This is a genomic window from Desulfocurvus sp. DL1XJH-121 (assembly GCF_054819825.1).
Genome location: NZ_JBTVWW010000011.1, coordinates 1 through 112,073 on the forward strand (window position 1 = coordinate 1; position 112,073 = coordinate 112,073).

The window sequence follows — 112,073 nt, forward strand, 5'->3', positions numbered from 1 at the left end:
TGAATGCTGAGCCGACTCTTCCTCTCGTACATGGAGCCATCCTAACTGTAAGCTGAACTCTTAGCTAGGACAGCCCCAAAAACAAAAAACCGGCAGCCCCCTCAAAGCGCTGCCGGTCCGACTCCCAAATCAAACAACCAACCTACGTATACCTCGGCTCTTCCTCGCGCACCACCTGGAACGCCTTGCTGCCCTTCACCGTGCCCGGCAGGCCGTAGAACTTCCGCACGCCTTCCACCTCGGCCTCCAGAAGCTCCTCGGTGTCCGTGTCCAGAAGCAGAATATCGCCGAGGTCCAGGTTCAGGAGCTGGCGGCCGGTGATCTTGGTCTGGCCCAGCTCGATGACCACCTCCACCGGGGTCTCCAGGAGGCGCTCCTTGAAGCGCGCGATCCAGGCGTGGTCGACTTCCAGGCGCTCGGACTGGAAGGAGGCGTGCAGCTTGGAGCGGATGGGCTCCAGGGTCGCGTAGGGCAGGCAGCAGATGAGCGAGCCGATGGCGTTCTCCAGCTCCACCTCGAAGGTCACCACGATGACCACGTCCGAGGGCGGCACGATGGCCGCGAACTGCGGGTTGATCTCCGAACGGGTGAGTTCGATGTGCACCTCGTGCACAGGCCGCCAGGCGTCCTCCATGTTGGACAGGGCGATCTTCACCACCCGGTCCACGATGGCCTGCTCGATGGGCGTGAAATCCCGGCCCTCGACCTTGGGCTGGCTGCCCGCGCCGCCGAAGAAGTTCTCCACCAGGGCGAAAACCAGGCGCGAGTCCACCACCAACAGGGCGTTGCCCCGCAGCGGGTCCATCTTGAAGATATTGATGGACGTGGGCACGGGCAGGGAGCGCATGAAATCCCCGAACTTGGACATGTCGATGGAGATGGGGTTCAAATCCACGCGCTTGCGCATGGCGTTGGCCAGGGCGTTGGTGCACAGCCGAGCGAACCGGTCGTTGACGATCTCCAACACCGGCATGCGGCCGCGGATGATGCGGTCCTGGTTGGCCAGGTCGAAGGTCACTACCCCGGAGTCGTCCTCCGGGACGTCCGCCTCCGCTTCTATCTCGCCTCCGGACAAGCCACGAAGCAACGCATCAACTTCGTCCTGATCGAGAATCTTGCTCATGAATCGCCTTCCTGCGCAATTGGAATACCACGGCAGTATCTGCCGCCCCGGGGAGCCCGCTCCCCGGACCGGCCAGGAAACCGAAACGCGCGTTTTCCCGCGTCCCAGGCCGCCGTTACCCTGTCACACTCCCATACCCCGGGTGTGCGGGGATGGCAACAGGCCGTCCCGAAACGTATTGCTTGCAAAACGCAAGCCACGCCGTGGCGCCCCTCGCCGAAGCCTGCCAGCGGGGGTGAAGAGCCCAGGCCGTGCGCCCCGGGGCCGGACAGACCCGTCAGCGAATCGACGGCCCGGCGCGCGGCCAGGAAACCGAGGACTATTCCGACTTGCTTAAATCCCCCCAATGCGTAAAATGTGTTGGCATGAAACTGTTTACCCCTTGGACCGAATGCAGGATACCGCGCTGTACAACACAATTTGTCTGATCTCCGGGGTCGAGGACCATCTGCGCAGGGACAAGTTCAACCTGTCCCGCATCCGCGCAGGCAATATCAAGGCCTACTCCACCGGGCATGACGCCCTGGAATATTTGGAAAAAGCATCCGTCGACTGCATCCTGCTGGACACGGAGCTGCTGGACATGGACGGGTTCGAACTGCTGCGCGCCCTGCGCCAGACGCCCCTGCACCGCAAAACCCCCATCATCATGGTCACGGTGGCCAACAAGAAGGACTCCGTGCTGGACGCCGTGGACGCCGGTTGCACGGGCTACGTCCTGCGCCCCTATTCGGAGGAAACTCTCAAGCGGCACCTGGTCATGGCCAAGCAGCTGGAACGCTTCTCGGAAATCGAGGAGGAGCAGCTGCGCCAGGCCCAGGACATGGTCGAGCAGGGAGATTTCGACGATGCCATCGAGGAATTCGAGGAAATCCTCACCGTCCAGGACGAAGCCCGCAAATACTACGACATGGGCTGCGACTACCTGCTGCGCCAAAAATACGGCAAGGCCATCATCGCCTTCAACAAGGCGCTCAAGATCAACGACCTCTACGCCGAGGCCTACCAGGGGCTGGCCAAGGCCTACAAGGGCAAGGGCAACATCCAGAAATACGCCAACTACCTGCAGAAAGCCGCCGAGGTCCACGCCCAGTTCGACCGCATGGATCAGGCCAAGACCCTGTTCATCGAGGTCCTCAAGCACGACAACCAGGCCCCCAACCCCTACAACACCTGGGGGGTGCAGCTGCGACGCCAGGGCGACTACCCCGGGGCCGTGCAGGCCTACAACCGGGCCCTGGAGCTCACGCCCAAGGACGAGAACATCCACTTCAACCTGTCCAAGGCCTATTTCTTCATGGGCGACCGCAAGAAGGCCGAAAGCGCCCTGAAAAAGGCCCTGCGCACCAACGGGGACTTCCCCGAAGCCCTCAAATTCTTTTCGGAAGTCACGGGAGAACCCTGGCCGGGCCCCGTGAAGCCCAAGGACGAGACCGCGGCCCCGGCCATGTCCGTCATCGACGTGTAGCGCGCGGCAGCCGCCGGCGCGCACGGGACAAGACGCGGTTCCGAAACGGAGCCGCCGGGAATCCGCCCGCGTCTCGCCTTACGGCTGGGCGATGTGGCGTTCCACCAGGGTCAGAAGTTGGGGTTTGGTGAACGGACGCTCCAGGCAGTCCGTGAAGCCAGCCTCCAGGCTGCACTTGCAGTCGTCGGGCAGGTAATGGGCCGTGAGCGCCAGGAGGGGCACGGCCGGGGTATGGGTTTCGGCCTCCCACTGCCTGATGGCGCGGGCAGTGGCGAAACCGTCCATCACGGGCATGTGGGTGCCCATGATGACCATGTCGAAGTAGTCCTTGGTGTACAGTTCCACGCCCTTGCGCCCGTTCTCCGCGAAGGCCAGGCGATAGTCCCCGCCCCCGAGGTAGTAGCTCACGAGCATGCGCGTGTTGGACGAGTCGTCCACCACCAGGATGGCGGGCACGCCGTCCACGCGGCCGCGCTGGCGGGCCTTGCCCACCAGGCACAGGGCGGGGTTCACGCCCTCGCTGTACTTGTGGCCGCCCACGATGTCCGCGATGGCGCCGCGCAGGCCCTCTTCCTCCAGGGGCAAAGGCAGAACGGCGGACAGGCCCTGGGTCTTGGCGGCGGCCTTTTCCGCCCCCGAGGGGGCTTCCAGCAGAGGCACAAGGCTGTGCAGGGGGAATCCCTCCTCCTTGCCCAGGCGTCGGGCCAGATCCCAGGGGGTCTTCCCGCCACCGGCCGAGACGAACGCGATGCGGAAGGGCCTGCACGCGCGGTAGGCGTCCACCAGCACGTCCCCGGCCCGTTCCAGGTCGGCCGCGTCCTCCACAAGCGCGCCCCAGCCCTCCAGGAGCTCACGGGCGGCGGCAAGGTCCGCATCCCCGACCAGGAGCACGCGGCGGCCCTTGACGTCCGGAGGCACGAGCACCTCGTCGAACTGCTCCTTGCTGAGTTCCTGCTCGGCGTATTCCCTGAACATCCCCGAGGACAGGAACAGGTCGTGCACGTCCGGGTCGATGTGACGGTCCTTTTTCATGAATCCCAGGATCTTCACGGCCATGGACAGGGGCATGGGCTTTTTGTAGGGCCGATCCTTGGCGGTCAGGGCCTCGAAGATGTCGGCCACGGCCATGATCCGGGCCTGCAGGGGCAGGTTGCTCTCGTCCAGGCCGTGGGGATACCCCGAACCGTCGAGCTTCTCATGGTGGCTGGCCGCGTATTCGGGCACGCGGGAAAGCTTCTTGGGGAAAGGCAGCTCCGAGAGCATCTTGCCGGTCATGCGGGCGTGGTTCTCGATGATATCGCGCTCGGCCCCGGTGAGGGTGCCCTTGCGGATGCAAAGGTTCTCCAGCTCGTCCTCCGTGACGTAGGGCTGAACCTCGCCATTGACCGTGAAAGTCTTGGCCGCGATGCCCTTGAGTCGCTCGATGCGCTCATCGCTCATGAACTCGCCGGGCTCGTTGCAGGAGAAGACGAAGGCGCGCTCCTCCTCCAGGACCTTCAGGGCCTCGGCGTGTGCGGCCTCGCCCGCCGCCAGCTCGTCCACGGACGCGCCCGAAGCCAGCATCGCCACCTTGCGCTCCAGCCACTCCGTCTCCAGGCACTTGGCGATGAGATCGAAACGCAGGGCGACCAAGTCCACGCGGTCATAGATGGTCTGCAACTTGGAGGCCTTGTCCACCACCCATTCGGGGGTGATGATCTTGCCGATGTCGTGCAGCCAGGCCGCGAGCTTGAGCTCCTCGAGCTCCTCCTCGTTGAAGTGCACCTCCGCGAAGGGGCCCTCGTCCAGCTCGTTGATGCGCGCCGCGATCATCATGGAGATGTCCACCACGCGGTTGATGTGGCCGCCGGTATAGGGAGATTTTTCTTCGATGGCGTTGGCCGTGCTCTTGATGAAGGCGTAGAACAGGTCCTTCAGATCCTTGATGAGCCTAGTCTTGGTCAGGGCGGCCGCGGCCTGGGAGGCCAGGGAGGCGACGAGCACCACCCGGTCGTCGGAAAATTCGCAGATACAGCCGCCCCGGGTCACGTCCTGGGCGTTCAGCAGTTGCAACACGCCGATGATGTCGTTCTCGTGGTTGCGCATGGGGATGACCAGCATGGACTTGGAGCGGTATCCCGTGGCCTCGTCGTACTTGCGCGGACCCGTGAAGTCGAATGCCTCGGACTCGTACACGTCGGCGATGTTCACGATCTCGCCGGTCAGGGCGACATAGGAGGAGACGTTGGCGTGGTTGGGCGCATCCTCCACGAACATGGGCACGGGCGGAAGATTGATGGCCGCCCCAGAGGTGCCGCCCATGCGGGTGTTCATGGTGTCGTTCTGCAGGATGACGAAGTCCAGGTGGGTCCCGGCTTCGTTGACCAGGTACAGGGTCCCGGCGTCGGCGTCGGTGATGGAGCGGGCCTCGTGGATGATCATCTCCAGCAGGCGCTCCACATTCTCCTCGCCGGAGAGCGCCATGCCGATCTCGGCGTACTTGTTCAGGTGATGCAGCTGGAACGCGGACAGTCCGTCCACTCGGGTTCCCGCCTCGCAGACGCCCGCGCCCTCCCGCACTCCTTTATCCCTCTGGTCCATCTGATGCCCCGGTGTGTTGCGGCGAAACCGCCATGGCCCGCCCCGCTATAAGTATACCAAAACACCAGCCGATCGCAAATGTCCAACAAAACTGCAAAGAAAACCGCGGGCCGGAGAAACGCCTCCGACCCGCGACAAAAGGGACACCAGGGAAAGGGATCAGAGTTCGCCCAGGGCCTTGCCGAGTTTCTGGACGCGCTCGTTCATGGGATAGCGGTCGATGAGCTTGCGGTAGATGGCCACGGCCTCGTCCCGCTTGCCCTGGCCGAGCAGCGCATACACCAGGTTGATGTTGCTCACATAGTCCGTGGGCCGGATGCCCACGGCGCGGCGGAAGAAGTTCTCGGCGTCCTGGTAGCGCTTTTCCTTGAGCGCCAGATAGCCCTCCCACTTGTACTTGGCCGCGCTCTCCTTCTTGCCGATCTGCACGGACATGGAGTCCAGGAGTTCCTTGGACTGGGAGAGGTTGCCCGTCTTGGAGGCCTGGACCAGCTTGCGCTCCAGAGCCAGGACGTTCTCGTTCTTGCGGGCCTTGGAGGCGAAATGGGTCTCCAGCGCCTTGGTGGGCTTGCTGAGGTCGATCTTGCGCTCCTGGGGCTGCACCTCGCGGAACAGGCGCTGGCGAACGATGGGCGCCTCCCGCACGGTGACCAGCTGCGCGGGTTGGGCCTCTTCGGCCGGAGCCGCAGCCTCGGCCTGCCCCTCCGCCACCTGGTCCACGGCCTTGGACGGCGTGGCTCGGGAGCCCATGACCGTGTCCGGCACCTTGGGCAGGGGGATCTGCTGCACTTCCTGCTGGACGAAGTACACGCCCGCCGCCACGAGCACCACGAACGCGAGGACAATGACACCCGCCCGCACCAACAGCTTGCTCGTTCTCGGAGCCACGGCCTGTGGCGTCGTGCGGGAACCCCGCTCGGCCTCCTCCTTTTTCAATTGCTGCAGACTGCGGTAGATAAGGCTCATTACTTGACCACCCTGACGTTCATGACGATGACCATTTCACGGATCACGTCGGTTTCGGTCCTGGTCTTGAAGAGCCAGCCCAGCACCGGGATGTCGGAAACCGCCGGCAACCCCGCATCGGTCTTGCTGTGGCTCTTGTCGATGAGGCCGCCCAGGATGATGGTGTCGCCATCGTTGACGCGCACCGTGGTGTTCACCGTCTTCACGTCCACCCTGGGCAGGGCGATCTTGTCACCCGCCGTGGTCACCTCCACCAGGTCCTCGGCTCCGGCCCCGGAAACCTCACTCTTGATGGGAAATATCTGCAGATCGATCTTGTCGTCCTCGCTGATGTAGGCGACCACGCCAAGCATCACGCCATCGAAAACGCTGTCCGTTTCCACCGTGAAGGTCACGTTGCCCTCGTCATCCACGTCGCGGGTGATGTTGGCCACGTACTTCTGGGAGGAACCCGCGGAGAACAGGGCGGGTTGCCCGTGCTTGGCGCGCACGTGGGGGTTGGCCACAACCTTGACCCCACCGAAGGACTGCATGGCCTCCACCGCGGCGTTGAAGGAATCGTCGCCCTTCTTGAAACCCGAGATGGTCATGGCCGTCTGGTCGTCGGTGAAGGTACGGTCGCCAAAGGCCTTGGCTCCGCGCTGCAATAGGGAAACCGTGGTGGTGCCGTCGCCCCAGGCCATGCGCTGGGCCACCCAGTTGAAGTCGATGCCGAACTGGAAGGAATCGTCGAGCTTGACCTCCATGATCCTGGCGTCGATGAGCACCTGCTTGGAAAGCTTGGACTTCAGGTTGTTGAGCATCTTGGCGATGGCCCGGATCTTGCCCGGCGAGGAGCGCACGTACAGGGTGCCCGTCAGGGGATCCAAGGCGAAGTACCCGGGATTAGCGGGTTCGTCGCCCGTGGCGGTCTGCTCGCCAAAGGCCGTTTCCTCGGAAATGATGGAATCCACGCTCTGTATGATGGATCCGTACAAGGACTCATCCTGGAATTCTCCACCCGTGGTGCTGGACATGGAGAATTCGCCCTTGAGATCCCCGGACCCTGACAGGGCGCTGCCGAAGATGTCTCCGCCGCCGCTGTTGGTCACCGCGGTGTTCGTGTTCACGAAGTCCAGGTAGAAGGTCTGCTCGGCAAAGCGCTGCACGTAGAGGATGTTCTCGTCCACCTCCCAGGCCAAATCAAAGGCCTGGAGCAGTTTCTCCACCACCAGGGCGCTGGAGGCGTCCTCGAAGCTGATGGTCACACGGTTGTCCAGGCTGATGCCCGGCTCGATGACCAGGTTCAGGCCTGCGTTGCGCGCCACGATGTACAGGATGTTGTGGATGGTCTCGTCCTGCACGTTGATGGACACGGTGGTGTCTTCGAGCGGATTGTAGGCTGGCAGGACGGGATCGATGAGGTCCTCCACCGCCTTGGCTTTGGACTCGATCTGCCTCTCCATGTCGCGGATCTTGACGAACTGCTCATCCTCCTTGCGCATCTGCTTGTAGAGCGTGTCGTATTCCAGGTCGCTCTCAAGCATCTTGCCGGGATTCTGGCAGGCGGCAAGGCCCAGTGCCATTATGAAAAGTCCCAAGTAAGCGGTGTACCTGCGCATGGCGTATCCCCTTTTCACCCTTGCTTCCCCTCTCCGAGACGGTTTATGCGTCCATTCCCGCCGGCTGGCCCGGCATGCCGAGAGTTGCGTTCCCATCACTTGTTCCCGACCTTCTGCAGTATCTCAAGCGCCTGGTCGGGGCTGAGATCGGGCGGCAGATTCTGGAGGTCCGCGCCCTGGGCCTGTTCACCTTCTGCTCCAGATGCGGCGCCCTGTTCCTTGCCGTCATCTCTGGGACGGGTGTCCTGCATGACGCTCGTGATTTCCACACGGAAGGGCGGCACCCAGGGCATCCTGTCCACGGTGTCTCCCATGGCCAGGGTCACGCCATCGGCGTCGATGCCCTGGACCGTGCGCCCGTCGGGCACCTGGTCGCCCTCTTTATAGATCCTGCCCCCGAGAACCGCGTACTTGTCCGGCGGGCCCAGAAAAATCGTGCTCACGGAAAGCATCACGCGCCCAGGCTCGTCCTTCAGGGCCTCCTGATCAAGCACTATCAGGGCGGGATCGACCTTCTCGACTTCCCCGAAGGTGGCCACCTTCCGCTTGGTCACGTCCACTGCCGAACGGATGGCCTCCGTGACCTCGTCCGAGGGCAGGTCCACTATCTTGGGGGCCAGCCGCTGCATGACGTCGGCCTTGCGCACGGGCGCCTGGGGCTCATCCATGTAAATCCAGGCGGCCGTAGCCACGATCACCACGGCGTAGCCGATCCAGCGGATGAGGATGTTTCTTCTACCCGGATGCATTTACTCCCCCTGCTTCTTCAAGGGCCACAGCGCGTCGAGGGAATAATAATTGCCCTCCAGGTCGAGATTGACCTGCTGCGTGACGATGCTGAACCCCTGCTTCTCGAGTCCCTCGGCGAAGGCCGTGAACCCCTGCTGGGCCGACGTTATGTCCATCTCCACCTGGCCTTCCAGATGCACGTGCACACCCGTGTCCACGTACCTGAATTCCAGCCCGTCGACCCGGACGAAGCCCGGCCTGAGCGAGGCGATGTAGTTCCACATCTCGCCGAAAGGCGGATACAGGGCGGCCTGCCGGTAGTCCCGGGCCAGGGTCACCGCCGGGCCCACGTCCTTGAACTCCACGTTCACGGCCCTGGACTTGAGCATGGTCTCGATCTCGCGGATCTTGGCCTTTCTGGCCTCGATGCCAGCGCGCACGTTTTCGGCCGCGCCGCGCATGGTGAACACGCCCACGCCCGCCACTATGGCCAGGGCCAGGAAAGCCGCCCACATCCAGCGCTCGGCCAGTTCCAGGGGCCGCAGGTAGCGCTCCTCCTTGGGCCCTATGGCCACCGAGGCCGGGGCCTTGGAAACGGCCGAGGGCAATGCAGACCAGACCTGCTCGCCGTTGAAGGCGAACTCGTGCAGCGGATACGGCACCAGGGGAATGTCCACGTCCGGGCGCGCCAGGTTCAGGGTCCAGGTCAGGCCCTCGATCCAGCCCACCTGGTTGATGCGCTGGCCGAGGTTCTTTTCCAGGGCCACCAGGTCCTGCTCCAGGGCGAAGATGCCTTCGTTGAGCGCCTGCTCGTCGTCGCCCACCAGGGTGTAGCGCCGGGCCAGATGCACCTCGCCGGACTTGCCCGCCACGAGCACGATGGCTCCCGGCAGGTGCAGGGCCAGGGCCTGCGTGCCCTTGCCCTGTTTCTTGAGCAGGCCGAACAGGAGCGAAACCGTGTCCGCGAAGATCAGGCCCCGCTCGGTGCCCAGATAGACCTCGCGCAGCCCCACATGCTTGTCCCGGGGCAGAATCTCGTAGAACACGCTTATCTGCCCGCCCTCCAGCTTGCGCTTGCTGAAGACGTGCAGCACGCCGTCCACGTTGAGCTCGCCCGCCTCTTCGAGGTTTTTCCGGGCCAGCACGTTGGCGTATTTGGGCTCCGTGGACAGGGTCAGGATTCCCATGCCCGGGGAGTCCGCATAGTCCGCGACGTAGGTGAAGTACCCGCCGACGAGGTTCACGTCGTCCACGTATTCGATGCCGCGGTTGGAAAACATATGTTTCTGGTTCTGGAAGTCCAGGACAAAGGGCGTGATCCCGCCACGCGAGACGCGCCAGCCCCAATCCGCGGTGTGGTCCGCATCTTCCTCGTCGTAGGCCTCGCCCATGTCCACCGCCGCAGCCATGGCGGGCGCGGGTTCCGGCTCGGGCGCGGGTTCCGGCTCAGGTTCAGGTTCTGGCTCGGGTTCCGGTTCCGGCGCGGGCTCCTGCACGGGCTCCGGCTCCAGCTCGAAAGCCGGGGCCTGCCAGGCTCCGGATTCCTCCGGCGCGGGCTCCTCGGCCTGCGCCTGGAATTCCTCCTCGGGCTCCGCAGGCATCTCGAAACGCGGCTCGGACTCTCCTCCCCCAGGAGCGGAATCCTCCAACTCCCAGGAAACGTCCTCGATCTCGAACTCCGGAACCCCGGCGTCCCCGCCGGTTCCCCCCGGGTCCATGCCCGTATCTTCCGGAGCCACGCCGTTGGATTTCTTCTCTTCAGTCATATCCCTTCCCGCCTCGCTTTGGCCACTGAAGTGCTACTTCTCTTTGGGCATCAAAAAAGTTCCCGAGATGTTCATGTCGTACATCTGCAGGGTGTCCGGGGCCGCAAGATCGGCCTCGGCCGGGGCGGTGGCTTGCCCGCCACTGTCCGGCGGCGCCACCAACACGCGCGAAACGAGCATCCGGTCGGGCTTGAACCAGTAGTGACTGGTTTCGGGCTTGTTGTTGGCCAGGAGCATCATCTTTTCCACGTCCTTCCACTCCAGGGTCTTGCTCATGGACAGGGGGTACTTGACCCACTTGTCGGGCTCCAGGCCCGCGTTCTTGATCTCCCCCCACAGGGCGTTGACGATGACGACCTTCTCCTCCTGCTGCCTGTAGAGATCAGCCAATTTCTCGTAGTCCCGCAGTTCATTCTGCAGGACCTCGATCTCGGCCTGCCCGCTGCGGATATCCTTCCACATCTGGTAGTAGAGGATGATCCCAGCGGCGAAGACCACACTGATCAGAATGCTTATGAGCCAGCGCATGACCGTCGTATCCCCCTTGTCACATTTTTCCGATCATGTCGTAGATCGGCAGCATCAGTCCGGCGAAAATCAGGCCGAAGACCAGCCCCAGGAAAACCAGCATCATGGGCTCCAGGGTCTTGCCCAGCACCTCCACCAGGGCCGCGAGCTTGTCCCTGTACAACTTGGCCACGTAGGCCGTCTGTTCCTCAATGCGGCCGGTCTGTTCGCCCACCGCCACCATGCGCACCGCAAAGGGATGCAGAGCCTGGGCCTGGCGCATGGAATCCGACAGCGGGTTGCCGTTCTTCACGCTGTCCTGCACCAGGATCAGCCGCCCCTTGTAGACCAGATTGGTCAACGAGTCGGTGATGATCTCCAGGGTCCGCACCACGCCCACGCCCGCGCCCACCAGGATGCCCAGGTATTCGGTGATGCGGGCGATGATGCTGGTCTCGATGATGGTGGAAAAGACGGGCACGCGCAGCAGCATGAAATCCAGGCCATACTGCACGCGGGTGCTTTTCCTGCGCAGCCAGGCCAGGAAGATGACGAATCCCACCACCCCCAGGAGCACCCAGCCCGCGTAAAGCTGGAACCAGTTGGAGATGGCGATGAGGATCCGCGTGGGCGTGGGGATGGTCACCCCCATGTCCACGAACAGCTTCACGATCTTGGGCACCACGAAATAGAACCAGAAGAAGCAGGCCCCCACCACCACGGCGAAGATGAACCCCGGGTAGATCAGGGCGCGCTTGGTGCCGCCAACGATCTGTTCGATGTTCTCCAGATGCTCGGCGGATTTCTTGCACATCCGGTCCAGCATGCCCGTTTCCTCGCCGATACGGCACATGTACTGGATGAGCGCGCCGAAGACCTTGGGATGCCGGGACAGGGCCTCGCCGAAGGTCTGGCCGCCCTCGATGTCCGTGCGCATGAACTTCAGGGTCATGAGCAGCATGGGGTTCTTGATTTCCTGCATGATCTCGTCCATGGACGAAAGCACGGGAACGCCGGCCCCCAGGAGCATGGCCATGTTGTTGAAAAATTCCGCGAGATCCGGGCGCTTGACCCGGGAAAAGCCCTGGGTGGCGAGCTTGGTGATCCAGGACATGAGGCGCCCGAAGCGCTGGATGGCGATGACCACCCCGCCCTGGCGCTCCAGATAGCGGATGGCCGGGGCGTTGTCCGCGAAGGGCAGTTCCACCACTCCCCGGTCCACCTTCCCGTCGGCGGTCAAGAGTTTGAATCGAAATATGGGCATCGCGCTCCGCCGTCTCCTGGCTGGATGTTCGCCGGCCCGCGCCTAGTAGCGCGTCTTGCCGAGCACCCGCTGCAGTTCTTCCACCGTCGTCATACCCTTCTGGACCTTGATCACGCCCACGTCGAACATGGAGCGGAATCCCTTGCGCTTGACCATGTCCTCCAACTGGGTGAGTTCGATGTCCTTTTCCATCGCCTGTCGCACGTCGCGGTCCACCACCAGGATTTCGTAGACCAGGGTCCGGCCGATGTATCCCTTGTGGCCGCAGGCCTCGCAGCCCTCGCCCTTGTAGACCGTATCCAGCTGTACGCCCAGATACTTCAACTCCTCCGGGGAGGGGGCGTAGGCCTTCTTGCAGTGGGGGCAGATGATGCGCACCAGGCGCTGGCTGACCACGCCGATGAGGCTCTCCGAGAGCATCTGGGTGTCCATGCCCAGGCCCTGCAGGCGCGGGATGGAGCCGATGGCCGTGTTGGAGTGCAGGGTGGAGAGCACAAGGTGGCCCGTGGTGGCGGCGGTCAGCGCCGTGGTGGCCGTCTCCTCGTCGCGCATCTCGCCGATGAGGATCACGTCCGGGTCGTGGCGCAAAAAGTGCCGCATGGCGTTGGAAAAATCGTATCCCGCGCCCTCGTTGACCTGGGTCTGGCGCGCCAGGGGAACCACATACTCGATGGGGTTCTCCACGGTGATCACGTTCTTGCCCAAGAGGTCCAGGGACGAAAGCCCGGCCACCAGGGTGGTGGACTTGCCCGAACCCGTGGGGCCGGTGAGCAGGAGGATGCCGAAGGGCTCGTCGAAGATGCGCGCCAAGAGCTTGAGGTCGTCCTCCAGAAAGCCCAGGGCCGGGAAGCTGAAGCTGGCCCGCTCCTGGGACAGCAGGCGCAGCACGATGTTCTCGCCGAAGGGCGTGACGATGGACGAGGCGCGGATGTCGTAGCGCCGCTCCAGGAGGTTGGCGGTCCAACGGCCGTCCTGTGGCAGGCGCTGCTCGGCGATGTCCATGCCCGCCTGCAGCTTGATGGACGTGGCCAGGCGCGAGAGCTGCGGCGGCAGGAAGGCCACGTTGGACAGCACGCCGTCCACGCGGAAGGCCACGGAGATGCCCCGGGCCATGGGCCGCAGATGGACATCCGTGGCGCGCTGCTTCACGGCCAAGAGCAGGATGTAGTTGATCAGCGTGTCCGGGCTCACGGTGCGCGACGTGTCCGCCGCGATGATGCCCACCTCGCGCTGCATCAGCTTTTCGACAGGGTTGTCCAGGAAATAGAAATAATTATAAATGGCCGAGATGACACGTGTCTCCTCGGCCATGACGAACTCGGGCCTGAGCCCCGTGGCCCGCACGATCATCTGCTCCGTTTTGGGATCCGGGATGTCGGAGATGCAGCAGACCACCGCGTTGTCCTTCTGCTCGAAGGGGAACACGCGCTGGGCCAGGCAGGCGTTGCGGTTGAAGCGTTTGAGAAGCTGGTAGTCCGGGGTGATGCTGTCCAGCTGGACGTACTCCAGCTCCAGCTGCTGGGCCACGGTGAACACAAGGTCGTATTCCGAAACCAGCCCCGTGCGGGTCAGCACCTGGCCGAGCTTTTCCTTGGTCACCCGCTGAACCTGCAGGGCGTAGCGGATATGCTCGTCGCCGATGTACCCTTTGTCCCGGAGCAAGTCGCCAATACGAATGGGAGCGGCCATGTGGTCCACCTCTGGTCAGTTCTGTCGTCCCTCGCCGGGCGGAGGGGCGCGTTTTCCTTCGGCGGCCCGGCCGTCTCAGTGAGACCCGTGGCTTTCCGTCCCCGCCTTGCGGCGGGTTTGGCTTTTCGGTGCAGGGCTTAGCCCTGCCTGGACATTACATTGAGCCAGAAAACCGTCTCGGGGTCGGGCCACATGGTGCGCTTGAGCTTCATGTCCTTCTGGAAGCTGTTGATGGCGCGCCAAGTGACCGGTCCGACCATCCCGTCGTCCGGCCCCCAGTAGTAGCCCAATTTCTTGAGCATCATCTGCAGGGCCAGAATGTCCTCGTGCCGGTACCCGTAGTAGAAATCCTTGATCACGAAGGGCGGGCGCCAGAGCACGATCCACGCGGGATTCTCGTCAACGGTCTTTTTCCAGGGGAATGCTGAGAAGGGAATCTTTTTTTCGGCGGGCAGCCGATCCAGTTTCAGAGCCTGCACCCCCCCGGGCAGTACCTCTTCAAACACCCCGATCTTCTTTTCGGCCACGGCCCGCGCGAACGCGTCCACCGAGGCCTCCAGCCCGACCGGTTTCAAAAACGCGTAATAGGAGGGATCATACCCCGCCCCACTAGGCATTTTTGTTGTAGTATCCAGAGATGTCGCAATTTTAGGACCCGTTGTCAAGGAGACTTTTCGATTTTCCGGGCCGTTGGAGGGGCCCGCCGCGGCCTGCGCGCCGGAAGCGTTGGAGGCGGACGGAATCCGGGTGTCCTGTTTTTCGGCCACGGCCTGTTGCGCCGCCCGGCGCTTGGCCCTGGCGTCGGCTTCGGCCTTTTCGGCGGCCTTGCGCTCGGCGTCGGCCTCGGCCTTGGCCTTTTCGGCGGCCCTGCGCTCGGCGTCGGCTTCGGCCTTGGCCTTTTCCGCCGCCTGGCGCTCGATTTCGGCCTCGGCCTTGGCCTTCTCGGCGGCCTTGCGCTTTGCTTCGGCTTCGGCCTCCGCCTTGGCCTTCTCCTCGGCCCTGCGCTGCGCGTCGGCCAAGGCCCCGGCCTCGGCCTCGGCACGGGCTTCGGCCTCGGCCTTCTTCAGGGTTTCGGCGCGGACCTCGGCCGCCACCTTGGCCATGGCCTCGGCGCGGGCCTGCTCGCGGACCTCGTCCAGGGCCGCGTTGGCGCGCATGGCCGAGACCTTGGCCGCCACCAGGGCCACGGGGCTCCGCAACCCGTCCTGACCGGGGATGTAGGGGGCGAAGGCCGCGGCGAACAGGAGCAGCACCCCCGCGGCCACGGCCACGTACCGGAAGAGCCTGCCGCCCTTGCCCATGCGCTCGGCCACCTCGATCTGGCAGGTGGCGATCTCGGCCACGGCGGCCCTCAGCACCTTGACGGTGAAATCGCTCTCCCCGAAAGCCACGGCCGCGTACAGGGCGCGCTCCATGATCAGGTTGATCATGCGCGTATTGCCGCAGGTGGCCCGGAACAGGAGCTTCAGGGGCGCGCCCGTGAGCCGGAATTGCGACGAGGCGCTGGAAAGCTTGAAATTCACGTAGCGCCCGGTTTCCTCCAGGTCGAAGGCGCGCAGATCCTTGAAGATGCTGATGCGGCTTCTGAGCTGGCGAAGCTTCTGCTCGTCCAGGCGCTCCTTGAGCTCGGGCTGTCCCACCAGGAGGATCTGCACCAGCTTGCGGCCGCTGACCTCCAGGTTGGAGAGCATGCGCAGGGCCTCCATGGCGGGCAGGCTCAGGTTGTGGGCCTCGTCCACGATGATGGCGCAGTTCTTGTCCTGGGCGTTCTGTTCCACCAGATAGCCCTGCAGGAGGTCGATGAGTTGGGCCACGTTGGCGGACTTGGGCGCGTCCAGCCCGAAATCCCGCGCGATGGCGTGCAGCAGCTCCTCCTTGTTGAGCATGGTGTTGAAGATCCAGGAGGTGACGAGGTTCTCGTGCTCCAGCCGCCTGAGCAACTGGTAGAGGAGCGAGGTCTTGCCCACGCCCACCTCGCCGGTGAGCAGCAGGAAACCCTTGCGCGAAAGGATCCCGAAGGACAATTCGTCGAGAATCTGCTTGGTCGTGTCGGTATGGAAATACCCCTGGGTGTCCGCGGCCATGGAAAACGGGTTGCGGTCCAGGCCCAGGGCTTCGAATATGTCGGTGGTCAAGTGGCTGCCTCCTGCGCGGGAAATCCGGGAACTGTCCGATTCCTAACACATTTGCCTCGGCGCAGGCAACGCCCATGCGCAGGGCGTCACCTGGGCCGACCCATGAAAAAGGGCCTCCCTCCCGGAGAGGGAGAGGGGCCCTTACAGGGTTCGATTAACTTCGGCCTAGTAGTCCAAGATGATGATCGCCGTCTGGACAACAGCGGTATTGGCAGCGGAGACGGTGTTGTTCCACGCTTGGGCCGTCTGGGCGGCCCCCGCAGCGCCATAGTAGGTTATGGCGGCGCCGGCAACAGTGGCCACGCCGCCGATGCACGAACCGGCCTCGCCGTCGGCAAGGCCGTCAATGGCAGTGTCCAGGCCCTTGGCGACGTCCACGGGCACGTTGTACAGCACCACGCAGTTGCGGAGGACCTGCTTGCCCTGCATCGTGAGGGACAAGTTGAGGAGGTCAGCGGTGACGATCTGCGAACCGGCGAACTCGCCCTCGACCAGGGTCTGCCAGGGGTTCATCAGGGCGTTGCCGGTTCCGCCGGCGGCGTCCGTGCATACGGTGGCGGCGGCGACCACGACGGTTCCCGCGACGACAGGATTGATCAGCTTGGACTTGATGATGCTACAAGGAACGATGCCCACGTTCTCCAGCGCGGTCAGAATCCGGAGGGCCTTGGGACCGGAACCGGCGATCAGGCCGTCCATCTTGCCGTCGGGGGCGTTCCCGGCGATACCGCCGTTGACTTCACCGTCGTTCAGGATCTGCCCGGTCTTGTCGTAATAAGTCTGGGCCACGGTGCCCCATTTCTGGGCGAACTGCTGGGAGAACTGCTTGACCTGCGCGCCGCGCACGATGTCGCGGCCCTTCATCACACCCGCGAGGATGATGCCGATGATGACGAGAACGATAGCCATTTCCACCAGGGTAAAGCCGGAAACCACCTTGCGTTTCAGGTTCGGCTTGTTCATGGATGCTCCTCCTTCAAAAAATTGTTTCCGTATCCTGACCCCCTAGGCAGTCCGGCCGTCTCCCCCGAGACCCGTGACTTTCCGTCCCCCCCTCGCGGTGGGTTTGGCTTTCTCTAGCTCACTTACCAAAACAATACACTACAAACCAATCCGCATGTCAATTCGATATCGCGCCCCCCGTCGCTGAAACATTGTACAAAATCCGCCTCAGTCAAAACGGCTCGCCTCGGTCCCTAGAACCAAGCGAAAAGATTGGTCACGCGAGCATCCTCGCGAACCTTGGCGTCCAATTGCAGGGCTTCCGCCTTGAAATTCCTGCCTTCCAGCCACTCATCCCCGTCTCCCGGCAACGCCAATATATCAAGGCGCATGACCCCGCGCCCGTCAAAAGGCGACCGCACCCACACAGTGCGCCCCTGAACGGCGCGCACCCCGTATCCCGTGCCCGGCCCGGAGCCCAGGAGCACGTCGAACGCCCCGGGATGGGCCTCGGCCAGGGCCAGTTCGTCCCGCTCTCCCCACGGGCTCAGCCCCAGCACCAGGTCCACCGACGGCCTCAACTCCTCGGCGGCCTGCACCACGGCATCCCGCAGAGCCTCGGGCGCAGAGGCATAGGCCGACTCCTTGAACGGGAAGTCAACGAGGCCGAGCTTCAGGCCGTCCCACTCCAGAGTCCGCGTCCAGGGCCGGGCCTGGACAGGCGCGAAGCCCGGCGGCAAAGCCGCTTCCGACCGGCTCAGGGCCCGGGCCTCGTCGGGCAGCACCAGGCCGGCGTCGTAGCCCAGGAGCCCGTAGGCTTCGGCCAAGGCGGGCAAGACTTCCTGACGGGTCTTCTTGCGTGGGGAATAGGACAGGAATTCCCAGCCCCCGGAAACGAACAGCGCCCCGGGATCCGAAACGCGCAGAGCCTCGAACAGCCCGGCCCTGCGGCCCAGACCGCCCAGGGCCCCCTTGCCGCACGTCGGGCAAGGGGCGAATTCGCCGAAAGAGTTGCTGGTGAAAATCAGGGTCCGCAAAGTGCCCGGAGCCGCCGCGCAGGGCGCGGACAGGAGCAGGACGCAGACACAAACAGAAATGAACAGCGGTCGCATGGTCATCGTATGAGAGTCAGCCTGTAGTAGAAGTCCACGGTATCGTCGTTCCCCAGATACACGGCGTTGCCCGCGTCCTGGTGCCCGTCGTCGAACTTGCGGTCGAAGGCCAGGGCCTCCTGCCTGTCGACCCCGGGCAGCTTGAAGAAATTGTCCTCCACCAAGACCTTGCCGCCGGACATCAACCGAACCCAGAGCAGTTCCAGCACCAGGCCCCGGATGCGGATTTCGCGGTCGGGATTGACCCCGGTTTCCTGCAAATCCACAAAGGCCTTGGCGGCCTCGCCGCGGCCGGAATCGATCCTGCCGTCGTCGTTCCCGGCCACGAGCACCCCGTCCACCATGGCGGGCCGTGTGTCGTCGCCGGGCAGCATCCCGGTCATGTCAGTGTAGGTCAGAACCGCCACCCGCTGGCGCTCCAGGGCGTTGTAGACATACATGGCGTTGGCCGCGCGGTAGGGAGGCACCCCCCCGTCGTCCCCGCCCGGTGACAGGACCACGGACAGCAGCCCGAACAGCAGCAGCGCCACCAAGGCCACGCCCGTCAGAATCTCCGTCTGGCTGTACCCCATACGCCGTCTCGGCGGCAGTCCTCTCACCCTGTCCCCCCCTGTATGCGCTGACTCCAACGAAAGACCCGCTTCTGCCAGCACAACCTTTCGTATTTCAATCAAATAAAAATATCAATAGCCCAAGCATAAAACTCGTTGCGCGTCGTGCCGCCCCCCTCCGCACGCACGAGGGAGGGCATGAATCCCGGAACGCGTATTGCGTTTTCCCTCAAAAAAAGCCATTCTTGATTCCATACTGTCGAGACCACTTTCACGTTCCACGGGGGGATCAGCGTGTCGTCCGTACAGTCTCTTATTCCCAGAAGCGTCAAAACCCTTCGGCGCAGACGCGGGTTTACCCTTATCGAGTTGGGCGTGGTCCTGGTAATCGTTGGCCTCATCCTGAGCGCTGGCGCAATGGGCTGGTTCTCCCTCATGGAGGGCCGCAGGGTGGCCAAGACCGCCTCCACCCTCTACGAGGCCAAAGAGTGCCTGCTTGAGCACATCTTCTACTCCAACACCTTCCCGTCCTATACGGGCGCATCCAGCACGGGCGACCCCACCGACAACACCCTCTGTTCCGACCCGAACCGCTCCAGCCCGGCCATGGATGTGGACAACTGCATCTGCAACCTGGTGGACGCCTGGGGCCAACCAATCTATATCCTTGAGGGAATCAGGGACAATGGAGCCGGAGGCTACCTGCCCATCTCCGGGACCTACGTCCTGGACAACGAGGCGCAGGGCCAGAACGCCACGGCGCCGTCCAACGCCTCGACCATCATCGACAAGGACGGGGTCGAGGTCCCTGCAGTGGCCTTCGTGCTCGTCAGTTTCGGCCGCGACCGCGAGGCGGACAACCAGTCCTACAGGGACGTCTTCACGGCGGCCGGGGACAGCCAGATCGCCCCGCTGAATCCCGCCGATCCGCCGGACTTCTCCGAGGACGACACCGGCACGGCGGCCAATGCCGACACCCTTGTGCATGACGACCAGATGGTCGTCATCACCGGGGCCGAGTTGAACGCGGAACTGACACGCTAGGGCACGCGCCCCGGCGACATGGAAGCGACTGACCGGGGGGCCCCGCTCCCCGCACCCCGAAAAACAGAAGCCCGCATACGCGGGGCAACAGCGGCGGAGGAACAATGAACCAGAATCACGTCCGGGCGCGCGGGCGGACCGTGGGATTCACCCTCATCGAGATGGCCATCGTGCTGGTCATCATCGGTCTTCTGGCCGGGCTGACCCTGCCCATGATCGGCGACCTCGTAAAACGCGAAAAACGCACGGCCACCAGTGATTTTCTTGAAAAAGCCAGGAACGAGATCATCGGCTTCGCCCTGATCAACAAGCGCCTGCCCACCCAGGACGAATTCGAAAACGACCTGGGCATCGGCAAGGACCCCTACGGCCAGGCGCTGGTCTACTGGGCGGATTCGAACCTCTCGGGCACGAACCTCTGCTCCGCCACGCCCACGGACGACCTGACCCTGCGCCTCACCGACCCCTCGGGGGACAACGACTACGGCGACCTGGGCTTCATCGTCCTCAGCACGGGCCGCAACGTGAGCGCCGAATACGCCGAACCGGGATCCCATGTGGTCCAGGTCTGGGACCAGAGATCCTGGACTCCAACCACGGGCCACGAGGAATTCGACGACCAGTACGAATACGTGTCCTTCAACTACCTGCGCAACAAGATCTGCACCAACACCACCAGCGATTCCTATTCCCCCGCGGGCTCGGACGCGTCCTTCGCCGCGGACATAACCGACTTCAGCGGCGAAGGCGCCGGGGACACGGCGAACCCGACCACCGGCCCGACCACCGTGGTCGTGGACACCACGGCCAACACCGTGAACATGGGCGCCGATCAGGGGACCTCCGGCAACGGCTCCGCGTGCGTCTGGTACCAGGGCGACGCGGGCAACTGCACCAACGGCGACTGCCCATGGGGGACCGGCGTCAGAGTCTTCTTCGAATTCCAGACTTCCGAAAACGACGCCAGCGACACGGACACCGTCGATTTCGGCGACGGCTTCACCTTCGCCTTCATGAACGCCGCCGCCAACGCGCCCTCGGATTGCGGCGGCACCGGCTCCGAGTTCGGATATGCCGGAACCAGCAGCGCGGGTGAACTCGAACCGCCCAAGATGGCAGTGGAATTCGACTTCTTCCGCTCAAACCCCACAACCGGAACGCACCCTTATCGTGACCCCACGAACAACCACCTCGCCATGGACTATTGGAGCACCGACGGGCGATCCTACGACACCCGCCACGGGGAGATCATCGGCAACCCGGCCGTCATCTCCCCCGCAACAAACCCCGTGGCCGGAGACGCCGCCTTCTACACGGGCACGACAGCCCCGTGGATGGAAGACACCCTGACCCAGTCGGTGCGCGTGGAGGTCAACGCCACGTCCGCCGACACCTGGCACGTCGAGGCCTGGGTCAAGGACTGCACCTCGGAGAACTGCACCAAATTCGACGACCTGACCGAGGACTACACCGCCTACGACGACACTCCCACGACCAATGCCACCCTCGTCTACTCCGCCTCCCCCAGCTTCGATGATTTCAATTTCGGCTGGACCATCGGAACGGGCGGCGTGAAGCAACGGATCACCCTCTACAATTTCGGCATCAAGTTCCTGCCCTGACGCCGGAGTCCCTGGCAACACACAAAATTTCCGGAGCCGTATATATGCCCAGCCAACACTCCCGAGACGCGAGGACAGGCTTCAGCCTCATCGAGATGGCCGTGATCATGGTCATCGTGGGCATAGTCGTGGCCACCATCATGCCGCGCATCCTGGGCTCCGTGGGCAAGGACAAGGCCCGCAAGGCCAAATTCGGCCTGCAGGAAACTCGCGACGAAATCATCGGCTACGCGGCGGTCCACGGCAATCTCCCTGCACCCGACACCACCACCGTCCCCGGGCAGATCCTGGTTCCCGCGGACCTCATCGGCCACAACACCGACCCCTGGGGCGAGCGCATCCACTACATCGTGGCCAAGAACAGCTCGGACGAATTCCTGTACGCCGTGAACGTCAATCAGGGCTCCAACGCCACGCAGCTGGACGTGGAGCAGCACCCCGACAGCAACGACTCCACGGTGCTCTCGTCCACCACTGACGTGGCCTTTATACTCTTCTCCACGGGCGCGGACAGAACCCAGGACGTGGACGATTCGGGCGTGACCGACGGGGTCGGCACCTTCGTGCATTATCCCTTCGGCGCGGACCTGGACGGGCTCGACACCACAGCCGGGCAAAACGACGACCTTGTGGAGTTCGCGCTCCTGCCCTACTTGCAGGAAAAGGCCGAGGCATCGAGTTCCTCGAACGTCGCCCCGGCCGGCTCCGACGTCAGCACGGCGAACGACATCGCTGATTTCCCGCAAGGCGGAGTGGCCCAGGGCTACGGCACCGTCAACCTCGTCACGGTGGACACCGAGGAAAAAACCATTTCCTACGACAGCACCGTGACGGGCGGCCGGGCGGCCAACTGCCTCTGGTACGCGGGTGATGCCGCCGCAGGCAACTGCACCGACGGCCTCTGCGAGCTGGCCAACGGTTTCCGGGCGTATTTCGAATTCACCTTCGCGGAGCCGGGCGAAGGCTTCACCTTCGCAGCGATCAAGGGCACCAGCAGCGACACCGTCGAGAATCTTTGCGGCTGCGCCGATGAGTACCTGGGATTCGGAGGAAGCCGGAGCGATGTCTCCCCATCCATATGCGGCAACGGCAAAACCATTCCCCTGAACAGGGTCGGCGTTGAATTCGACGTGAACCGGGACGCCGGCGCAAGCCACGGCAACGACCCCAACGCGGATCACATCGCCCTGCTCTGCTGGAACGACAGAGGCACGACCGAGGACGACATACTCCACGACCAGGAGACATTATTCACCTTCTCGGCGACCGCCACGAGCGACGGGCCCAACCCCGCCGCCGAACCCGACGGGTCCTCGGAAACCTTCGGCATCAACGACACCTCCCCCCACAGGGTGCGCATCGAACTGGACAAGAACGCCACCAACTACGACATCCGCGTCTGGGTGGGCGACGACATCAGTTCGGATCTCACCACCTCGTATCTCGGCACGGACCCGACCCCGGATCTGTTCCATGCCGAACCTTCCCTGTATGACGTGGACGAGTTCAGATTCGGCTGGACCTTCTCCAATTCCCCGACCATCGAGACCAGCGTGACCATCACGGACTTCGGCATAAAATTCCTGCCCTGACGGCCTGTGAAACCAACAAGGCCCGCTCCGGAAGTCCGGGGCGGGTCTTTTTTTGCGTCGAGCCTTCAGCAACAGCCCTCGTCATTGCGACGCAGGGCCTTGGGGAGCCAGGTCTGGATGATGTAGGCGGCGCAGCCCACGCCCGGGGTGACGCACACGGCCCCGGCGGCGCAGTTCCTGGCGCAGGCCCCGCATTCCATGCACGCGCCCGGGTCCGCGAGCACGGCGCGCCCGTCCCGCAGGACCAGGACCCCATGGGGGCAGACCTGCACGCACAGGCCGCAGCCCACGCAGGCCCCCGCATCCAGCTCCAGGCTGGCCGCATCCTCGAAATACCTGAAATCCTTCATGCCGTTCTCCGCTTCTCAGCCCATGAATCCCGAATACAGCCACAGCCCGGCGGCCAGGACGGCCGCACCGGCCTGGACGGGGATGGCCCGGCGCATCTCCCGCTCCACGCCCGAGGGCGAGGTGAAGGGGGTGGAGCCCGTGAAGTTCATGCCCAGGTACGAGGCCAGGGCCGTGGCCCACAGGCACAGCCCCGCGCCCGCCGCAAGGCCCAGGCCCGAGGCCCATCCCACGGCGGTGCCCGCCACGACGCCGAGCCACGCGCCCTTGAGGCTGAAGGCCCGGCCGGGCAGCCAGGGCAGCAGCAGAGGCACGGCCACGGTCCCGGCCAGGACCCCGGCGGCCGTGGCGGCCAGCCCCCATCCGCCCCGCGCCCAGCCCGAGACGAAGCTGAAGACATGCGGCCCGAGGCCCGAGAGCAAAAGCACGCCCAGGGCCATGGCCAGCAGGGTCTTCCACAGCAGTACGACCTCCACAGGCGCGAGCACCGCCCGCTCCTTCAGGGCGAAGGTCACGCGACGCATGGCCTCGGGCGGATTCTTGCGGTCCGCCAAGCCCAGGTACTCCGGCAGGTGCCGGGCCGCCACCGGGCCGAAGCGCCCGGAAAATCCGCACAGCCTGCGCAGCCTGTGCGCGGCCACGCCCGTGGCGGCCAGCTGCGGCAGCACCAGCTCACGGTGGGAAACCACCTGCTCAAGGCCGCTGGCCCGCACCCAGTGCGCCACCTCCTCGGTGGAGAAGGTGCCCTTGCCCGCGGCGCACCAGACGTTGATACCGTGGGTGTCCACCACCAGGACCCAGGCGTCCACGTCGCGCAGCTCCTTGCGCAGGGCATCGAAGCTCAGTTTGTAGTTGGCCGTGACCAGCACGGGCGAGACCGGGTCCGGCTCGCCCACGCAGTACAGCCCCGGGACGATGCGGTAGCGGTCGCGGTTCAGGCCCAGCCTAGCCAGGGCGGCCCCGGCCAGGTCGCGCACACCAAGGCGCGCGGCCACGCGGGGAACCGGCCCCAAGGGCGTGTCCACGAAATCAAGGACAAAGGGCTCTCGCCGCATGCCCGGCCTGTCATGGCGTCCGAACCCGGACGCGGTCCTGGGCCCTCAGCAGGGCCCTTCCATGACCAGGGTCTGGGACGGCGACGGCCCGCACTCTCCGGCGCAACCGTCCACTTCCCCGATCTCCCGGGGATCGCAGCAGACGTCCTCGCGGACGGCCTCCATACGTTGCAATTCGAAACCGTTCATGAAACTCCGCCTCCCAGGGCCGCGGCCAGGTCCCGCCAGCGCCGCAGGCGGTCCTTGTCCAGGCAATAGCAGATGCTCGGGCCCTCCACCTCGCCGCGCACCAGCCCGGCGTCCTTGAGAACCTTCAGATGCTGGCTGACCGTGGACTGGGCCAGGGGCAGCACGGACACGATGCCCCCGCACACGCAGCGGTCCACGGCCGCCAGATGGCGCAGGATGGCCACCCGCGCCGGATGCCCCAGGGCCTTGCACAGTTCGGCCAGCTCCGCCGAATCCTCCACCAGGGGCGTCGCGTCCCCGGCCGGGAGGCCCGCGCCGTCGCAGCAGCCCCGCCCGGCCCGGGCTTCGTCTTTATCTCGCATGATCCCTCCGCGTCTTAATCGTAAATCGACGATAAACGATAAAAACCCGGCGGTCAACAGCCCTGCGCCGCGCCGGACGCAAAAGGGCCCGGCTGGCGAACCAACCGGGCCCCCGAGAGCATATGATCCGCGTGTGGGGTTACGCGGTTTCGGGCTCCGCGTCCGTGTCCGGGGCGGAAGCCTCTTCGGGCTCGGCCGGGGCCGCGGGAGCCGCCGGAGCCGCGCCGTAGTTGTTCAGCTCCACTTCCTGCGGGAACACCGGCAGGTAGCGGTAGGCCAGGCTGAGGATCAGGAAGCCGTACGCGATGATGGCGATGGACGGCGCCCACTCGGCCCAGTTCGGGGCGTACGAGTACCACTGGTCAAAGGGCATGACCGGGATGGCCAGGGCCTGGACCGTGAACACGTAGCGGTTGATGATCACGCCGCAGCAGTTGAGGATGGCCGCGGTGTAGAGCAGAGCCGGGTTGTTGCGGAAGCGCGGGGTGAGCAGCAGGATGGCCGGGATCACGCCGCACAGGAACAGCTCGGCCCACAAGAGGCCCTCGCCGTAGCCCAGGCCGCTGTTGAACATCTGGTCCCAGGTCAGGCCGGAGCGCGGGAGCACGTCCTTGTACCAGGCCCAGGTGTCCAGGAACTTGAAGAACATGTACAGCGCCAGCATGGTTCCGCCGATGCGGCACATGAGCTTCTTGATGTTGTAGTCCACCAGCTGCTTGCCCGTCAGGAGCTCCATGAGCTTGACCACCAGGACCGAGAAGCAGGGCCCCGAGGCCACGGCGGAGAGCACGAACAGGAAGAAGGTCCAGGGCCAGATGAAGAACCCGTCGCGCAGGATGTAGGGGCGGGCGAAGAGCACGCCGTACATGCCGCCCAGGGAGCCCTGGTGGAAGGTGGACAGGAACGCGCCGATGCCCGCGATGAGCGGCATCACGTAATGGAAGTTGTGCGCGATGTTGTGCAGGATCGGAATCTCGTTGAGCTTCCGGTTCTCCAGGATGTTCGGCACGAACTCCAGGGTCAGCACCATCAGGTAGCAGGTGATGCAGAACATCACCTCGGTGAGCATGGAGTGGACGTTGGGGTGCCAGAAGCCGAACCAGGACCTAAGCGGCTGGCCCACGTCCAGGGCCAGGACCAGCATGGCCCCGGAGTAGCAGATGAAGCCCACGATGACCGTCAGGTTGACGATCTTCTCCAGCTCCTTGATGTCCAGGATGTATTTCAGAAGGCCCGTGAAGAACGCCCCCGCGCCCAGGGCGATGACGCCCAGGTCGAAGGTGATCCACAGCCCGAACCCGAAGTAGTTGTCCAGCGCGGTGCGCGCCAGGCCGTCCGGGATCAGGATCATCAGCGCCTCATACAGGCCCAGGGCCAGGAAGATGCCGATGAAGCCCAGCCAAAGCAGGAATTTGCCGAACGAGCAACGCTCGACGCCTTCGGGCCAAAAAGCTCTATCCATGATGAGCACCTCCAGTGGCGACATGGGCCGCGCCCTCGGTTTCCAGGTAGTTGTCGCCCTCGCGGCGCACCCACTCCCGCTTGCTCATGTAGTAGACCTGCGGGTCGGTGCCCAGGCGCTCCAGGAGCCGGAAGGTGTTGGGGCTCTTCACGAGCTCGTACACCGCGTGCTCAGGGTTCTTCACGTCGCCGAAGGTGATGGCCCCGGTGGGGCAGGCCTCGGCGCACGCGGGCACGTAGGCGCCGTCGGCCAGCTTCTCCGGATCCTCGCCGGCCACGCGGGCCGCGTCCTTGGCGTACATCAGGCGGTGGTGGCAGAAGTTGCACTTCTCCACGACGCCTCGGGAACGCACGGACACGTTGGGGGTCAGCTGCTTCTCCATGCCTTCGGGGAAGAAGGGCTGGTCCCAGTTGAACACGCGGGCGTGGTAGGGGCACGAGGCCATGCAGTACCGGCAGCCGAAGCAACGCGGGTAGATCTGGCTCACGATGCCGCCGTTCTCGTTCTTGTCCGTGGCCGTCGCCGGGCACACCGACACGCACGAGGGCATGCCGCACTGCATGCACGGGCGGGGCAGGAACGCTGTGTCGTGCTCCGCTCCGCTCTTCTTGTTGGAGAGTTCGTAGATGGTCAGCCACTGCATCTTCTTGAAGCGCGTGGGAAAGCCCTTGCGCTCCAGGCGAGCCTTGGCCTCTTCCTGGGGTGCGATATTGTTTTCCTTGTTGCAGGCGGTGATGCAGTTGCCGCATCCGGTGCATTTGTCAATGTCGATGACCATGCCCCACCTGATCGGGAATTCCTTGAATGCAGACATGATTCCTCCCTTAAGCGGTGGCGATGCTCACGCGGTTGTCGGACCAGACGGTGAGGCCGGTCTCGGGGTCGTCAGCCGCGGCCAGGAGCCTGTAGGCGTTCTCGCCCAGGCCCCTGCTGAAGCCGTCCCAGGCGGTGCGGCCGAAGCCCATGGGGGCGGCCACCACGCCGGTCATGACCCGTTCGGAGACCCGCACCTCGGCGACGATCTCGCCGCCGGAGCCGGACACGCGCACGGTCTGCCCGGCGCGCACGCCGCAGGTCCGCGCGGTCTTGGCGTTCATCTCCACCACCAGGCTCGTGCCCGCCAGTTCGGACTCGCCCACCGTGGCCGCGCTGTGGGGCGGCATGGCGATCTTGTCCGTGCCCAGGCTGCGCTTGACAACCGGGGCCAGGGCCAGCATGCCGGAACCCGCGCCCGTGACGGCCGGGGCCGCGCAGGCGGTCAGGTCCAGGTCCGCGCCCTTGCCCGGGGCGGTGAAGGCCTTGCCCTTCTTCAGGGAGGCCCAGGACGCGCCCAAAACCGAGGCCTTGGCCTTCAGGACGTCCTTGAAGGACGCATAGCCCAGGTCCAGGCCCAGGCGCGGGGCCAGGGCCAGGAACAGGTCCGCCGTGGCCCGCGTGTCGTAGGCGGGGCGCACGATGGGCCGGTTCACGCTGTAGACCACGGAGCCAGCCCCGTGGGGGGTGTACAGGTCGTCGAAGCGCTCGGCGGTCATGTGGCAGGGCAGGATCAGGTCCGCGCGCGCCGCGGTCTCGTCCATGAACGGACTGAAGCTCACGGTAAAGGCGGCCTTGTCCATGGCCTTGGCCATGACGTCGGCCTGGGGCAGCCCGTAGGCCGGGTTGGCGTCGTAGACCATGAGCACGCCCAGGTCCTCGCGGCCCTCGGCCACGCTCTTCAGGAAGGGCACCACGTCGGCGGCGTAGCGCTGGGCCTCGCTGCCCGCGCCGGCCACCACGCTGGGCGCGGCGGGCAGGACCTTCACGGTGCCGCCCATCTGGCCCAGGAGCGTGTTCAGGGACAGGGACGCCATGAGCGCGCGGGCGCCCGCGCCCTGCCCGAACTCGGAACCCGCGATGACCAGGGGCCGCTTGGCGGCCGAAAGCTCGGCGGCCATGCGGCGGAGCGCGTCGGCGCGTACGCCGGTCTCGCGCTCCACGCGGGAGGGAGTGTAGTCCTTGGCCAGGCCCGCCTGGTAGGCGGACAGGCCCTTGGCGCGGGGCGAGACCCCGTCGGCCATGAGCAGGTTGGCCAGGCCCAGGGCAACCGTGGCGGCCGCGCCGGGGCGCGCCTGGATCCACTGGTCGCAGACCACGGCGGTGCCGTTCTGCACGGGGCCGGCGTACACGAACCTGGCCGTGGCGGCCCGGCCCGAGGGATGGCTCTCGGAGAAGGCGCGCGCGTTGCGCACGGCCGTGCCCGAGGACTCCAGGGCGTCGGCGCCCAGCAGCAGGACATGGTCCGCGCCTTCGATGTCGTAGCCCACGCGGCCCTCGGTTCCCATCATCTTCAGCGCCTTGTGCGCGCTCTGGGTCTCGCCGGGCATCATGTAGAACGAGCCCTCGAGGCCCTTGACCAGGGCGGCGAAGATCTCGTTGGCCGTGCCCGTGTCGTCGCCGCTGACCATGGCGGCCGAGCCGCGCGACGCGTCGAGCTTCTCGGCCAGGATGGCCTCGGCCCGCTCCCAGGACACGGCGCTGAAGCCGCTCCCGGTCCTCAGCATGGGCTGGCGCACCCGCGAGGGGCTGTGCAGCAGGCCCACCTCGGCCACGGCCAGGGAGGACACCGCGCCCCTGCCCAGGGGATGGTTCTCGTTGCCGGCCACGCCCACGGCGTTGCCGCCGGCCACGGCGACCTTCACGCCCGCGCCCGAGGGATCGAGCTTGGAGGCCATCTCGCTGAAGTAGACGGCCCGCTTGGGAACCTTGGGGTTCCACTGCCAGTTCTGCGTCCAGATGGAGATGTCATCCGTCAGCTTCCACGGGATGGGAGTGATCATCAATCCCGCCGTGGCGCCTGCGGAGAAACTCAGGAAAGTCCTTCTATTCATTGCGCCACCTCGCTTAACGATGACAGACGTAGCAGGCGTTGCTCTGGCCGTTCTCGGCATGGCAACGCTCGCATTCCCACATCTTCATGGTGCCCCTGCTGTACGCTGGGTCCACTCCGACGCCCCTGCCGAAGACGATCTTGTAGCCGCCGTTGGAATAGCCCGTGAGCACGTTCTTGTAGTGCGCGGGCGGCGTGTCGCTCTCGCCCAGGTTGGGATGGCAGGTCGTGCAATCCTTGCCCTGGTGCGCGGCGTGGGAGAAGAACACGTTGTCCGGCTGATCCTGGTAGATGAGCCAGGGCACTTCCTTCTCCTCGTTGACGTACTCCTCGACGAACTTCGCCTCGGCCGGGTCCTCGCCCATCGCCTCGGCGTGGCACTCGGCGCAGGCCTCGGTACTGGGGATGCCCGTGAATGAGCCGTCCTCGTTCAGGTAGTGACAGTCCTCACAGGCCATTCCCCCGTCCTCCACGTGGACCACGTGTGAAAAGCGGATGGGCTGTTCGGCTTTGCTGAACAGCACCTGGGGGAAGACCCACCAGCCCACGAAGAGCATCGCCACGAACCCCACGAAAAAGGGCAACGCTCCTCCACTGCTAGATGCTTTCTTCACCATATGCTCTCGCCTCGTCCGTTAAGAAGGTGACAGAATATCTTCCACCGGGCCCGCGCCCGGCATCCCACCTCGATCAGGGTCGCGCCCCGCGCACAAGCCCCCGCAAACACTTGTTCCCCGCACGGCGCGAAGCGCCCGCGGGGCCGGTTCCAGCGGAAGAATGTGCAATGAAATCTGACATAAGAGACGCGATGTTTCTATGCATGAGACCGTTTTGGTGTCAAGGTTAAATGAAAAAATTCACGAACCCCGGAAACCTTTTTCATCCGCTGGTGGCCGGGCTATCCGTCCGCCCCACCGCCGTCGGGGATGCGGCCGTAGACGTCGTCGTAGCGTACGATGTCGTCCTCCTCCAGATAGGGGCCGGACTGGATCTCGATGATCTCCACGGGCACCTTGCCGGGGTTCCCCAGCCTGTGCATGGCGGTCTTGGGGATGTCCACGGACTGGTTCTCGAAAAGCAGGACCTCGCGGTCGTCCACGCGGACCTCGGCCGTGCCGCTGATGACCACCCAGTGCTCGCTGCGGTGGTGGTGCTTCTGCAGGGACAGGCGCGCGCCGGGGCTGACCTCGATGCGCTTGATCTTGTAGTGCGGCCCCTCCTCCAGCACGGTGTAGCTGCCCCAGGGCCGCTTGACCGTGACGTGGGCCTCCACCAGGGCGCTGCCCTCGGCCTTGAGGCGCGTGACCACGTCCTTGACCCGCTGGACCTTGTCCGTGGGGCAGATCAGGGTGGCGTCGCGCGTCTGGACCACGATCATGCCCTTGAGCTCCACGGCGGCCAGCTTGCCCCCGCGCGAGAACAGCAGGCAGTCCTCGCAGTCCAGGCCGAGCACGTCGCCCTGGACCACGTTGCCCGCGCCGTCCTTGGCGCCCAGGCGGTGCAGGGCCTCCCAGGAGCCCAGGTCGTCCCAGCCGAAGTCCGCGCGCACCACGGCCTGGCGGTCGGCCTTCTCCATGATGCCGTAGTCCACGGAGACGTTGGGCAGGGACGGATACTCCTTGAGGAACCCCGGCTCGCCGCGCCGGGCCCACCAGGCGGCCAGCTCGGGCTGGTGGGCCTCCACCGCGGCCACGAAGGCCGCCGCGTTGAACACGAACATGCCGCTGTTCCAGAAATGCCGCCCTCCGGCCAGGAACTCCTCGGCCCGGGCCAGGTCGGGCTTCTCCACGAAGCGGGCGACCCGGAAACAGCCGTCCCCCAGATCCTCGCCGCGCTCGATGTACCCGTAGCCCGTTTCCGGGGTGGCGGGCTCCACGCCGAAGGTCACGAACCAGCCTTCGCGGGCCAGGGCCGCGCCGCGCGCGAGGGCCTCGCGCCAGACCTCCGGGCGGTGCACCAGGTGGTCCGAGGGGAACACGGCCACCACGGCCCCGGGGTCGCGCGCAAGGGCCCGGTCCATGCCCAGGAGGATGGCGGGCAGGGTGTTGCGGCCCACGGGCTCGGCCAGGACCTGGCCGTTCATGTCGAAATCGTCGTCCTCCCCGCCCAGGCCCCGGATCTGGCTGCGCACCTCGAAGACCTGCTCCTCGTTGGTCACCACCCAGATGTCCCCGCTGTCGAACACGCCCAGGGCGCGGCCCACGGTCTGCTGGAGCATGGTGGCCGGGCCCGTGAGGGCCAGCAGCTGCTTGGGCAAGAGCGTGCGGGAATAGGGCCAGAGCCGCGTGCCGGAGCCCCCGGCCAGGATGATGGCCTGGCATCCGGCCAGCTGATCGGCTGGGCTGGAGTCTGTATGCATCCCTAGGTCTCCTGGAAACGCGCTCCGGGCCTAGCCCTGGAACACGAACGGGGAATCGAAATCCTTGAGGCGCGGCAGGGCCTTGTCCTTGTCCGACAGAACGGGATCCCCCCCGGGCCAGTCGATGCCCAGGTCGGGATCCGCGTAGGAGATGCCCGCGTCGCGGGCGGCGTCATAGGGCGCGTCCACCTTGTACTGGAATTCCGTCTCTTCTGCCAGGGTCATGTATCCGTGGGCGAAGCCGGCGGGCACGAACAGCTGCCTGTGGTTCGCGGCGGAGAGTTCCACGCCGTGCCAGCGGCCGAAGGACGGCGATCCCTTGCGCAGGTCCACCACCACGTCGTAGACCGCGCCCACGCTGACGCGCACCAGTTTGGCCTGGGCCGAGGGCGGCAACTGGAAGTGCAGGCCCCGGAGAACGCCCACGGACACGGAGCGGGCGTGGTTGTCCTGCACCCAGTCGCGGTCCAGGTCGTGCTCGGCGAACAGGGCCTTGTTCCAGCTCTCCATGAAATAGCCCCGTCCGTCCTCGAAAACCCGGGGGACGACCACGAAGAGCCCCGGAAAACCCGTTGCCTCGACCAGCACTGGAACCTCCTGCAACCTGCTTAATTCGCTCATGCTTACCCGAGAATCCCGGCCAAGACAACACCCCCGCGCCCCCATCGTGCGGGAATCCGGACGCGCCGCACGCTGTTGACAAGGCATGGTTTTCCTCTAGAATTCTCAGAATATCGGAAAAACGCCCCGCCCCGGGCGCGAGGAAAATTTGATGAACAAGGATTCCCCGGGCCAGTACGAGACCGCTCTCACGGACTGGGCGGACAGCGAGAACCTCGTCGCGGCGCAGCGCGAACTGGACGCCCTGCGCCACGAAATGGACCGCCTGGTGCGGGTCATCGCCGACAGCCCCATGATCATCTACCGCGCGGACCCCGCCCGCGGCTGCGCGCCCACATTCATCAGCGAAAACGTCACGGACGTCCTGGGCTACCGCCCCTCGGAGGTCCTGGCCGACCCCAATTTCTGGGCTTCGCGCACCCACCCCGACGACCTGGCCAAGGGCGGCTACCGGGCCTGCACGTCCGTGGACGAATGCGTGACCCAGGAATACCGCGTGCGCCGCAAGGACGGCACCTGGGCCTGGATCCAGGACCGCAACTGCCTGGCCGGCGGCCCGCCCGGCTCCGCGCCCGAGCTCATCGGCTCCATGGCCGACGTCACGGCCGCGCGCAGCGAGCGCGAGAACCTGCTCAAGCACGGGCGGATGTTCAAGACCATCTTCCGCGACGCCCCCTCGGGCATCGCCATCTGCGCGCCCGACGGCACCTTCATGGAAGCCAACGGCAAGTGGATGGAACTGTTCGGGGTCACCTGGGACGACCTGCGCGACGTGACGCCCCTGGACTTCACCCACCGCGACGGCCTGGCCCACTGCACGGAGATGCAGCAGCGCATCCTGGCCGGGCACAAGGAATCCCTGCGCGCGGAGCAGCGCTTCCGCCGCAGGAACGGGACCCTGTTCTGGGGCAGCATGGTGGCCCGGGGCCTGCCCGGAACCGACGGCGGCGTCCAGGGCATGATCTGCATCCTGCACGACATCACCGAGCGCAAGAAGGCCCAGCGCGATCTGGCCGAGAGCGAGGAGAAGTTCCGGGCCATCGTCGAATCCTCACCCATGGGGATACACCTCCTGCGCCAGGACGAAAACGGCGAACTGATCCTGGTGGAGGCCAACGAGGCCGCAGCCGGGCTCCTGGGCATGGAGCACGGCCAGGGCCTGGGCGAAAGCCTCAAGAACGTGCTCCCGGGCCTGGCCGGAACCGACGTGATCGAGCGCTGCCAGAGCGTCATCGCCACGGGCACCCCCTGGCACTCGGGCCCCCAGCCCTACTCCGACAAGCGAATCAGCGGGATCTTCGACATCCACGTGTTTCGCGCGGAAGCGCGCACCTGCTGCGTGCAGCTCCAGGATGTCACCGAACGCATCCGCTCCGAGGAGGCCCTGCGCCGCTCCGAACGCGAGAAAAAGGCCATCCTGGACACCATCAGCGACGCCGTGACCTTCCAGGACGCGAACCACACCATCCTCTGGGCCAACCGCACGGTGCGCGACGCCGCGGGCCTGACCTCGGAAGAAATAGTCGGCCGCGTGTGCCACGCCCTGTGGGGCAGCGACACAGGTCCCTGCCTGGCCTGCCCCCTGACGCCCTGCCTGCGGGAAAAACAGCCCATGGAGGCCATCACCGTGGCGCCCAACGGGCGCGTGTTCCGCACCAAGGCCTACCCCTTCCGCATGGGCGACAACGAGCGGGACGGGGCCCTGGTGGTCTCCACGGACATCACCGAGGAAAAGCGCGCCGAGGACGAGCTGCGCAAGGCCCGGGACCTGGCCGAGAACGCCGTGAAGATGAAGGACGAATTCCTGGCCAACATGAGCCACGAACTGCGCTCGCCCCTGAACGGCATGTTGGGCATGCTGGACGTGGTCCTGGACTCGGGACTGGACGCGGAGCAGCGCGACTCCATCGAGATCGCCCTGTCCGCGGGCGAGGGCCTCCTGGCCATCATCAACGACATCCTGGACTTCTCCAAGCTCTCGGCGGACAAAATCAGCCTCACGCGCAACCCCTTCGAACTGCGCCGGACCCTGCACACGGTGATCAACACCTTCCGCGAGCAGAGCCGCAGCAAGGACCTGGAAGTGACCTACGAAGTGGCCCCGGACGTGCCCGAAACCCTGGTGGGCGACGAGGGCCGCGTGCGCCAGATCCTGTTCAACCTGGTGGGCAACGCCGTGAAATTCACCCAAAAGGGTTCGGTGCGGACCCGAGTGGACATCCTGCGCAAGTCCGCGCATCCCGAGGAGGCGCGCCTGTTGTTCACGGTGGAGGACACGGGCATCGGCATCCCCCAGGACCAGATGGAAACCATCTTCGACCCCTTCGTGCAGCTCAACTGGGCGAAATCGCACAAGTACGAGGGCACGGGCCTGGGGCTGGGCATCGTCAAGCGCCTGGTGACGCTCATGGGCGGCATCGTGACCATGGAGAGCGAGGTGGACCGGGGGACTACCGTAAGTTTCTGGATCAACGTCCAGATTCCCTAGCAGGCCGTTGGAAAACAGCGATCTGCTGCGTCGCTTCGTTGCTGCAGAAAATCCAGACCCTCGTGTAGCGGAAGCGTTGGAATACACATCGGCCCTGGATTTTCCTTGCGCCTTGCATCTCACTGTTTTTGAACGGCCTGCTGGACACGGCCTTTTCAACAACCCGCTAGGCCCGGGGGGACCGCCATGCCCATCCCAAAAATCATCATCCCGGCCGTCCTGGCCTGCGTGTCGCTGGTCCTGGCCCTGGCCGGGCCCTGCCGGGCCGGGCTGTCGCATTTTTCCCACGACGCCCCCGCCCAGGCCGACGACGCGCGCCTGCGCAGCGCGGCCGAGGGCGGTTCGGCCGAGGCCCAGTACCTCCTGGGGGCCATGCTCATGGTGCGCGCCGAGCAGGAGGAGCTAAGGAGCCGCCGCTCCAGCGCGGCCATGCTCCAGGCCCAGGCGGCCAACTGGTTCCACCGCGCGGCCGGGGCCGGAAACACCCGGGCCCGCTTCTCCCTGGGGCTGATGCGCCTGCACGGCCAGGGCGTGGGCCGGGACACGGCCAAGGCCCTGCGCTGGCTGGAGGCGGCGGCCCGGGACGACGACCCCGACGCCCAGTACGTGCTGGGCACTCTGCTGGCCCAGGGCGACGGCACGCGCCGCGACCCCAGGGCGGCCCTGCAGAACTTCATCCGCGCCGGGCAGGGCTTCGCGAACCAGGGCCGCGCTGACTGGCTGCTGGAGACGGCCCGGGCCGTGCGCGCCGTGGCCCCGGGGCATCCGGCGGCCGAGCGCATGGAACAGGCCGCGGCCGAGCTCCCGGACCGGGCCGTGGCAAAGGCCCGGGGCGTATCCATGGGCACGGCCTGGATCGCGGCACCGGGATTCGCCGTGACCAACCGGCACGTGGTGGCCGGACGCGGGCGCATCTCCCTGGTGCACGCCGACGGCAGCTACGCCCCGGCCACGGTGGCCGCCGAGGACGCGGACAACGACCTGGTGCTCCTGGCCGTGGCCGACCCGAAAAGCCTGCCCCCGGCCCTGCCCCTGGCCCAACAGGAACCGGGCCTGGGCGCGCCCGTGTTCACGGTGGGCTTTCCCGAGCCCGCCATCATGGGCGCGTCGCCCAAGCTGGCCACGGGCCGCATCACCGGGCTGTCGGGCCTGGGCGGGGACGAACGAGTGTTCCAGATTTCCGTGCCCCTGGCCCACGGCAACAGCGGCGGCCCGCTGGTGAACCTGCGCGGCGAGGTGGTGGGCGTGGTCCAGGCCATGATCGACGCCGAGCGCGTGTTCCGCGAGACAGGCGCCCTGCCCCAAGACGTGAACTACGCCCTGCGCGCTGACCTGGTGCGCACCCTCATCCAGCGCGCCCCCAAGCCCGAGCGCGGCTTCCTGGACCGCCTCAAGTCCCTGGTGGGCTCCCCGGGCCCGGCCGAACTCCCGGCCAATCCTGGCACCGTGGAAACCCACGCCCCCAGCGTCCAGAACTCCGTGCTCATGGTGGTGGCGGAGTAGCGCCCCGAAGGATGCAAAAAAACAGGGCGCGGACGGTGTTCCGTCCGCACCCTGGTAAAGGCTCTTGTTCGGTTGAGTCGACTGCGGGCCGCTAGGCGCTGAGCTCCCTGGCCAAGGTCTCGCCCAGGCGGCCGAGCTCCTCGATGACCGTAACGCCCGCGTCCTTCAGGGCCGCGATCTTGTCCTCGCCCCGGCCCTTGGATCCGCTGATGATGGCCCCGGCGTGGCCCATGCGCTTGCCCTTGGGCGCGGTGAGGCCCGCGATGAAGCCGAACACGGGCTTGGGGTAGTTCGTTTCCCGGATGTAGGCGGCGGCCTTTTCCTCGTTGTCCCCGCCGATCTCGCCCAGCATGCACACGGCCCTGGTGTCCGGGTCCGCGCGGAACATCTCCAGCAGCTCCACGAACTTCAGGCCCGGCACCGGGTCGCCGCCGATGCCCACGCACGTGCTCTGCCCCAGGCCCGCGGCGGTCAGCTGGTGCACGGCCTCGTAGGTCAGGGTGCCCGAGCGGCTGATGAGGCCGACGTCCCCGGGTTTGTGGATGTAGTCGGGCATGATGCCCACCTTGCACTTGCCCGGGCTGATGAGCCCCGGGCAGTTGGGGCCGATGAGCAGGGTCCCCCTTTCCTTCAAGAAGGCCTTGGCCCGCACCATGTCCAGCACGGGGATGTGCTCGGTGATCAGCACGATGAGTTTCACCCCGGCGGCCGCGGCCTCGCACGCGGAGTCCGCCGAGGCCATGGCGGGCACGAAGATCACGCTGGTGTCCGCCCCGGTCTTGTCCACGGCCTCGGCCACGGTGTCGAAGACCGGCACGCCCAGGACCTCCTGGCCGCCCTTGCCCGGGGTCACCCCGGCCACGACCTTGGTGCCGTATTCCAGCATCTTCTGCCCGTGAAAGGAGCCCTCGCGGCCCGTGAGCCCCTGGACCACGACCCTGGTGTTCTCGTCGATGAGGATGCTCATGAGCGGGCCTCCCTGGTCAGTTCGGCGATGCGCGAGGCCGCCTCGGTCATGGAATGGGCGGTCACGAAGTTCAGGCCGCAGCCGTCGAGGATCCGCCTGCCCTCCTCCACGTTGGTGCCCTCCATGCGGATGACCACGGGCATCTGGAGGTCCAGCTTCCTGGCGGCGGCCACCACGCCCTCGGCCACCACGTCGCAGCGCAGGATGCCGCCGAAGATGTTGATGAGGATGCCGCGCACGTCCGGGTCCGAGAGCATGACCTCGAAGCCCTTGGTGACCATCTCCACGCTGGCCCCGCCCCCGGCGTCCAAGAAGTTGGCGGGCTCGGCCCCGGCCTGTTTGATGGCGTCCATGGTGGCCATGGCCAGGCCCGCGCCGTTGACCATGGTGCCCACGTGGCCCGAGAGCTTCACGTAGTTCACGCCCAGCTCCGCGGCCTTGCGCTCCAGGGGGTCCTCCTCTTCGGGGTCCTCCAGGGCCTTGATGTCCGGATGCCGCTTCAGCGCGCTCTCGTCGAAATTCATCTTGGCGTCCAGGGCCACGAGATCGCCCTCCCCGGTCACGGCCAGGGGGTTGATCTCCACCTGGGTGGCGTCCTTGTCCACGCACAGGCGCACGAGATTGGTGATCAGGGACACGCCCTGGCCGATCTGCGCCGGAGTCAGGCCGCAGCCGAAGAGCAGCTTGCGGGCCTGGAAGGGCCAGATGCGATGGCCGCCGTCCAGGCGCGTGGTGAAGATGCGCTCGGGATGGGCCTCGGCCACCTCCTCGATGTCCATGCCGCCGTCGGGCGAGGCCATGACCGTGAGGCACTCGGCCCCTCGGTCCAGGACCACGGCCAGGTACAGCTCGCGGGCGATGTCCGTGCCCTGCTCCACCCAAAGGCTGTTCACCCGTTTGCCCTCGGGCCCGGTCTGGTGGGTGACCAGCTGCATGCCCAGGATGGCCCGGGCCGCGTCCCGGACCTCGTCCAGGCTCCTGCAGACCTTCACGCCGCCGCCCTTGCCACGGCCCCCGGCGTGGATCTGGGCCTTGACCACCCGCACGGGCCCGGGGAGGCCCCCGGCCACGGCCAGGGCCTCGTCCACCGTGGCGGCCACGCCGCCCTCGGGCACGGGCACCCCGTAGGCCTTGAGGAGTTCCTTGGCCTGGTATTCATGAATGTTCATCGCCGCTCCTTTGGTCCAGGGCCGCGCCTGTGCGCGGCCCGATTCCGTTGGTCGCACGTCGGGCGCGGGGCCGCCTCGGCGGCCTCCCGCGCGCCCCGTCCTGGCGGTTATGCACTATTCTTTGCAAAGAGAACAGCTTGCACATACCGCCTGCCCGGGCGGCAGAAGCACAAAAGAAGGGGCGCAGGGAAGTTCCATGAAGGATGCTTCCCTGCGCCCCGGGCCGGCGGAGCCGCGTCGCGCTGCTGCCCCGCCGGTGTCAACGACGGCCCCGGCCCGGGAGGCGGGAGGGGTCGCGAGGAGGATGACGGACGTCTATCGGGGTGCCCGAGCCGGTTTCCGCTTGAGGTCCATGGCTATGTGGGTGATGAGGCCGCCGTCGTTGATCAATTGTCGCATGAACTCAGGAATATGGGAGGCCTTGTAGATGCGCCCGGCCTCGATGTGCAGGATTTCGCCGCCGGCGAAGTCGACCTTGAGGTGGTCGCCGGACGGGATCTTGTCCGCATCCCCGCACTCGATGACCGGCAGCCCGATGTTGAAGGAGTTCCTGTAGAAGATGCGCGCGAAGCTCTTGGCTATGACGCAGGCGATGCCCGCCGCGCGGATGGCGATGGGCGCGTGCTCGCGCGACGAGCCGCAGCCGAAGTTCTCCCCGGCCACCAGGATGTCGCCGCGGTTGACCAGGCCGGCGAAGGACTCGTCCGCGTCCTCCATGCAGTGTTTGGCCAGTTCCGCGGGGTCGTTGGTGGTCAGCCTGCGCGCGGGGATGATCAGGTCCGTGTCTATGTTGTCGCCGAATTTCCAAGCTTGCCCTGTCATGTCGGCCTCCTAGAGATCGTCGGGGCCGCAGATGCTGCCGCTGACCGCGGAGGCCGCGGCCACGGCGGGGTTGGACAGGTAGACTTCGCTGCCCGTGTGCCCCATGCGTCCCACAAAGTTTCGATTTGTGGTGGAGATGGCCCGCTCCCCGTCCGCCAGGATGCCCATGAAGCCCCCCAGGCAAGGGCCGCAGGTGGGGGTGCTGACCACGGCCCCGGCCTCGATGAAGGTCTCGATGAGCCCCTCGCGCAGGGCCTGCATGTAGACCTGCTGGCTGCCGGGGATGACGATCAGGCGCACGAAGGGGGCGCGCTTGCGGCCCTTGAGCACCGAGGCGGCCACGCGCATGTCCTCGATCCTGCCGTTGGTGCAGGAGCCGATGACCGCCTGGTCGATCCGGACCTCGCCCACCTGGCTCACGCCCCTGGTGTTGCCCGGCAGGTGCGGGAAGGCCACCTGGGGCTCGATGGCGGAACAGTCGTAGGCGCGGGTCCCGCAATACCGCGCGTCGGGGTCGCTCTCCTCGATGCGCGGGGTGCGGCGGAAGCGGCCCTTGACGTACTCCAGGGTCTTCTCGTCCACGTGGAAGATGCCGCACTTGCCCCCGGCCTCGATGGCCATGTTGGCCATGGAGAAGCGGCTGTCCATGGACAGGGCGGCGATGGCCTCGCCCGTGAACTCCATGGCCCTGTACCGGGCGCCGTCCACGCCGATGTCGCCGATGGTGTGCAGGATCAGGTCCTTGCCGCTGACCCAGGGACGGAGCTGGCCCTGGAATTCGAAGCGCATGCTCTCGGGCACCCGCAGCCAGATCTCGCCGGTGATCATGATGCCCGCCAGGTCCGTGCTGCCCACGCCCGAGGAGAAGGCCCCCAGGGCGCCGTAGGTCACGGTGTGGCTGTCGGCCCCGATGATCAGGTCCCCCGGCCCCACGTAGCCCTGCTCGGGCAGGAAGACGTGCTCGATGCCCGCGTCCCCGGCGTCGAAGAAGTTGGGCATGGCGTGTTTACGGGCGAAGTCCCGGGCCTTCTTGACCTGCATGGCCGACTGGATGTCCTTGTTGGGCACGAAGTGGTCCATGACGAAGAACAGCTTGTCCGGGTCGTGCAGTTCGCCGGCCCCGCTGCGGTTGAATTCGTCGATGGCGATGGACGCGGTGATGTCGTTGCCCAAGGCGACGTCCACCTTGGCCATGATCAGCTGCCCGGGCTCCACCGAGTCCAGGCCCGCGTGCCGGGCGAGAATCTTTTCCGTTATGGTCATGGACATGAAGACGTCCCCCTTATGCGTTGGCGGCGCAGTGTTCGCGCGGATCGCTGACCACGCCCCGCAGGGCCGAGGCCGCCACCGTGGCGGCGCTGGCCAGGTAGATTTCCGAATGCGGATTGCCCATGCGGCCCCGGAAGTTGCGGTTGGCCGTGGAGATGCAACGCTCGCCCTCCCCCAGGAGCCCCTGGTGGATGCCCGCGCACGGGCCGCAGCCCGGGGGCAGGAACACGCCCCCGGCGTCAAGAAGGTCCGCCACGTAGCCCTGGGCCACGGCCTGGCGCATGACCGAGCGCGAGGCCGGGGCGATGAGCAGGCGCACCCCGGGGGCCACGTGCCCGCCCCGCAGCACGGACGCGGCCTGGGCCAGGTCCTCCAGACGGCCGCTGGCGCAGGTGCCCACGAAGGCCTGGTGGATGGGCGTGCCCAGGACCTCGTCCACGGGGCGCACGTTGTCCACGGAATGCGGGCAGGCCACCCTGGGTGCGAGGTCCGAGACGTCCAGGCGCAGCTCCTTGCTGTACACGGCGTCGTGGTCGGGCAGCACCACCGGATAGGGGGTGCCGAAGCCGTCGGCGAAGCGCTTGGTGACCTCGTCCACCTGCACGTAGGCGGCCTTGACCCCCATCTCCGTGGACACGTTGGCCAGGACGAAGCGCTCGGCCATGGACATGCCGCGCAGGGCCGGGCCCGAGTATTCGGCGCAGAGGTAGGTGCACCCCGAGGCCGTGAAGCGGCGGATGACCTCCAGGACCACGTCCTTGGCGAAGACCCCGGGGGGCAGCTCGCCGTCCAGGACGATGCGCGCGCTCTCGGGCACCACGAACCACAGTTCGCCCGTGGCCCAGATGGAGAGCATGTCCGAGGCCCCCACCCCGCAGCTGAAGGCCCCGACGCAGCCGTAGGACGGGGTGTGCGAGTCCGTGCCCACGATGAACATGCCCGGCAGGGCGTAGCCGCTCTCCAGCATGATCTGGTGGGTCAGGCCGTCGCCGACCTCGAAGAAGCGCTCGATGCCCTGGCTGCGGGCGAAGAGGCGCATCTTGCGGTGCAGGGAGGCCGAACGCGGGGTGGACGCCGGGCCGTAGTGGTCCAGGGAGCAGACGATGCGCTCGGGGTTCCAGAGCTTTTCCAGGCCCAGTTCCTCGAAGCGGATCATGATCTCCGCGTCGGCGTCCAGGGTCATGGTCACGTCGGGGCTCACGGAGAGGATCTCCCCGGCCCGCACGGTCTTGCGCCCGGTTTTGCGGGCAAAGACCTTTTCGGCGAAGGTCATGCCCATGATGCGCCCTCCTCCTGCGGGGCCCGGCCCCCGACGGCCTTGAGCAGGGGGAACATGCCCCCCGCGTCGAGGATCCGTTGCACCGGCTCCGGGAAGGGCCGGAAGGAGAACTCCCGGCCGTCCTCCAGGCGGATGAGCCCGCCCGCGAGGTCCAGGGCCAGGGTCTCGCCGTCCCGGGCCGCGTCCGCCGCCTCGGGCGCGCAGATCACGGGCAGGCCCACGTTGATGGAGTTGCGGAAGAAGATGCGCGCCGCGGACTTGGCGACGACCGCCACGTACCCCGCGCCGATGAGGGCGTTGGGGGCCTGCTCCCGGGCCGAGCCCAGGCCGAGGTTCTCCCCGGCCACCAGGATGGAGCATTGCCGGGCGCGCCGCGCCGCCTCCTCGCCCAGGCCCTGGAAGAGGTGGGCGGCCAATTCCCCGGGCTCGTACACGTCCAGATAGCGGGCGGAGATGATGTAGTCGGTGTTCACGCCGTCTCCCACCTTGAATACCCGTCCGTCGAGCATGGCGCCGCCCATCACATCTTCCCCGGCAGCCAGAGGGCGATCTCGGGCACCAGCACGAAGAGCAGCAGGATCACGAACTCCACCAGCAGATACGGGAAGGAGCCCTTGATGATCTCCTTCATGGTCAGGGTGTCCTTCATGATGCTCTGCATGGAGTAGAGGTTCAGGCCCACTGGCGGCGTGATCACGGCCATCTCCAGGTTCAGCACCAGGATCACCCCGTACCACAGGGGATCGAAGCCCAGGGCCAGGATGGTGGGCAGGACCACGGGGGTGGTGACGATGATCAGGGACACGCCGTCGATGAAGCAGCCCAGCAGCAGGAAGAAGAACATGATCAGCAGGACGATCATCAGCGGCGGCATCTGCAGGGTGATGACCCACTGGCTGAGGGTCTCGGGGATGCGCACCAGGTTCAGGAACTGGCTGAAGGCGAAGGCCGAGGCCATGATGATCATGATGGTGGCCGTGACCCGGGTGGTGCCCGTGAGGATGTCCCACAGGCTGCGCCAGTTGAGCTGCTTGTAGAAGGCCGTGATGACCAGGGAGCCCGCCGCGCCGATGGCCCCGGCCTCGGTGGGAGTGGCCACGCCCGCGTAGATGGTGCCCAGCACGGCCAGAATCAGCAGGAACACGGGCCAGAGCTTGGGAATGGGGCTCAGGAGCTCCTTCCAGGTGTAGGAATTGCGCTTGCCCTTGGAGACCAGGTGCGGCTGCATCGTGGCCCGGACCAGGATGTACAGGGCCATGGCCGAGGCCAGGGCCACGCCCGGCACGATGCCCGCGATGAACAGCTTGCCCACGGAGACGCCGGCGATGGCCCCGTAGATGATGAAGGAAATGCTCGGGGGGATGAGCACGGCCAGTGCGCCCGCGGCGGTGACCGCGCCCGCGGCCATGGACTTGTCGTAGCCGCGCTTGAGCATCTCGGGCACGGCGATGACGCCGATGGCCGCCACGCCCGCCACGCTCACGCCGCACATGGCGCCGAACAGGGCGCAGGCATAGATGCTGGCGATGGCCAGGCCGCCGGGGAAGCGGTTCAGCCACTTCTCCAGGGCCTTGTACACGTCGGCCCCGGCCCCGCTCTTGCTCAAGGCCTCGCCCATGAGCAGATACAGGGGCAGGGCCACGAGGAGGAAGCTCTCAAGCTGCCCCAGGATGGCCGCGGGGAGCTGATACAACCCCTGCAGGCCGCGAATCATGAACATGCCCGCCACGCTGGACAAGCCGAGGCCGATGAAGATGGGAGCGCCGAGGAAAACGAGGACGAAGAATGACGCCAGGACGATCAGAGTGGCTATGGTGGGATCCATGAACTATCTCCCGAACTGCCTGAAAGTGATGAACAAAGAGCGCAATCCCACCAGGAAAAGCATGCCCGAGCCGATGACCAGAGCGGAATAGACGATCCACATGGGCGATCCCAGGAGGGAGGGCTCGCACATGTTCATACGGTAGATCATCTTCGTGGCCTTCACGGCCTGCCAGCAGAGCACGCCGTTGAACACGACGGCCGAGGCGCAGACGATGATCCGCCTCACGGGCGAGGACGCGTTGTCCTTGCCGGAGAAGAGATCCAGCTGGATGTGCCGGTCCTCGTTCCAGATCTGGGCGGCGGGCAACAGCGTCACGAAGACGATGAGGATGCCCGTGACCTCTTCGGCCCAATAGAAGGGTGTGTTGAAGATGAACCGTGCCAGGACGTTGCAGAACACGATGAGCAGCATCATGCCCGTGCCCAAGGCCGCTATGCGGGAGAGCTGTCGCGGCAGCCAATCGAACAGTCGTTGAACCATGATGTACCCCTCCTGAGACCGCCAGGCGGCGGACTGTGGAAATAAGGCGGAGATCCTTCGAAACCGGAGATCGGGGACCGGGGGGCGGACGCCGCCTTGCGCGCGCCCGCTCCCCCGGGATTCAACTGTCGCTACTGTTTGCTCAGCTCCAGGAACTTCTTGGCGAAGTCCGCGTCCACGGACTCGGCCCACACGGGTGACACCGAGGCGCCGACCTTCTCGAACTCGGCCTGGTCCGCGGGACTGGGCTCCAGGATCTTCACGTGGTTGGCCAGACGCGGGAACACCGTGGACTTCTCGAAGTCCATCATGCTCTTGAAGATGGCCTCGTCATACTCCAGGGCGGCCTGGGTGACGGCGGCCTGGACGTCCTTGGGCCAGCTCTGGAAGGTCTGGTCCATGACGTAGATCTGGTAGGCCCAGCCGCAGTTCACGGCCACGCCGTAGCGCAGGACCTCGTCCAGGTTGCGGCCCAGCAGCCCGCCCGGGAAGGTGGACAGGCCGTCGATGGTGCCGCGCTGCAGGGCCTCGTAGGCCTCGGAGGAGGACAGGAAGATGGGCGAGGCGCCGCAGGCCTTCACGAAGTCGGCGTCCACCTTGCCGGTGGTGCGGATCTTGAGGCCCTTGAGGTCGGCGGGCTTGGTCACGGGCTTGCCGTCGATGGTCCACAGCCACAGGGAGCCGGTGATGCCCATGCCCAGGACGCGCACGCCGTACTTGGAGACCATGGTGTCGTTGAGCAGCTTGAACAGCGGGCCGTCCTGCTTCCAGTGGGCCATGAGGTCGTCGTTGCTCTTGTAGAGAAACGGCAGGGTCAGGCCGCCCAGTTCGGGCCAGCTGCCCGTGGTGTGGGAACTGGTGTTGAAGACGATCTCGCAGGAGCCGTTCATCAGGGCCGGGATGATGTCCTTGACCTTGTACAGGCTGCCGGAGTGGTACAGGGTGGCTTCGATCTTGCCCTTGCCCAGCTCGTTGATGCGGTCGACGAACTGTTTAACGGGCGGATACATGTCCTTGTAGGACGGCGGAATGTGGGAAGGGATGGTGATCTTGACGACATCACTCGCAAGAACCATCTTCGGAGTCACAAGGCAGAAGAACAATAGAAGAAGAACAAGGGCCAGGGCGGAATTTCTGACGAGTCTTTGCATTCGATCCTCCTAAGTTATCTATGCACGTATCCAAAACCTAACATTTCACCGCATATTTCTTTTCCAGTTCCGCGTATGCGGACCGGCCGACGACTTCGAACATCTCATGGAACGAGACCATGTGCTCGGCGTATTCCAGGGAGGTTCCGGTCCTCTTCATGACCTCCAGGACCTCCTGCATGGCCTTGATGGAGGCCATCCACAGCGCGGTGGGGTAGATGGCCAGCTTGTAGCCCAGGGCCTCCAGCTCGCTGGCGGGCAGGATGGGGGTCTTGCCGCCGCCCTCGACCATGTTGGCCAAGAGCGGGGCCTTGATGGTGGAGGTGACGCGGCGCATCTCGTCCTGGTTGTTGGGGGCCTCCACGAAGATCACGTCGGCCCCGGCCTCGGCGTAGGCCGCGGCCCGGTCCAGGGCGTCGTCCACGCCGTTGACCGCGATGGCGTCGGTGCGAATGACCAGGACGAAGTCCTCGTTCTTGCGGGCGTCCACGGCGGCCTTGACCTTCTGGACCATCTCCTCCTTGGAGATGAGCAGCTTGCCGGCGGTGTGGCCGCATTTCTTGGGCATCAGCTGGTCCTCAAGCTGGATGCCCGCGATGCCCGCGTCCTCGAAGTCGCGCACCGTGCGGATCACGTTCACCGCGCTGCCGAAGCCCGTGTCCGTGTCGCAGATGATGGGGATGTCCGTGACCTGGCAGATGTTGCGGGCGGCCATCAGCACTTCGCCGTAGGAGCTCAGGCCGATGTCCGGATAGCCCAGCAGGTTGCTGGCGACTCCGGCGCCGGTGATGTAGGCGGCCGAGAAACCGGCCTGCTCCACGAGCCGCGCCGAGAGGGGGTTGAAGCATCCGGGAACAAGCAGGAAGTCAGGGGAATTGATGAGTTCGCGTAAGCGGGTGGCCTTGGTCTGGTTCGACATGACAACTCCTTAGATTTGGCCATGAAGTCTTGTGGTCTGACCAAACCCAAGAAGCAAAAGGGGTGCCAAAAAATATTCCAACAAAATCAATGTATTACAAGTCCGCCGTTTTTAGCCCCGGCCGCCCGTGCGACGATCCCGTTTCAAAACCGTTTCACCCGTGTTTCAGTACGCGCGGAGTCTCCTAGCCCTCGAATTCGCTGCTCTCGGGCTCCAGGCTTTTCATCTTGCGCCACAGGGTCGACCGGCTGACGCCCAGTTGCCGGGCGGCCTTGCTGCGGTTGCCGCCGCAGTCCTTGAGGGCGCGGGCGATATCCTCGGTTTCCCGGCCCGCGTCCGCGCCTGCGGCGTCGAACAGCGACTCCATGAGGGCCATGGCGTCGGTGAAGGACGGCAGGAGCACGGCGAAGCGCTCCATGAGGTTCTTGAACTCGCGGATGTTGCCCGGCCAGTCGTGGGCCAGCAGGCAGGGATGCCCGGCCAGCCGCCTGATCTGGGCCACGGGCATGTGCGGCAGCAGCTCCGACAGGAACAGGGAGGCCAACAACGGGATGTCCTCCATGCGCTCGCGCAGGGAGGGGATCCTGAGGTTGAGGACGTTGATGCGGTAGTACAGGTCCTCGCGGAAGGTCCCCTCGCGGACCATGGCCGCCAGGTTCTTGTTGGTCGCGGCGATGACGCGCAGGTCCACCTTGATGACCCTGTCCCCGCCGATGTGCATGACCTCGCGCTCCTCCAGCACGCGCAGCATGCGGGTCTGCAGGGAGGTGGGCATCTCGGCGATCTCGTCCAGGAACAGGGTGCCCTGGTGGGCCATCTCGATGAGGCCCTTCTTGCCGCCCCGCCGCGCGCCCGTGAAGGCCCCCTCGTCGTACCCGAAGAGTTCGCTTTCCAGGAGCTGCTCGGGGAAGGCCCCGCAGTTGATGGCCACGAAGGGATCGCCGCTGCGGTGGCTGGCCCGGTGGACGCCCCGGGCGAACAACTCCTTGCCCGTGCCCGACTCCCCGGTGATCAGCAGGGTGGCGTCGCTGGGCGCGTAGAGCCTGGCCTTTTCCTTGGCCGTTTCCAGGGCCGGGCTGCGGCCGTAGATGTTGTCGATGCTCGTGCGCACCAGGAAGCCCTTGTCCAGGAGCTTGTTGCGGATCTTGTTCTCGGCCTCCTGGATGGTCGCGAAGTCCTGGAAGGTGACCACCGCGCCGGTGAAGGCCTCGTCCAGGATCACGGGCACGTAGTTGGCCAGGATGGACTTCCCGCCGACGGTGGAAATCTGGTTCAGCTCGGGCTCGCGCAGATGCACGATGCGCGACAGCCGCAGCCCGGGGAACAGGCTGCCCACGAACTTGCCCATGGCCTTGCCCTTGGTCAGGCCGGATATCTTCTCCGCCGACGGGTTGAAGGCCGTGACGTTGCCTTCCTGGTCCGTGGCGATGATGCCGCCGTGGGTGAAGTTGAGTATGGTTTCGAACTGCTCGGCCCGCTGCATCTCCTTGTGCTGGGACTGGGCGAGCTGCACGGCCTGGTCCAGGGCCCGCTGCACGCTGTCCTCGGAGTAGATGAACACCGGGTTCATGCCCCGGCGCTGGGCCATCTGGAAGACGAGGCTGGAGCCGATGACTGTGTTCAGCCCTTCGGCCTGCAGCTTACCCAGCATGGCGTCGACCTTGGCGATCTCCTCGTAGTCGTAGCGCATGGTCCGGATGTCCACGGACAGGGCGTCGAGGGTCTGGGAAATGTGCCGGATCTGGTCCCCGAAGGTGAACACGGCCATGCGGCTGGAGAATTTCTTGGCCTCGGTGATGGCGTGCAGGATGTCGAAGCCCGTGACGCTGACCTCGACGAGGGGGCTGCTGACGACCTCCGCGATGAGCCTGGCGTTGCTTCCGGCGGACACGAACACGTCCGCCTCCCCGGCGGCGTCGATCCTCCCGGCCGTGGCCACGGCGTCCCCCAGGAAGGCGTCGACGAGTCTGATGGAGACATCGGGCGGGAATGGATACTGAAGTTTCCGAATCACCGAAGACATCATTGGGACGCTCATCACGACGATACGCAGCATGGGGCACCTGTACGGGGATGGAGGAGCGGGAGCGCGGAAGCCAGGCATCCGCCCGGGGGCGGAAAGCGGAAGGCAAGCGTTCGGACCTTATGGGAAAACAAACGAATTCGCTAGACAACTCCAGACATTAAGCAAGTTCTGACGGAATTGCCCCCATGGTAGCCCCGAAAAACCCCTGAATGCAAGGGGTCGGAAAAGAGAGCGGCCCTCCGGAACATCCACGGAACCCCGTCCCCAGGCAGAACGCAAAAGCCCCGGCGGGACTCGATTGTCCCGCCGGGGCTTTGAACGCTGCTGGCGGAGGGGGAGGGATTCGAACCCCCGGGGGGCGTGAACCCCCAACGGTTTTCAAGACCGTCGCAATCGACCGGACTCTGCCACCCCTCCGCTCTGGGAATTGAATGAATAAGCAAGGACGGCGGGATTGTAAACGGCCGATTCCGAGGCAAAGCCCGGCGCGCCGCCCTTTTCGGCCCGGCGATATCCTTCTGACGCCGCCCGGACGCGTCTCCGCCTCCCCTCCCCCAACACGACGCATGGCCTCGACGCCCCGCAGGAACGCACGGGGACGACGAACTCCCAGGGTGCTGGAACCGATGACGTGGCGGAAAGTGCCTGATGCGGGATGCGGAGAACTTAGCGCATGCGGCCCGCCGAAGGAGCCGCTTCCAGGTGGGGCTATTTGGCCCGCAGGGGGCGGCCGAGGCCGCTCCCTGCGGAAGAGACATGAATCCGGACTACTTGCCGCTGAAGTCGGCTTGGCGTTTCTCCAGGAAGGCGGTCATGCCCTCCTTCTGGTCTACGGTCGCGAAGCACAGGCCGAAGACCTCCGCCTCGTACTGCACGCCGGTGGCCAGATCCACGTCCAGGCCCCGGTTCACCGCGGACTTGGTCAGGCGCACGGCCACGGGCGAGCGGGACATGATCTTCTTGGCCATCTCGACGGCCGTGGGCATCAGGGCTTCGGGCACCGTAACCTCGTTCACCAGGCCGATCTCCTTGGCCTTGGCCGCGTCGATCATGTCGCCGGTGAAGAGGATCTGCTTGGCGCGGCCCTTGCCCACAAGGCGGGGCAGGCGCTGGGTGCCGCCGAATCCGGCGGTGATGCCCAGAGTGACCTCGGGCTGCCCGAACTTGGCCTTCTCGGAGGCGATGCGGATGTCGCAGGCCATGGCCAGCTCGTTGCCGCCGCCCAGGGCGTAGCCGTTGACCGCAGCAATCACCACCTGGGGAAGCCCCTCGATCTTGTTGAATATGTTCTGGGCGAACATGCCCCAGGCGCGGCCGTCGATGGCCTGCATGTTCTGCATGTAGGCGATGTCCGCCCCGGCCACGAAGGCCTTCTCGCCCGCGCCGGTGACGATCACAACCTGGACGTTCTCGTCCGCGGCGATGTCGTCGACGAGGCCGTCCAGCTCCTTGAGCAGATCGGCGTTCAGGGCGTTGAGGGCCTTGGGCCTGTTGATGGAGATGGTTGCGATGCCGTCAGCGCATTCGTAGATCAGATTCTCGAACTGGCTCATTGTAATCTCCTGAAGTCTTCATATGTTATCGGGTAGCCGAACCTTGCCGGCTCCCGGCCAATGCTGGGATCGAAGCTCGCTGAGTCGTGCGGCGCGGGCTTCGATCTACGCGTTCAATTCCGAAAACCCGCCCCGTTACAGCAGCCCGGTGACGGAATGGAAGATGATGACCAAAAACGACGTCACGAAGGGGATGAGCAGCGTGACCACACACAGATCCTTGTAGGACTCCTTGTGGGTCAGGCCGCACACCGCCAGCAGGGTGATGATGGCGCCGTTGTGCGGCAGGGTGTCCAGGCCGCCGGAAGCGATGGAGGCCACCCTGTGCAGGATCTCGGGACTCATGCCCACGGTGTTGGCCCAGGCCATCCAGTCCTTGCTCATGACGTCCAGGGCGATGGACATGCCGCCCGAGGCCGATCCGGTGACGCCGGCCAGGGTCGTGACGGAGATCGCCTCGGACATAAGGGGGCTGCCGCCGATCTGGATGCCCATCAGGGCATGGGTGATGGACTTGAAGCCGGGCAGGCCCGCGATGACGTTGCCGTAGCCGACCTCGGAGGCTGTGTTCATGATGGCCAGCAAGGAGCCGAGGGCGCCGGCGTTGAGGGATTTCTTCAGGGCGCCCATGCTGTTCATGGTCTTGCGGCCGGAGAGGATGGCGGTCAGGATGCCGACCACCAGGGCGATGAGCAAGGCCCACACGCCCACGACCTTCTTGATAGACGTGACCATCAGGGGCAGCTTCATGCCCGTGAAGTGCTCCAGGGACTTGGGATCCCAGTCCACGAAGTGGGTCAGGAGGTAGTTGACCACCAGCACCATGATCAGGGGCAGGATGCCCAGGAACCAATGGGGCATCTCGCCCTGCAGGGTCGCGGCGTCGGGCTCGTTGATGGTGTGGTCGCCGTAGCTTTCGCCCGCGGCCTCGGCCTTCTTGCGACGGCTCTCGATCCACCACAGGCCGCCGCCGAAGATGATGATCGCCGCAAACATGCCGCTGATGGGCGCGGCGAAGGCGTCGGTGCCGTAGAAGTTGGTTGGGATGATGTTCTGGATCTGCGGGCTGCCCGGGGTGCAGGTCATGGTGAAGCAGAAGGACCCCAGGGCGATGGAAGCGGGGACCAGGCGCTTGGGAATGTTGGCTTCGCGGAACACGGCCGCCGCGAACGGGTACACGGCGAACACGACCACGAACATGCTCACGCCGCCGTAGGTCAGGATCGACGCGGCCAACGCCACGGACAGCATGGCGTGCTTATGCCCCAGCTTCTTGATGATGGCGTGGGACAGCCCTTTTGCAAGGTTCGTGTCCTCCATGACCTTGCCGAACACAGCGCCCAGCAGGAACACGGGGAAGAAGGATTTCACGTACCCGACGCCCTTGGTCATGAAGAGCTCGGTGTACGTGGGCATGATGGGCAACCCCTGGCACGCCGCAGCAAGCAGGGCGATGATGGGGGCGAACAGAATGACGGAATAGCCTCTGTATGCGACGAACATCAGTAGGAACAAACTAACGACAATTGAGACAATTTCCATACGGAACTCCTTCAGCAGCAAAGCCGCAGGTCGTTGTAGCCGGCGCACTTTCATGAGACATGACTTGTAGCGCTCCACTTTTGTGCATGGCTAGTCAGTAAGCTTTCTTCATTTTCACCTTTCCGCTATTGCTACTCGCTCCATATCAAGCAACCGATAGATCAGCCTTGAGACTCCGCATCTAGCCCAACAGTAAACGCGGTGTGCAGTTCTGCTGCGGAATCGCAACAGACCTTGCCCATCAATGAAAATGTCTCTGGCCGCACCTGTACCCTTCATTCCGATTACAATTTCCGAATCGCATTGGACCGCCAGCTAAAACGAATAGCCGACAAGCAAAAAAATACGTCGGAAAATGTTATTCCAGTGATACGCGCAGGATTATTGGATTGTTAATCCTTGCTAATTGGATGGATAAAAAAAATTCACCATCTTTCCAAATTGTACTGCGCCACTGAGGTAACATGTTTTTTGATATTACTAATTGTTCTCCAATCATGAAATCGTGCAAGGCCCGTTATTTGCTCTAGATAGCAAGTGGTATGCCATGCGCTGACCCCGCGAAAACATAGTGATAGCACCATTTTTCACGCACGCCGGGATGGATTGGGGAAGGCGTTTGGTGAAATGCATCACCAAACTCAGGACAAGCAGGCGGCAATCGCGGCGAAAGCGCTTGGTGACAAGCGTCACCTTAGGTGAAAAAATTCACCCAAGAACAAAAACATGAGAAATCAAAGGAGGATGGCGTGTCGAAAAATCGAATAGAAACGACAACCTGTGCGATCATCGATGGAGACGGGAATTTCATATACACCAATTTCGACCACAAGACCCTGTGCAGCAGGATCAAGAGACAGATCCTCGAGAGAATAACATCCTTTGATCATGGCCTTAAAAAAATATTCTTCCCGGACAAGCATGGGCAATTCGAAATCATACAAGCACAGGCCCAAGGGATTGCATTGTACGTCTGCAGATACCATCGGGAAATACTGAACGGCGATCCGGAGACGCTCCCATCCCTAGTCAAGAAAAATATGGAGCTTGAGGCAATATTCGACGCTTGTCACGACGCCATCGTCGTTGCCGACCCTTGCGGCGTTTTCCTTCGCATAAACAAGAACTACGAGAACATAACCGGCGTCGACCCTCAAGATCTCATCGGAATAAGTAGTCTCCAGATGGTCAAAAGAGGTCTTGTATCCGATTCGCCGACGCACAAGGTGGCGGAAACCAGCAAGCCACAGTCCATGACCCAGATTTTCCGCTCCGGGAAAATGAGCCACAGCACAGCGACGCCGGTGTTCGATCCCGAGGGGAACCTGTTCCGAATCGTGGTCAACATTCGTGACACCACCGAAATCAACAAGCTGCGCGAAGCCCTGTCCTCCTCTCGTGAAAAACTGGACCAATACGTAAAGCTCGTCTCGTCGCTCTCCTATGACGATGACGGGCACATCTTCAACAGCCCGGCCATGAAACGGATCAGGGCCATGGGCATCCGCTTCGCCCAGGTGGACGCCCATCTGCTGGTGATCGGCGAGACCGGCGTGGGCAAGGAGGTGATCACGGATCTGGTGCAGAAGAACAGCGACCGCAAAGACGGCCCGTTCATCAAAATCAACTGCAGCGCCATCCCCGAGTCCCTGCTGGAGTCCCAGCTCTTCGGCTACGAGGAAGGCGCGTTCACCGGTGCCAAGAAGCAAGGGGCCGTAGGCCTGCTGGAGATGGCCGACAAAGGCACGGCCTTTCTGGACGAGGTCAGCGAGATTCCCCTCTCCGTGCAGGTCAAGCTCCTGCGCTTTTTGCAGCAAAAGGAATTCTACCGCGTGGGCGGCAAGAAAATCCGCAAGGTGGATGTGCGCATCATCGCGGCGACCAACCGCAACCTGGAGCAGATGGTGGACGAGGGCACCTTCCGCAGCGACCTCTACTACCGGCTCAACGTGCTCAGGCTGGTGGTCCCGCCCCTGCGGGAGCGGCGGGAGGACATCTACCCCCTGTCAGAGATGTTCCTCAAGCAGTTCAACGAGCGCTACGGCATGAGCAAGGCCTTTTCGTCCGACGTGTACCAACTGCTCATGGATTACGAATGGCCCGGCAACGTGCGCGAGCTCCAGAACCTCATTGAGCGCCTGGTGGTGGCCGCGCCCAAGGACGAGATCCAACCCCGCTGCCTGCCTTCGGTCATACGCCGCAGGCAGACCTCCGGGGAGCTTTCCCCGGCCTCGTCCCGGCGCTTGTCCTACCGCCAGGCCCGGGATCAGTTCGAGCACGGCTTCTGGCAGGACGCCCTGTCCAGCTACGGCACGGTCAGGCAGATCGCCGCGGCTGTGGGCGTCGACCACTCCACCGTGGTCAAGAAGGCCGCGCGCTATCACCTGGAGACGGAGACACGCCGGGCCCGGCGGAGAAACAGCGCCTCCTGAGGAACGAGGCTCTCGGAGCCCGGGACAAGCGGGGGCCCGCATTGAACGCATGACGCGCTCAATGCGGGCCTGGAGCATGAGCTGGACTTTTTGTCCAAGGCCTTGGTCAGGCCAGGATGTTGCCGGAGATGACCATGCGCTGCACTTCGCTGGTGCCTTCGTAGATCGCGGTGATCTTGGCGTCGCGGAAGAAGCGCTCCACCGGATAGTTCTTGGTATAGCCGATGCCGCCGTGCACCTGGATGGACTTGGTGGTCACATCCATGGCGACATCCGCGGCGAACAGCTTGGCCATGGCGGCCTCCACGCTGAAACGCTGCTGGGTGTCGTGGGCGATGGCGGCTTGGTAGGTCAAGAGGCGCGCGGCCTCGGTCTGGGTCGCCATGTCGGCCAGCATCCACTGGATGCCCTGGTTAGCCGAAATGGGCTTGCCGAACTGCACGCGTTCCTTGGAGTAGGAGATCGCGGCCTCAAGGGCGCCTTGGGCGATGCCCAGCGCCTGGGCCGCCACGCCGATGCGTCCGCCGTCCAGGGTCCACATGGCGATCCTGAAGCCCTGCCCCTCCTCGCCCAACAGGTTCTCGGCGGGCACCTCGCAGTCCTTGAAGAGGAGTTCGGCGGTGGAAGACGCGCAGATGCCGAGCTTCTCCTCGGTCTGGCCGACGGAGAATCCCGGGAAGCCCTTCTCCACGATGAAGGCGGAGATGCCCTTGGTGCCCTTGGACTTGTCGGTCATGGCGAAGATCACGAAGGTCTCGGACACGGCGCCGTTGGTGATGAACACCTTGCTGCCATTCAGGATGTACTTGTCGCCCCGCTTCTCGGCCACGGTCAGCTGTGCGGCCGCATCGGTGCCCGCACCGGGCTCCGTGAGGCCGAAGGAGCCGAGCTTTTTGCCGCTGGCGAGATCGGGGATGTATTTCTGCTTTTGTTCCTCGGTGCCGAATTTGAGGAGGGGGTAGATGGCCAGGGAAACATGGACCTCGAGGGTGATGGCGTGGCTGGCGCACACGCGGGCGAGCTCTTCGATGGCGAGGGTGTAGGCCAGGTAGTCGCCGCCCGCTCCGCCATACTCCTCTGGAATGCTCAGGCCGAACAGGTTCAAATCGGCCATGCCCTTCACCGTCTCGGCGGGGAAACGGTGGTTCTTGTCGATCTCACCGGCGATAGGCGCAATCTTCTGCTCGGCGAATTCGCGGACCATCTGCTTAATAAGCGACTGTTCTTCAGTTAGCCGGAAGCTCATCTCGTCTCCTTGCGGGCAAGAGTGTGGAAAGAAAAACCATCTGCCATTGGCCAGATAACGGACCTTGCCACTGACCCTCGCCCTAAGCAGGGCGCATGCCAGCCGAGCATCATAAATAAAAATCTTTAAATAACAGTGCAATAACTGAAATATGCTGACAGCTGACCGGACAAAGGTTTGGTGCAGTTCAGCACCAAGATCCAAACGCGCAGCAAATTTGTCTTTCAATATCATGAGGATATGATCAAGGTGTCGGTTTTCGACTTTTTGGTGAAATGCATCACCAAAAACCAAGACAAAATAGGGGAAGACGCGGCGGGGCCCCGGGCGGCACACGCCCCGGGTACAGGGCGCCGCCGATGAAAAGCCGGAGCAGGACGGCATGCGGGAAGGCAAAGAGATCCACGCAGACGCGGGCGGGTGCCGCCAACCGGAACCTCGCCGGTCGCAGCGCGCCCTCCCGCATCCCTGCGTTTCGAGTGTTTTCGACCGGAGCGGCGCCCCTAGCCGGAAGTTTCCCCCGGCCAGGACCCGTCCCCGCCCTCCTTCGGCGCGTACTCCAGGATGTCGCCGGGCTGGCAGTCCAGGACCCGACAGATGGCGTCCAGGGTGTTGAAGCGCACGGCCCGCGCGCGGCCGGTCTTGAGGATGGAAAGGTTCTGCGGGGTGATACCCACGGCCTCGGCCAGGTCCTTGGAGGCCATCTTGCGCCGGGCCAACATCACGTCGAGATTGATGACGATGGACATGGGGCCTCCGGGTCAGATGGTCAGGGCATCGGCTTCGCGCAGTTCGCGGGCCTCGTCCATGAGCCGCGCGGCGAAGAACAGGGCCAGCCCCAGGACCACGGTGAATACGTCCACGTCCGAGAGGGACACGGCCACCATGTGTCGCCCGGGAGGGTTGCCCATGGTGGCGGCCAGGGAGCACAGCGCGGCGCTCACGGGCTCGGCGGCCTGGGCCAGCACCAGAAAGAGCCCGGCCCGCCGCAGCAGGGCCGCCGCGCGCGCGGTGAACACCTCGCCCCCGGCGAACTCCCCGAACAGCCGCGAAAGATAGAGCATCACGGCCATGTCCAGCCCACCGGCCAGCATGGACGCGGCAAAGCCCAGAACCCGCGCGGGCCAGCCCACCGGGCCCACGATCTCCACCATGTCCAGGCCCGTGAGGTGCAGGGACCAGTCCGCGTCCTGGTCCGTGGGCCCCAGGGTCAGCCAGATCACGAGATGCACCAAGGGTACGGCCCAAAAGACCAGCATGAAAAAGCGCTGAAAACGCGCGGCCAGAACCTGAATCCTGCTCATCGCCCTGCCTCCGGTTTCGGATCGTCTCACTTACGCGCCGCGCGGCCCCGTGACCGCTCCGCGTACGACCCGTATATCGACCAAAAATTACTGTTTGTCAATAATTACTATTTGAGCAACGGCAATTTTTTGCCCCCCAATCGCCCGCGCCCTTCTCCGCGCCCGCCCCAAGGCCTGCGTGGCTTGCCTTCCCTGCGGTCCGGAGCTATAGACCCCCGGTCCGGTTTTCCCCTTCGACGGACCGCCCGCACTTCCCGCAGCCCGGCTCCGCCCCCCAAAACCAGGGACCATACAGACCAGCGACGCGACGCCCCGGCGTGCGCGGCGGCGCGATTATGCCGTCGCGCGGCAGCGGAAGGTGCGTGCGCGCGCCATGCCGGACCAACGAATCAACCAAGGTGCATCGATATGACGGGACCATTCATCAACAGCATCGGCATCGTGGCGGGGGCCATCCTGGGCTCCTTCACCGGCGGCGCCATGAGCCAGGGCCTGCGCGAGCGGGCCAACTACGCCTTCGGCTGCTGCAGCCTGAGCCTGGGGGTCTTCATGGTCGCCAAGGGCCAGTCCATGCCCCCGGCCATCATCGCGGTCCTCGCTGGCCTGGCCGTGGGCGAACTCCTGCGCCTGGACGCGGGCGTCATGCGCCTGGCCTTCAAGGCCGTGGGGCTGTTCCAGCGCAAGCGCCCCAAGACCGAGGCCGCGCCCGAAAACGTGTTCCGCGACCAGTTCTCCGTGGTCACGGTGCTGTTCTGCTTCAGCGTGCTGGGCACGGTGGGGCCCATGCAGGAGGGCATGACCGGGGACTTCTCCCTGCTCCTGGTCAAGGCGCTCTTGGACTTCTTCACGGCCATGGTCTTCGCCGCGAACATCGGGAGCATCGTCGGGGCCCTGGCCCTGCCGCAGCTCATCATGCAGTCCCTGCTCTTCTTCGCGGCCACCCTGATCCTGCCCCTGACCACCCCGGCCATGCTGGCGGACTTCACCACCTGCGGGGGCATCATCATGCTGGGCACGTCCCTGCGGCAGTTCAGCCTGGTGCAAGTGCCCATCCTGGGCATGCTGCCCGCCCTGTTCCTGGTCATGCCCATCTCGGCCCTGTGGGCGCGGTTCATGGGCTGAGGGCTCAGTCCAGCACGATCTCGGCGAGGGGCTTGCGCCTGCGGCGGTGGGCGTCGCCCGGCCCCGGGCGGCCCACGGCCAGGAGGCAGACCACGCGCAACCCCTCGGGCAGGGCGCAGCGCGCGCGGATCTCGGCCTCGTCGAACATGCCGATCCAGCACGCGCCCAGGCCCATCTCCACGGCTCTGAGCATCATGAACGACACGGCGATGCCCACGTTCATGGCGCAGGCCCCGAACCGGGCGGCCGCGTCGGCGCGGGCCTCGCGGGCCACGTAGGACTCGATGCCCGCCAGGGCCTCGCCCTCCAGCAGCCCCTTCTCGCGAAAAAAAAAGGCCGCGGACTGGGAGTCCTTGACGTAGTGCTCCAGGTCCGCGCAGCAGACGAACACGGCCCCGGCCTGGGCCAGCCAGGCCTGGTTGCGGCTGGCCTCGCGCGTGCCGAACCAGGCCGTCTCCGCCCTGTCGCGGACCACCTTGAAGCGCCAGGGCTGGGAATTGAGGCTCGACGGCGCGCTCTGGGCGGCCTCCAGAAGTTCGCGGACCTCCTCGTCCGTGAGGGGCTCCCCGCTGTAGGATCGCACGCTGTGGCGCGCGTAGATGGCCTGTTTGACGCTCATGCCCATGGCGGACCTCCTTGCCCGGCGCTCCGGGCGCCGGCGAGTGCGATTTTCCCTTGTACCAGCCCCCGGGGGAAAGAACCAACCCCCGAGCGCCGGGACTTTTTCATTGACCGCCGCGAGGCGCTGTCAGATAGTGCGAAGACGTCGGTTATCATTCACCCTCTTGCGAATCCGCCCCGCACGGCGACTACCCGACCGCCATCGGCCCAGAGACCTCCATGCTCGACTCCCTGCTGCAGATCCTTCCCGTGTTCCTGATCATAATCTACGGCGTGGTCCTGGACGCCTTCCGCGTGGTGCCCCGGCAGACGGGGGAGCTGATCGGGGCCTACGTCCTGTTCGCGGCCCTGCCCCTCCTGCTGGTCCACATCCTGGCCGGGTCGTCCCCGGCGGACATGATGCACGGCGGGTACTGGGCCGGGATCGTGGGCTCCCTGCTGGGCGTGTACGTCCTGAGCTACGCCACGGGGTTCCTCCTGGGCGGCAGGAGCCACGGCGCGGCGGCGGTCACGGCCGTGGGCGGAAGCTGCGCCAACATGGCCTTCCTGGGCCTGCCCGTGATCCTGAACCTCTTCCCGGACAACCGCGAGGCCCTGGTGGCCGCCGGGCTGGCGCTGATCACCCCCAACCTGGTCTGCATCATCTGCCAGGTGCAGCTGGAATACCTCAAGCAGTCCTCGGACCGGGGCGGCGGCGCGCTGCCCACCCTGGCCAGGGCGCTGTTCCTCAACCCCCTGGTGGCGGGCGCGGCCCTGGGCTTCGTCCTCGGCGGCACGGGCCTGGGCCTGTGGGAGCCCCTGGACAAGGCCGCCAAGATGGTGGGCGACACCAGCGCCCCATGCATGCTCCTGGCCCTGGGCCTGGACCTGCGCTCCAAGGTGCGCATGGCCCTGTCCGGGGAACGGAAGTTCAACACGCCCTGGCTCGTCTCGGTGGCGGTGATCAAGCTGGTGATCCACCCGCTCCTGGCCTGGGCGCTCCTGGCCGCCTGCGGCGTCACGGGCACCTGGCTGGCCGTGGGCGTGATCATGAGCGGCACGGCCTCGGCCCTCCTGACCTACGTCATGGCCCAGATATACGGCCACCTGCCCGAGGAGGCGGCCATGGCCACCGTGCTCACCAACGTCCTGAACCTCGTGACCCTGACCATACTGGCATCCATCTTCCGCTGGCAGGGGCTGCTCTAGGGACGCCCCAGGGGCAAAACGCGGCAATCCGCCCCGCGCCCGGAGTTTTTCATTGACCGCGCCGGGGCGGTGGCCGATAGTCCGGGCACATCACTTTCCGCTTCATCCCGCCGTCCGGCCCCGCCGCGAACGGCCCAGAGATTTTCATGTTTGACTCCCTGCTCCAGATTCTTCCCGTTTTCCTGATCATGATCTACGGCGTGGTCCTGGACCTCTTCCGCGTGGTGCCCAAGCAGACGGGCGCCGTCATCGGGGCCTACGTGCTCTACGTGGCCCTGCCCGTGCTCATGGTCCACATCCTGGCCGGGTCGTCCCTGGCGGACATCCTGCACGGCGGCTTCTGGGCCGGGCTCCTCGGGTCCCTGGTCCTGATCTACGCCCTGGGCTACGCGGCCGAGCTGCTCCTGGGCCGCAGGGGCCACGGCCCGGCGGCCATCACGGCCCTGTCCTGCAGCTCCGCCAACGTGGCCTTCATCGGCCTGCCCGTGGTCATGAACCTCTTCCCGGGCAACCGCGAGGCCCTGGTGGCCGCCGGGCTGGCGGTCATCACCCCCAACCTGGTGGCCATTCCCTGCCAGGTGCAGCTAGAGTTCATCAAGAATTCCGGCGAGCAGGCCGGAGGGGCCGTGCCCAGGCTGATCAAGTCCGCGCTCTTCAACCCGCTGATGATCGGCACCTGCCTGGGCTTCGCCCTGGGGGCCTCGGGCCTGGGCCTCTGGGAGCCCCTGGACAAGGCCGCCTCCATGGTGGGCAACACCACGGCCCCGTGCATGCTCCTGGCCCTGGGCCTGGACCTGCGCGACAAGGTGCGCGTGGCCCTGACCGGGGAGCGGACCTTCAGCCTGCCCCGGCTGGCGGCGGCCACCGTGGCCAAGCTCGTCGTGCATCCGCTCCTGACCTGGGCGCTCTTGGCGGCCTTCGGGGTCACGGGCACGTGGCTGGCCGTGGGCGTGATCATGAGCGGCACGGCCACGGCGCTGATCACCTACGTCATCGCCCAGATCTACGACCAGGTCCCCGAGGAGGCGGCCATGACCGCCGTGACCACCAGCGTCCTGAACCTCGGGACCTTGACGATACTGGCCGCGGCCTTACGTTGGCAGGGGCTCCTGTAGCGGCAGGCCGCCCCAAAACAGCGATCTGCGGCGTTGCTGCGGCAAATGCAAAACCTCGCGTACGGGGAGTACGCGTCGGTCTTGCATTTACCTTGCGCCTTGCATCTCACTATTTTTGAACGGCCTGCGAGAGATTACGCTTTCAGGCCTCCGCACCGAGAAACCCGATTCCATAATGAACAATTTCCTGCTGATCCTTCTCCTGGCCGCCTTTCCGGCCCTGACCACGGACATGTACCTGCCCGCGGTGCCGCAGTTGTGCGAGCTGTGGGACATTCCCCTGTCCCTGGCCAACCTGTCCCTGGTGGCCTTTTTCTTCAGCTTCAGCTTGTTCCTGCTCGTGCACGGCCCCCTGTCGGACCGCTTCGGCAGGCGGCCCGTGCTGCTCACGGGCATCCCCCTGTACATCGTGGCCTCCCTGGGCTGCGCGGCCGCGCCGTCCATCGCCTTCCTGGTGGCCGCGCGGGTGCTCCAGGCCCTGGGCGCGGCCGCCGCGGCCACGGTCTGCCTGGCCCTGGTCAAGGACCTCTACGCGGGCGAGGCCCGCAGGAAGCTGTTGGCCTACGTGGGCGTAATCATCCCGCTCTGTCCCATGGTGGCCCCGACCCTGGGGGCCCTGATGATGGAGCATGTCTCCTGGCGGGGCATCTTCGTGGTCCAGGCCCTCATGGCCCTGCCCGCCCTGTACGGCGCCCTGCGCCTGCCCGAGACCCTCGCGGAGCGCGGCTCGGGCGGCGTGGGCGAGGCCCTGGCGCGCTACGGGCGGCTCTCGAAGAACGGGCCCTACATGCTCTACGCCCTGTCCTTCGCCGTGGTGAACCTGGCGTTCTTCGCCTTCATCGGCGGCTCGTCGGACATCTACATCAACGGCTTCGGCCTGTCCGAACGGACCTTCGGCCTGTACTTCGCCTTTAACGCCCTGGCCATGATGCTCGGCTCGTTCCTCTGCGCGCGGCTCACCGTGGGCATGGGCTCGTGGTCCATCCTGCTGACCTCGCTGCTGGGCATGGCGGCCTCGGCCGCGGCCCTGTCCGCCCTGGGCGCGAACGGCCCCGCGGCCTTCGCCGGGCCCATGTTCAGCTATTCCCTGTTCCTGGGCCTGTCCCGCCCCATCAGCAACGACATGATCCTGGAGCAGGTGGACCGGGACACGGGCACGGCCTCCTCCGTACTGACCTTCTTCAACTTCCTGGTGGCCGCCGTGGCCATGCAGGCCATCTCCTTCGACTGGCCCTCCAAGCCCCTGACCATCGCCGTCATGGGCATGGCGGGGGCCGGAATCCCCCTGGCCGTGATCCTCAGGCGCAGGCCCCGGCGCTAGCCGCCCCCCGGCCGCCCGGGCCGCCCCAGGTTGCAGGCGCGCGCCATAACGCGTAGGGTTCCCTACAATTGTGCGAACCGAGGCGCGCCCCGCGCCGGAAACCCTGGAGGTTACATGCCCACCGCCAAGCAGGGCGACACCGTACTCATCCACTACACCGGCAGCCTGGAAGACGGCCACGTCTTCGATTCCTCGCGCAATCGCGACGAGCCCTTCCAGTTCACCCTGGGCTCGGGCGCCGTGATCCCGGGCTTCGACACCGCCGTGGACGGCATGGAGACCGGCGAGGTCAAGACCTTCACCATCCCGGTAAGCGACGCCTACGGCGAGCGCAACGACGAGATGGTCTTCGACCTGCCGCGCACGGAGCTTCCCGGGGACGTGGAGCCCGAGGCGGGCATGGTCCTTGAGGCCCAGACCCAGGAAGGCGACAACTTCCGCCTCACGGTCACGGCCGTGGCCGACGACGCCGTGACCCTGGACGGCAACCACCCCCTGGCGGGCAAGGACCTGGTCTTTGAGATCGAGCTGCTGGAAATACTCTAGGACGGCCCGACACCGGACGATCCTCGCGGCGGCCGCCCTTGTCCTGGCCGCCGCGTTCCTTTTTCCGCCCCCGGCGCAGGGGGCGAGCGGCGGGACCCAGATGAAGCAGAACCGCACCATCACCCTGCTGGCCTTCGGGGACAGCCTGTTCGCGGGCTTCGGCCTGGCGAACCCGGCCGACGCCCTGCCCTCGGTGCTCCAGCGCATGCTGGCCGAGGACGGCTACGACGTGCGCATGGTCAACGCCGGAGTGTCCGGGGACACAACCTCCGGCGGCCTGGCCCGCCTGGACTGGAGCCTTCAGGAGAACCCCGACGCCGCCCTCTTGGAACTGGGGGCCAACGACGGGCTCATGGGCCTGCCCACGCGGGCCATGGAGTCCAACCTGGACGCCATGCTCACCCGCCTGGCGGACCGGGACGTGCCCACGCTCCTGGTGGGCATGCGGGCCATCGCCAACTACGGCGCGGGCTACGCCCGGGAATTCGACGCGGTCTTCCCGCGCCTGGCCGAGCGCCACGGCGTGCCCCTGTATCCGTTCCTTCTGGAGGGCGTGGTCCAGCGGTCCGAACTGAACCAGGCCGACGGCGTGCACCCCAACGCGGCGGGCGTGCGCGAGATAGCCGCGCGCATCTATCCCATGGTGCGCGATCTGGTGGAGACCGTTTTAACGCGATAGCCCCTCCTACTCGTTCCTGAGCACGGGCCAGGCGCTGCCGGACAGGGCGCGCCTGACGCCCAACAGCCCCAGGCCCACCGAGGCCGCCACCCCGCCGAGAATCACCGCCGCCAAAGGCGCGGGCAGAAAGACCCAGTCACCGTGCATGGCGTGGACCATGAACAGGTAGGAGCCCAGGCAGCCCAGGCCCGCCGCGGGCAGGGCCACGGCCACGCCCAGGATGCCGAACTCCAGGGCCAGGGTCAGGACGACGTCCCCCCGCGTGGCCCCCAGGACCTTGAAGACCACCGCGTCGCGCCGCCGGGTGCGCAGGTTGGCGCGCAGGGCCTCGGCCAGCACCAAGAGCCCGGCCAGCAGCGTCACCCCCGCGCAGGCGCGCACGGCCAGGGCCACGTCCGAGGCGATGTCCCCCAGTCCCGTGAGCACCTCGCGCATGGACACGGCCACCACTCCGGGGAACTCACGGGTCACGGCCCGGAACAGGGGCGTGTCCGCCCCCGCGTCCGCATAGGCCGTGGCCAGCCAGGTGTAGGGCGCGGGCTCCAGCACGCCCGGGGAGAAGATCACCGCGTGGTTGATGCCGCCCTGGGCGTAGTCGATGTCCCGGGTGCAGGCGATGGCCGCCGTGATGCGGCGGCCCAGCACGCTCACGGTGAGCGTGTCCCCCGGCCCCACGCCGAAGCCCCGGGCCACGTCCTCGTCCAGGCAGATCAGCGGCGGGCCCTGGTAGTCCCCGGGCCACCACCGCCCGCGCGCCAGGTTCGTGCCCCGGGGCATGGCGGCGGCGAAGCTCAGGGCGCGGTCCGAGCGCACGGCCCAGGCCGCCCGCTCGGAGATATGGGCCTCGTGGGCCGGAACCCCGTTGATCTCCAGGATCCGCCCCCGGATGGACGGGGTGCGCTCCACGCGCGTGACCCCGGGAACGGACAGGGCCAGGGCCTCCAGGTCCGCGCCCTTGTCCTTGGGCACGTTCAGGAAGAAATAGGCCGGGGCCGTGGCCGGGATGCGGCGGCGGATGCGGTCCTGGATGTTGCCGTCGGACAGGAACAGGGCCGACAGCACCGTGAGCCCCAGGCCCAGGGAGAAGATCACGGCCCCGGTGGAGGCTCCGGGCCGGTGCAGCCCGGCCACGGCCTGCCGCAGATGCGGCGGGCCCACGCGCGGGCAGCGCCGCGCCGCCCATTTCACCAGCAAGGTATAGCCCCTGAGCGCCCCCATGGCGCCCAGCACGCAGGCCCCGAAGCCCAGGGGCAGCACCGGGTCGCGGGAGGTGGCGGCCAGCAGCCCGAACATGGCGGCCACGCAGGCGACGCAGGCCGCCACGGCGCGCCATCCCGGGCGGCGCGCCTCGGGCTCGGCATAGCCACGGAACAGCCGGGCCGGACGCACGCCCCCGGCCGCGGACAGGGGCCAGAGGGTGAAGGCCAGGGCCGCCAGCAGGCCGTAGGCCACGGCCAGGGCCACTGGCGCAAGGGGCAGGCCCGCGCCCAGGGGCACGCCCATGCGCGCGGCCAGGGGCCCGGCCGCCACGGCCGCCACGGCGCAGCCCAGCGCGGCCCCGGCCAGGGTGCCCGCCAGGGCCAGGGCCATGGACTGCAACAGATACACGGCCATGACCAGGGAGCGTTCCGCGCCCAGGGACTTCATCACCGCGATGGCCTCGCCGCGCCCGGCCAGGAACGAGCGCACGGCCCCGGCCACGCCGATGCCGCCCACCAGCAGCGAGGCCAGGCCCACCAGCACGAGATAGGTCTCCACGGTGTCCAGGAACCAGGACATCCCGCCCCGGAAGTCGTGGTGCTCGCGCACGCGCAGCCCCCGGTCCGGGAAGCGCGCGCGCGCCTCCCCGGCCAGTTCCTCCACCGGGGGCGCGCCCGGGGCCAGGCGCAGTGCCAGGCCGTGGCGCACCAGGGCTCCGGGGCCCAGAAGCCCCGTGCCCGGCAGGGCGTCCAGGGAAATCATCAGCCTCGGGCCCAGGCCCGTGAACTGGGTCAGGCGGTCGGGCTCGTGCTCGATGACGTCCGCGAGGCGGAAGCGCACGGGCCCGAGCAGGAGCACGTCGCCCACGGCCACGTCCAGACGCAGGGCCAGCGCCCGCTCGGCCACGGCTCCGGGCAGCCCGTCGCGCACGGCCAGGGCCTCGCCCAGGGGCCGCCCCGAGGCCAGGCGCATCTCGCCGTACAGGGGATAGGCCGCGTCCACGGCCTTGAGGGAGGCCAGGGCCGGGTCCCCGCCCTTTTCGGCCCGGACCATGGTCCGGGTGCGCACGCTGCGCGAGACGTCCCCCTTCCCGGCCAGGAGCGCGTCCACGTCCGCGCCCGGGGCCGCGTGGGTGCGCGTGATCTCCAGGTCCCCGCCCAGGAGGCGCTTGGAGTTCACGGCCAGGCCCTGGCGCACCGAGGCCGAGAACACGCCCACGGCGGCGATGGAGGCCACCCCCAGGGCCAGGCAGGTCAAGAAGACCCCGAAGCCCCGCACGCCGGAACGCAGCTCGCGCCGCACCAGGCGCAGGGCCAGCGGCAGCTCGGACAGCCTCACGCCGCGCCCCCGTCCAAGCGGCCGTCGCGCATGGTCACCCGGCGGGAGCAGCGCGCGGCCAGGGCCGGGTCGTGGGAGACCAGCACCAGGGTCGCGCCCCGCTCGGCGCACAGGGAAAAGAGCAGCTCCCGCACCCGGGACCCGGTGTCGGCGTCCAGATTGCCCGTGGGCTCGTCGGCCAACAGCAGGCTGGGGCCGGGCGCGAAGGCCCGGGCGATGGCCACCCGCTGCTGCTCGCCGCCGGAGAGCTGGGACGGATAGTGCCGCGCCCGCTCCGCCAGGCCCACGGCGGCCAGGCCTTGACGCGCCACGGCCATGGCGTCGGACCGGCCAGCGAACTCCAGGGGCAGGGCCACGTTCTCCAGGGCCGTCATGGTGGGCACCAGATGGAAGCCCTGGAAGACCACGCCCACGTTGCCGCGCCGAAAGAGCGCCAGCCCGTCCTCGTCCAGGCCCGAGAGGTCCGTCCCGGCCACGCGCACGCGGCCCGACGTGGGCCGCTCCAGGCCCGCGGCCACCATGAGCAGCGTGGTCTTGCCCGCGCCCGATGGCCCGACCACGGCCAGGGTCTCGCCCCGGGCCACGGACAGGTCCACCCCGCGCAGCACGTCCACGCTCACGCCCCCGGCCGCCAGGGTCAGGCGCACGTCCGTAAGCTCCACCATCGGCGAATCGTTCATGTCGTGTTCTGGCATGGGACCATGATGCGATGATTCGCCCGTCCGCGCAAGGCGATGTCCGCCGTGCCACCCAGTCTCCTCCGGGTGCCCCCTTGCGGCGGCGTCCCGCCTGGGGCATGCTGCTCCCAGCGAACCGCCGACAAACAGAACATAAGGAGACAAGCATGAAAGTCGTGGCCTTCAACGGCAGCCCCCGCAAGGGAGGCAACACGAGGCAGATGATAGACATGGTCCTGGCCGAACTCGCGGCCCACGGCGTGGACACCGAGGTGGTGGACCTGGGCGGCAAGCCCATCCACGGATGCGTGGCCTGCATGCAGTGCTACAAGAACCAGGACCGCCGCTGCGCGGTGAAGAACGACATGCTCAACGACTGTCTGGCCAAGATGGAGGAGGCCGACGGCATCATCCTCGGCTCCCCCACCTACTTCGCCAACGTGTCCACGGAGATGAAGGCCCTCATCGACCGCGCGGGCATGGTGGCCAAGACCAACGGCGACTTCCTGGCGCGCAAGGTGGGCGCGGGCGTGGTGGCCGTGCGCCGCTGCGGCGCGCAGCAGGTCTTCAACGCCCTGAACGCCTTCTTCCTCATCGGCCAGATGGTGGTGGTGGGCTCCAGCTACTGGAACATGGGCATCGGCCTGGAGCCCGGCGACGTGGCCGGGGACGACGAGGGCGTGGTGACCATGCGGACCCTGGGCCAGAACATGGCCTGGGCCCTGGAGCGCCTGCGCGGCTAGCCCCCTCCCCCTCCCGGAAAATCGAAAACCCCCGTCTCCATGGAGGCGGGGGTTTCTTCTTGCCGTCACGCCAGGCGCGGCCCGCGTGCCATTCAAGACACAGGCCCGCGCATGATGCGCGGGGCCTTATCGTCATCTCGCGTCCTGTTGCCCCCTGCCCGCTACCACGAATCATAGGCCCTGGAGCCCAGGGACAGGAGGGTGCGCGCGGCATCGTATCCGGCGCCGGAGCTTCCGTAGCCCGAGGCGCCGCTTCCGGCGCGCGCCTGGCGGGCCTTGAGGGCGCCCTCGTATTCGAGGTCCTTCAACTCCCTGGCCTGACGTTCGGCTGCGCGGCCCAGGTGTTCCAGGGCCGAGCCCGTGGCCGTGGACACCCCGCCCTTGGTCAGGCCCACGTTGGCGCTGGACAGGGCCCGGCGGTAGGCGGCCAGGGCCTCCTGCTTCTGCTCTTCGGTTTCCTTTTCCACGAGTTGCGCGTTGTACTCGTTGACCTTGGCGGCGTATTCGCGCTTGGCATCGGCGGCCTTTTGCCGCTCATCGGCGGCGCTGACCTCGCCCACGGCCTGGGTGGCGGCCAGGGCCATGGCGGCCCAGGTGAATGGATCGGCTCCCATGTCTCCTCCTTGCTTCCCGGTTTACTCCCCGCCCTGCACGCGCGGCACGCAGCAGATCACGGTCATGGGCAGGGGCTCGTCCTGGCGCACGGTGAACAGGCCGTCGCGGTCGAAGCCCCCGGCGAAACGCACCTCGCGGTCACCGGAAAAGGGCGCGGGCGCGGCCCCGGCATCCGAGGCCCGACCCCGGGGCAGGACGCGCTCGTACTTGTCCGCCACGTCGTCCCCCGGGCACACGGCCCCGCCCACGGTGTTCCGGAACCTGAGGCTCACGGCCATGATGCGCTTGCGCTTGGTCTGGGCCGTGCCGCCCTGGACGCCCGCCTCCAGGCGCATGGGCTGGAGCACGGCCCCGTAGCCCAGGCCCGCGTGGACCTTGAAGGCCGCGCGCGGCAGGGCCACGGCCCCGCCCGCGACGACCAGCGGCCCCACCGAGGCCCCGTCGACCAGGACCTGCACGGCCTCGCCCTCCAGATGGCCCAGGCCGGACACGGTCTGCGCGCGCCGCCAGACCCGGCCCCCGCCGGTCCAGGCGGCGAAGCCCGAGCCGTCCGTCCCGTCCAGGGTGAACTGGTCCGCGTCCAGCACGCTGACGGCGTATTGCCCTCCGTTGACCTCTTCCATGCCTTCGAGCCCGTCCAGGAGCACCGTGTCCCCGGTGGAGAATCCGTGCCCCGCCACCGTGATCCGCACCGGGGACTCGGCCGCGGCCTCCTCCACGTCCCGGCCCGAGGACAGGCCGCAGTCCACCAGAAAGGCGTCCCCGGCGTCGCCCCCGTCCCAGGCCCCGGCCATGCGCTCCACGCTGCGCAGCACGCCGCCGTCCACCGTGCGCCGCACCAGAAGCCAGGTCTCGTCCCCGCCCTGGCCCGGGATGCAGGCCACGCTTTCGCAGGCCGCGGCCCCGGCGGCGCTCGCGCCCAGGATGTGCCGGTGCCAGGCGGCCACGTTCTGCTGCGGCAGATAGGTGCAGGCGGCCAGCACCCCGTCGCTGCGCACGGTCCAGAGCACGCCGTCGGGCTCGCGCGCGTAGTCCATGTCCGCCACGCCCCGGCCGGTGACGTGCTCGGCGAGCAGCGTGATCTCCGGCGAGGTGTAGCGGTCGCTGGACAGTTCGTAGGCCATGCGCCGGATCTTTTTGCCCGTGCGGCTGACGAAGAGCACGGCGTCGGCCGCGGCCTGGGGCTGCACCGGGCCCGAGCCGTAGGCGCTCTGGCGCTTGCAGAAGGCCCGGGACGGGGTCAGGCCCTCGCTGGAGGACCCGCTCCAGACCTTGACCTCCCCCGCGTTGGTGCCCACGAGGAGCTCCTGCTGGTCCACGATCCAGCGGATGGGATTGACCCGCGCGCCGGACAGGGACAGCTCGATGGCGTCGTCGTCCAAGGGCGAATCCTGCACCCCGTCCTCGTAACTGGAAGTATTCAGGCGCAGGTCCTCGTACTCGCCCGTGGCCGAAAGCCAAAGGGTCAGGGGCCGGTTGGGCGTGGCCCCCAGCACCAGGCGGTCCTCGTACAGGGCCACCACCGACGGCCAGTTGCCCGGGCCCCAGTCCTCGGGCATGCAGTGGCCCGCGTCCAGCCGCCGCCAGTAGAGGTCGTTGAGATTCCCGGAGGCGTCGTGCACGCGCTCGATCTGGCCCGAATCGTGGTCCGGCGAGGCCGCGAAGGTCAGGATGCGGTCGCCGTCGCCCAGAAGGGCGTCGAACAGGCCCTCGCCCTGGTACGCGAACCAGGCCTCGTCCCCGTCCGGGCCCACGCCGTGCACGGCCGTCTCCACCTCCATGGCCCGGCCCTCGGGGATGGTCACCGTGTCCCCGGCGCGTCCGTCGGCCAGGCCGTCGCCGTTGCCGTCCGCCATCTCGTGGTCCGCCCCGGGCCAGGCGAACTCCAGGGGCGCCAGCGTCCAGTCCGCGTGCCCGGCGCGGGTCAGGGATTGGGGCCGCGCCTCGGGGTGCACCAGATAGAGCACGTCGCAGCTCTGCACGAAGTTCACGCTCCAGATCATGTCCGCCGTCCAGGGCGAGGCGACCTCGCAGGGCTCGCCCTCGTCGTCGGTGATGACCCCGCCGTCCTTGTAGAAGCGCAAATACCCGTCGCCCATCTCGATGACGTAGCTCTGGCTGGCCGTGCTGTTGAAGTCGAAGGGGATGAGCCGCGCCGCGCGGTCCGCGTATTTGGCCCGGGCCACGAAACGCGTGCCCGGGCGCTTGTACACGCTGCCGTGGGGCCGGGGGATGAAGTTCTCCAGCCTGCGGCAGCCGCAGTAGTACTTCTCGTGGTCCGTGCGGCCTTCCAGGTGCGGGGACAGCTCGCCCGCCGTGAAGGCGTTGATGATGGGGGTGGATTGCGACGCCACGGCTACCTCCTGGCCCGCACCAGGGCCTCGGGCCGCGAGGCCCCGGCCGTGCCCCGGCCCTGGGAGTCGCGGAACTTGGCCGTGCGCAGGCGGTCCAGATACTGGTCCTCCAGGCGCTCCTTCTCCGCGCTGGAGCCGGTGATCTTCTTGCAGACCCGAGCCGCGATGCGCGTGGCCAGGGCCGTGCGGAAGGTGGGCGGCATGAGGCCCGGGTCCGTGACCCGGCGCACGTAGCGGATGGCGATCTCCCCGAGGTCCGTGAGCAGCGCGCCGCCCTCCACCGCGTACACGGCCTCGGGCTCCGTGGACAGGACCTGCAGACAATCCGAGGGCAGGGAAAAGGCCGCCCCGAAGCCGAAGGCCGGCGCGGCGGACAGCCGCGCCAGCCCGGCCCGGGCGATGGCGAAGTGCCAGGGATGCTCCTGCAGCAGGGCGTCCCGCTCGTCCTCGTAGACCTCGGCCACCACCCGCGCCCGCTCCGTGTCCTGGTCCGCGGAGGTGATGCGGTCCTCGCCCAGCTCCATGAGCGCCCGGGACAGGATGCGCACGCTCATGCCCTACCCCCGGCCCTCGAACAGGTCGCGGAAGAAGGCCTCCTGCTCGTCCTGGCCGCCGCCGGAGTCCCCCTCCGGGGCCAGAGCCGTGACCTCCATCTGCAACACGCTGCCCCCGCGCCGCGACAGGCCCCGGCACACGGCCGAACCCGCGACCTCCAGGCGGTCCCCGGGTTCGGGCGCGGACGAGAGGCCCAGGCCCTGAAGGGCCTCGGGCAAAATCTCCAGCATGGCCTGGGCGGGTTTGCCGCCGCCGTCCCCGGGGCCGTTCGCCTCGGGCCCTTCGCCTCCCATGCGCTCCTCGGGCCTTTCCAGAACACGCTCCTGCATGGTCCCTCCTTGTGCGTTGATGGCCGCGGGGCCCCGCCCTTCGGGGCCCCGCGAGGATGGATGCCCGGGGCCGCGGCCCCGGGCCATGAAACCGGATGCGTCAGCGGGCCAGGTAGTGCGGGAACACGGAGAGCGTTCCCGTGGCCGTGGCGTCGTCCGTGGCCAGCACGGCCTTGGTGCGGGCCTTGGCGCTGGTGGGCGGGATGAAGCGCCCCAGCACCTCGCCCGCCTCGATGGTCAAGGCCCCCGAGGCCGTGACGGCGCAGACCTGGCCCAGGGTTTCGAAGTCCCCGCCCTTGTCCGCGTGCTCCAGGCGCACGGCCAGGGTGGCCCCATCGGCCAGGGCCAGGTCCGTGGCGGCCACGGCCAGGATCTCCACCCCGCCCAGGGTGCCCGAGAAGTCCATCTCCGGGCCGTTGCCGTCGGCCTCGGCGTCGGCGGGCACGTCCTGCTCCTTGGCCAGATACTGGCCGTGGACCTTCAAGATGTGGTCGTACATGGCGTCCTCCTATTCCACGTCCACGTGGGCCTCGGCCCCGTCCTGGAAGTTGTAGCTGGTGACGATGGGCACGCCGTTCCACTCGGCCACGCGGCGGTCCACCTTGCGGTCCGCCGGGGTCATCTGGAAGGCCGCGCCCTTGCCCACGTCGGCCAGGATGGACAGGGCCTTGCGGTGGCAGAACAGGTAGCTGGCGCCCGCCGCGCGCACCATGTCCAGGAGCCCGTCCACCTGCATGGCCGTGGGCGGCGAGTCCATGCTCACGTTGACCAGGGCGGCCACGGTCTCGGGATTGGCGATCTGGATGCCGAAGTAGCCCTTCATGCGCACCCCGTAGCCCAGGATGCCGGACTCGTTCTCGTACAGGCCGCCGCCGTTGATGCTCTTCATGTCGATGAGCCCGCCCTGGCGGAACCCGGCCGTGGAGTACAGGCCCGTGGTCTCGCCGGGCACGAAGCGCATGGCCAGCACCGTGTAGCAGGCGTCGGCCTCCTCCCCCGCGTCCAGGAGCCTGCCCTCGTCCAGGGCGTACCGGCGGAAGTTGTTGTAGAGGATGGCCTTTTCCGCATCCACGCCCAGCTTGCGCAGGGCCTTGGGCGTCTTCTTGCCGAAGTAGCGGTCCCGGCCGCCGAAGGCCTTGGCCTTGTCCTCGGGGCAGAACATCCTGGCCCCGAGGATGGACAGGTCCACCTTGCGCAGGCGGGTGTCCACCTCGATGGAGTCCAGGGGCGCGTCCATGTCCACGAACCCGCCGCCGGACACGTCGGAGACCTCGTCGTACACGTTCCACAGGGTGTGGGAGGCCTCCTCGAAGGGGATGACGTCCAGAACGGGCGTCTCCTCGGTGAGCCAGTCCACCTGCCTGGGCTGTTTCTTGGCGAACTCGCGGGAGATGTCCCGCAGGGTTCCGGTCGTGCTCATGCCTTATTCTCCTTTGCCGCCGAAGACCTCTTCGGCGAAGAAGCGTTCCGGAGAGATCTCGCTGCGCGCGCGCGGCCCGGCCGCGCCGTCCACGAAATCGTCCTCCGCCAGGGCCGTCCCCACGCCGTGGAAGAGCCGGATGAGCACCGGGTCGTCGCCGTGGGCCGCGAGGAGCGCCTCGCGCTGGGTCTGGGAAAGCCCGGCGTTCTCGGCGCAGGTCAGAAACCCGCGCCGCGCATGCTCCATATTGGCCCCGGCGTCCCCGCCCCAGCGCCTGCCCAGCTCCCTGAGGGTCTCGTTGCGCTGGGCCTCGCGCTCCTCGCGCCACTGCCCGGCGGCCCGGCGCATGAAGGCGTCGTAGCCCTCGGACAGTCCGCGTGCCTGGTCCGGGGACAACCCGGCCTCATGGGCCGCGTCCCTGAACCAGCCGAGCATTTGGCCGTCGGCGTTCTCCGGGGCCGCGAGGTCGTAGCCTTCGGGACCCTCGGGCACGTCCAGCATGCGGCGCAATTCCACATCGAAGGCCGCGCGCTCCTCGTCCGTGGCCTGGTCCCCGGGCCGCACCAGGCCCACGGCCTTGCGGCCCACCAGGCTCTGGGCGTGCAGCAGGGACTTGGCCATGTCGGCCACGGTGGCGTACTTGGCGAGCTGCGGATGCCCGCGCAGGGGCACGCTCCCGCCGTCCAGGTCCAGCACCGCGTCCTCGGGGATGGCCTGCTCCAGCCAATGGGAAGGTGTCTCTTCGCCGTGTCCGTCGCCGGGGGCCTGCGAGGCTTCCAGATTCATGGTTCGTCACTCCTTGGGTTGAAATTCTCGGGGGCCGCGTAGTGCTCCAGAAGCTGGAACAGGGTCATGCGGCCGTAGCGGAACTCCACCTGCTCGCGCCCGGTCCAGGCCTCGGGGCGCGGGCCCGGGCGCATGAAGCAGTGGGTGCGCAAAAACTCCAGGAGCACCCGCCCGGACGGGCCGGACAGGGCCGCGCGCACGTGCGCGGCAAGCTCCGCCTCGCTCAGCGCCGCGATGTCCATCAGCCGCCCTCCACGCCGCCGTTTTCCTCAAGGGCGGCCCGGGCCGCGCGCAGGGCGCGCACCTCGTCGCGGGTGCGCACCCCGGCCTGGGGCACGCCGCGCTGGGTGAGCACCTGGCGCACGTTCTCGTCGTGGCGCAGGATGTCCAAGACGCGCGGTTCGATGGCCGCGATGGCGTTCACCTCTCCGTAGGCCGCCAGCACTGCGGCGGTGCGCTCCTGCTGCTGGGCGAGCATCAGCGGGCTCACGTACTCCACCTCGGGCAGGCCCCCGGCCTCTGCGGGCGGCTCGGGCAGCTCCCCGCGCCGGGCCAGGAGCCGGTGCAGCCGCGCGAACAGGCGGCGGAAGTTCTCCTGCTGCTGGTTCACCAGCATGGGCCCGAGCAGGAACATGCGTTCCCCGGCCAGCTCGGCCACCTCCTGGGCCGTGGGCGCGGCTCCCTGGGCGATGCGCGTCTTCACGGCCAGGAAAAGGTCCACGAAAAAGGCCGCGTTGATGTCCTCCTTGGTGGAGGCCAGGAGCTCGAAGGAGAAGCGCGGCTCCCCGCCGATGGACAGGGGCCCGAAATCGCTCAGGGAATTGCCCTCGGCCCGGCGGTAGTAGTTCATGGCCCGGGGCTCGAAGGAGAAGCGGCCCAAAAACCCGTCGTCGGGCACCAGGTACGGCGGGGCCACGGCCAGCTGCCCGGCCTCCAGGATGAGCCGCTTCATCTCGTTGATCATCTTGGCGTCGGCCAGGGCCTCGGTGCCCGGGCTGTAGCTGTAGGCCGTGCCCGGCAGGCGGTGGGAGCGGGTCACGATGTAGGGCAATTCCGCGTAATGCCCCCCGGCCACAACCTCCCCGGAGTCCCGCTCCAGGTACACGGAGACGTAGGCCCTCTCAGGCCGGGCCTTCTCGGGCCGGGCCCGTGCGGGGGATCCGCCGCCCGGGGCCTTGTCCCGGCGCGGGAACACCGCGTGCAGGAAGGCGAACTCCCGGTCCTCCTCCCGGCCGCGCTCCAGCACACGGCGCAGGGCCTCGGGCAGGCGCAGGAAGCCCCATTTCTGGGCCGCCTGGCGGGCCGTGAGGCGAAAGCTGCGGAACACCGTGTCCACCTCGCCCTGGAAATTCTCGGCCACGTAGACCTCGTGCAGGGGCAGGGCCCGGAAGCGCAGGCCCGCGTCGGGCAGGCCCGGGTCCTCGTCCACGTACATGCACTGCCAGCCGAAAAGCCCGGCTTGGTGGTAGCCCAGGGTCTGCTGGGGGTAGAACCCGCAGCGCGACAGGGCCCGGCAGTAGATTTCCTCCAGGGCCTGGAGCCAGGCCCGCACCCGGGGCCGGTCCTCCAGGCCCCGGTCCGCCGTGGTCAGGCGGAACCAGCGCTGGGACGGGGACGAGACCCCGGAGAGCATGCCCGCGGCGAAGATGCCCGCCGCGCGGCGCGCCGTGGAGTCCACAAGGTCGGGCCGGGGGCGTCTGGGATGCCCGGGCCGGGCCTTGAACCCCGCGTAGGCCGGGCCCATGTATTCGGCCACCTCCTCCCAGATGGAGTCGAAGGCGTCCCGGGCCGAGGCCAGGCCGGAAAAGCGCCTCAGGACGTCCTGGGCGGTCTCGCGGGATTCGCCCGTAGCGGGCGGCGGGCCCGCGCTCGTGTTCGTCGTGGCGTTCATGGCTACCCCAGGGTGGTCTTTTTCACGTTGGCGGCCTTGTCCAGGCCCGAGGCGCTGGTGGCCAGGGTGGAGCGGGCCGCGTTCCTGCGCCGCTGCTCCTCGCGCTCACGCGCGGCCTGCAGGCGCTCCCGGGTCTGTTCGTCGTCGCTGGTGTCCTCCACCTCGGGGACCTCGGGGTACTCGTAGCTCGTGCCCTTGCCGCCTATGGATCCTCCGCCCATCTCAGTCCTCCCGTGCTCTGAGGTACGAAACCACCGCCCCGGTGCGGGAACCGTCCGCCAGGACCAGGGCCCCGGGCACCGTGCCCAGGATGGTGAAGCTGATGTCGGCGATGAATTTCAGGGCCGGGGCGTGGCTGGCCGGGGTCACGCCCACCAGCACCTCCAGGGCCCGGCGGCCCTGGGCCGTACGGCAGGTCAAGAGCCAGTCCGTGACGAACAGGCCGATGATCCGCGCGGCCCGGCCCCAGGCCCGGCGGTAGGCCGCGAAATGGATGCGCGCGGCCCCGCCCCCGCCCCCGTCCAGCCAGAACAGGGCCGCCGGGCCGCCCCCGGCGGTGACCGCGTAGAACAGCCGCCCGGGTTCGTCCGCGAAGGCCCTGAAGGACGCGAAGTCCTCCATGCCGCCAGCGTAGAACACGGCCCGGGCGAGATTCTCGGCCCACAACCGCTCCCAAAGCTCCGCGAGGACGGCGTCGTCCAGGGACCGGGCCCGGGACAGGATGCGCAGGTCCGCAAGGTCGATCATGCGCCCTCCGCCAGTTCGGCCCCGCCCTGGGCGCGCATGCCGGCCCAGGCGTCGGCGTAGCGCTGGGCCGGGCGGCCCGCGCGCACGGGCGCGGCGAAGGTCAGGGCCAGGGCGTCGGCCCCGTCCGGGCTGCCCATGCCCCGGGCGCGCATGGTCTCCTTGGACTCCAGCATCAGGCGGCCCGAGCTGTCGTAGGAATAGCCCGGCCCCGTGAGGTCGGCCTGCAGGGCGTCGTCGTCGGGCAGGGCCACGGGCAGCTCGCCCGTGAGCCAGTCGCGCATCTCGCCCCACATCTCGCTGCGCTTGTTGCGGTAGCGGTCCGGGCTGGCGGCCCGGGAGCCGAAATTCACGGCCGTGATGCGCGGGCCGAAGCCCATCTCGCGCAGGCGGTCCACCACGCCAGCGCCCAGGCCCCCCGCGTCCACGAACAACCGCTGGATGGGCGGGGAGGCCTGTTCCAGGGCGCGGCGGCAGATGCCCGCCACCTCCATGGTGTCGCGCCCCCGCCAGGTGCGCAGGCCGAAGGCCCGGCGGCCCCGGCGCAGGATCAGCGCGGTGCGGTCGTCCCCGAAGCGCGCCGGGTCCACCCCGGCCACCACGGGCCCCGAGCCCTGGGCGTCGGACTTGCGCGCGCGCAGCACGTCCGCCGTGCGGATGAAGGAGTCGAAGCCCGTGTTGCTGAAGGCCTCCTCCGGGGTGCAGGGGTATTCCTGGCGGAACAAAAGCGCGTCCCCCAGCTCAGCGATCTTGGCCCGCCGCCAGGCCAGCTGGCCGGGTGTGAGGTTGAACAGCTCGGCCAACTCGGCCTCCTCGGCGTCGGGCGACCACTTCTCGGGGGCGTCCAGCCTGTATTCCGGCTGCCAAAACCAGGGGATGAACACGGCCAGGTACGGGCTCTCCCCGGCCTGGGCCGCCCTCCAGCCCGCGTGGAAGAAGGGGTCCGTGCCGTTGGCCGTGGTCTCGAAGATGACCTCCGATCCCGCGCCGCCGGACACGGTCTGCAGTACGCCTGCGGCGTGCTCCCGCGCGTTGGGCCAGAAGGCGGCCTCCGAGCCGTGGAGGAACTGGACGGTCTGGGACCGCCCCGCCCCCTTGCTGCCCGCCGTGGCCACCCGGTATCCGCTGTCCAGGCCGGGAAATTCCAGTTCCCGCGCGTTGTCCCGCCCCAGCTCCGGGCGCACGAGGGGCGGGCAGTGGCGGTAGAAGCGCCTGGTCATCTCCAGGAGGTTCTTGGTGGATTCCATGTCGTGGGCCATGACCAAGGCGCGCAGGCCCCGGCCGTGGGTCACACGGTGGAAGAAGCGCGCGCCGATGTAGGTGGAAGCTCCCTGCTGGCGGCCCTTGAGCACGTAGGCCCGCACGCGCCCGGTCCTCTTGCGCTGGTTCTCCAGGGCCGCGTGCAGATGGGCCTGGGCCCGGTTGAGCACCAGGCGGCCCACGCGCCCGTCCTTGGCGCGCACGGACAGGCAGCGCTCCGCGTAGTGCACCAGATCGTCCTTGAGACGCTGGCGGATTCGTTTCTGGCGTTCGGTCATTCCAGCTCTTCCAGGGATTGTTCGTGCACGTTCACCAAATGCTCCACCCGATCCGAGAACATGCCCAGCTCCTTGCCCATGAGGTTCAGGGCCCTGACGGCCCCGGCCGCGTCGAACTTCCAGACCCCGTCGGCGTCCTTGCCGCGCGCGGGCGGGGGCACGGCCTGCAAACAGCGCTCGGCCACCTCGCGCAGGCGCTCCATGATCCAGCGCCGGGCCTCCTGGTCCGGGGCCGCACCATCCGCGCGGGCCGTGGGGCCGGGCGAGGCCGGGGCCAGCGGCGCGGGCGGGAGCGCCGGGGCTGGTTTTCCGGCCTCGGCGGGCGACGCCGGAAGGCCATCGCAAGGTGCTGATTTTTGGCGCAACTCACCCCTCCGGTTCCGGTTTCAGTTCGACCGGACCAATATATTCCCCTGTGGGCCTTGTCATGGTTCCCGCAAGTGGTTATTGTATGGTTGCCTGGGACACAGGTGTGGCGACCTGACCAAGAGAATGAACACCAGGAGTACGCGACGTCCCCACCGGGCGGCCCGGCCGCGCCGGGGGGAGTACGCAGGGGCCCCGCCCCATTCCAAGAACGAGCGTTCTACGGTCTCGCCGCCCACGGTGCTCCCGGGCTTTTTTGCGTCCTCGCGCCGCCGCTTCCCAGCCTGGCCTGTCCCGTTCCGGGCTGGCAGATTGTTGAAAGATCCTTCTGCGCAAGCCGTTCAAAAATAGTGAGATGCAAGGCGCAAGAACAATTTAAGACCGAAGCGTATCCCAATACGCGAGGTTTTGAATTGTTCGCAGCAACGCCGCAGATCGCTGTTTTTCAACGGCTTGCTAGCGGAATAAATCGTAGACAGCCTTGCCGATGAGCCCGAAGGTCACAGTCATGACCCCGAAGACCACGCGCTCCAGGTTGCGGAGCTTCTCGGAATGGGTGGCGCAGCGCTGGCTGCGACGCAGTTCCGCCACGTCCTGCATCACGGCCTTGACCCGCTCGTCGATGCGCGCCAGCAGGAGCGCCACGTCCTGGGTCTCGCTCACGCTCCGCCCCCCCAGTGCAGGCGCACCGCGCCCTTGTCGAAGGCGCTGCGCCCCAGGAAATAGTAGCCGTACACGCCCCAGCCCAGATCCGTGAGGGCCGAAAGCTTGGCCGGGGCCACGCCCGGGGCCAGGGCCGAGGCGATGATGGCCGCTGTCACGGCCAGCAGGCACAGGGGCCGCACGTTCTTGGACAGCCAGGAATCCGAGGCCATGTCCGCGGTGTGGCGGGTGGTGAGCTGGGCGTCATAGGCCGCGTCGGCTTCCAGTTGCTTGGCCCGCCAGGCCAGGAGCCGCCGGCGCTCGGCCGCCTCCAGTTCCCTGAGTCGCAACGCGGCCCGGGGATCGTTTTCCATGGCCCTGGCCACGGCCTCGGGCTCGGGCTCCACGTCCAGGCAGGCGGCCACCAGGGCCCCGGCCGCGCCCACCACGGCCCCGGCCGGGCCGCCCAGCACCCCGGCCAGCACGGGCGCGGCGTCCGCCGCCATTTTGCCCACGTCCTTCCAGTCCATCAGCGCCCCCCGCAGGCCGCGTCCCGGCCCCGGCGTTCAACGGTGGTGAAGACCCGGCCGCAGCCGTCGCAGGCCCGGGTGCGCTCGGTGACCCCGGGCCGCACCTGCACCGTGCGCACCACGCGCGTGCGCTCCCCGCAGCATTCGCACTGCATGCGCCCCCCTCAGTATTGTTCGTAGATGGTCAGATGAAAGGAATCCGCGCCCGAAAGCCGGTCCATGAACCGCGTGAAGGCCTCGCGGCTGTCCAGCACCGCGCGACCGCCGCCCACGCGGCCCCAGGCCCCGCCCAGCAGGATGCAGCCCCGGGTCTGCGCGGCCGTGTTCCCGGCGTGAAAGAGAACGTGGGTGCGCCCGGGCACGTCCAGGACCTCGAATGTCTCGCCGAATTTCGCCGACGCGTGCCGCGCGCAACGGTACTGCTGGGCCGGGATGCTGGACACGCCCGCCGCGTTCTCGCGGTCCGGCGGCTCCAGGGTGGCGCAGACGAGCTCCTTGTTCAGCCTGAGGGCGCCCAGGGTTCCCTGGGCCGATTCCTCCAGCCGGATGATTTCCACAACGGGATCGAATCGCATGGCCTCCCCCCTAGAATCCAAGGATCGGATCCGCGCCCCGGGCGTCGCCCCGGATGCGCCCCCATTCCCAGGGGCAGCCCGAGGCCAGCGCGGCGGCCAGTCCGTCCAGATGCCTGGGCTCCCCTTCCAGGAGCAGCGCCCCCAGCGGCTCGCGCAGCAGATAGGCGTCCAGTTCGCGGCGGTTCTCGCGCCTGGCCGTGCCGATGGCGTCCGCAAAGGCGGATTTCGCCTGCCCCTGAAACTCCGGGCCGAAGAATTCGAAGATGGCCGACGCGGCCAGCCCGCACTCCCGCCCGCCCTGCCGCAACCTGTAGCCCCAGCCCCTGCCGTCCCCCAGGTCGGGCAGGGGAACGAGCCACCGGCTCCCCGGCACGGGCGTCGTTTTGCGCACGTGGCCCGCGGGGTTCATCTCGAACCCCAGGCGCAGCCCGCGCACGGGAACCGGGACCCAGACGTCGGAAAACCGTCCAGTCCCATCCTCTTTTCCGGATGTAGGCATGGGCGCAATATAGGCTAAAATCGCCTATACGTCAAGGGGGCCCCGGGGAATTCTAGGCTATTTTCACCTATTGCCCAGGAGGCGATATCGGCTATAGTAATGCAATGGACGAGGCACTGGATTTCACCCAACGCTATCTGGACGCCATCGAGGCGGCGCGCATCCGCCAGGGCCGCAGCCACTCGGACATCGCCCGGGCGGCCTTCCCCCTGCAACAGGATCCCGTGGGCACCTACCGCAAGGTGCGCAACTCGGGCCGCAGCCTGAAGCTCCAGGACGCCTACCGGCTGGCCCAGGCCGTGCACCAGGACTTCGCCTCCCTGTGCTGGCGGGTCTCCCAGTCCCTGCCCGGCCGCGAGGCCTCCCCCTTCCAGCCCTAGCCGCGCCCCACCGCGCCCCGGCCCGGACGGCAAAACCCGCCCGCGCCTTCTACCGGCTTTTCACATATTTACTGGCGATACTATATAAACTACCTTCATGCTCCATCATGGCGCAGTGCGGGCGGCCGTGCCCGGCTGCGCCCCCTTCACCACCGCAACCGTGAGGATGGAAGCATGAGCACAGACTCGACACGCAGCTCCACGGCAAGGGACCCGCTATCGGAATTGTTCGACGTGGCCTCGGCCCTGCACTTCCTGGGCGACGCCTTCGACAGCCTGGACCAGGCCGGAACCCCGGTCCGGGCCACCGGGGCGGGCTGCCTGGCGGAGATGCTGGGCGACCAGGTCCACGCACTGGCCTGCGCCCTGTGGGCACAGGCCCCGCCTTCGGCCCCGCGCCCCCGGGCCGAAGGCCCGGACACCTCTCCGGACGAACAGCGAAACCAGCCCACCAGCCCCTCCGAAAAATAGGCTAGATACGCCTACCGTTCGGCGCGCAGAACCAGCCGCCGGAGCGCGGGCGCCTCCCGGGCCTCGCGGGCGTCCGCCCGCTCATCCGTATGAAGTGAATATGCAAGCCGTTCCGGCCTTCCCGCTTGCCGCCCCAAGGGCCTGGCGGCGAGGATGCCGGGGACGGACGGCCGCATCCTCCGGCCGGAGATTCCGGCCGGGAACGTGTGGGGGATCGCCCCGCCTAGTGGTGCAGGATCTGGCTCAGGAACAGCCTGGACCTGTCGTACTGGGGATTGGTGAAGAACTCTTCCGGGGTGTTCTCTTCGACTATCTCGCCGCAATCCATGAAGATCACGCGATCGGCCACGGTGCGGGCAAAGCCCATTTCGTGGGTCACGCAGACCATGGTCATGTTCTCCTCGGCCAGGCTGATCATGACGTCCAGGACTTCCTTGATCATCTCCGGATCCAGGGCCGAGGTGGGCTCGTCGAAGAGCAGGATATCGGGGCTCATGCACAGGGCCCGGGCGATGGCCACGCGCTGCTGCTGCCCGCCGGAAAGCTGGCCCGGATACTTGTCCGCCTGCTCGGCGATGCGCACCCGGTCGAGATAATGCAGGGCCGTGGCCTCGGCCTCCTTCTTGGGCATCTTGCGCACCCACACCGGAGCCAGGGTCAGGTTCTGCATCACGGTCATGTGCGGGAAAAGGTTGAAGCTCTGGAAGACCATGCCCACTTCGCGGCGGATCTTCTCGATGCCCTTCAGGCGGCCCGAAAGCTCGGTGCCCTGGACCACGATGGAGCCCTGCTCGTGGTGCTCCAGCTGGTTCACGCAGCGGATCAGGGTGGACTTGCCCGACCCCGAGGGGCCGCAGATGACGATGCGCTCGCCCTTGCGCACCTGGAGGTCGATGTTCTTGAGCACGTGGAAGTCGCCGTACCACTTATTCAGGCCCTTGACCTCGATGACTATTTCGTTGGCATTCATGACGTGCGCCTTTTAATGGTTTGTCTTGGGGCCGCGCTTTTCAATGCTGCGGCCGTAGCGGCTCATGCCGAAGCAGAAGCACCAGTAGACCAGGGCGCAGAAGATGTACGCCTCGGCGTCGCGCCCCAGCCAGTGCTGGTCCTGGGCGGCGGCCTTGGCCATGCCCAGGAAGTCCAGGAGCCCGACGATGATCACCAGGGAAGTGTCCTTGAGCAGGGCGATGCAACGCCCGATGAGGGACGGCAGCACGTAGCGCAGGGCCTGGGGCAGGATCACAAAGCCGAGGATCATCCACGGGGCCAGGCCCAGGGCCTTGGCTGCGTCGCCCTGCCCCCTGGGCACGGCCTGGAGCCCGCCCCGCACCACCTCGGCGATGTAGGCCGAGGAGAACATGATGATGCCCAGCTGCACGCGCAAGAGGTTGTTGATCTGCATGTTCACGGGCAGAAACAGCGGCATCATCACCGAGGCCATGAACAGGATGGTGATCAAGGGCACGCCGCGCACCAGCTCGATGAACCCCGTGCACACGGCGGAGATGCCGCGCATCCGGGACTGCCGCCCCAGGGCCAGCAGGATGCCCAGGGGAATGGAGAACAGGATGCCCACCGCGGCCAGGCCCAGGCTGAGCATGAGCCCGCCCCACTGGGACTGGTCCACTACCTCGAGCCCCGCGCCCCCGCCGATGAGCCACAGGGACGCCACGAACAGCACCGGCCACAGGCCCGCGAGCACGCAGCGGCGGCAGCGCCCGCTCACCGTGGCGGCCACGGCCCCGGCGAACAGGAGCCCCACGGCGGCGGGCCGCCAGATCAGCTCCTGGGGATAGGTGCCCACCATCAGGATGCGCAGCTTGTGCCAGATGAACGTCCAGCAGGCGCCCGTGGCGCCCTGGCAGGCCTCGGGCCCGCCCGTCCACACGGCGTCGAACACGCCCCAGGACAGGATGGGCGGCACGGCCTTGTACAGCAGCCACAGGGCCAGGACCGTGAGCAGGGAATTGAGCCAGCCCGCGAACAGGTTGGCGTGCAGCCAACGGATGACCCCGGTCTGGGTGACGGGGGCCGGGGCCGAGGGGGACGGAGTGAAGGTCTTGAGTTCGCTCATCGCTCCACCAGCTGCACCTTGGCGTTGAACCAGTTCATGACCACGGAGATGACCAGGTTGATGGCCAGGTACACGGCCATCCACATGGCGATGATCTCGATGGCCTGGTCGTTCTGGCCGACGATGGTGCCGCCCACGGAAACCATGTCCGGATAGCCGATGGCCACGGCCAGGGAGGTGTTCTTGACCAGGCTGCAGTAGTCGTTGGTGGTGGCGGGAATGCACACACGAAGCGTCTGGGGCAGGATGACCTTGCGCATGATCAGCCCGGGCTTGAGGCCCAGGGCCTTGGCCGCCTCCAGCTGGCCCTTGTCCACGGACTGGATGCCGCTGCGAACGTTCTCGCCGATGTAGGCGGCTGTGTAGAGCACCAGCACCAGGAGCAGGGAAAAGAACTCGGGCCGCATCACCATGCCGCCCTTGAAATTGAAGCCCTTGAGCGCGGGCACGTCGAACTGCACGGGCCGTCCGGCCAGGAAATACGCCGCCACGGGCAGGCCGACGCAAAGTCCCAGGGATATCCACCCCGAGCGCAGGCCCCGGCCCGTCTCGTCCTGCCTGCGGCGGGACCAGAGGCAGACCAACACCGACGCGGCCACGGCCACGGCCACGGCCGCCAGCACGAAATACATGCCGTCCTGCATCTCGGGCCGGGGCAGGAACACGCCCCGGTTGTTCAGGAACACGTCGGGCAGCGGGGTCAGGCTCTTGCGAGGATGAGGCAGGGACACCAGCACGATGGAGTAGCAGAAGAACAGCGACAACAGCAGCGGGATATTGCGCAGGACCTCCACGTACACGGCGGCCAACCTGGCCACCAGCCAGTTGGCGGACACCCGGGCCACGCCGACCACGACGCCCACCACCGTGGAGAACACGATGGCCAGGGCGGCCACGAACAGGGTGTTCAGGGCTCCCACCAGGAAGGCGTAGCCGTAGGTGTCGGCCGGGGAATAGGGCAGCAGCGTGTCGTTGATGGGCAGGCCGCCCTCCACGCCCAGGAAGCCGAAGCCCGAGGCGATGTTGCGGGCTTCGAGGTTGGCCTGGGTATTCTGGAAGAGCAGCAGGGCCACGTAGACGGCCCCGCCAACGACGAGCACCTGCGGAACCAGGGCCACGAGCTGGTCTTTGAAGCTTGAGGTTTTCAAAATGGCTCTACATTCAGATAAGGGTGAGCCCCGCGTCGCCGGTTGCGGCCGGCGGCGCGGGGCGGCAAAGGTGTTGATGCAAACCGGCTAGCGGATGGGCATGGCGTACAGCAGCCCGCCCTCGGTCCAGAGGCTGTTCACGCCGCGGGGAATGTTCATGGGCGTCTTGGGGCCGAAGTGGCGGTCGTAGATCTCGCCGTAGTTGCCCACGGCCTTGATGGCGCGCACCAGCCAGTCGTTGTCCAGGCCGATGAAGGAGCCCACGTCGCCCGTGACGCCCAGCATGCGCTGGACTACGGGGTCCGTGGAATTGGCCTTGACGTCCTCGACGTTGGCCTGGGTGATGCCCTTCTCCTCGGCCTCGATGAGCCCGTTGAGGACCCAGGTGACCAGGTCCTTCCACTGGTTGTCGCCGTGGCGCACGAAGGGCGACAGGGGCTCCTTGGAGATGGCGTTGGGCAGGACCACGTGGTCGGCGGGTGTGGGCGCGCTGGTGCGCAGGGCGGCCAACTGGCTGATGTCCGTGGAGAAGACGTCGGTGCGGCCCTGGAGGTAGGCGTTGAAGGCCTCCTTCTTGGAATCGAAGACCACGGTCTCAAGCTTGATGTTGTGCTTGCGCGCGAAGTCGGCCACGTTGAGCTCGGAGGTGGTGCCCGAGACCACGGCCACGGAAGCGCCGTCCAACTCCTTGGCGTTGCTCACGCCCAGGGACTTCTTCACCATGAAGCCCTGGCCATCGTAGAAGACCACGACGGTGAAGTCCACGCCCTGCTTGCAGTCGCGCTTCATGGTCCAGGTGGTGGTGCGGGACACCAGGTCCACCTGCCCCGAGGAGGCGGCGACAACCTTCTGCTTGGAGGCCAGGGGAACGAACTTCAGCGCCTCGGCGTCCTTGAGCACGGCGGCGGCCACGGCGCGGCCCATGTCCACGTCGAAACCGACCCAGCGGCCGTTGGAATCAGGCGCCGAAAAACCGGGGACGCCTTCGCTCACGCCCAGCGTGATCTTGCCGCTCTGCTGGACCGTCTCCAAAGTGCCCGCGGCGGCAACGCCGCAGACCAGGGCCAACATGGCCGCAGCCAACATCAACTTAGCGAAATTTTTCATCCTCTCTCTCCTTGGAGTGCTTGTCTTATGGGCTGATGGGAACAAATGGAAAGGCGTAACCCCCGGCTATGTTACAAACAGGTTACAGCGTGTCAACAACGGCCCCTAAGATATCGTATTTCTTCTCATCGCCCGTCGGGAGGCGCGGCAACGCGCACGGCATGGCGCGCGCGTGCGAAACGCGTGCGAAGCCCCGCGCGCGCGGGCCCCGGCACACCAAAAGGCAAGGAAACGGGCGCAAAACATGACAATTGCGCGCAAAACGACGTCGGCATTTCTTGTGCGGAAAATATTTTGATATAGGAAGGCTTATACACGGGGACGCCGCTCTTCCCGACTCCGGGGAGCGGTTCGGCGAGATGGCGCGGGGCGGAGGGCAAGGAAAAAGGGGTTATCAACCTGGAAGACCATGATTGATAACCCCTTGCAGTCCTGGCGGAGAGGGAGAGATTTGAACTCTCGATACCCGTAAAGGTATACGCCCTTAGCAGGGGCGCGCCTTCAGCCAGCTCGGCCACCTCTCCAAGGGTCGTCGCGCGGGAAGCCCCGGGCAACGATCGGCCCCGCGGCCGCGATCCGGCCCAACAGGGAGCTAATGGATACGGGCAGGGCCGCTTCTTTGTCAAGTGAAATCGCCCCAATGGGCGGCCCCCCACCGCAAGGGCCGGAAATGGCGGTAATTCGCGTGGTTTTCCCCACCTTGCAAGGGGCGCTGTTTCCCCGTATGAAACAGCGCATCATCGCCTCCGGGCAGCGGGAAACGAAAAACGTGAAGTGCTCCAACTGCGGCAACGACCTCATGGTCCACGAAGTGCGCAAGGGCCTGGCCAGGCTCCTGGCGCTCTTGCCCGTGGCCAGCTACACCTGCGTGCGCTGCGGCAAGACCAGCCTGGGCCCGGGCGACCTCTACGCCTCCGGCCCGGCGCGCGCGGCCCTGGCCGTGGCCCTGGTCGCCGTGCTGGCCCTGGGCGGTCTGTGGCTGTTCCACCGGGGAGGCCCCGAACTGGGTCCCCACTCCATACGCTGCGAGGTCAACCCGGAAACCCCGGGCGTCGCCGCGCCCGGCACCGGCCCTGCGGCCCTGCCCGCGGCGGCGGACAACGCCACGGCCCCGCTTCCCGCTCCGGCCGAGGCGGCCGCCGAACCGGCGGCCGTTCCGACCACGGCGACGGAGACCCTTGACGCCGCGCCCGCCGAGGACACGGCGGCGACCGGCCAGGCCGACGACGAGACGGCCGAGACCAACTCCACGGCCCAGGACGAGCCCTCCCCGCCCCTTCCCGCCGCCGTCGCCGAAGAACCGCCCGCCGAGGAACCGCCTCTGGAAGAGATCGTCGTCCAGGCCCCGCCCAAGCCCGTGCGCCCCTCCGGCCAGCCCCGGGGCGTCGGAACGGCCGCCCGGGCCGGCCTGAAGGGCGTGCGCACCGGGATCTGGAACGGGGCCCTGGTGGTGACCCTGGACGTGGACGGAAAGCCGGGGCGGCCCTCGGGCTTCAGCCTGGACTCGCCGCCGCGCTATGTGGTGGACATACCGGGGCGCTGGTCATATCCGGGCGAACGCGTCCTGCCCGTGGGCCAGGGCAAGGGCAAGGCCCTGCGCCTGGGGGTCCACGACGACCACCTGCGCGTTGTCCTGGATCTCTCGGCCGCCCCGGAGAAGGCCTCGGTGCGCGTCACGGACCAGGGGATCGTGATCACGGTGCGCTGAACCGGCGCGCCGTTCCCCCGCAAAAGAAAAGCGTGCCGTCCGGCCATTGCTGGCCGGACGGCACGCCTGATTGGCGAAATCCTTCCAAGGCTTGATCCCCTAGTCCTGCGCTCCGGCCTCCGCCTTGTGCGCGGCCACGTCCCTGTCCCACATCCCCTGGATGTCGGGCGGGTCCTGGAACATGCCGCCCGTGAACATGGAAAACCACGTCAGGAAGGCATGGGGCAGGGTCTTCTCGGTGTCGCGGAACCTGTCCGGCACCATGTAGCTTGTGACCACGCACTGCATGATGCCCGCCGCGACCTCCGGGTCGATGCCGGGGCGAACCTCCCCGCTGGCAACGCCCGCCTCCAGCACCCGCGCGAAGCGGCTGATCATCAGGCTGCGGCTCTGCTCGTGCAGTTCCCATACCCGGGGGTACTCGTGCTGCACGTCGGCCATGAATGCGGGCGACAGGGACTGGACGTAGCGCCCTATCAAGGGAAAGACCCTGGCGAACAACTCGCGGATGGTGCCGCCCTGGGCCAGCACCTTGAAGATGTCCTCATGCCGCGAGAGATATTTTTCCATGAGCAGGGTCCGGACCAGGTCCTCTTTGCCTGCAAAATGCCTGTACAAGGTCTTTTTGCTCATGCGGAGGTCCGACGCTATGTCGTCCATGGTCACGCCACGCACACCGAGTTTGGAGAATTTGGCGTAGGCTGTCTCCAGTATGCGCTTTCTTACACCAGTTGCGTCTCTGTTCATGGCAGAATCCCCGATTATTCGAAGTTCCGTATACGCTTGGCCTACTTTCGTAACGGCATACTGTCAACTGAAAAATCCTTCCTTGGCAGGTGTTTCTGCAACCAGACGCTCCCCCTGTATACACAAAAGGCCCCATCCAGAACGGACGGGGCCCTGTTTTGCGAAAAGACAAACCGGTTTTCTATTCGGTCCGGCGATAGGCGCGCTTGAGAATCACCGCCGTTACGGGCACGTCCTGCATGCCGCCGCGCACGCCCGTCTTCACCGAAGCGATGCGGTCCACCACGTCCATGCCGCGGATCACGCGCCCGAACACGGCGTACCCCCAGCCCTGGTTGGTCTTGGCTGTGAAATCCAGGAAGGGATTGTCCTTGTGGTTGATGTAGAACTGGCTGCTGGCGCTCTGAGGGTCCATGGTCCTGGCCATGGCGATGGTGCCGCGCTTGTTGGACAGCCCGTTGTCCGCCTCGTTGGCGATGGGCGGGCCCGCGGGTTTCATGAGCATGCGCTGGTCGAACCCGCCGCCCTGGATCATGAAGTCCTTGATCACGCGGTGGAAGATGGTCCCCTCGTAGAAGCCGGAGTCCACGTAGCGCAGGAAATTGGCCACGGTCTTCGGGGCCTTGGCATCGTCCAGGAGCAGCATGACGTCGCCCTCGCTGGTCTCCAGCACGACCACGGGGCCCGCGGCCAGGGAGTTGGACGACCAGAAGGCCAGGACAAGGGCCACGGCGAACAAAGAGCGGATCATCCATTTCATGATCGGATTTCCTCCTTGGAAGGGTGTCTGGACCATGGATAGGAAAGGAACAGCGCGAAGTCAAAGAATATCGCGTCGGGCCCGCCGAGCTATACACTTTCAAAATCTGGACTTTTGCCAATGTAAACGATATTTCAGCAAAATTATTTGTTCTGCAAATCATAATTATAGTTTCGATTTAAATTTTCTATTTGTTAGCCCACTGAATTTGTCATTATAGTAAGGTCAACCCGTTGGTTTTCCACAGGATCAAAAAGACTATGTGGAAAACTTGGAACGCCCGGAAAGGGGAACCCGGGCCCAGGCACTGGATCAGGGGCCAAGGCGCAGGGATGACGCCAAGGCCCGAAGGCCGCTCCTCAACACAGGAACGAGGCAGGAAACCATGCAGTCCGTGGAAACTATCATAGAGGCTCATGCCCGCGAAATGAAAAGGCTTCGCAAATCTCTGGAATTTTCCAGCAAGCATCTCAGCGACGACCGCTCCCGGCTGGACCGGGAACTCGACGCCCTGAAAAGGCGCGCCGCGATGCCCCTGGTGCCGCCCAAGAAGCCCACGCCTCTGGCCGTGCGCCTGTTCTCCATGCTGTTCTAAGACGCCCCTCCGCCCCGCGCGCCACGCGCGGGGCGTTTTCCACACCCTTTCCGCCCCTCGCGGAGACGCGCGTTTGCGTGTATGTTCTCCCCAGGGCCCACGGGCCCTGGCCCGACAAACCCGCCAGCCCCGAGGAACGCACTATGGATCCCAGCCGCCGCCACGCCGTCAAGGCCATGGTGGCCGCCGCCCTGGCACCGGCCGTCTGCGCCGTGGCCGGGGCCGTACCCGCCCCGGCCGCCGCCCTTCTGGAAACGCCCATCAACGTCATGGTGCCCCGCACCTGGTCGCCGCCCCTGGACGGCAAACAAGGCCGCCTGCTCCAGGCGCGCCTGGGCCGAGCCATCCTGGAGGCCGTGCGCGCCAACTACAAGGGCAGGACCCTGCCCGTATGGAAACAGCGCTACGGCAGCATGGACCTGGAAAAGCGCGTCACGAACATCTGCCTGTGGATCGTCAGAAGCGTTCGCGCCCACCATGACGTGTATCCCGTGGACCCGGTCTGGGTGGCGGCCCAGATCATGACCGAGTCGTTTTTCTACGAATTCGCCGTGTCCCGGGCCCTGGCCGTGGGCATCTGCCAGTTCATCCCGGCCACGGCCGCGGAGTACGGCATGACCTGCGGCGGAACCCGCCCGGAGCACTCGTCCGCGCCCTACGCCCTGCCCCAGTGGGCTCGGGAGGTGGACAACTACTACCAGCGCCGGGCGGACTGGAAAAAGGCCATGCGCCGCCGCAACAAGGTGGCGGGCGACGCCACCGAATACCTGCGTGAGGCCCTTTCCGCCGGACGCGCGGGCGAGGCGGCCCCCCGGGCCGGGGACTGGCTCGCGGCCGACGCCGAGGCCCAGGGCCTGGACGACCAGGTCAAGGAATCCCGCAGCCGCTACCGCCGCTACCTGCGCGAGAACTTCAAGGGCCGCAGCATCTTCGACGACAAGGACGTGCGTTTCTTCAAGGCCTTTGACGAGCGCGTGCTGTACAAGCGGCCCGTGGACGCCATGGTGCTCATGCTGGCCCGGTTCCTGCGCGCGCGAAACGGCAACATCCTCAGCGCCGCAGCGGGCTACCACTGCGGTCTGGGCAACACCCGCGAGGACGGCGACGTGTACGGCCGCTACGGCCGCATCCCAGGGTTCGACTCCACCGTGAGCTACGTCAGCCGCATCCTCGTGAACCATCACGAAATAGCACTGCGCATGGCCTAGCAGGCCGTCCACGGCCCAGTCCCCGTTGCCTTTTTCCCTTTTCATGCTTATGGGGGAAACAAGGAGGCAGCGCCATGCAACTCCTGGACAACATCCTGGACATCGTGAACAGGGGTCTGGAAATCTCCCTGACCCTGACGGGTCCCTTGAGCCTGCTCCTGTACCTGGGGCTCATGGGCGTGGTCTATCTGGCCTACTACAAGCGCGGCGGCCGCCTGGCGTCCTTCGCCCACCTCATGGGCGGCGTGTTCTTCTTCTTCATCGTCTGGAACCACCCGGACTACGCCTGGTACAAGGCCCGGCCCTGGAACGGCGGCTACGCCTACGCCCTGGTCATGGTCATGACCTACGTGTACCTGCCCATGAAGATCGCCATCTTCATCACCGAGATCGTGCGCGGGGCCCTGGGCATCGAGCCGCCCAAGCCCCGCCGCCGCCGCTTCCGCCGCCCCCGCAACGACTAGCCCGGGCCACGGCCATCGCGCACCAAAAACCCCCGTCTCCTCTCGGAGACGGGGGTTGTCGCATTGGTTTGTCCGGCGGCGGCTAGTCTTCCAGCAGCCGGGGCTCCACGATCTTGATCTCGGCCTTGTCGCGCAGATCCGAGAGGTAGGCCATGAACATCTCGTTGCCCTTGAGCTGACGGAGCTGGGCCATGAGCATGGGCTTCTGGCGCTCCCACTGCTCCTCGGGCGGCGCGATGCGCGCGTCCGGGCGCACCAGCACGTAGCCGTCGTTCACGGCGAAGCTCTTGTCCAGCCACTTGCCCTGGGGCGCGGCGAACACCGACTCCACCAGGGGCGGATTCATGCCCAGCTCGGGGATCAGGCCCCGGCGGCCGAAGGGCTTGCTGGTGTGGATCGCCTTGGCCTGGGCGGCCTCGGTGTCCTCGGCCTTGGATTCGTCGAGCAGGGCCGCCAGCACGGAGTCGGCCTTCTTCTGGGCCAGACCCATGGCGGTCTCGCGGCGCAGGGCCTCGACGATGGCGCCCTTGACCTTCTCCACGGGCGCGTAGGTGGCGTCCACAAAAGCTGCCTTGGAGACCAGGATGTAGCCTCCCTCCACGGCCACGGGGGTTTCCGAGGCCTTGCCGGGCACGAGGTTGAACAGGGAGTGCGCGGAGTCCGCGTCCACGCCCAGGCCCTGGACCAGCATGTCCTCGGTCACGGGGCCCGTGGACTCCAGGTTCATGCCCAGGGTCTCGGCCACCTTGGCCAGGGAGTCGCCCACGATGATCTGGTCGATGCCCTGATCCAGCTTCTCGCCCACCGCGGTGGCCGCCTTTTCCTCGGCCAGCTGGGCCTTGATGCGCGGGGTGGCCTCCTCTATGGTTTCGGTGCCCGCGTCGCGATGCTCCTCAAGCTTGATGAGGTGCCAGCCGAAGCTGGTGCGCACGGGGTCGCTGACCTCGCCGGGCTTGAGGGCGAAGGCGGCCTCCTCGAAGGCCGGGACCATCATGCCCTTGCTGAACCAGCCCAGGTCGCCCCCCTGGGCCTTGCTGGGGCCCTGGGAATATTTCTCGGCCAGGGCGGCGAAGTCGCGCTTGCCCAGTTCGGCCTTGATGCGCAGGAGCTTGGCCCGGACGTCCTTGACGTCCTTGTCCCCGGCGTCCTGGTCCAGCTTGAGCAGGATGTGCCGGGCGCGGACCTGCTCGGGGCTGGCGAACTCGGCCTTGTGCCCCTCGTAGTAGGTCTTGATCTCCTCGGCGGACACGGGCTGGTCCTTGGCCAGGGCCTGGGGCGTGAAGCTCAGGTACTGCAAGGTGGCGCGGGCCGGGCGCTTGAAGCGCTCCTTGTGCTCCTCGTAGTAGGCCTCGATGTCGGACTGCGCGGGCTCGACGCCCTTGGCGAAGTCGCCCCAGGGGAACAGCAGGTAGTCGATCACGGCCTGCTCCCCGCCGTAGAGGAAGAAGTCGCGGGCCTCGGCCTCGTCCACCAGCACGGTGGAGGCCAGGTGCCTCTGGAGCTTCTCGGCGGTCAGGTCGGCGCGCAACCCGGCCTCGAACTCGGCCGGGGTCATGTTGTTGCTCGAAAGCACGGCCCGGTAGATGGCGGTGTCGAAGCCGCCCTTGTCGTTCCTGAAGGCCCGGTAGACGCGGATGCGCTCCTTGACCTCGGCATCGGCCACGGTCAGGCCCAGCTTCTCCGCGCTCTGGCGGATGAGCAGGGAATTGACCATCGAGGACAGGACCCGGTCCTTGATCTTCATCTGGGCCAGGTCCTCGTCGGAGGCCTTGGGCATCTGCGAGCGCACCTGGTCCATCTCGCGGCGCAGGCGCAGCTGGAAGTCCTTGATCAACAGGGGCGTCTCGTCCACGTAGGCCAGCACGGCGCCGCCCTTGTTGCCCAGGGTGCCAGAGCCGTAGGCGAAGACGAAGGCCAGGATGATGATGCCGAAGAGGATCTTGATGATCCACGATCCGGCATGTTGTCTCAATCCGTCGAGCATTGTCTCTCCAAGTGTCTTGAGAGGGTTCGGCTGTGGGGCCTAGACGTTGTCCGCAGCCCTGCGGACATAGTTCAGCAGGCCGCCTGCCTGAATAATAGCCAGCTCATTTTCCGTCAAATCATTTCGGGCCGCCACCTCGCCGCCTCCGGCCACGGCGAGGGCCACCTCGCCGCCGGGGACGATGGCCGCCGCCGGGATGGTCAGGGCCGCGCCCTGCTCCAGACGGTCGTAGTCCGCCGGGTCCGCGAACAACAGCGGCAGGATGCCGAAGTTGACCAGGTTGGCCCGGTGGATGCGCGCCAGGGACTTGACCAACACGGCGGCCACGCCCAGGTGGCGCGGCCCCAGGGCCGCGTGCTCGCGCGAGGAGCCCTGGCCGTAGTTCTCGCCGCCCACGATGACGCCGCCCCCCGCCTGGGTGATGCGGGGCACGAAGCCCTCGTCCACGCGGGAGAAGACGTACTGGCTGATGGCCGGGATGTTGGACCGCAGCGCCGTGATCTGCGCGCCCGCGGGCAGGATGTGGTCCGTGGTGATGTTGTCGCCCACTTTCAGGGCCACGCTGGTCTCGATGGTCTCGGGCAAGGCCGCGAACTCTTCCAGGGGCACGATGTTGGGCCCGCGCAGCACCTCCACGCCCGCGCCGTCGTCCGGGGGCATGAGGAAGAGATGGCGGATGGAGGGCGCCTCGGCCGGGAACTCGGGCCGCGCCGGGGGCTCGCCCCAGGTGGCCGGGTCCGTGAACTCGCCGCGCAGGGCGCACATGGCCGCGGTCTGCGGGCTGGCCAGGTAGACCTGGGCGTCCAGGGTGCCGGAGCGGCCCTCGAAGTTGCGGTTGAAGGTGCGCACGGACACGCCCGCGCTCACGGGCGAGCCGCCCATGCCGATGCACGGGCCGCAGGTGCACTCCAGCAGGCGCGCGCCCGAGGCCAGCACCGGCTCCAGCAGCCCCTCGGCCGCGATCATCTGCAACACCTGCTTGGAGCCGGGGGAGATGAGCAGGTCCGTGGACGGGGCCACGCGCTCGCCGGCCAGCATCCCGGCCACGGTCTTCATATCCGCATAAGAGGAGTTGGTGCAGGAGCCGATGGCAGACTGGTCCACCTTGAGGCCGGCCAGCTCGCGCACGGGGCGGCGCACGTCGGGCATGTGCGGGGCCGCCACCAGGGGCTCCAGGGCCGAAAGATCGATGGTCATCTCCTCGTCGTATTCCGCGCCCTCGTCGGCGCCCAGGAGCTCGAAGTCGCCCTCGCGGCCCATGACCTTGAAGAACTCGCGGGTGCACTCGTCGCTGGGGAAGATGGACGTGGTGGCGCCCAGCTCCGCGCCCATGTTGGTGATGGTGGCGCGCTCGGGCACGGACAGGGTGGCCACGCCCGGGCCGAAGAACTCCACCACGCGGCCCACGCCGCCCTTCACGGACAACTCGCCCAACAGGTGCAGGATGATGTCCTTGGCCGCGGCCCAGCCCGTGAGCCGGCCCTCCAGGCGCACGCCCAGGACCTTGGGCATGGGGATGGTGTAGGGCTCGCCGGCCATGGCCAGGGCCACGGACAGGCCGCCCGCGCCCATGGCCAGACAGCCCACGCCGCCCGCGGTGGGGGTGTGGCTGTCGGACCCGATGAGGGTGCGCCCGGGGCGCGCGAAATTCTCCAGATGCAGTTGGTGGCAGATGCCCGTGCCCGGAGGCGAGAACACGGCCCCGTGGCGCGCGGCCACGGTGCGCAGGAAGCGGTGGTCGTCGGGGTTGCGGAAGCCCATCTGCAAGGTGTTGTGGTCCACGTAGCTCACGGAAAGCTCCGTGCGCACGCGGGGCACGCCCATGGCCTCGAACTGCAGCCAGGCCATGGTGCCCGTGGCGTCCTGGGTCAGGGTCTGGTCGATTTTCAGGGCCACGGCGGAGCCGGGGGCCATGTCCCCGTCCAGGCGGTGGGCGGCGATGATCTTGCGGGTCAGGTTCACGGGCATGATGCGGTCCTTTGCGCCGGAGGCCGGGGCCAGCCGGATCTGGGAGAAGGGGTTATTGAAGCGGTCCGTCGGAACCGGCCAGGCGCAGGCGGTTGGCCCGGGCCCTGCGGAAGTCCACCTCCGCGGCCAGGCGCAGCTTTTCCTGCGAGAGCCTGAATATCTCCTGGGCGTAGTCGATGCCCGCGCCCTGGTCCTCGCGGGACATCAGGGCGCGGATCTGCGCGGCCACGGTTTCCTGCTGCACGAGCATTTCCGAGGCCTCGCGCTCCAGGCGCTCAATCTCTTGGGATGCGGATTCTGCGTCCCTTCTTGGCTCCGTCGTCATGGGCGGGCTCCTTATCCTTGGGCTTGAAATTGTCCGCGAACAGACCCCAGAACCCCGGCCACGTCTCGGACAGGACGCCCGGGTTGGCCAGGGTCACGCCCCTGGCCGTGGTGGAGGCCAGGGCCAGGGCCAGGCTCCACTGGGCCGAGGGGCAGGGGAAGGGGCGCATGGGGTCGGCCCACGTGTTGCCGCCGCCCACGATAACCACCCGCCCGGGCTTGACCCGGGCGAAGCGGCCCATGCGCCCGGCCAGGTCCTCGGCCGTGGCCGTGTCCTCGTCCTCGGCCACGCCGATGCGCGCGTCACCTGGCGAGGCCAGGCCCAGGGCCACGGCCAGGGGGAAGAACCCGCGCGTGGCGTCCAGGTCCAGCTCATCGGGCCAGGATCCGGCGGAGGAACGCACGCCCTCCCCGGACACGACGATTTCCAGGCCCGCGGCGCGCAGCAGGGCCTCGGCCGCGTCGGCCTCGGGGTCCCCGGCGGGCCAGAGGCCCGCGAGGGTCACGCTGCCGCCCGTGAAGCGCGGCAGGGCCAGGAGCACGGCGGCCAGCTCCGGGTCCAGGAACGCGACCTCGGGGTCCAGGCCCTTGGGCGCGGCCAGCGCGGCCCTGGGCACGAAAAATTCCGTTTCCGAGAGTTCGGCGTCCACCCCGCAGGAGGCCAGCACGTCCACGGCGTGGCCCAGGGCCTGGGCCCCGCTCCAACCCGCGTCCCAGGTCATGCGCAGGCCCTCGGGATAGGTCGGGCCCGCCAGGGCCATGGCCAGGGCCAATCCCGGGGGGAAGTCCCCGGGCAGGCGGCAGGCGCCCGTGGTCATGCCCGCGCTTTCCAGGCGCACGGGCGCGCCGGGCACGTGGGGCTCGATGGAGGTCAGGCGCACGCCCAGGCCCGCCAGCACCCCGGCGGCCGGGCCCAGGTCCAGGAGCTTCAGGCGCGTGCCGCCGGTGATGGTGGTGCGCCCCACCTGGGGCAGGCACAGGGCCAGGAGCAGGAACAGGTTCAGGGGGTCGTCGCCCGCGTGCAGGGTTTTGCCCGCCGCGTCCAGGGCCCCTCCGGCGCTGACCACGCGGCCCTCCTCCCAGGACAGGGCCGCGCCCGCCTGGTTCAGGGCCCGCACCAGTTCGATGAGCGGGTCGTTGATGATCGCGGGGTACAGCGAGCAGTCCGCGCCCGTGAGGGCGGCCAGGGCCGCGACCATGCGGGTGCGGGTGCGCGAGCGCGGGCCGGGCAGGGCCAGGTCCGCGTCCTTCACGGCGAGGTTCATCACGAACTTGCGCCGCGCGGACTCGGGCTTCACGGCCGCGTTGTAGGCCAGGCCGTTGGCCAGGGCGAAGATCTGGCGCAGGGGAGCGACGTCCAGGCCGCTCATGCCGGCCACGTCGTCCCAGGCCCTGCGCATGCGGCGCTCCTGGCTGGGGTCGGCCAGGGCCAGGCCCTTGGCGTGGCGGGCCGAGGCCGCGCGCGAAAGCAGGCGCGTGCGCCGGGCAACCAGGGCCGCCAGATCGCGGTCCAGCTCCACCAGTTCCTCGGTCAGGGTCCGTTTGTCGTCAAAGGGCTTCCTGCCGCCAAAAGTTTTCTTGTCGGCGCGGGGCTTCTTGTCGCCTAGTTGTTTCCTGGGCGGCCTGCCGCCGCGCTTGTCGTCCGTCATGGGGGTCTCGATCCGGATTTAAGGATATGGGGAAACCGCTTCTATACCATTCCCCCGGCACAAGGCAAGCGCAAGCAGCCCCGCAGGCCGGGCCCGGGGCAAGAAAAAGGGGGAGCGCCGCTGGGCGCTCCCCCCGTAAAACCGGCTGCTGCCGGTCTACTTCATCACGTCGCCGGAAGCGGCACCCTGCATCTTGATCTCGACCTTCTCGGTCAGACCCTCGTAGTACTCGCGCAGGATGGTCAGGACCTCGTCGCGGCCGAAGTGATCCGGAACCTCGGCGCCCTCGGACAGGGCCTTGCGCAGCTTGGTGCCGGACAGGATCACGCGATCCTCCTTGGAGTGCGGGCAGGTGCGCAGGGAGGCCATGCCGTCGCACTTGAAGCAGTAGAAGGTCCAGTCGATCTTCATGGGCTTGGTGATCAGGGCCTTGCCCGGCTCCGCCGGATAGGGGATGCGATCGAAGATTTCCTGGGCCTCGAACAGGCCGTAGAAGTCACCCACGCCCGCGTGGTCGCGGCCGATGAGCATGTTGTTGATGCCGTAGTTCTGACGGAAGGTGGCGTGCAGCAGGGCCTCGCGGGGACCGGCGTAGCGCATGTCCAGGGGGTACCCGGCGTTGATCACGTTTTCCTTCACGAAGTACTTGTCGATCAGGGTCTCAATGCACTTGATGCGGACCTGACCCGGGATGTCGCCGGGCTTCAGGTTGCCGATCAGGGAGTGGATGACCACGCCGTCGCAGACTTCCACGGCGATCTTGGCCAGGAACTCGTGGGAGCGGTGCATGGGGTTGCGCAGCTGCAGGGCGGCGACGTTGGACCAGCCCTTGGCTTCCATCTCGGCGCGGATCTGGGCGGGGGTCTTGTAGACGCCCGGGTAACGATCGGCGTAGTCGCCCTCGGAGAGGACCTTCACGGTGCCGGCCAGGTTGTACTTGCCCTGGGCCATGACCATCTGCACGCCGGGGTGGTCCTCAAGAGCCACGTCCCAGAAGCGCTCGGAGTCTTCGCCGCCGCCCTTGAAGACGGTCTCGCACTCCCATTTCTTCTCGGCCTCGGTCAGCTCGTACTTCTCGGTGACCTTCATGGTGGCGTAGGTCACGCCGTCCTTGCCCACCAGCGCGATCTCGTCGCCGGCGGCCACGGCCTCGTCGTTGGTGTCGCAGACCACGGGCACGGGCCAGAAGGTGCCGTCGGCCATCAGGAAACTCTCGCACACGCCCTTCCAGTCGGCCTTGCCCATGAAACCGTTCAGGGGCGAGAAGCCGCCGATGCCCATCATAATCAGATCGCCCTTGACGCGATCGGAAATCTCAATCTTCTTCAGACCTTCGGCCTTCTTCAGCTCGGCATCGAGCTCGGCACCCTTGAGCAGGCACTCGACCAGGCCCTTACCACCATGAGGGGGAACCAATTTGGACATTGTGGTCTCCTTTTGGGATGAATTTGGTTACCTTAGTCTCCAGCGTGGCCGTTCGGCCGCCGCGAAGCCTTCCACATACAGATGCAAAAACTTAAGCGCCTCACATCAGTCTCAAGCGTGCAACCCGCACGTCGAAGGTGTTTGTGAAAAAAATGCGCAAATGTCAAGTGTGCAGGAATTCACATAGATAACAGGCCATTGAAAAGGCCTTGAGAACGGCCGGTTACGCTCCCGCAGCCCCTTTCGCGGCCAAAGCGCCCGCGCGCGGGGGAAACCACCCCCGGAAACGCCCCCCGGCAAAACCACCCCCTCCGGCCCGTCGGGCCGCACGGGACGGGAACCAGCGCAAAACGCCCTCCACCCTTGCCTTGGCCCCTTGGAGGAGGTATATAGCGCCTTAACCAGCCCCAACAGCGTTCCGCTCCGCGCCCGGCCCGACGCCGGACGCGGGGTTTCGCCCGATACGGCGAAACGTGAAAAGACCAGCATTGAACATTGGTTGGTTGCGGTCTCGGCTTGGGATTTTATTCACTTTCGTCTTGACAGTGGGTATGCCCCTTGCTAGACAGTCCCTGCTTGTTCTTATCATCACAAGCTGTCCCCGCCCCTGCGGGAAGCCTGTGATCCTTTGAGGCCGGACCCGGGTCCGCCGGAATGTCTGCCGCCATCCGCAGGGCGCGCAACCGGCGCGGGGCCAGCCGTGAATGGGCTCATTGAAATCCTGGGGGCCGACCATGACGATGAGCGGCCGAACCGGGGCGACCTGTGCCTGTAAGACGAAAAAAGGCGGGGAAACTCGGTGTTTCCCTGCTTTTCATGTCTGCGCGGCCCTTGTGCGGGCATGTTGGAAGGTTGTTTTCATCAACCCTTATTGTTTGGAGGATTCATTATGCCGACTTTTGTTGACCCTTCGAAGTGCGATGGATGCAAGGGTGGCGAGAAAACCGCTTGCATGTACATCTGCCCGAACGATCTCATGATCCTGGATCCCGAGGAGATGAAGGCCTACAACCAGGAGCCCGATGCATGCTGGGAGTGCTACTCCTGCGTGAAGATCTGCCCCCAGGGCGCCATTACCGCCCGTCCGTACGCCGACTTCGCCCCCATGGGCGGCACCTCGATCCCCATGCGGTCCTCCGAGGACATCATGTGGACCATCAAGTTCCGCAACGGCAACGTGAAGCGCTTCAAGTTCCCCATCCGCACCACTCCCGAAGGCTCCATCAAGCCTTTCGAGGGCAAGCCCGAGCCCGGCGATCTCGAAAGCGAGCTCCTGTTCACCGAGACCGCGCTGGTCGCCCCCAAGGAAGCCCTGGCCAAGAAGTTCGATATCACCGACACCGACAAGTCCCAGTGCTGGCAGGACATCCCCTGTGAGTAAGCCTCGGCTTTTTCACTAAGCTGAGCAACAACACAACTTTTACGATCAAGGAGCATAACCATGCCTCAGATTCCTTCGAAAGAAAAAGTCAAGGGTATCCCGCTGGAAGAGCCCACTATCGTCAACCACGAGACCGACATCCTCATCGTGGGCGGCGGCATGGGCAACTGCGGCACCGCTTGGGAAGCCGTGGCCTGGGCCAACAAGTTCGCCCCCGAAGCCAAGATCATGCTGCTGGACAAGGCCGCCCTCGAGCGCGGCGGCGCCGTGGCGCAGGGCCTGTCCGCCATCAACACGTACCTCGGCGACAACGACGCCGACGACTACGTGCGCATGGTCCGCACCGACCTCATGGGCCTGGTCCGCGAAGACCTGATCTTCGACCTGGGCCGCCACGTGGACGACTCCGTGCACCACTTCGAGGAGTGGGGCCTGCCCGTGTGGTGTAAGGACGAGAACGAGAAGAACCTGGACGGCGCCGCCGCCAAGGCCGCCGGCAAGTCCATCCGCACCGGCGCCAAGCCCGTGCGCTCCGGCCGTTGGCAGATCATGATCAACGGCGAGTCCTACAAATGCATCGTGGCCGAGGCCGCGAAGAACGCCCTGGGCGAGGATCGCTACATGGAGCGCATCTTCGTGGTCAAGCTGCTGCTCGACGCCAACACCCCCAACCGCATCGCCGGCGCCGTGGCCATGGACGCCCGCGAGAACAAGGTCCACATCTTCACCTGCAACTGCTGCAGCATCGCCTGCGGCGGCGCCGTGAACGTGTACCGCCCCCGCTCCACCGGTGAGGGCATGGGCCGCGCCTGGTACCCCGTCTGGAACGCCGGCACCACCTACACCCTCGTGGCGCAGGTCGGCGGCGAGATGACCATGATGGAAAACCGCTTCGTGCCCGCCCGCTTCAAGGACGGTTACGGCCCGGTGGGCGCCTGGTTCCTGCTCTTCAAGGCCAAGGCGACCAACTACAAGGGTGAGGACTACTGCGAGACCAACCGCGCCATGCTGAAGCCCTACGAGGAGCGCGGCTACGCCAAGGGTAACGTCATCCCCACCTGCCTGCGCAACCACATGATGCTGCGCGAGATGCGCGAAGGCCGCGGTCCCATCTTCATGGACACCAAGACCGCCCTGCAGAACTCCTTCGCCACCATGACCCCCGCCGAGCAGAAGCACCTCGAGGCCGAGGCCTGGGAAGACTTCCTCGACATGTGCGTGGGTCAGGCCAACCTCTGGGCCGCCACCAACTGCGCCCCCGAGGATCGCGGCTCCGAGATCATGCCCACCGAGCCCTACCTGCTCGGTTCCCACTCCGGCTGCTGCGGCATCTGGGTGTCCGGTCCCGACGAGCCCTGGGTGCCCGAGGACTACAAGATCAAGGCCGACAACGGCAAGGTCTACAACCGCATGACCTCGGTCAACGGCCTGTTCACCTGCGCCGACGGCGTGGGCGCCTCCGGCCACAAGTTCTCCTCCGGCTCGCACGCCGAGGGTCGCATCGTGGGCAAGCAGATGGTGCGCTGGTACGTGGATCACAAGGACTTCAAGCCCACCATCAAGGAGAGCGCCGAAGAACTGAAGAAGGAGATCTACCGTCCTTACTACAACTACATCGAAGGCAAGGACGCCTCCACCGATCCCGTCGTGAACCCCAACTACATCTCGCCCAAGAACTTCATGATGCGCCTCGTGAAGTGCACCGACGAGTACGGCGGCGGCGTGGGCACCTACTACACCACCTCCGCGGCTCTGCTCGACACGGGCTTCTGGCTCCTCGACATGCTGGAGGAGGACTCCCGCAAGCTGGCCGCCCGTGACCTGCACGAGCTGCTGCGCTGCTGGGAGAACTACCACCGCCTGTGGACCGTGCGCCTGCACATGCAGCACATCCGCTTCCGCGAAGAGTCCCGTTACCCCGGCTTCTACTACCGCGGCGACTTCCTGGGCCTCGACGACAGCAAGTGGAAGTGCTTCGTGAACTCGAAGTACGATCCGGAGAAGGGCGAAACCGCCATCTTCAAGAAGCCTTACTACCAGATCATCCCCGACTAGGATGACATGTCCGGGTGGCCGCGGGGAGCGCTCCGCGGCCACCCTTTCCAAACATGCGTCCCATGTCGTAAAATGGTCTAAGCCTGAGCCTTACCTGGAGTTATCGTTCAGGCTTAGGCCATTTTTAACAGTCTGGCAGGAACCTGATCTAGGGAGGAACAAATGCCAAACACCAGCGTGCTCGTTGTCGGGGGCGGTTTCAGCGGCATAACGGCCGCTCTCGAAGCCGCGGAAGTCGGACACGAGGTTTTTCTTGTGGAGAAATCCGCATTCCTGGGCGGACGGGTGTCCCAGCTGAACAAGTATTTTCCCAAGCTGTGCCCCCCCTCCTGCGGACTGGAGATCCAGTTCCAACGCATCAAGAAGAACCCCCTCGTCAAGGTCTTCACCCTGGCCGAGCTGGTCTCGGTTTCCGGGGCCAAGGGCGACTACAGCGTAAAGATCAAGATCAAGCCCCGCTACACGGCCCCCATGGCCGCGGACCTCTCCGAGGCCGCCGACGAGCTCTCCGGCGGCGCCGCGAGCGAGTTCGAGTTCGGGCTCAAGAAGCGCAAGGCCCTGCACCTGGACATGCCCTTCGCCTACCCGGGCCGCTACGTCCTGGAAAAGGACGAGTGCAAGGCCGCCGACCTGGAGGCCCTGGAAGACAACGAATTCATCGATCTTTCCGAGAGCGAGCGCGAGATCGAGGTCAACGTCGGGGCCATCGTGGTGGCCACGGGCTGGAAGCCCTACGACGTGACCAACTTGACGAACCTCGGCGCCGGCGCCCTGGAAAACTGCATCTCCAACATGCAGATGGAGCGCCTGGCCTCGCCCCACGGGCCCACCAACGGCGAAATCAAGCGCCCCTCCGACGGCAAGACGCCCAAGCGCGTGGCCTTCGTGCAGTGCGCCGGGTCCCGCGACGAGAACCACCTGAGCTTCTGTTCCTACATCTGCTGCATGGCCTCCCTGAAGCAGGCCACCTACGTGCGCGAGCAGCTGCCCGACGCCCAGGTGACCATCTACTACATCGACCTGCGCACCCCGGACCGCTACCAGAAGTTCCGCAACCGCGTGCTGACCGACGAGGCCATCCACCCGGTGAAGGGCAAGGTGGCCGCGGCCGAGCAGGGCGCGAACGGCTCGGTGATCCTCACGGTGGAGGACGCCGTGGCCGGGACCAAGTCCAAGGAAGAATACGACCTCGTCGTGCTGGCCACGGGCATGCAGCCCAGCCTGGCTGGTGAGAAACTGCCCTTCGACCTGCCCCTGGACGAGGAGGGCTTCGTGGTGGGCGGAGAGGACAACGGCATTTTCGCCGCAGGCTGCGCCAAGAAGCCTCTGGATGTCATGAAATCCGCTCAGTCGGGCACCGGCGCCGCGATGAAGGCGATCGAAACGGTGAGAGGGAGGTAGCGAGCAATGGCCGAGAAAATTGGTGTCTACTTCGACGAATCAGCGGTCGGCCCGTACCTCGACGTACAGGAGCTGGTCGAATTCGTGAGCAACCGGTGGAGCGCCGACTGTCCCGTGGTCAAGACCCATCCCGTCCTGCCGGGCGAGGAAGGCCGGTCCATGATCCAGGCGGACATCGACTCCGAGGCTATCGACGGCGTACTGATCTGCGGGTCCTCCCCCCGCTGCGATTGGGAGGCCTACGACTTCGGTCCGTCCATCATCGTGGAGCGCGTGAACCTGCGCGAGCAGGTGGGCATGTGCTTCCCCGCCGGCGAGGACCAGGAACTCAAAAAGGGCATGGCCATCGACTACATCAACATGGGCGTGGTCAAGCTCCAGAAGTCCCGCATTCCCGCCCCCGAGCACATCGAGACCGTGAAGACCGTGATGGTGGTCGGCGGCGGCTGGACCGGCCTGCACGCGGCCCTGCACGCGGCCGGCGCGGGCTACGACGTGGTCCTGGTGGAAAAGGACGCCGAGCTGGGCGGCCGGGCCAAGGGCCTGTACAAGACCGTACCCATCATGCACCCCTACACCGAGGCCCACGAGCTGGATCTCGCCGGGGTCATCGGGAGGGTCAAGGCCGAGTCCCGCATAGAGGTCGTCACCGGCGCCACGGTGCAGAACCTCAAGGGCGCGCCCGGCAAGTACACCGCCGTGCTCTCCACGGGCGCCGAGAAGCCCGTGGGCGCCGTGGTCCTGGCCACCGGCTGGGTCCCGCAGGACACGAAGCTGCTCAAGCCCTTCGGCTACGGCAGCATCCCCGGGGTCATGACCACCGCCGAGATGGAGGCCAAGGTCAAGGAAGGCTCCTTCCGCGGCAAGCGCGTGGCCTTCGTGCTGAACACCTCCAAGCTGATGCCCAAGAACCTCTACGCTCCCAAGTGCAAGGCCGAGCCCGCCGAGGAAGCGGCCAAGGCCGAGGGCGAGGAGGAAGCGGCCTTCGTGTTCGAGGATCTCGAACACGAGCGCCACCTGCCCTTCTCCAGCGCCATCAACTCCGTGGTGTCCATCAAGCAGGCCGGCTACGTCCGCGAGCTGGACGACAACGCCCAGGCCTACATCATCTACGAGGACATGATCGTCCAGGGCATCCACGAGAAATACTACAAGGCCGCGTCCGACGACCCGGGCATCATGCTCACCAAGGGCTACGTCTCGCGCATCGAGCAGGACATGGACGGCGGCATCCTGGTCACGGTGAAGAACAACCTCATCGGCCAGGACTTCGAGCTGAAGGTCGACACGGTGGTGCTGCCCACGGGCATCGTTCCCACCACGGCCAAGGACCCGGTGATGAACTTCGTGTACCGCCAGGGCCCGGCCTTCCCCGACCTGGACCTGTTCGACGGGTTCTGCGACTCCAACTACATCTGCTTCCCCTACGAGACGCGCCGCACGGGCGTGTACGCGGCGGGCTGCGTCCGCCAGCCCATGCTCATGGACAACGCCGAGGAGGACGCGGCCGGAGCGGCGCTCAAGGCCATCCAGTGCATCGAGTCCGCCAACCGCGGCGTGTCCGTGCACCCGCGCTCGGGCGACCTGACCTTCCCCGAGTTCAACTTCGTGCGCTGCACCCAGTGCAAACGCTGCACCGAGGAATGCCCCTTCGGCGCCCTGGACGACGACGAGAAGGGCACTCCCATGCCCAACCCCACGCGCTGCCGCCGGTGCGGCACCTGCATGGGCGCCTGCCCCGAGCGCGTGATCTCCTTCGCCAACTACAACGTCGACCAGATCGGCTCGGCCATCAAGGCCGTGAAGGTCCCCGACGACATGGAGAAGGACGGGCCCCGGGTCATCATCCTGGCCTGCGAGAACGACGCCTACCCGGCCCTGGACATGGCCGCCATGCGCGGCAAGTCCTGGAGCCCCTACGTGCGCATCCTCCCGGTGCGCTGCCTGGGCTCGGTGAACGCCATCTGGGTCGCCGACGCCATGAGCAAGGGCGTGGACGGCGTGATGCTCCTCGGCTGCAAGTACGGCGACGATTACCAGTGCCACTTCGTGAAGGGCTCGGAAATCTGCAACCGCCGCAAGGAGAACATCGCCGAGACCCTTGAGCGCCTTGGTGTGGAACCCGACCGCGTCGAGCAGTACCAGGTCGCCATCGACGAGTACGACAAGCTGCCCGGCATGATCGAAGAGTTCATGGACATGATCCTCGAGAAGGGTCCCAACCCGTTCAAGGGCTACTAGGAGGAGATACCCATGTCGAAAGCTGTTCGGATCGAACCTGATCTGCAGTTCATCAGGGACTTGCAGGAGGTCGGGGGCGAATCCCTGAAAAAGTGCTACCAGTGCGCCACCTGCTCGGTGGCCTGTCCCCTGTCCCCGGCGGACGCCCCCTATCCCCGCAAGGAGATGATCTGGGCGCAGTGGGGCCTGAAGGACAAGCTGGTCAACGATATCGACATCTGGCTGTGCCACAACTGCGGCACCTGCTCCGACCTCTGCCCCCGGGGCGCCAAGCCCGGCGACCTGCTGGCCGCCCTGCGCAACATGGCCTACCGGTCCCTGGTTTCGCCCACGGTCATCGGCAAGTGGATGAGCTCGTCCAAGTACCTGCCCATCCTGGTGGCCATCCCGGCGGTCCTGTGGCTGTTCGTGTGGTACCTGACCACCGGCCTGACCATCCCGGACGGGGAGATCGTGTTCGGCAAGATCTTCCCGGGCGACTACACCATCGACCCCATCATGAGCCTGACCTTCTTCTTCATGGTGGCGACCTTCGTCATCGGCTGCTCCAAGCTGATCAAGTCGTTCACGAGCACGGGCGGGACCTACTACGTGGGTGCCCACGAGAAGCCCTGCATCGTGGACTGCGTGAAGGACGTTCTGCTGAACGAGATCGGCCAGCACACCAACTTCAAGGACTGCGAAGGCGACGAAAACGACATCCAGAGCGAGGAGCGCTTCAAGGGCCACCTGTTCTTGTTCTACAGCTTCGTGGCCCTGGCCATCGTCACCGGCCTGGTGGCCTTCGGGCACTGGGGCGGCAAGGTCATCGAATTCATCTCGCCCATGGGCCACACGCCCATGCACCTCTTGAACCCGGTCAAGCTCCTGGCCAACGCGGGCGCCATCGCCATGCTCATCGGCCTGACCAAGCTCACGCGCAGGCGCATGAACCTGGACGACTCCAAGACCAAGTCCAACTACTACGACTGGTATCTGTTGGGGCTCATCTGGGTCATCGCGCTGACGGGCATCGGAGCCGAGCTGCTGCGGCTTCTGGGCGTCGCCACCCTGGCCTACCCGGTGTACTTCGGTCACCTGGTGGCGGTGTGGATGCTGTTCGCCTACTTGCCCTGGTCCAAGCTGGGCCACCTGATCTACAGGACCGTGGCCCTGGTTTACGCCCGCTACATCGGCCGTGTGCCCCTGGGCTAGCCCGGCACTCGTGAACAGGACAAATCATTTCCTTACGGAACAGGAGGAAGAATACAATGGCTGAGAGCACCGACCGCAAGGTTTTCTCCATGGGCACCTTCGCCGCGTACCTCACGGGCGAGGACAAGGACTCGAACATGGCCGCCATCAAGGACATGCTCGGCTACATGACCCAGCTTGAGATCGACGGCGCGAGCCTGCCGTTCGCCGAGGCCATCGCCAAGGCCTGGATCTACGAGCAGAACCCCGAGCTCATCAACATCGCGGGCAAGGCCGACCAGTTCGGCCAGCACGTGTCCGTGCCCGTGCTGCCCGAGGACGTCACCGCCCAGGTGTCCGCCATCGTGGCCGAGCTCAAGGGCACCAAGGACAAGAACGCCGAGCAGGCCGCCAAGATCTCCGACCTGGAGAAGAAGCTGGCCGACGCCCAGTCCAAGCTCAAGGCCGCCGAGGCCAAGGTCACCACCTACGAGGCCCAGCTGGGCGAAGGCGAGAAGAAGCTCTCCGTATCCGAGGGCAAGATCGACTCCGTGACCGGCAAGGTCGACGACCTCATCGCCAAGATCGAGCAGGTCATCGCCCACGGCGTGGTCACGGCCGCTGCCGGCGACGGCGGCGCCGCCGCCCCGGCCGCCTCGGCCGACGCCGCCGCCCAGGACACTCCGGGCGAGGTTTCGTCCGACTTCGGCTTCGGCACCGACGATTCCGGCGGGGACAGCTTCGGGTTCTAGAGTATAATGTGAGTGTGGAAAGCATCGAAGCCCCGGTCCGAATGGACCGGGGCTTCTTGCGTTTGTGGGGCGAAAGCATGGTATACACGAGACAGTCGGTCTGCTGTAGCGCAAAACCAACCGTGCCCTCCCGCCCTCCCGCCGCGTTCCGCAACAGGTTTGATGGGGTGGTTTTGGGGGAGGGGTTGTGGTGCTGCGGGCGCGTGGCGCGGGAGAGGCGCGCTCCCTTCGAGGATTTGTCCCGCCGCGCGGCTGCCCGCAGAGGCGGGCCTGCATCCAGGCGGTCGCACCCCTCTCCCGCGCCACGCGCTGGGGCACCAGCGGAGAGCCTCCCGCTCCGAGAACGCGACGGGAATAAAGAAGAGGTATCCTACCTGACGAAGGAGATGGGGCCGCAGGCTATGATCATACTTGGCCCCATGGTGCCATGCTATTTGCGATGCTGCCCCGCCAGCTCCCCAACCCCCGGCGCGCTGCCCGGCGCAGCGGCTGTGATGGTAATCAACGAAGCGGAGCCGGGCTCGTGCGACGGGGCGGCATCACCTGTGCCGCGACACGAGGGGAAGAATCATTAAGGGACCGCACCACCGCGACTTCCCAGCGCCCCATGCGGGTGCGGGGGGCGTAGCGGCTGTGATGGTAATCAGAAAAGCGGAGCCCCCCGCACCCGCATGGGGCGCGGCCGCATCACCTCCCTCCCCTCATTCTCGACAAACCCACGCCCTACCCGCGAGGGAACGCGGCGGGTGGGGAGGGAGGGAACCGTTGATTTTGCACCACGACAACAAGCCCCACCCCCACGTAAACCCACCGAACCAACTACACTTCCTCTGCTTTTCCAATTCCCCCTCCCCCTCCCCCCAACTTGACACCCCAAAAATCCTAATATAAGGATATCTCAATATATTGATACAGGCAGGAAACGGAAGACGGTGCAAATCCGTCGCGGGCGCGCCGCTGTAACCGGCATTATCCCCCCGCAGTCACTGTCCCCCGGGACGGGAAGGCTGCGGGACCATGGGGCCGGAAGCCAGAAGACGCCCTGCCTGAGAAGCTCGGCTACCTCGCGTACAGGTGGTGGATGCGGCGTCCGGCGGGTGGAGCATCGGCTCCGGTTTCGCTGCGCTCTCTCCCCCCGCGTGGTCCCCTGCTTCCTGGTACGAACTTCAGTACAAGGAGAAAGGACTATGCTCTCACATGTGCTCGGTTTTCCCCGCATCGGGAAGGACCGCCAACTGAAACGGGCCCTGGAGGCCCACTGGCGCGGCGAGACCACGGCCGCGGACCTGGAGGCTGAGGCCGCGCTGATCCGCGAGGACGCCTGGCGGCTGCAGGCCGCACAGGGCCTGGGCCTCGTGGCTGTGGGCGACTTTTCCCTCTACGACCACATCCTGGACACGGCCATGATGGTCGGCGCGGTTCCCCGGCGGTTCGGCCTGCCCGGCGAGGCCCGGGACACGGACACGTATTTCCGCATGGCCCGGGGCGACGCCCAGGGGGGCGTCCCGGCCATGGAAATGACCAAGTGGTTCGACACCAACTACCACTACATCGTGCCCGAGTTGGACGAGATCCCGCGCTACGCCATGGCGGACACCCGCATCCTTGACCACGCCCGCCGCGCGGCGGAGCTGGGCCACAGGCCCAAGGCCGTGCTCGTGGGCCCGGCGACCTTCCTCTCCCTGGCCAAGGCGCCCCAGGGCGCGGACCGCTGGGAACATCTGCTGCCCCTGGCCCGGGTCTACGCCGAGGCCGTGGCGGCCCTGGCCGAGGTCTGCCCCTGGATCCAGATCGACGAACCCGTGCTCTGCGCGGACCTTGGGCCGGAGGCGCGCACGGCCCTGCGCAAATCCTGGGCGCTGCTGCACGACGCGGCCGGAGGCGCGCACCTGCTGCTGGCCGCCTACTTCGGGCCCCTGGGCGAGAACCTCAAGCTGGCTCAGTCCCTGCCCTGCCACGGGCTGCACGTGGACCTCTGCCGGGGCCGGGGCCAGCTGGACGAGGTCCTGGACACCCTGCCCGAGGGACGCTGCCTGTCCCTGGGCCTGGTGGACGGGCGGAACATCTGGAAGAACGACCTGGACCGCTCCCTGGGCGCCCTGCGCAGGGCCATGGACAGGATCGGAGAGGAGCGGGTCCTGGCGGCCACAAGCTGCTCCCTGCTGCACTGCCCCGTGGACCTGGACGGTGAATCCGCCCTGGCCCCGGAACTGCGCGACTGGATGGCCTTCGCCGTGCAGAAATGCGGCGAGACCGCCTTGCTGGCCCGCGCGGCCACGGGCGGCCTCGCGGACGAGGCCCTGGTGGCCACCCGCCGCTCCCTGGCCCGCCGCGCGGCCAGCCCGCTGACGCGCGACCCGTCCGTGCGGGCGCGCACGGCGAGGGTGGACGAGGCCATGCGCACGCGCACATCGCCCTTTGCCGCGCGCAAGCCCGTGCAGGACGCGGCCCTGGGCCTGCCCCCGTTCCCCACCACCACCATCGGTTCCTTTCCGCAGACCCCGGACATCCGCCGCGCGCGCCTGGCCCGGCGCAAGGGCGAGATGGACGAGACCGCGTACACCGAATTCGTGCGCGGCCTCATCAAGGACGCGGTGGACCGCCAGGAGGGGCTCGACCTGGACGTGCTGGTGCACGGGGAGCCCGAGCGCAACGACATGGTGGAGTATTTCGGCCAACAGATGAAGGGCTTCTGCTTCACCCGGAACGGCTGGGTGCAGAGCTACGGCAGCCGCTGCGTGAAGCCCCCGGTGATCTACGGCGACGTGTCCCGGCCCGAGCCCATGACCGTGGACTGGATCACCTACGCCCAGGGCCTGACCGCAAAGCCCATGAAGGGCATGATCACCGGGCCGGTGACCATCCTCAACTGGAGCTTCGTGCGCGACGACATGCCCCGCGCCGAGGTCTGCGCCCAGATCGCCCTGGCCATGCGCGACGAGGTCGCGGACCTGGAAAAGGCGGGCATCAGGATCATCCAGATCGACGAGGCAGCCCTGCGCGAGGGCCTGCCCCTGCGCGCCGCGGAGCACGAGACCTACCTGCGCTGGGCCGTGGATTGCTTCCGAGTCACGGCCGCCTGCGTGGCCGACGCCACCCAGATCCACACCCACATGTGCTACAGCGAATTCAACTCCATCGTGGAATGGATCGCGCGCATGGACGCCGACGTCATCAGCATCGAGGCCAGCCGCAGCGGCATGGACCTGCTTTCGGCCTTCGAGGAGTTCGAATATCCCAACGACATCGGCCCGGGCGTGTACGACATCCACAGCCCGCGCGTGCCGGGCGTGGAGGAGATTCTGGACCTCCTGCGCCAGGCCCTGGAGGTCATTCCCGCGGAGCGCCTGTGGGTCAATCCCGACTGCGGGCTGAAGACCAGGGGCTGGGCAGAGTCCACTGCGTCCCTGAAAAACATGGTCGCAGCCGCCAAAAAACTGCGCACGGAACACGGCCCAAGCTGAACGCACGGGCCCGGTCCATGGCGGATCGGGCCCGTTTTTCACGGCGGCCAGGCCCCTTTCTGGAGTCCGTCCGGCCTTGGACGGGATTGGAAATTCCACGTCCGCGCCCGCAAATCAGCTCCGATTTTTTTGCGCCAGAGGTCGGTTTTCGCACCTCTCGAACCCGATTTTGCGCAAGCCTATCCCCCTTCCGGGCGCAAAAACCAACGCCCCTACACACGAATCTCGCCCAAAAACGCCCCGGCTTTGACCTTATTCCGGCCCGAACGAGACCTCGGAACCTTTCCGCTTTCGCGTCCCCAGGCCTTGCGCCCGGCCGGGGATGTCGTTCTGTTTCCCCGTCGCAAAACGGCCTTTCGATCGGAAAAGCGACAGAAAAACCGAAGCCTACGCCCATTTTCGAGGTAATAATGACGATCGTTCTGTTTATGCTTTTCCTGATTTTTCTTCCTCGCGGCAGGATTTACGCACAGCGTCAGCAACTCACTGCAATAATTATTTTTCTGAAATAAACAAAAATGTACATATAGAATTGAAACTGAATTGGCAAAACTGACATATCAAAAGGACCGGCACCAAGCCAGGGCCAAGGCGGCTCGGGGAGAGTCTCCCGGGGCCGTGAACATCATTCTGCGTAGGGGGCAAAGGCCTCCCAGCCCCCCGGAAAAACGCCTTGTTTCTTGATTTTAACAAGAATTTCAAATAAGCCTTCAGTTCCTATGCAAACGCTTTGTGAGCTTACTCTCTCCGACGTCTGCGTGAACTTCGGCGGGCTTCAAGCCCTGTCCAATGTCAGCTTCGACGTCCGCCCCGGTGAAATCGTGGGGCTCATCGGCCCCAACGGCGCCGGAAAAACCACTATTTTCAACGTCATAACGGGTGTCTACAAAACCAGCGACGGCGCTGTCGCCTTTGGCGGCGGGAGCATTCTCGGGCTTCGGCCGCATCTGGTGCTCAAGGCCGGCATAGCCAGAACCTTCCAGAACATTCGCCTGTTCACCGCCATGACCGCCCTGGAAAACGTCATGGTGGCCCAGCATTGCCGATCGATGAAGGGCGTGGTGGGCGCCATCCTGCGCAGCCCGTCCCAGCAGGCCGAGGAGCGGGCCATCCGCGACCGCGCCCGCGAGGCCTTGGCCTTCATGGGCGTCGAGGCCTACGCCGACGAGGTGGCCTCCAACCTGCCCTACGGCCACCAGCGCCGCCTGGAGATCGCCCGGGCCCTGGCTTCCGAGCCCAGGATCATTCTCCTGGACGAACCAGCGGCGGGCATGAACCCAGCGGAAAGCAGCGAACTCATGGACTACATCCTCAAGATCAGGAAGCACGGCATCAGCGTCCTGATGGTCGAACACGACATGAAGGTGGTCATGGGCATCTGCGACCGCATCGTGGTCCTGGACCACGGCGTGATGATCAGCGAAGGCACCCCCGAGGTCGTGCAGCGTGACCCGCAGGTCATCGAGGCCTACCTGGGACAATAATGGTTTTTAATCAGAGGAGGATCGCTATGAAGAGACTGGTCGCTGTTTCCCTTGCGGCTGCCATGGCCCTGACCCTGGCCCTGGCCGGGACCGCCATGGCCAAGACCCTGAAGGTCGGCTCCATGAGCCCGCTCACCGGCCCCTACGCCGCCGACGGCAACGACATCGCCAACGGCGTGCGCGCGGCCATCGCCGTCGTGCAGGACGAGGGCGGAGTCCCGGGCTTCGACAAGATCGAGCTCTTTCCCCAGGACACCGCGTGCGATCCGCGCCAGGCCGTGGCCGCGGCCAACAAGCTGATCAACGAGAAGGTGTCCTTCGTGGTGGGCGCCTACTGCTCCTCGGCCACCATCCCCGCGTCCGAGACCCTGGACGAGGAATCCATCCCCATGCTCACCCCGGCCTCCACCAACGAGAAGGTCACCGAGCGCGGGCTGGAGCACATGTACCGCGTGTGCGGGCGTGACGACGACCAGTCCACCGTGGCCATGGCCTTCATGACCGGCTACCTCAAGGCCAAGTCCATCTACATCATCGACGACAAGACCACCTACTCCCAGGGCATGGCCGACAACGTGGAGAAGAAGTCCGCCCCGGCCGGGCTCCAGGTCCTGGGCCACGACCACGTGAACCAGGGCGACAAGGAGTTCTCCGCCGTGCTGACCAAGGTCAAGCAGGCCAACCCCGACGTCTTCTACATGAGCCTGCAGAACTCATCCACCGGCGCACTGATGGCCATCCAGGCCCGCCGCATGGGCATCAAGGCCGCCATCCTCGGCCAG

The 112,073-nt window shown here is 66.5% G+C and carries 100 protein-coding genes, 2 tRNA genes, 1 pseudogene and 3 riboswitches (1 of these 106 running past the window's edge); of the genes and pseudogenes, 30 read left to right on the forward strand and 73 right to left on the reverse strand.

Annotated elements, in window-relative coordinates; all coding sequences use genetic code 11:
• Window positions 1-142 precede the first annotated feature (142 nt).
• Window positions 143-1,123 (reverse strand): flagellar motor switch protein FliM, encoded by a 981-nt coding sequence (gene fliM / locus ACYYG1_RS09275; RefSeq protein ID WP_461210024.1) that lies wholly within the window; start codon window positions 1,121-1,123, stop codon window positions 143-145.
• 391 nt (window positions 1,124-1,514) lie between these two features.
• On the opposite strand from fliM, the gene ACYYG1_RS09280 reads away from it, so the two are divergent.
• On the forward strand, window positions 1,515-2,591 hold the full coding sequence (locus tag ACYYG1_RS09280; protein ID WP_461210025.1) for a tetratricopeptide repeat protein: 1,077 nt from the start codon (window positions 1,515-1,517) through the stop codon (window positions 2,589-2,591).
• A 78-nt stretch (window positions 2,592-2,669) separates the two neighbouring features.
• On the opposite strand, the gene ACYYG1_RS09285 is transcribed toward ACYYG1_RS09280, so the two are convergent.
• The 12 genes from ACYYG1_RS09285 to ACYYG1_RS09340 all read right to left on the reverse strand — a co-directional run bounded on the left by ACYYG1_RS09285 (window position 2,670) and on the right by ACYYG1_RS09340 (window position 18,454).
• Window positions 2,670-5,171 carry an HD domain-containing phosphohydrolase gene (locus ACYYG1_RS09285; protein WP_461210026.1) on the reverse strand — a complete coding sequence of 834 codons (2,502 nt, stop codon included), beginning with the start codon at window positions 5,169-5,171 and terminating at the stop codon, window positions 2,670-2,672.
• 159 nt (window positions 5,172-5,330) lie between these two features.
• Window positions 5,331-6,137 (reverse strand): tetratricopeptide repeat protein, encoded by an 807-nt coding sequence (locus tag ACYYG1_RS09290; protein WP_461210027.1) that lies wholly within the window; start codon window positions 6,135-6,137, stop codon window positions 5,331-5,333.
• Complete coding sequence (gene mshL, locus ACYYG1_RS09295; protein WP_461210028.1) at window positions 6,137-7,702, reverse strand: pilus (MSHA type) biogenesis protein MshL; 1,566 nt, start codon at window positions 7,700-7,702, stop codon at window positions 6,137-6,139. The genes ACYYG1_RS09290 and mshL overlap by 1 nt, the downstream gene beginning before the upstream one ends.
• 131 nt (window positions 7,703-7,833) lie before the next feature.
• Window positions 7,834-8,487 carry a hypothetical protein gene (locus ACYYG1_RS09300; RefSeq protein WP_461210029.1) on the reverse strand — a complete coding sequence of 218 codons (654 nt, stop codon included), beginning with the start codon at window positions 8,485-8,487 and terminating at the stop codon, window positions 7,834-7,836.
• Window positions 8,488-10,233, reverse strand: coding sequence for a hypothetical protein (locus tag ACYYG1_RS09305; RefSeq protein WP_461210030.1), 1,746 nt, complete (start codon window positions 10,231-10,233; stop codon window positions 8,488-8,490).
• A 33-nt stretch (window positions 10,234-10,266) separates the two neighbouring features.
• Entirely contained in the window at window positions 10,267-10,761 is a 495-nt protein-coding gene (locus ACYYG1_RS09310; protein WP_461210031.1) for a hypothetical protein, read from the reverse strand.
• Window positions 10,762-10,780: 19 nt separating this feature from the next.
• Window positions 10,781-12,004: a type II secretion system F family protein gene (locus ACYYG1_RS09315; RefSeq protein ID WP_461210032.1), complete on the reverse strand. Its 1,224-nt coding sequence runs from the start codon at window positions 12,002-12,004 to the stop codon at window positions 10,781-10,783.
• Between the two features lie 42 nt (window positions 12,005-12,046).
• A complete protein-coding gene (locus ACYYG1_RS09320; protein WP_461210033.1) occupies window positions 12,047-13,693 on the reverse strand; it encodes a GspE/PulE family protein in 1,647 nt (548 codons plus the stop codon).
• A gap of 57 nt (window positions 13,694-13,750) precedes the next feature.
• A riboswitch (cyclic di-GMP riboswitch) is annotated at window positions 13,751-13,825 on the reverse strand.
• A gap of 5 nt (window positions 13,826-13,830) precedes the next feature.
• Window positions 13,831-15,828, reverse strand: a complete 1,998-nt coding sequence (locus ACYYG1_RS09325) for an AAA family ATPase (RefSeq protein ID WP_461210034.1) — start codon at window positions 15,826-15,828, stop codon at window positions 13,831-13,833.
• 165 nt (window positions 15,829-15,993) lie between these two features.
• Window positions 15,994-16,791 (reverse strand): prepilin-type N-terminal cleavage/methylation domain-containing protein, encoded by a 798-nt coding sequence (locus tag ACYYG1_RS09330; RefSeq protein WP_461210035.1) that lies wholly within the window; start codon window positions 16,789-16,791, stop codon window positions 15,994-15,996.
• Between the two features lie 42 nt (window positions 16,792-16,833).
• Window positions 16,834-16,909: riboswitch (cyclic di-GMP riboswitch) on the reverse strand.
• 115 nt (window positions 16,910-17,024) lie between these two features.
• Window positions 17,025-17,882: a UshA-like (seleno)protein family 2 gene (locus tag ACYYG1_RS09335; protein ID WP_461210036.1), complete on the reverse strand. Its 858-nt coding sequence runs from the start codon at window positions 17,880-17,882 to the stop codon at window positions 17,025-17,027.
• A 2-nt stretch (window positions 17,883-17,884) separates the two neighbouring features.
• A complete protein-coding gene (locus ACYYG1_RS09340) occupies window positions 17,885-18,454 on the reverse strand; it encodes a hypothetical protein (protein ID WP_461210037.1) in 570 nt (189 codons plus the stop codon).
• 273 nt (window positions 18,455-18,727) lie between these two features.
• On the opposite strand from ACYYG1_RS09340, the pseudogene ACYYG1_RS09345 reads away from it, so the two are divergent.
• From ACYYG1_RS09345 to ACYYG1_RS09360, 4 genes and pseudogenes are all read left to right on the forward strand, one after another.
• A pseudogene (locus tag ACYYG1_RS09345) lies at window positions 18,728-18,841 on the forward strand (type II secretion system protein); the annotation flags it as partial.
• 9 nt (window positions 18,842-18,850) lie between these two features.
• On the forward strand, window positions 18,851-19,477 hold the full coding sequence (locus ACYYG1_RS09350; protein ID WP_461210136.1) for a hypothetical protein: 627 nt from the start codon (window positions 18,851-18,853) through the stop codon (window positions 19,475-19,477).
• A 104-nt stretch (window positions 19,478-19,581) separates the two neighbouring features.
• Window positions 19,582-21,099, forward strand: a complete 1,518-nt coding sequence (locus ACYYG1_RS09355; protein WP_461210038.1) for a type II secretion system protein — start codon at window positions 19,582-19,584, stop codon at window positions 21,097-21,099.
• Between the two features lie 44 nt (window positions 21,100-21,143).
• Window positions 21,144-22,691, forward strand: a complete 1,548-nt coding sequence (locus ACYYG1_RS09360; RefSeq protein WP_461210039.1) for a type II secretion system protein — start codon at window positions 21,144-21,146, stop codon at window positions 22,689-22,691.
• A gap of 65 nt (window positions 22,692-22,756) precedes the next feature.
• Here ACYYG1_RS09360 and hgcB read toward each other — a convergent pair whose 3' ends face one another.
• From hgcB to rfbC, 10 genes are all read right to left on the reverse strand, one after another.
• A complete protein-coding gene (gene hgcB / locus ACYYG1_RS09365) occupies window positions 22,757-23,041 on the reverse strand; it encodes a mercury methylation ferredoxin HgcB (RefSeq protein WP_461210040.1) in 285 nt (94 codons plus the stop codon).
• A 15-nt stretch (window positions 23,042-23,056) separates the two neighbouring features.
• Window positions 23,057-24,157: a mercury methylation corrinoid protein HgcA gene (gene hgcA, locus ACYYG1_RS09370; protein ID WP_461210134.1), complete on the reverse strand. Its 1,101-nt coding sequence runs from the start codon at window positions 24,155-24,157 to the stop codon at window positions 23,057-23,059.
• The gene (locus ACYYG1_RS09375) at window positions 24,140-24,283 is read right to left on the reverse strand and encodes a hypothetical protein (protein ID WP_461210137.1); all 144 of its coding nucleotides are present in this window, start codon (window positions 24,281-24,283) and stop codon (window positions 24,140-24,142) included. The genes hgcA and ACYYG1_RS09375 overlap by 18 nt, the downstream gene beginning before the upstream one ends.
• Window positions 24,280-24,645 carry an ArsR/SmtB family transcription factor gene (locus ACYYG1_RS09380; protein ID WP_461210041.1) on the reverse strand — a complete coding sequence of 122 codons (366 nt, stop codon included), beginning with the start codon at window positions 24,643-24,645 and terminating at the stop codon, window positions 24,280-24,282. The genes ACYYG1_RS09375 and ACYYG1_RS09380 overlap by 4 nt, the downstream gene beginning before the upstream one ends.
• Window positions 24,646-24,784: 139 nt before the next feature.
• Window positions 24,785-26,107: a menaquinone reductase integral membrane subunit QrcD gene (gene qrcD, locus ACYYG1_RS09385; protein WP_461210042.1), complete on the reverse strand. Its 1,323-nt coding sequence runs from the start codon at window positions 26,105-26,107 to the stop codon at window positions 24,785-24,787.
• Window positions 26,100-26,921 carry a 4Fe-4S dicluster domain-containing protein gene (locus ACYYG1_RS09390; RefSeq protein ID WP_461210043.1) on the reverse strand — a complete coding sequence of 274 codons (822 nt, stop codon included), beginning with the start codon at window positions 26,919-26,921 and terminating at the stop codon, window positions 26,100-26,102. The genes qrcD and ACYYG1_RS09390 overlap by 8 nt, the downstream gene beginning before the upstream one ends.
• Before the next feature lie 10 nt (window positions 26,922-26,931).
• Window positions 26,932-28,974 carry a menaquinone reductase molybdopterin-binding-like subunit QrcB gene (gene qrcB, locus ACYYG1_RS09395; protein ID WP_461210044.1) on the reverse strand — a complete coding sequence of 681 codons (2,043 nt, stop codon included), beginning with the start codon at window positions 28,972-28,974 and terminating at the stop codon, window positions 26,932-26,934.
• 13 nt (window positions 28,975-28,987) lie between these two features.
• Window positions 28,988-29,590, reverse strand: coding sequence for a menaquinone reductase multiheme cytochrome c subunit QrcA (qrcA, locus tag ACYYG1_RS09400; RefSeq protein ID WP_461210045.1), 603 nt, complete (start codon window positions 29,588-29,590; stop codon window positions 28,988-28,990).
• Window positions 29,591-29,871: 281 nt separating this feature from the next.
• A complete protein-coding gene (locus tag ACYYG1_RS09405) occupies window positions 29,872-31,332 on the reverse strand; it encodes a mannose-1-phosphate guanylyltransferase/mannose-6-phosphate isomerase (RefSeq protein ID WP_461210046.1) in 1,461 nt (486 codons plus the stop codon).
• 30 nt (window positions 31,333-31,362) lie between these two features.
• Window positions 31,363-31,920 (reverse strand): dTDP-4-dehydrorhamnose 3,5-epimerase, encoded by a 558-nt coding sequence (gene rfbC, locus ACYYG1_RS09410; protein ID WP_461210047.1) that lies wholly within the window; start codon window positions 31,918-31,920, stop codon window positions 31,363-31,365.
• Window positions 31,921-32,104: 184 nt separating this feature from the next.
• Between rfbC and ACYYG1_RS09415 the strand changes: the two genes are divergently transcribed.
• Both ACYYG1_RS09415 and ACYYG1_RS09420 read left to right on the forward strand, forming a co-directional pair.
• On the forward strand, window positions 32,105-34,441 hold the full coding sequence (locus ACYYG1_RS09415) for a PAS domain S-box protein (protein ID WP_461210048.1): 2,337 nt from the start codon (window positions 32,105-32,107) through the stop codon (window positions 34,439-34,441).
• A gap of 186 nt (window positions 34,442-34,627) precedes the next feature.
• Window positions 34,628-35,944 carry a tetratricopeptide repeat-containing serine protease family protein gene (locus ACYYG1_RS09420; protein WP_461210049.1) on the forward strand — a complete coding sequence of 439 codons (1,317 nt, stop codon included), beginning with the start codon at window positions 34,628-34,630 and terminating at the stop codon, window positions 35,942-35,944.
• A gap of 91 nt (window positions 35,945-36,035) precedes the next feature.
• Here ACYYG1_RS09420 and sucD read toward each other — a convergent pair whose 3' ends face one another.
• From sucD to ACYYG1_RS09490, 14 genes are all read right to left on the reverse strand, one after another.
• Window positions 36,036-36,911, reverse strand: coding sequence for a succinate--CoA ligase subunit alpha (gene sucD, locus ACYYG1_RS09425; RefSeq protein ID WP_461210050.1), 876 nt, complete (start codon window positions 36,909-36,911; stop codon window positions 36,036-36,038).
• Window positions 36,908-38,080: an ADP-forming succinate--CoA ligase subunit beta gene (gene sucC / locus ACYYG1_RS09430; protein WP_461210051.1), complete on the reverse strand. Its 1,173-nt coding sequence runs from the start codon at window positions 38,078-38,080 to the stop codon at window positions 36,908-36,910. Before sucC ends, sucD begins: the two co-directional genes overlap by 4 nt.
• Before the next feature lie 315 nt (window positions 38,081-38,395).
• Window positions 38,396-38,902 carry a 3-isopropylmalate dehydratase small subunit gene (locus ACYYG1_RS09435; protein ID WP_461210052.1) on the reverse strand — a complete coding sequence of 169 codons (507 nt, stop codon included), beginning with the start codon at window positions 38,900-38,902 and terminating at the stop codon, window positions 38,396-38,398.
• A gap of 9 nt (window positions 38,903-38,911) precedes the next feature.
• Entirely contained in the window at window positions 38,912-40,171 is a 1,260-nt protein-coding gene (leuC, locus tag ACYYG1_RS09440; protein WP_461210053.1) for a 3-isopropylmalate dehydratase large subunit, read from the reverse strand.
• Between the two features lie 13 nt (window positions 40,172-40,184).
• Complete coding sequence (locus ACYYG1_RS09445; RefSeq protein ID WP_461210054.1) at window positions 40,185-41,450, reverse strand: 3-isopropylmalate dehydratase large subunit; 1,266 nt, start codon at window positions 41,448-41,450, stop codon at window positions 40,185-40,187.
• On the reverse strand, window positions 41,441-41,959 hold the full coding sequence (locus ACYYG1_RS09450; RefSeq protein WP_461210055.1) for a LeuD/DmdB family oxidoreductase small subunit: 519 nt from the start codon (window positions 41,957-41,959) through the stop codon (window positions 41,441-41,443). Before ACYYG1_RS09450 ends, ACYYG1_RS09445 begins: the two co-directional genes overlap by 10 nt.
• 11 nt (window positions 41,960-41,970) lie before the next feature.
• Window positions 41,971-43,275 carry a TRAP transporter large permease gene (locus ACYYG1_RS09455; RefSeq protein WP_461210056.1) on the reverse strand — a complete coding sequence of 435 codons (1,305 nt, stop codon included), beginning with the start codon at window positions 43,273-43,275 and terminating at the stop codon, window positions 41,971-41,973.
• 3 nt (window positions 43,276-43,278) lie between these two features.
• Window positions 43,279-43,758: a TRAP transporter small permease gene (locus tag ACYYG1_RS09460; protein WP_461210057.1), complete on the reverse strand. Its 480-nt coding sequence runs from the start codon at window positions 43,756-43,758 to the stop codon at window positions 43,279-43,281.
• 131 nt (window positions 43,759-43,889) lie between these two features.
• Window positions 43,890-44,909, reverse strand: coding sequence for a TRAP transporter substrate-binding protein (locus ACYYG1_RS09465; protein ID WP_461210058.1), 1,020 nt, complete (start codon window positions 44,907-44,909; stop codon window positions 43,890-43,892).
• 37 nt (window positions 44,910-44,946) lie between these two features.
• Window positions 44,947-45,828 carry an isocitrate lyase/PEP mutase family protein gene (locus tag ACYYG1_RS09470; RefSeq protein WP_461210059.1) on the reverse strand — a complete coding sequence of 294 codons (882 nt, stop codon included), beginning with the start codon at window positions 45,826-45,828 and terminating at the stop codon, window positions 44,947-44,949.
• Between the two features lie 184 nt (window positions 45,829-46,012).
• Complete coding sequence (locus ACYYG1_RS09475; protein ID WP_461210060.1) at window positions 46,013-47,842, reverse strand: sigma 54-interacting transcriptional regulator; 1,830 nt, start codon at window positions 47,840-47,842, stop codon at window positions 46,013-46,015.
• Between the two features lie 337 nt (window positions 47,843-48,179).
• Window positions 48,180-48,271, reverse strand: a tRNA-Ser gene (locus ACYYG1_RS09480).
• 350 nt (window positions 48,272-48,621) lie between these two features.
• Window positions 48,622-49,407, reverse strand: coding sequence for an enoyl-CoA hydratase-related protein (locus ACYYG1_RS09485; RefSeq protein WP_461210061.1), 786 nt, complete (start codon window positions 49,405-49,407; stop codon window positions 48,622-48,624).
• Window positions 49,408-49,542: 135 nt separating this feature from the next.
• Window positions 49,543-51,003, reverse strand: a complete 1,461-nt coding sequence (locus tag ACYYG1_RS09490; RefSeq protein ID WP_461210062.1) for a GntP family permease — start codon at window positions 51,001-51,003, stop codon at window positions 49,543-49,545.
• A 986-nt stretch (window positions 51,004-51,989) separates the two neighbouring features.
• Between ACYYG1_RS09490 and ACYYG1_RS09495 the strand changes: the two genes are divergently transcribed.
• Entirely contained in the window at window positions 51,990-53,381 is a 1,392-nt protein-coding gene (locus ACYYG1_RS09495; protein WP_461210063.1) for a sigma-54 interaction domain-containing protein, read from the forward strand.
• A 106-nt stretch (window positions 53,382-53,487) separates the two neighbouring features.
• Here the strand turns inward: ACYYG1_RS09495 and ACYYG1_RS09500 are convergent, their stop codons facing one another.
• The 3 genes from ACYYG1_RS09500 to ACYYG1_RS09510 form a co-directional block, all read right to left on the reverse strand.
• Window positions 53,488-54,627, reverse strand: a complete 1,140-nt coding sequence (locus tag ACYYG1_RS09500) for an acyl-CoA dehydrogenase (RefSeq protein ID WP_461210064.1) — start codon at window positions 54,625-54,627, stop codon at window positions 53,488-53,490.
• Between the two features lie 503 nt (window positions 54,628-55,130).
• On the reverse strand, window positions 55,131-55,376 hold the full coding sequence (locus ACYYG1_RS09505; RefSeq protein WP_461210065.1) for a helix-turn-helix domain-containing protein: 246 nt from the start codon (window positions 55,374-55,376) through the stop codon (window positions 55,131-55,133).
• Between the two features lie 12 nt (window positions 55,377-55,388).
• Window positions 55,389-55,931 (reverse strand): DUF2975 domain-containing protein, encoded by a 543-nt coding sequence (locus ACYYG1_RS09510; RefSeq protein ID WP_461210066.1) that lies wholly within the window; start codon window positions 55,929-55,931, stop codon window positions 55,389-55,391.
• Between the two features lie 408 nt (window positions 55,932-56,339).
• Here ACYYG1_RS09510 and ACYYG1_RS09515 point away from each other — a divergent pair, with 408 nt between their 5' ends.
• The gene (locus tag ACYYG1_RS09515) at window positions 56,340-57,053 is read left to right on the forward strand and encodes a DUF554 domain-containing protein (RefSeq protein ID WP_461210067.1); all 714 of its coding nucleotides are present in this window, start codon (window positions 56,340-56,342) and stop codon (window positions 57,051-57,053) included.
• 4 nt (window positions 57,054-57,057) lie between these two features.
• Here the strand turns inward: ACYYG1_RS09515 and ACYYG1_RS09520 are convergent, their stop codons facing one another.
• Window positions 57,058-57,672 carry a nitroreductase family protein gene (locus ACYYG1_RS09520; RefSeq protein WP_461210068.1) on the reverse strand — a complete coding sequence of 205 codons (615 nt, stop codon included), beginning with the start codon at window positions 57,670-57,672 and terminating at the stop codon, window positions 57,058-57,060.
• A 221-nt stretch (window positions 57,673-57,893) separates the two neighbouring features.
• Here ACYYG1_RS09520 and ACYYG1_RS09525 point away from each other — a divergent pair, with 221 nt between their 5' ends.
• The 5 genes from ACYYG1_RS09525 (at window position 57,894) to ACYYG1_RS09545 (ending at window position 62,523) form a co-directional block, all read left to right on the forward strand.
• Complete coding sequence (locus ACYYG1_RS09525) at window positions 57,894-58,862, forward strand: AEC family transporter (RefSeq protein ID WP_461210069.1); 969 nt, start codon at window positions 57,894-57,896, stop codon at window positions 58,860-58,862.
• A 146-nt stretch (window positions 58,863-59,008) separates the two neighbouring features.
• The gene (locus ACYYG1_RS09530; RefSeq protein ID WP_461210070.1) at window positions 59,009-59,977 is read left to right on the forward strand and encodes an AEC family transporter; all 969 of its coding nucleotides are present in this window, start codon (window positions 59,009-59,011) and stop codon (window positions 59,975-59,977) included.
• 175 nt (window positions 59,978-60,152) lie between these two features.
• Window positions 60,153-61,298: a multidrug effflux MFS transporter gene (locus ACYYG1_RS09535; RefSeq protein WP_461210071.1), complete on the forward strand. Its 1,146-nt coding sequence runs from the start codon at window positions 60,153-60,155 to the stop codon at window positions 61,296-61,298.
• Between the two features lie 114 nt (window positions 61,299-61,412).
• Window positions 61,413-61,844 carry an FKBP-type peptidyl-prolyl cis-trans isomerase gene (locus tag ACYYG1_RS09540; RefSeq protein WP_461210072.1) on the forward strand — a complete coding sequence of 144 codons (432 nt, stop codon included), beginning with the start codon at window positions 61,413-61,415 and terminating at the stop codon, window positions 61,842-61,844.
• A 100-nt stretch (window positions 61,845-61,944) separates the two neighbouring features.
• Window positions 61,945-62,523, forward strand: coding sequence for an arylesterase (locus ACYYG1_RS09545; RefSeq protein ID WP_461210073.1), 579 nt, complete (start codon window positions 61,945-61,947; stop codon window positions 62,521-62,523).
• Window positions 62,524-62,529: 6 nt separating this feature from the next.
• On the opposite strand, the gene ACYYG1_RS09550 is transcribed toward ACYYG1_RS09545, so the two are convergent.
• Both ACYYG1_RS09550 and ACYYG1_RS09555 read right to left on the reverse strand, forming a co-directional pair.
• The gene (locus ACYYG1_RS09550) at window positions 62,530-65,061 is read right to left on the reverse strand and encodes an ABC transporter permease (protein WP_461210074.1); all 2,532 of its coding nucleotides are present in this window, start codon (window positions 65,059-65,061) and stop codon (window positions 62,530-62,532) included.
• On the reverse strand, window positions 65,058-65,741 hold the full coding sequence (locus tag ACYYG1_RS09555) for an ABC transporter ATP-binding protein (protein WP_461210075.1): 684 nt from the start codon (window positions 65,739-65,741) through the stop codon (window positions 65,058-65,060). Before ACYYG1_RS09555 ends, ACYYG1_RS09550 begins: the two co-directional genes overlap by 4 nt.
• 164 nt (window positions 65,742-65,905) lie before the next feature.
• On the opposite strand from ACYYG1_RS09555, the gene ACYYG1_RS09560 reads away from it, so the two are divergent.
• On the forward strand, window positions 65,906-66,481 hold the full coding sequence (locus ACYYG1_RS09560) for a flavodoxin family protein (RefSeq protein ID WP_461210076.1): 576 nt from the start codon (window positions 65,906-65,908) through the stop codon (window positions 66,479-66,481).
• Between the two features lie 161 nt (window positions 66,482-66,642).
• On the opposite strand, the gene ACYYG1_RS09565 is transcribed toward ACYYG1_RS09560, so the two are convergent.
• From ACYYG1_RS09565 to ACYYG1_RS09650, 18 genes are all read right to left on the reverse strand, one after another.
• On the reverse strand, window positions 66,643-67,095 hold the full coding sequence (locus tag ACYYG1_RS09565) for a hypothetical protein (protein WP_461210077.1): 453 nt from the start codon (window positions 67,093-67,095) through the stop codon (window positions 66,643-66,645).
• Between the two features lie 21 nt (window positions 67,096-67,116).
• Complete coding sequence (locus ACYYG1_RS09570; RefSeq protein WP_461210078.1) at window positions 67,117-69,450, reverse strand: ubiquitin-activating E1 FCCH domain-containing protein; 2,334 nt, start codon at window positions 69,448-69,450, stop codon at window positions 67,117-67,119.
• Between the two features lie 2 nt (window positions 69,451-69,452).
• Window positions 69,453-70,004: a phage connector family protein gene (locus ACYYG1_RS09575; protein WP_461210079.1), complete on the reverse strand. Its 552-nt coding sequence runs from the start codon at window positions 70,002-70,004 to the stop codon at window positions 69,453-69,455.
• 3 nt (window positions 70,005-70,007) lie between these two features.
• Window positions 70,008-70,334 carry a hypothetical protein gene (locus ACYYG1_RS09580; RefSeq protein WP_461210080.1) on the reverse strand — a complete coding sequence of 109 codons (327 nt, stop codon included), beginning with the start codon at window positions 70,332-70,334 and terminating at the stop codon, window positions 70,008-70,010.
• 100 nt (window positions 70,335-70,434) lie between these two features.
• Complete coding sequence (locus tag ACYYG1_RS09585) at window positions 70,435-70,833, reverse strand: hypothetical protein (RefSeq protein ID WP_461210081.1); 399 nt, start codon at window positions 70,831-70,833, stop codon at window positions 70,435-70,437.
• A 9-nt stretch (window positions 70,834-70,842) separates the two neighbouring features.
• Window positions 70,843-71,754 (reverse strand): major capsid protein, encoded by a 912-nt coding sequence (locus tag ACYYG1_RS09590; protein WP_461210082.1) that lies wholly within the window; start codon window positions 71,752-71,754, stop codon window positions 70,843-70,845.
• A gap of 3 nt (window positions 71,755-71,757) precedes the next feature.
• Window positions 71,758-72,540: a hypothetical protein gene (locus ACYYG1_RS09595; protein ID WP_461210083.1), complete on the reverse strand. Its 783-nt coding sequence runs from the start codon at window positions 72,538-72,540 to the stop codon at window positions 71,758-71,760.
• Window positions 72,537-72,782, reverse strand: coding sequence for a hypothetical protein (locus ACYYG1_RS09600; RefSeq protein ID WP_461210084.1), 246 nt, complete (start codon window positions 72,780-72,782; stop codon window positions 72,537-72,539). Before ACYYG1_RS09600 ends, ACYYG1_RS09595 begins: the two co-directional genes overlap by 4 nt.
• Complete coding sequence (locus ACYYG1_RS09605) at window positions 72,782-74,431, reverse strand: portal protein (protein ID WP_461210085.1); 1,650 nt, start codon at window positions 74,429-74,431, stop codon at window positions 72,782-72,784. Before ACYYG1_RS09605 ends, ACYYG1_RS09600 begins: the two co-directional genes overlap by 1 nt.
• A 2-nt stretch (window positions 74,432-74,433) precedes the next feature.
• Entirely contained in the window at window positions 74,434-74,652 is a 219-nt protein-coding gene (locus ACYYG1_RS09610; protein ID WP_461210086.1) for a hypothetical protein, read from the reverse strand.
• Between the two features lies 1 nt (window position 74,653).
• The gene (locus ACYYG1_RS09615) at window positions 74,654-75,178 is read right to left on the reverse strand and encodes a hypothetical protein (RefSeq protein WP_461210087.1); all 525 of its coding nucleotides are present in this window, start codon (window positions 75,176-75,178) and stop codon (window positions 74,654-74,656) included.
• Window positions 75,175-76,713, reverse strand: a complete 1,539-nt coding sequence (locus ACYYG1_RS09620) for a terminase large subunit (protein WP_461210088.1) — start codon at window positions 76,711-76,713, stop codon at window positions 75,175-75,177. Before ACYYG1_RS09620 ends, ACYYG1_RS09615 begins: the two co-directional genes overlap by 4 nt.
• Entirely contained in the window at window positions 76,710-77,078 is a 369-nt protein-coding gene (locus tag ACYYG1_RS09625) for a hypothetical protein (protein WP_461210089.1), read from the reverse strand. Before ACYYG1_RS09625 ends, ACYYG1_RS09620 begins: the two co-directional genes overlap by 4 nt.
• A 457-nt stretch (window positions 77,079-77,535) precedes the next feature.
• A complete protein-coding gene (locus ACYYG1_RS09630) occupies window positions 77,536-77,742 on the reverse strand; it encodes a hypothetical protein (RefSeq protein WP_461210090.1) in 207 nt (68 codons plus the stop codon).
• Window positions 77,739-78,251 carry a hypothetical protein gene (locus tag ACYYG1_RS09635; protein ID WP_461210091.1) on the reverse strand — a complete coding sequence of 171 codons (513 nt, stop codon included), beginning with the start codon at window positions 78,249-78,251 and terminating at the stop codon, window positions 77,739-77,741. Before ACYYG1_RS09635 ends, ACYYG1_RS09630 begins: the two co-directional genes overlap by 4 nt.
• Window positions 78,251-78,406 carry a hypothetical protein gene (locus ACYYG1_RS09640; protein ID WP_461210092.1) on the reverse strand — a complete coding sequence of 52 codons (156 nt, stop codon included), beginning with the start codon at window positions 78,404-78,406 and terminating at the stop codon, window positions 78,251-78,253. The genes ACYYG1_RS09635 and ACYYG1_RS09640 overlap by 1 nt, the downstream gene beginning before the upstream one ends.
• Window positions 78,407-78,415: 9 nt before the next feature.
• Window positions 78,416-78,826, reverse strand: a complete 411-nt coding sequence (locus ACYYG1_RS09645) for a DUF5675 family protein (RefSeq protein WP_461210093.1) — start codon at window positions 78,824-78,826, stop codon at window positions 78,416-78,418.
• A gap of 10 nt (window positions 78,827-78,836) precedes the next feature.
• Window positions 78,837-79,325 carry a hypothetical protein gene (locus ACYYG1_RS09650; protein ID WP_461210094.1) on the reverse strand — a complete coding sequence of 163 codons (489 nt, stop codon included), beginning with the start codon at window positions 79,323-79,325 and terminating at the stop codon, window positions 78,837-78,839.
• Window positions 79,326-79,429: 104 nt separating this feature from the next.
• On the opposite strand from ACYYG1_RS09650, the gene ACYYG1_RS09655 reads away from it, so the two are divergent.
• Both ACYYG1_RS09655 and ACYYG1_RS09660 read left to right on the forward strand, forming a co-directional pair.
• Entirely contained in the window at window positions 79,430-79,705 is a 276-nt protein-coding gene (locus tag ACYYG1_RS09655; protein ID WP_461210095.1) for a hypothetical protein, read from the forward strand.
• Between the two features lie 174 nt (window positions 79,706-79,879).
• The gene (locus tag ACYYG1_RS09660; RefSeq protein ID WP_461210096.1) at window positions 79,880-80,176 is read left to right on the forward strand and encodes a hypothetical protein; all 297 of its coding nucleotides are present in this window, start codon (window positions 79,880-79,882) and stop codon (window positions 80,174-80,176) included.
• 223 nt (window positions 80,177-80,399) lie between these two features.
• Here the strand turns inward: ACYYG1_RS09660 and ACYYG1_RS09665 are convergent, their stop codons facing one another.
• The 5 genes from ACYYG1_RS09665 to ACYYG1_RS09685 form a co-directional block, all read right to left on the reverse strand.
• Entirely contained in the window at window positions 80,400-81,146 is a 747-nt protein-coding gene (locus ACYYG1_RS09665; protein ID WP_461210097.1) for an amino acid ABC transporter ATP-binding protein, read from the reverse strand.
• Between the two features lie 12 nt (window positions 81,147-81,158).
• On the reverse strand, window positions 81,159-82,253 hold the full coding sequence (locus tag ACYYG1_RS09670) for an amino acid ABC transporter permease (RefSeq protein WP_461210098.1): 1,095 nt from the start codon (window positions 82,251-82,253) through the stop codon (window positions 81,159-81,161).
• Window positions 82,250-83,401 carry an amino acid ABC transporter permease gene (locus ACYYG1_RS09675; protein ID WP_461210099.1) on the reverse strand — a complete coding sequence of 384 codons (1,152 nt, stop codon included), beginning with the start codon at window positions 83,399-83,401 and terminating at the stop codon, window positions 82,250-82,252. Before ACYYG1_RS09675 ends, ACYYG1_RS09670 begins: the two co-directional genes overlap by 4 nt.
• An 87-nt stretch (window positions 83,402-83,488) precedes the next feature.
• Window positions 83,489-84,508 (reverse strand): amino acid ABC transporter substrate-binding protein, encoded by a 1,020-nt coding sequence (locus tag ACYYG1_RS09680; protein WP_461210100.1) that lies wholly within the window; start codon window positions 84,506-84,508, stop codon window positions 83,489-83,491.
• A gap of 433 nt (window positions 84,509-84,941) precedes the next feature.
• Window positions 84,942-85,032: transfer RNA gene (locus ACYYG1_RS09685), tRNA-Ser, on the reverse strand.
• Between the two features lie 200 nt (window positions 85,033-85,232).
• Between ACYYG1_RS09685 and ACYYG1_RS09690 the strand changes: the two genes are divergently transcribed.
• Complete coding sequence (locus ACYYG1_RS09690) at window positions 85,233-86,216, forward strand: AMIN domain-containing protein (protein WP_461210101.1); 984 nt, start codon at window positions 85,233-85,235, stop codon at window positions 86,214-86,216.
• 99 nt (window positions 86,217-86,315) lie between these two features.
• Here the strand turns inward: ACYYG1_RS09690 and ACYYG1_RS09695 are convergent, their stop codons facing one another.
• Both ACYYG1_RS09695 and ACYYG1_RS09700 read right to left on the reverse strand, forming a co-directional pair.
• Entirely contained in the window at window positions 86,316-86,963 is a 648-nt protein-coding gene (locus ACYYG1_RS09695) for a TetR/AcrR family transcriptional regulator (protein WP_461210102.1), read from the reverse strand.
• Between the two features lie 181 nt (window positions 86,964-87,144).
• Entirely contained in the window at window positions 87,145-87,714 is a 570-nt protein-coding gene (locus ACYYG1_RS09700; RefSeq protein WP_461210135.1) for a peptidylprolyl isomerase, read from the reverse strand.
• Window positions 87,715-88,150: 436 nt separating this feature from the next.
• Between ACYYG1_RS09700 and ACYYG1_RS09705 the strand changes: the two genes are divergently transcribed.
• The 3 genes from ACYYG1_RS09705 to ACYYG1_RS09715 all read left to right on the forward strand — a co-directional run bounded on the left by ACYYG1_RS09705 (window position 88,151) and on the right by ACYYG1_RS09715 (window position 89,990).
• Window positions 88,151-88,318 (forward strand): hypothetical protein, encoded by a 168-nt coding sequence (locus ACYYG1_RS09705; protein ID WP_461210103.1) that lies wholly within the window; start codon window positions 88,151-88,153, stop codon window positions 88,316-88,318.
• Between the two features lie 143 nt (window positions 88,319-88,461).
• Entirely contained in the window at window positions 88,462-89,526 is a 1,065-nt protein-coding gene (locus ACYYG1_RS09710) for a transglycosylase SLT domain-containing protein (RefSeq protein WP_461210104.1), read from the forward strand.
• 74 nt (window positions 89,527-89,600) lie between these two features.
• Window positions 89,601-89,990 (forward strand): hypothetical protein, encoded by a 390-nt coding sequence (locus ACYYG1_RS09715; RefSeq protein WP_461210105.1) that lies wholly within the window; start codon window positions 89,601-89,603, stop codon window positions 89,988-89,990.
• A gap of 82 nt (window positions 89,991-90,072) precedes the next feature.
• On the opposite strand, the gene ACYYG1_RS09720 is transcribed toward ACYYG1_RS09715, so the two are convergent.
• From ACYYG1_RS09720 to sat, 5 genes are all read right to left on the reverse strand, one after another.
• On the reverse strand, window positions 90,073-91,974 hold the full coding sequence (locus ACYYG1_RS09720; RefSeq protein WP_461210106.1) for a SurA N-terminal domain-containing protein: 1,902 nt from the start codon (window positions 91,972-91,974) through the stop codon (window positions 90,073-90,075).
• A 39-nt stretch (window positions 91,975-92,013) separates the two neighbouring features.
• Window positions 92,014-93,942 (reverse strand): aconitate hydratase, encoded by a 1,929-nt coding sequence (locus ACYYG1_RS09725; RefSeq protein WP_461210107.1) that lies wholly within the window; start codon window positions 93,940-93,942, stop codon window positions 92,014-92,016.
• Between the two features lie 52 nt (window positions 93,943-93,994).
• The gene (locus tag ACYYG1_RS09730) at window positions 93,995-94,267 is read right to left on the reverse strand and encodes a hypothetical protein (protein WP_461210108.1); all 273 of its coding nucleotides are present in this window, start codon (window positions 94,265-94,267) and stop codon (window positions 93,995-93,997) included.
• Window positions 94,218-95,915 carry a hypothetical protein gene (locus tag ACYYG1_RS09735; RefSeq protein WP_461210109.1) on the reverse strand — a complete coding sequence of 566 codons (1,698 nt, stop codon included), beginning with the start codon at window positions 95,913-95,915 and terminating at the stop codon, window positions 94,218-94,220. The genes ACYYG1_RS09730 and ACYYG1_RS09735 overlap by 50 nt, the downstream gene beginning before the upstream one ends.
• 156 nt (window positions 95,916-96,071) lie before the next feature.
• Window positions 96,072-97,340: a sulfate adenylyltransferase gene (sat, locus tag ACYYG1_RS09740; protein WP_461210110.1), complete on the reverse strand. Its 1,269-nt coding sequence runs from the start codon at window positions 97,338-97,340 to the stop codon at window positions 96,072-96,074.
• Between the two features lie 889 nt (window positions 97,341-98,229).
• On the opposite strand from sat, the gene aprB reads away from it, so the two are divergent.
• The 9 genes from aprB to ACYYG1_RS09785 all read left to right on the forward strand — a co-directional run.
• Entirely contained in the window at window positions 98,230-98,721 is a 492-nt protein-coding gene (gene aprB, locus ACYYG1_RS09745; protein ID WP_461210111.1) for an adenylyl-sulfate reductase subunit beta, read from the forward strand.
• Window positions 98,722-98,781: 60 nt separating this feature from the next.
• Window positions 98,782-100,776, forward strand: a complete 1,995-nt coding sequence (gene aprA / locus ACYYG1_RS09750; protein WP_461210112.1) for an adenylyl-sulfate reductase subunit alpha — start codon at window positions 98,782-98,784, stop codon at window positions 100,774-100,776.
• Window positions 100,777-100,938: 162 nt separating this feature from the next.
• Window positions 100,939-102,177 (forward strand): CoB--CoM heterodisulfide reductase iron-sulfur subunit A family protein, encoded by a 1,239-nt coding sequence (locus ACYYG1_RS09755; protein ID WP_461210113.1) that lies wholly within the window; start codon window positions 100,939-100,941, stop codon window positions 102,175-102,177.
• Between the two features lie 6 nt (window positions 102,178-102,183).
• Window positions 102,184-104,418 carry an FAD-dependent oxidoreductase gene (locus ACYYG1_RS09760; RefSeq protein ID WP_461210114.1) on the forward strand — a complete coding sequence of 745 codons (2,235 nt, stop codon included), beginning with the start codon at window positions 102,184-102,186 and terminating at the stop codon, window positions 104,416-104,418.
• 12 nt (window positions 104,419-104,430) lie between these two features.
• Window positions 104,431-105,612: a quinone-interacting membrane-bound oxidoreductase complex subunit QmoC gene (gene qmoC, locus ACYYG1_RS09765; RefSeq protein WP_461210115.1), complete on the forward strand. Its 1,182-nt coding sequence runs from the start codon at window positions 104,431-104,433 to the stop codon at window positions 105,610-105,612.
• Window positions 105,613-105,668: 56 nt separating this feature from the next.
• Window positions 105,669-106,343, forward strand: a complete 675-nt coding sequence (locus tag ACYYG1_RS09770) for a zinc ribbon domain-containing protein (protein WP_461210116.1) — start codon at window positions 105,669-105,671, stop codon at window positions 106,341-106,343.
• Window positions 106,344-107,215: 872 nt separating this feature from the next.
• Window positions 107,216-107,403: riboswitch (cobalamin riboswitch) on the forward strand.
• A 127-nt stretch (window positions 107,404-107,530) separates the two neighbouring features.
• On the forward strand, window positions 107,531-109,807 hold the full coding sequence (gene metE, locus ACYYG1_RS09775) for a 5-methyltetrahydropteroyltriglutamate--homocysteine S-methyltransferase (protein WP_461210117.1): 2,277 nt from the start codon (window positions 107,531-107,533) through the stop codon (window positions 109,805-109,807).
• 719 nt (window positions 109,808-110,526) lie between these two features.
• The gene (locus ACYYG1_RS09780) at window positions 110,527-111,291 is read left to right on the forward strand and encodes an ABC transporter ATP-binding protein (RefSeq protein WP_461210118.1); all 765 of its coding nucleotides are present in this window, start codon (window positions 110,527-110,529) and stop codon (window positions 111,289-111,291) included.
• A 26-nt stretch (window positions 111,292-111,317) separates the two neighbouring features.
• A protein-coding gene (locus tag ACYYG1_RS09785) for a branched-chain amino acid ABC transporter substrate-binding protein (RefSeq protein ID WP_461210119.1) crosses the window boundary here: on the forward strand, window positions 111,318-112,073 show its 5' portion. It continues 384 nt past the right edge of the window; only the first 756 of its 1,140 coding nucleotides appear in the window; the start codon lies at window positions 111,318-111,320; its stop codon lies beyond the right edge, outside the window.

What these genes read in the sequence shown, in the direction of transcription:
- ACYYG1_RS09310 (WP_461210031.1), bottom strand. Translation starts at nt 10,761, where the DNA reads ATGCGCTGGCTCATAAGCATTCTGATCAGTGTGGTCTTCGCCGCTGGG.
- ACYYG1_RS09715 (WP_461210105.1), top strand. Translation starts at nt 89,601, where the DNA reads ATGCAACTCCTGGACAACATCCTGGACATCGTGAACAGGGGTCTGGAA.
- ACYYG1_RS09305 (WP_461210030.1), bottom strand. Translation starts at nt 10,233, where the DNA reads ATGACTGAAGAGAAGAAATCCAACGGCGTGGCTCCGGAAGATACGGGC.
- aprA (WP_461210112.1), top strand. Translation starts at nt 98,782, where the DNA reads ATGCCTCAGATTCCTTCGAAAGAAAAAGTCAAGGGTATCCCGCTGGAA.
- ACYYG1_RS09455 (WP_461210056.1), bottom strand. Translation starts at nt 43,275, where the DNA reads ATGGATCCCACCATAGCCACTCTGATCGTCCTGGCGTCATTCTTCGTC.
- ACYYG1_RS09620 (WP_461210088.1), bottom strand. Translation starts at nt 76,713, where the DNA reads ATGACCGAACGCCAGAAACGAATCCGCCAGCGTCTCAAGGACGATCTG.
- ACYYG1_RS09375 (WP_461210137.1), bottom strand. Translation starts at nt 24,283, where the DNA reads ATGAACGGTTTCGAATTGCAACGTATGGAGGCCGTCCGCGAGGACGTC.
- ACYYG1_RS09450 (WP_461210055.1), bottom strand. Translation starts at nt 41,959, where the DNA reads ATGCTCGACGGACGGGTATTCAAGGTGGGAGACGGCGTGAACACCGAC.
- ACYYG1_RS09405 (WP_461210046.1), bottom strand. Translation starts at nt 31,332, where the DNA reads ATGCATACAGACTCCAGCCCAGCCGATCAGCTGGCCGGATGCCAGGCC.
- ACYYG1_RS09670 (WP_461210098.1), bottom strand. Translation starts at nt 82,253, where the DNA reads ATGAGCGAACTCAAGACCTTCACTCCGTCCCCCTCGGCCCCGGCCCCC.
- ACYYG1_RS09755 (WP_461210113.1), top strand. Translation starts at nt 100,939, where the DNA reads ATGCCAAACACCAGCGTGCTCGTTGTCGGGGGCGGTTTCAGCGGCATA.
- ACYYG1_RS09660 (WP_461210096.1), top strand. Translation starts at nt 79,880, where the DNA reads ATGAGCACAGACTCGACACGCAGCTCCACGGCAAGGGACCCGCTATCG.
- aprB (WP_461210111.1), top strand. Translation starts at nt 98,230, where the DNA reads ATGCCGACTTTTGTTGACCCTTCGAAGTGCGATGGATGCAAGGGTGGC.
- ACYYG1_RS09545 (WP_461210073.1), top strand. Translation starts at nt 61,945, where the DNA reads ATGAAGCAGAACCGCACCATCACCCTGCTGGCCTTCGGGGACAGCCTG.
- metE (WP_461210117.1), top strand. Translation starts at nt 107,531, where the DNA reads ATGCTCTCACATGTGCTCGGTTTTCCCCGCATCGGGAAGGACCGCCAA.
- ACYYG1_RS09530 (WP_461210070.1), top strand. Translation starts at nt 59,009, where the DNA reads ATGTTTGACTCCCTGCTCCAGATTCTTCCCGTTTTCCTGATCATGATC.
- sat (WP_461210110.1), bottom strand. Translation starts at nt 97,340, where the DNA reads ATGTCCAAATTGGTTCCCCCTCATGGTGGTAAGGGCCTGGTCGAGTGC.
- ACYYG1_RS09635 (WP_461210091.1), bottom strand. Translation starts at nt 78,251, where the DNA reads ATGGACTGGAAGGACGTGGGCAAAATGGCGGCGGACGCCGCGCCCGTG.
- ACYYG1_RS09615 (WP_461210087.1), bottom strand. Translation starts at nt 75,178, where the DNA reads ATGATCGACCTTGCGGACCTGCGCATCCTGTCCCGGGCCCGGTCCCTG.
- ACYYG1_RS09490 (WP_461210062.1), bottom strand. Translation starts at nt 51,003, where the DNA reads ATGAAAGTGCGCCGGCTACAACGACCTGCGGCTTTGCTGCTGAAGGAG.
- ACYYG1_RS09510 (WP_461210066.1), bottom strand. Translation starts at nt 55,931, where the DNA reads ATGAGCAGGATTCAGGTTCTGGCCGCGCGTTTTCAGCGCTTTTTCATG.
- qmoC (WP_461210115.1), top strand. Translation starts at nt 104,431, where the DNA reads ATGTCGAAAGCTGTTCGGATCGAACCTGATCTGCAGTTCATCAGGGAC.
- ACYYG1_RS09285 (WP_461210026.1), bottom strand. Translation starts at nt 5,171, where the DNA reads ATGGACCAGAGGGATAAAGGAGTGCGGGAGGGCGCGGGCGTCTGCGAG.
- ACYYG1_RS09330 (WP_461210035.1), bottom strand. Translation starts at nt 16,791, where the DNA reads ATGAACAAGCCGAACCTGAAACGCAAGGTGGTTTCCGGCTTTACCCTG.
- ACYYG1_RS09590 (WP_461210082.1), bottom strand. Translation starts at nt 71,754, where the DNA reads ATGAGCACGACCGGAACCCTGCGGGACATCTCCCGCGAGTTCGCCAAG.
- ACYYG1_RS09470 (WP_461210059.1), bottom strand. Translation starts at nt 45,828, where the DNA reads ATGTCGAACCAGACCAAGGCCACCCGCTTACGCGAACTCATCAATTCC.
- ACYYG1_RS09535 (WP_461210071.1), top strand. Translation starts at nt 60,153, where the DNA reads ATGAACAATTTCCTGCTGATCCTTCTCCTGGCCGCCTTTCCGGCCCTG.
- ACYYG1_RS09735 (WP_461210109.1), bottom strand. Translation starts at nt 95,915, where the DNA reads ATGACGGACGACAAGCGCGGCGGCAGGCCGCCCAGGAAACAACTAGGC.
- hgcB (WP_461210040.1), bottom strand. Translation starts at nt 23,041, where the DNA reads ATGAAGGATTTCAGGTATTTCGAGGATGCGGCCAGCCTGGAGCTGGAT.
- qrcD (WP_461210042.1), bottom strand. Translation starts at nt 26,107, where the DNA reads ATGGATAGAGCTTTTTGGCCCGAAGGCGTCGAGCGTTGCTCGTTCGGC.
- ACYYG1_RS09320 (WP_461210033.1), bottom strand. Translation starts at nt 13,693, where the DNA reads ATGGCCGCTCCCATTCGTATTGGCGACTTGCTCCGGGACAAAGGGTAC.
- ACYYG1_RS09360 (WP_461210039.1), top strand. Translation starts at nt 21,144, where the DNA reads ATGCCCAGCCAACACTCCCGAGACGCGAGGACAGGCTTCAGCCTCATC.
- ACYYG1_RS09580 (WP_461210080.1), bottom strand. Translation starts at nt 70,334, where the DNA reads ATGCAGGAGCGTGTTCTGGAAAGGCCCGAGGAGCGCATGGGAGGCGAA.
- ACYYG1_RS09610 (WP_461210086.1), bottom strand. Translation starts at nt 74,652, where the DNA reads ATGGGCGGAGGATCCATAGGCGGCAAGGGCACGAGCTACGAGTACCCC.
- fliM (WP_461210024.1), bottom strand. Translation starts at nt 1,123, where the DNA reads ATGAGCAAGATTCTCGATCAGGACGAAGTTGATGCGTTGCTTCGTGGC.
- ACYYG1_RS09435 (WP_461210052.1), bottom strand. Translation starts at nt 38,902, where the DNA reads ATGACAGGGCAAGCTTGGAAATTCGGCGACAACATAGACACGGACCTG.
- sucC (WP_461210051.1), bottom strand. Translation starts at nt 38,080, where the DNA reads ATGAACATTCATGAATACCAGGCCAAGGAACTCCTCAAGGCCTACGGG.
- ACYYG1_RS09315 (WP_461210032.1), bottom strand. Translation starts at nt 12,004, where the DNA reads ATGCCCATATTTCGATTCAAACTCTTGACCGCCGACGGGAAGGTGGAC.
- ACYYG1_RS09600 (WP_461210084.1), bottom strand. Translation starts at nt 72,782, where the DNA reads ATGGACATCGCGGCGCTGAGCGAGGCGGAGCTTGCCGCGCACGTGCGC.
- ACYYG1_RS09760 (WP_461210114.1), top strand. Translation starts at nt 102,184, where the DNA reads ATGGCCGAGAAAATTGGTGTCTACTTCGACGAATCAGCGGTCGGCCCG.
- ACYYG1_RS09720 (WP_461210106.1), bottom strand. Translation starts at nt 91,974, where the DNA reads ATGCTCGACGGATTGAGACAACATGCCGGATCGTGGATCATCAAGATC.
- ACYYG1_RS09465 (WP_461210058.1), bottom strand. Translation starts at nt 44,909, where the DNA reads ATGCAAAGACTCGTCAGAAATTCCGCCCTGGCCCTTGTTCTTCTTCTA.
- ACYYG1_RS09500 (WP_461210064.1), bottom strand. Translation starts at nt 54,627, where the DNA reads ATGAGCTTCCGGCTAACTGAAGAACAGTCGCTTATTAAGCAGATGGTC.
- ACYYG1_RS09595 (WP_461210083.1), bottom strand. Translation starts at nt 72,540, where the DNA reads ATGAATCTGGAAGCCTCGCAGGCCCCCGGCGACGGACACGGCGAAGAG.
- ACYYG1_RS09290 (WP_461210027.1), bottom strand. Translation starts at nt 6,137, where the DNA reads ATGAGCCTTATCTACCGCAGTCTGCAGCAATTGAAAAAGGAGGAGGCC.
- ACYYG1_RS09460 (WP_461210057.1), bottom strand. Translation starts at nt 43,758, where the DNA reads ATGGTTCAACGACTGTTCGATTGGCTGCCGCGACAGCTCTCCCGCATA.
- ACYYG1_RS09655 (WP_461210095.1), top strand. Translation starts at nt 79,430, where the DNA reads ATGGACGAGGCACTGGATTTCACCCAACGCTATCTGGACGCCATCGAG.
- ACYYG1_RS09770 (WP_461210116.1), top strand. Translation starts at nt 105,669, where the DNA reads ATGGCTGAGAGCACCGACCGCAAGGTTTTCTCCATGGGCACCTTCGCC.
- ACYYG1_RS09420 (WP_461210049.1), top strand. Translation starts at nt 34,628, where the DNA reads ATGCCCATCCCAAAAATCATCATCCCGGCCGTCCTGGCCTGCGTGTCG.
- ACYYG1_RS09690 (WP_461210101.1), top strand. Translation starts at nt 85,233, where the DNA reads ATGAAACAGCGCATCATCGCCTCCGGGCAGCGGGAAACGAAAAACGTG.
- qrcB (WP_461210044.1), bottom strand. Translation starts at nt 28,974, where the DNA reads ATGAATAGAAGGACTTTCCTGAGTTTCTCCGCAGGCGCCACGGCGGGA.
- ACYYG1_RS09505 (WP_461210065.1), bottom strand. Translation starts at nt 55,376, where the DNA reads ATGTCCATCGTCATCAATCTCGACGTGATGTTGGCCCGGCGCAAGATG.
- ACYYG1_RS09495 (WP_461210063.1), top strand. Translation starts at nt 51,990, where the DNA reads ATGGAGCTTGAGGCAATATTCGACGCTTGTCACGACGCCATCGTCGTT.
- ACYYG1_RS09645 (WP_461210093.1), bottom strand. Translation starts at nt 78,826, where the DNA reads ATGCGATTCGATCCCGTTGTGGAAATCATCCGGCTGGAGGAATCGGCC.
- ACYYG1_RS09300 (WP_461210029.1), bottom strand. Translation starts at nt 8,487, where the DNA reads ATGCATCCGGGTAGAAGAAACATCCTCATCCGCTGGATCGGCTACGCC.
- ACYYG1_RS09445 (WP_461210054.1), bottom strand. Translation starts at nt 41,450, where the DNA reads ATGGGCATGACCTTCGCCGAAAAGGTCTTTGCCCGCAAAACCGGGCGC.
- ACYYG1_RS09585 (WP_461210081.1), bottom strand. Translation starts at nt 70,833, where the DNA reads ATGTACGACCACATCTTGAAGGTCCACGGCCAGTATCTGGCCAAGGAG.
- ACYYG1_RS09725 (WP_461210107.1), bottom strand. Translation starts at nt 93,942, where the DNA reads ATGCCCGTGAACCTGACCCGCAAGATCATCGCCGCCCACCGCCTGGAC.
- ACYYG1_RS09525 (WP_461210069.1), top strand. Translation starts at nt 57,894, where the DNA reads ATGCTCGACTCCCTGCTGCAGATCCTTCCCGTGTTCCTGATCATAATC.
- ACYYG1_RS09555 (WP_461210075.1), bottom strand. Translation starts at nt 65,741, where the DNA reads ATGAACGATTCGCCGATGGTGGAGCTTACGGACGTGCGCCTGACCCTG.
- ACYYG1_RS09695 (WP_461210102.1), bottom strand. Translation starts at nt 86,963, where the DNA reads ATGAACAGAGACGCAACTGGTGTAAGAAAGCGCATACTGGAGACAGCC.
- ACYYG1_RS09540 (WP_461210072.1), top strand. Translation starts at nt 61,413, where the DNA reads ATGCCCACCGCCAAGCAGGGCGACACCGTACTCATCCACTACACCGGC.
- ACYYG1_RS09665 (WP_461210097.1), bottom strand. Translation starts at nt 81,146, where the DNA reads ATGAATGCCAACGAAATAGTCATCGAGGTCAAGGGCCTGAATAAGTGG.
- ACYYG1_RS09335 (WP_461210036.1), bottom strand. Translation starts at nt 17,882, where the DNA reads ATGCGACCGCTGTTCATTTCTGTTTGTGTCTGCGTCCTGCTCCTGTCC.
- ACYYG1_RS09515 (WP_461210067.1), top strand. Translation starts at nt 56,340, where the DNA reads ATGACGGGACCATTCATCAACAGCATCGGCATCGTGGCGGGGGCCATC.
- ACYYG1_RS09710 (WP_461210104.1), top strand. Translation starts at nt 88,462, where the DNA reads ATGGATCCCAGCCGCCGCCACGCCGTCAAGGCCATGGTGGCCGCCGCC.
- ACYYG1_RS09650 (WP_461210094.1), bottom strand. Translation starts at nt 79,325, where the DNA reads ATGCCTACATCCGGAAAAGAGGATGGGACTGGACGGTTTTCCGACGTC.
- ACYYG1_RS09355 (WP_461210038.1), top strand. Translation starts at nt 19,582, where the DNA reads ATGAACCAGAATCACGTCCGGGCGCGCGGGCGGACCGTGGGATTCACC.
- ACYYG1_RS09380 (WP_461210041.1), bottom strand. Translation starts at nt 24,645, where the DNA reads ATGCGAGATAAAGACGAAGCCCGGGCCGGGCGGGGCTGCTGCGACGGC.
- ACYYG1_RS09520 (WP_461210068.1), bottom strand. Translation starts at nt 57,672, where the DNA reads ATGAGCGTCAAACAGGCCATCTACGCGCGCCACAGCGTGCGATCCTAC.
- ACYYG1_RS09560 (WP_461210076.1), top strand. Translation starts at nt 65,906, where the DNA reads ATGAAAGTCGTGGCCTTCAACGGCAGCCCCCGCAAGGGAGGCAACACG.
- ACYYG1_RS09340 (WP_461210037.1), bottom strand. Translation starts at nt 18,454, where the DNA reads ATGGGGTACAGCCAGACGGAGATTCTGACGGGCGTGGCCTTGGTGGCG.
- ACYYG1_RS09640 (WP_461210092.1), bottom strand. Translation starts at nt 78,406, where the DNA reads ATGCAGTGCGAATGCTGCGGGGAGCGCACGCGCGTGGTGCGCACGGTG.
- ACYYG1_RS09780 (WP_461210118.1), top strand. Translation starts at nt 110,527, where the DNA reads ATGCAAACGCTTTGTGAGCTTACTCTCTCCGACGTCTGCGTGAACTTC.
- sucD (WP_461210050.1), bottom strand. Translation starts at nt 36,911, where the DNA reads ATGAGCATCCTCATCGACGAGAACACCAGGGTCGTGGTCCAGGGGCTC.
- leuC (WP_461210053.1), bottom strand. Translation starts at nt 40,171, where the DNA reads ATGTCCATGACCATAACGGAAAAGATTCTCGCCCGGCACGCGGGCCTG.
- ACYYG1_RS09280 (WP_461210025.1), top strand. Translation starts at nt 1,515, where the DNA reads ATGCAGGATACCGCGCTGTACAACACAATTTGTCTGATCTCCGGGGTC.
- ACYYG1_RS09705 (WP_461210103.1), top strand. Translation starts at nt 88,151, where the DNA reads ATGAAAAGGCTTCGCAAATCTCTGGAATTTTCCAGCAAGCATCTCAGC.
- ACYYG1_RS09730 (WP_461210108.1), bottom strand. Translation starts at nt 94,267, where the DNA reads ATGACGACGGAGCCAAGAAGGGACGCAGAATCCGCATCCCAAGAGATT.
- ACYYG1_RS09350 (WP_461210136.1), top strand. Translation starts at nt 18,851, where the DNA reads ATGGGCTGGTTCTCCCTCATGGAGGGCCGCAGGGTGGCCAAGACCGCC.
- ACYYG1_RS09680 (WP_461210100.1), bottom strand. Translation starts at nt 84,508, where the DNA reads ATGAAAAATTTCGCTAAGTTGATGTTGGCTGCGGCCATGTTGGCCCTG.
- ACYYG1_RS09575 (WP_461210079.1), bottom strand. Translation starts at nt 70,004, where the DNA reads ATGAGCGTGCGCATCCTGTCCCGGGCGCTCATGGAGCTGGGCGAGGAC.
- ACYYG1_RS09605 (WP_461210085.1), bottom strand. Translation starts at nt 74,431, where the DNA reads ATGAACGCCACGACGAACACGAGCGCGGGCCCGCCGCCCGCTACGGGC.
- ACYYG1_RS09565 (WP_461210077.1), bottom strand. Translation starts at nt 67,095, where the DNA reads ATGGGAGCCGATCCATTCACCTGGGCCGCCATGGCCCTGGCCGCCACC.
- ACYYG1_RS09485 (WP_461210061.1), bottom strand. Translation starts at nt 49,407, where the DNA reads ATGAGCCAGTTCGAGAATCTGATCTACGAATGCGCTGACGGCATCGCA.
- ACYYG1_RS09700 (WP_461210135.1), bottom strand. Translation starts at nt 87,714, where the DNA reads ATGATCCGCTCTTTGTTCGCCGTGGCCCTTGTCCTGGCCTTCTGGTCG.
- ACYYG1_RS09415 (WP_461210048.1), top strand. Translation starts at nt 32,105, where the DNA reads ATGAACAAGGATTCCCCGGGCCAGTACGAGACCGCTCTCACGGACTGG.
- mshL (WP_461210028.1), bottom strand. Translation starts at nt 7,702, where the DNA reads ATGGCACTGGGCCTTGCCGCCTGCCAGAATCCCGGCAAGATGCTTGAG.
- qrcA (WP_461210045.1), bottom strand. Translation starts at nt 29,590, where the DNA reads ATGGTGAAGAAAGCATCTAGCAGTGGAGGAGCGTTGCCCTTTTTCGTG.
- ACYYG1_RS09390 (WP_461210043.1), bottom strand. Translation starts at nt 26,921, where the DNA reads ATGTCTGCATTCAAGGAATTCCCGATCAGGTGGGGCATGGTCATCGAC.